General features: G+C 71.7%; 106 protein-coding genes, 5 tRNA genes, 1 other RNA gene and 3 pseudogenes (1 of these 115 running past the window's edge). 64 read left to right on the plus strand and 51 right to left on the minus strand.

Going from position 1 to position 112328, the window contains the following annotated elements; genetic code table 11:
• A partial coding sequence (locus BU52_RS19565) for a DNA polymerase III subunit gamma and tau (protein ID WP_037936082.1) occupies positions 1–1327 on the minus strand: 1327 nt, incomplete at its 3' end.
• A gap of 47 nt (positions 1328–1374) precedes the next feature.
• Positions 1375–1473, minus strand: an RNA gene (gene ffs / locus BU52_RS33035) — signal recognition particle sRNA small type.
• A 72-nt stretch (positions 1474–1545) separates the two neighbouring features.
• On the opposite strand from ffs, the gene BU52_RS19570 reads away from it, so the two are divergent.
• Positions 1546–1633, plus strand: a tRNA-Ser gene (locus BU52_RS19570).
• Positions 1634–1823: 190 nt separating this feature from the next.
• On the opposite strand, the gene BU52_RS19575 is transcribed toward BU52_RS19570, so the two are convergent.
• The 5 genes from BU52_RS19575 to BU52_RS19595 form a co-directional block, all read right to left on the minus strand.
• Positions 1824–3629, minus strand: coding sequence for a copper resistance CopC/CopD family protein (locus tag BU52_RS19575; protein WP_037936083.1), 1806 nt, complete (start codon positions 3627–3629; stop codon positions 1824–1826).
• 145 nt (positions 3630–3774) lie between these two features.
• A complete protein-coding gene (locus BU52_RS19580) occupies positions 3775–4548 on the minus strand; it encodes an SDR family NAD(P)-dependent oxidoreductase (protein WP_037936085.1) in 774 nt (257 codons plus the stop codon).
• The gene (locus tag BU52_RS19585; protein ID WP_037936087.1) at positions 4545–5024 is read right to left on the minus strand and encodes a cupin domain-containing protein; all 480 of its coding nucleotides are present in this window, start codon (positions 5022–5024) and stop codon (positions 4545–4547) included. The genes BU52_RS19580 and BU52_RS19585 overlap by 4 nt, the downstream gene beginning before the upstream one ends.
• Positions 5021–5629 (minus strand): GNAT family N-acetyltransferase, encoded by a 609-nt coding sequence (locus tag BU52_RS19590; RefSeq protein ID WP_037936088.1) that lies wholly within the window; start codon positions 5627–5629, stop codon positions 5021–5023. Before BU52_RS19590 ends, BU52_RS19585 begins: the two co-directional genes overlap by 4 nt.
• Entirely contained in the window at positions 5622–8021 is a 2400-nt protein-coding gene (locus tag BU52_RS19595) for a penicillin acylase family protein (RefSeq protein ID WP_107061214.1), read from the minus strand. Before BU52_RS19595 ends, BU52_RS19590 begins: the two co-directional genes overlap by 8 nt.
• Positions 8022–8097: 76 nt before the next feature.
• Here BU52_RS19595 and BU52_RS19605 point away from each other — a divergent pair, with 76 nt between their 5' ends.
• The 4 genes from BU52_RS19605 (at position 8098) to BU52_RS19620 (ending at position 10737) form a co-directional block, all read left to right on the plus strand.
• The gene (locus BU52_RS19605) at positions 8098–8820 is read left to right on the plus strand and encodes a siderophore-interacting protein (RefSeq protein ID WP_037936361.1); all 723 of its coding nucleotides are present in this window, start codon (positions 8098–8100) and stop codon (positions 8818–8820) included.
• 24 nt (positions 8821–8844) lie between these two features.
• A complete protein-coding gene (locus tag BU52_RS19610; protein ID WP_037936090.1) occupies positions 8845–9447 on the plus strand; it encodes an HhH-GPD-type base excision DNA repair protein in 603 nt (200 codons plus the stop codon).
• Positions 9448–9660: 213 nt separating this feature from the next.
• Complete coding sequence (locus BU52_RS19615) at positions 9661–9957, plus strand: type II toxin-antitoxin system VapB family antitoxin (protein WP_004943146.1); 297 nt, start codon at positions 9661–9663, stop codon at positions 9955–9957.
• Between the two features lie 168 nt (positions 9958–10125).
• The gene (locus BU52_RS19620) at positions 10126–10737 is read left to right on the plus strand and encodes a LytR C-terminal domain-containing protein (RefSeq protein ID WP_037936091.1); all 612 of its coding nucleotides are present in this window, start codon (positions 10126–10128) and stop codon (positions 10735–10737) included.
• A gap of 36 nt (positions 10738–10773) precedes the next feature.
• Here the strand turns inward: BU52_RS19620 and upp are convergent, their stop codons facing one another.
• A complete protein-coding gene (gene upp, locus BU52_RS19625) occupies positions 10774–11409 on the minus strand; it encodes a uracil phosphoribosyltransferase (RefSeq protein WP_037936094.1) in 636 nt (211 codons plus the stop codon).
• Between the two features lie 129 nt (positions 11410–11538).
• On the opposite strand from upp, the gene BU52_RS19630 reads away from it, so the two are divergent.
• The 8 genes from BU52_RS19630 (at position 11539) to BU52_RS19665 (ending at position 15984) form a co-directional block, all read left to right on the plus strand.
• A complete protein-coding gene (locus tag BU52_RS19630; protein ID WP_037936097.1) occupies positions 11539–11778 on the plus strand; it encodes a hypothetical protein in 240 nt (79 codons plus the stop codon).
• A 265-nt stretch (positions 11779–12043) separates the two neighbouring features.
• Positions 12044–12583: a tRNA adenosine deaminase-associated protein gene (locus BU52_RS19635; protein WP_037936099.1), complete on the plus strand. Its 540-nt coding sequence runs from the start codon at positions 12044–12046 to the stop codon at positions 12581–12583.
• A gap of 65 nt (positions 12584–12648) precedes the next feature.
• The gene (gene tadA / locus BU52_RS19640) at positions 12649–13080 is read left to right on the plus strand and encodes a tRNA adenosine(34) deaminase TadA (protein ID WP_037936364.1); all 432 of its coding nucleotides are present in this window, start codon (positions 12649–12651) and stop codon (positions 13078–13080) included.
• A gap of 45 nt (positions 13081–13125) precedes the next feature.
• Positions 13126–13210 (plus strand) — tRNA-Ser (locus BU52_RS19645).
• 100 nt (positions 13211–13310) lie between these two features.
• Positions 13311–13487, plus strand: a complete 177-nt coding sequence (locus BU52_RS35710) for a hypothetical protein (protein WP_037936102.1) — start codon at positions 13311–13313, stop codon at positions 13485–13487.
• Complete coding sequence (locus BU52_RS19655; protein WP_037936105.1) at positions 13487–13780, plus strand: Dabb family protein; 294 nt, start codon at positions 13487–13489, stop codon at positions 13778–13780. The genes BU52_RS35710 and BU52_RS19655 overlap by 1 nt, the downstream gene beginning before the upstream one ends.
• A 209-nt stretch (positions 13781–13989) precedes the next feature.
• Positions 13990–14826, plus strand: coding sequence for an RNA polymerase sigma factor SigF (locus tag BU52_RS19660; RefSeq protein ID WP_037936107.1), 837 nt, complete (start codon positions 13990–13992; stop codon positions 14824–14826).
• 246 nt (positions 14827–15072) lie between these two features.
• Positions 15073–15984, plus strand: a complete 912-nt coding sequence (locus BU52_RS19665) for an RNA polymerase sigma factor SigF (RefSeq protein WP_037936110.1) — start codon at positions 15073–15075, stop codon at positions 15982–15984.
• 114 nt (positions 15985–16098) lie between these two features.
• On the opposite strand, the gene BU52_RS19670 is transcribed toward BU52_RS19665, so the two are convergent.
• Positions 16099–16293: a hypothetical protein gene (locus BU52_RS19670; RefSeq protein WP_037936113.1), complete on the minus strand. Its 195-nt coding sequence runs from the start codon at positions 16291–16293 to the stop codon at positions 16099–16101.
• Between the two features lie 229 nt (positions 16294–16522).
• Here BU52_RS19670 and BU52_RS19675 point away from each other — a divergent pair, with 229 nt between their 5' ends.
• From BU52_RS19675 to BU52_RS36425, 3 genes and pseudogenes are all read left to right on the plus strand, one after another.
• Entirely contained in the window at positions 16523–17014 is a 492-nt protein-coding gene (locus BU52_RS19675; protein ID WP_037936116.1) for a MarR family winged helix-turn-helix transcriptional regulator, read from the plus strand.
• Between the two features lie 13 nt (positions 17015–17027).
• Positions 17028–19529 (plus strand): MFS transporter, encoded by a 2502-nt coding sequence (locus BU52_RS19680; protein ID WP_078903338.1) that lies wholly within the window; start codon positions 17028–17030, stop codon positions 19527–19529.
• Positions 19530–19682: 153 nt separating this feature from the next.
• Positions 19683–20222: pseudogene (locus BU52_RS36425) on the plus strand (YceI family protein); the annotation flags it as partial.
• 30 nt (positions 20223–20252) lie between these two features.
• Here BU52_RS36425 and BU52_RS19685 read toward each other — a convergent pair.
• Positions 20253–21017, minus strand: a complete 765-nt coding sequence (locus BU52_RS19685; protein WP_063830017.1) for an ANTAR domain-containing protein — start codon at positions 21015–21017, stop codon at positions 20253–20255.
• Between the two features lie 119 nt (positions 21018–21136).
• Between BU52_RS19685 and BU52_RS19690 the strand changes: the two genes are divergently transcribed.
• Both BU52_RS19690 and BU52_RS19695 read left to right on the plus strand, forming a co-directional pair.
• The gene (locus tag BU52_RS19690) at positions 21137–21484 is read left to right on the plus strand and encodes an STAS domain-containing protein (protein WP_051858401.1); all 348 of its coding nucleotides are present in this window, start codon (positions 21137–21139) and stop codon (positions 21482–21484) included.
• 9 nt (positions 21485–21493) lie between these two features.
• Positions 21494–21964, plus strand: a complete 471-nt coding sequence (locus BU52_RS19695; RefSeq protein ID WP_037936124.1) for a PPOX class F420-dependent oxidoreductase — start codon at positions 21494–21496, stop codon at positions 21962–21964.
• A gap of 17 nt (positions 21965–21981) precedes the next feature.
• On the opposite strand, the gene BU52_RS19700 is transcribed toward BU52_RS19695, so the two are convergent.
• The 4 genes from BU52_RS19700 to BU52_RS19715 form a co-directional block, all read right to left on the minus strand.
• Positions 21982–22755, minus strand: a complete 774-nt coding sequence (locus BU52_RS19700) for a TetR/AcrR family transcriptional regulator (protein ID WP_037936127.1) — start codon at positions 22753–22755, stop codon at positions 21982–21984.
• A 214-nt stretch (positions 22756–22969) separates the two neighbouring features.
• Positions 22970–23710 carry a response regulator transcription factor gene (locus BU52_RS19705; RefSeq protein ID WP_200881217.1) on the minus strand — a complete coding sequence of 247 codons (741 nt, stop codon included), beginning with the start codon at positions 23708–23710 and terminating at the stop codon, positions 22970–22972.
• Positions 23711–23825: 115 nt separating this feature from the next.
• On the minus strand, positions 23826–24731 hold the full coding sequence (locus tag BU52_RS19710) for an amidohydrolase family protein (RefSeq protein ID WP_037936131.1): 906 nt from the start codon (positions 24729–24731) through the stop codon (positions 23826–23828).
• A 44-nt stretch (positions 24732–24775) separates the two neighbouring features.
• On the minus strand, positions 24776–25648 hold the full coding sequence (locus BU52_RS19715; protein WP_037936134.1) for a DUF2797 domain-containing protein: 873 nt from the start codon (positions 25646–25648) through the stop codon (positions 24776–24778).
• A 146-nt stretch (positions 25649–25794) separates the two neighbouring features.
• Here BU52_RS19715 and BU52_RS19720 point away from each other — a divergent pair, with 146 nt between their 5' ends.
• The 3 genes from BU52_RS19720 (at position 25795) to BU52_RS19730 (ending at position 28303) form a co-directional block, all read left to right on the plus strand.
• Positions 25795–26229 (plus strand): DUF7144 family membrane protein, encoded by a 435-nt coding sequence (locus BU52_RS19720; protein WP_037936139.1) that lies wholly within the window; start codon positions 25795–25797, stop codon positions 26227–26229.
• A gap of 65 nt (positions 26230–26294) precedes the next feature.
• The gene (locus BU52_RS19725) at positions 26295–26756 is read left to right on the plus strand and encodes a potassium channel family protein (protein WP_078903352.1); all 462 of its coding nucleotides are present in this window, start codon (positions 26295–26297) and stop codon (positions 26754–26756) included.
• A gap of 158 nt (positions 26757–26914) precedes the next feature.
• The gene (locus BU52_RS19730) at positions 26915–28303 is read left to right on the plus strand and encodes an FAD-binding oxidoreductase (RefSeq protein WP_037936141.1); all 1389 of its coding nucleotides are present in this window, start codon (positions 26915–26917) and stop codon (positions 28301–28303) included.
• 75 nt (positions 28304–28378) lie between these two features.
• On the opposite strand, the gene BU52_RS19735 is transcribed toward BU52_RS19730, so the two are convergent.
• Positions 28379–28451, minus strand: a tRNA-Arg gene (locus BU52_RS19735).
• 188 nt (positions 28452–28639) lie between these two features.
• A tRNA-Ser gene (locus tag BU52_RS19740) sits at positions 28640–28730 on the minus strand.
• 182 nt (positions 28731–28912) lie between these two features.
• Here BU52_RS19740 and BU52_RS19745 point away from each other — a divergent pair.
• Both BU52_RS19745 and BU52_RS19750 read left to right on the plus strand, forming a co-directional pair.
• Positions 28913–29404: an SSI family serine proteinase inhibitor gene (locus BU52_RS19745; protein ID WP_037936143.1), complete on the plus strand. Its 492-nt coding sequence runs from the start codon at positions 28913–28915 to the stop codon at positions 29402–29404.
• Positions 29405–29621: 217 nt separating this feature from the next.
• Positions 29622–34100, plus strand: coding sequence for a hybrid sensor histidine kinase/response regulator (locus BU52_RS19750; RefSeq protein WP_078903339.1), 4479 nt, complete (start codon positions 29622–29624; stop codon positions 34098–34100).
• Between the two features lie 92 nt (positions 34101–34192).
• Here the strand turns inward: BU52_RS19750 and BU52_RS19755 are convergent, their stop codons facing one another.
• The 3 genes from BU52_RS19755 to BU52_RS19765 form a co-directional block, all read right to left on the minus strand.
• Positions 34193–35836: a long-chain fatty acid--CoA ligase gene (locus BU52_RS19755; RefSeq protein ID WP_037936370.1), complete on the minus strand. Its 1644-nt coding sequence runs from the start codon at positions 35834–35836 to the stop codon at positions 34193–34195.
• 136 nt (positions 35837–35972) lie between these two features.
• Positions 35973–36533, minus strand: a complete 561-nt coding sequence (locus tag BU52_RS19760; RefSeq protein ID WP_037936146.1) for a SigE family RNA polymerase sigma factor — start codon at positions 36531–36533, stop codon at positions 35973–35975.
• Positions 36534–36800: 267 nt separating this feature from the next.
• The gene (locus tag BU52_RS19765) at positions 36801–37124 is read right to left on the minus strand and encodes a hypothetical protein (RefSeq protein ID WP_037936148.1); all 324 of its coding nucleotides are present in this window, start codon (positions 37122–37124) and stop codon (positions 36801–36803) included.
• 357 nt (positions 37125–37481) lie between these two features.
• Here BU52_RS19765 and BU52_RS19770 point away from each other — a divergent pair, with 357 nt between their 5' ends.
• The 4 genes and pseudogenes from BU52_RS19770 (at position 37482) to BU52_RS19785 (ending at position 40557) form a co-directional block, all read left to right on the plus strand.
• A complete protein-coding gene (locus BU52_RS19770) occupies positions 37482–38354 on the plus strand; it encodes a bifunctional DNA primase/polymerase (protein WP_037936151.1) in 873 nt (290 codons plus the stop codon).
• A gap of 85 nt (positions 38355–38439) precedes the next feature.
• Positions 38440–38649: pseudogene (locus BU52_RS19775) on the plus strand (hypothetical protein); the annotation flags it as partial.
• 300 nt (positions 38650–38949) lie between these two features.
• A complete protein-coding gene (locus tag BU52_RS19780) occupies positions 38950–39360 on the plus strand; it encodes a YunG family protein (protein ID WP_037936152.1) in 411 nt (136 codons plus the stop codon).
• A gap of 732 nt (positions 39361–40092) precedes the next feature.
• The gene (locus tag BU52_RS19785; protein ID WP_167343529.1) at positions 40093–40557 is read left to right on the plus strand and encodes an NUDIX domain-containing protein; all 465 of its coding nucleotides are present in this window, start codon (positions 40093–40095) and stop codon (positions 40555–40557) included.
• A gap of 307 nt (positions 40558–40864) precedes the next feature.
• Here BU52_RS19785 and BU52_RS19790 read toward each other — a convergent pair.
• Positions 40865–40951 (minus strand) — tRNA-Ser (locus tag BU52_RS19790).
• A 64-nt stretch (positions 40952–41015) separates the two neighbouring features.
• On the minus strand, positions 41016–42542 hold the full coding sequence (locus tag BU52_RS19795; RefSeq protein ID WP_037936156.1) for a S1C family serine protease: 1527 nt from the start codon (positions 42540–42542) through the stop codon (positions 41016–41018).
• 289 nt (positions 42543–42831) lie between these two features.
• On the opposite strand from BU52_RS19795, the gene BU52_RS19800 reads away from it, so the two are divergent.
• From BU52_RS19800 to BU52_RS19810, 3 genes are all read left to right on the plus strand, one after another.
• Entirely contained in the window at positions 42832–43662 is an 831-nt protein-coding gene (locus BU52_RS19800) for a glycerophosphodiester phosphodiesterase (protein ID WP_037936158.1), read from the plus strand.
• 218 nt (positions 43663–43880) lie between these two features.
• Complete coding sequence (locus BU52_RS19805; RefSeq protein ID WP_037936160.1) at positions 43881–44525, plus strand: ATP-binding protein; 645 nt, start codon at positions 43881–43883, stop codon at positions 44523–44525.
• A 183-nt stretch (positions 44526–44708) separates the two neighbouring features.
• Entirely contained in the window at positions 44709–45674 is a 966-nt protein-coding gene (locus tag BU52_RS19810) for a DUF5926 family protein (protein ID WP_037936162.1), read from the plus strand.
• 867 nt (positions 45675–46541) lie between these two features.
• Here the strand turns inward: BU52_RS19810 and BU52_RS19815 are convergent.
• Positions 46542–47210 carry a bifunctional DNA primase/polymerase gene (locus tag BU52_RS19815; protein WP_037936164.1) on the minus strand — a complete coding sequence of 223 codons (669 nt, stop codon included), beginning with the start codon at positions 47208–47210 and terminating at the stop codon, positions 46542–46544.
• Between the two features lie 504 nt (positions 47211–47714).
• Between BU52_RS19815 and BU52_RS19820 the strand changes: the two genes are divergently transcribed.
• Both BU52_RS19820 and BU52_RS19825 read left to right on the plus strand, forming a co-directional pair.
• Entirely contained in the window at positions 47715–49226 is a 1512-nt protein-coding gene (locus BU52_RS19820; protein ID WP_078903340.1) for a PP2C family protein-serine/threonine phosphatase, read from the plus strand.
• 122 nt (positions 49227–49348) lie between these two features.
• Positions 49349–50806, plus strand: coding sequence for an aminopeptidase P family protein (locus BU52_RS19825; protein ID WP_107061217.1), 1458 nt, complete (start codon positions 49349–49351; stop codon positions 50804–50806).
• Positions 50807–50852: 46 nt separating this feature from the next.
• On the opposite strand, the gene BU52_RS19830 is transcribed toward BU52_RS19825, so the two are convergent.
• The gene (locus tag BU52_RS19830; RefSeq protein ID WP_037936173.1) at positions 50853–51317 is read right to left on the minus strand and encodes an ATP-binding protein; all 465 of its coding nucleotides are present in this window, start codon (positions 51315–51317) and stop codon (positions 50853–50855) included.
• Between the two features lie 220 nt (positions 51318–51537).
• Here BU52_RS19830 and BU52_RS19835 point away from each other — a divergent pair, with 220 nt between their 5' ends.
• From BU52_RS19835 to BU52_RS19875, 9 genes are all read left to right on the plus strand, one after another.
• Positions 51538–52347: a hypothetical protein gene (locus BU52_RS19835; RefSeq protein ID WP_037936176.1), complete on the plus strand. Its 810-nt coding sequence runs from the start codon at positions 51538–51540 to the stop codon at positions 52345–52347.
• Between the two features lie 187 nt (positions 52348–52534).
• Positions 52535–53284: a YcnI family copper-binding membrane protein gene (locus tag BU52_RS19840; RefSeq protein ID WP_037936179.1), complete on the plus strand. Its 750-nt coding sequence runs from the start codon at positions 52535–52537 to the stop codon at positions 53282–53284.
• 90 nt (positions 53285–53374) lie between these two features.
• The gene (locus tag BU52_RS19845; RefSeq protein WP_037936182.1) at positions 53375–54031 is read left to right on the plus strand and encodes an SCO family protein; all 657 of its coding nucleotides are present in this window, start codon (positions 53375–53377) and stop codon (positions 54029–54031) included.
• Complete coding sequence (locus tag BU52_RS19850) at positions 54028–54492, plus strand: copper chaperone PCu(A)C (RefSeq protein WP_037936184.1); 465 nt, start codon at positions 54028–54030, stop codon at positions 54490–54492. The genes BU52_RS19845 and BU52_RS19850 overlap by 4 nt, the downstream gene beginning before the upstream one ends.
• A 13-nt stretch (positions 54493–54505) precedes the next feature.
• Complete coding sequence (locus BU52_RS19855; protein WP_037936186.1) at positions 54506–56584, plus strand: copper resistance CopC/CopD family protein; 2079 nt, start codon at positions 54506–54508, stop codon at positions 56582–56584.
• Between the two features lie 5 nt (positions 56585–56589).
• Positions 56590–57876, plus strand: coding sequence for an iron uptake transporter deferrochelatase/peroxidase subunit (gene efeB / locus BU52_RS19860; RefSeq protein WP_037936188.1), 1287 nt, complete (start codon positions 56590–56592; stop codon positions 57874–57876).
• A 70-nt stretch (positions 57877–57946) separates the two neighbouring features.
• On the plus strand, positions 57947–58879 hold the full coding sequence (gene pheA, locus BU52_RS19865) for a prephenate dehydratase (RefSeq protein ID WP_037936189.1): 933 nt from the start codon (positions 57947–57949) through the stop codon (positions 58877–58879).
• A 549-nt stretch (positions 58880–59428) separates the two neighbouring features.
• The gene (gene serS / locus BU52_RS19870) at positions 59429–60706 is read left to right on the plus strand and encodes a serine--tRNA ligase (protein ID WP_037936190.1); all 1278 of its coding nucleotides are present in this window, start codon (positions 59429–59431) and stop codon (positions 60704–60706) included.
• Complete coding sequence (locus BU52_RS19875; protein ID WP_037936193.1) at positions 60703–61506, plus strand: HAD family hydrolase; 804 nt, start codon at positions 60703–60705, stop codon at positions 61504–61506. The genes serS and BU52_RS19875 overlap by 4 nt, the downstream gene beginning before the upstream one ends.
• A 331-nt stretch (positions 61507–61837) precedes the next feature.
• Here BU52_RS19875 and BU52_RS19880 read toward each other — a convergent pair whose 3' ends face one another.
• From BU52_RS19880 to BU52_RS19895, 4 genes are read right to left on the minus strand one after another with little or no spacing between them, the layout of a single operon-like run.
• Positions 61838–62557 carry an ABC transporter permease subunit gene (locus BU52_RS19880; protein WP_037936194.1) on the minus strand — a complete coding sequence of 240 codons (720 nt, stop codon included), beginning with the start codon at positions 62555–62557 and terminating at the stop codon, positions 61838–61840.
• Between the two features lie 9 nt (positions 62558–62566).
• The gene (locus BU52_RS19885) at positions 62567–63478 is read right to left on the minus strand and encodes an ABC transporter ATP-binding protein (RefSeq protein ID WP_037936196.1); all 912 of its coding nucleotides are present in this window, start codon (positions 63476–63478) and stop codon (positions 62567–62569) included.
• Positions 63475–64392 (minus strand): membrane protein, encoded by a 918-nt coding sequence (locus tag BU52_RS19890; protein ID WP_037936199.1) that lies wholly within the window; start codon positions 64390–64392, stop codon positions 63475–63477. The genes BU52_RS19885 and BU52_RS19890 overlap by 4 nt, the downstream gene beginning before the upstream one ends.
• Complete coding sequence (locus BU52_RS19895) at positions 64382–65344, minus strand: ABC transporter ATP-binding protein (protein ID WP_037936200.1); 963 nt, start codon at positions 65342–65344, stop codon at positions 64382–64384. Before BU52_RS19895 ends, BU52_RS19890 begins: the two co-directional genes overlap by 11 nt.
• 172 nt (positions 65345–65516) lie before the next feature.
• Here BU52_RS19895 and BU52_RS19900 point away from each other — a divergent pair, with 172 nt between their 5' ends.
• The 5 genes from BU52_RS19900 to BU52_RS19920 all read left to right on the plus strand — a co-directional run bounded on the left by BU52_RS19900 (position 65517) and on the right by BU52_RS19920 (position 70362).
• On the plus strand, positions 65517–67274 hold the full coding sequence (locus BU52_RS19900; protein WP_037936203.1) for an SDR family oxidoreductase: 1758 nt from the start codon (positions 65517–65519) through the stop codon (positions 67272–67274).
• A 143-nt stretch (positions 67275–67417) separates the two neighbouring features.
• Complete coding sequence (locus tag BU52_RS19905) at positions 67418–67975, plus strand: RNA 2'-phosphotransferase (protein ID WP_037936204.1); 558 nt, start codon at positions 67418–67420, stop codon at positions 67973–67975.
• A complete protein-coding gene (locus BU52_RS19910) occupies positions 67972–68430 on the plus strand; it encodes a hypothetical protein (RefSeq protein ID WP_078903341.1) in 459 nt (152 codons plus the stop codon). Before BU52_RS19905 ends, BU52_RS19910 begins: the two co-directional genes overlap by 4 nt.
• Positions 68431–68483: 53 nt before the next feature.
• The gene (locus BU52_RS19915) at positions 68484–69386 is read left to right on the plus strand and encodes an LLM class flavin-dependent oxidoreductase (protein WP_037936209.1); all 903 of its coding nucleotides are present in this window, start codon (positions 68484–68486) and stop codon (positions 69384–69386) included.
• A gap of 88 nt (positions 69387–69474) precedes the next feature.
• Positions 69475–70362 (plus strand): Cof-type HAD-IIB family hydrolase, encoded by an 888-nt coding sequence (locus BU52_RS19920; RefSeq protein ID WP_078903342.1) that lies wholly within the window; start codon positions 69475–69477, stop codon positions 70360–70362.
• A gap of 4 nt (positions 70363–70366) precedes the next feature.
• On the opposite strand, the gene BU52_RS19925 is transcribed toward BU52_RS19920, so the two are convergent.
• The 5 genes from BU52_RS19925 to hisC form a co-directional block, all read right to left on the minus strand.
• The gene (locus tag BU52_RS19925; protein ID WP_037936213.1) at positions 70367–71425 is read right to left on the minus strand and encodes a M23 family metallopeptidase; all 1059 of its coding nucleotides are present in this window, start codon (positions 71423–71425) and stop codon (positions 70367–70369) included.
• 158 nt (positions 71426–71583) lie between these two features.
• On the minus strand, positions 71584–75075 hold the full coding sequence (cydD, locus tag BU52_RS19930; protein WP_037936215.1) for a thiol reductant ABC exporter subunit CydD: 3492 nt from the start codon (positions 75073–75075) through the stop codon (positions 71584–71586).
• 12 nt (positions 75076–75087) lie between these two features.
• On the minus strand, positions 75088–76092 hold the full coding sequence (cydB, locus tag BU52_RS19935) for a cytochrome d ubiquinol oxidase subunit II (RefSeq protein WP_037936217.1): 1005 nt from the start codon (positions 76090–76092) through the stop codon (positions 75088–75090).
• A gap of 20 nt (positions 76093–76112) precedes the next feature.
• Entirely contained in the window at positions 76113–77618 is a 1506-nt protein-coding gene (locus BU52_RS19940; protein ID WP_037936218.1) for a cytochrome ubiquinol oxidase subunit I, read from the minus strand.
• Between the two features lie 236 nt (positions 77619–77854).
• Positions 77855–78934, minus strand: a complete 1080-nt coding sequence (gene hisC / locus BU52_RS19945; RefSeq protein ID WP_037936219.1) for a histidinol-phosphate transaminase — start codon at positions 78932–78934, stop codon at positions 77855–77857.
• Between the two features lie 438 nt (positions 78935–79372).
• Between hisC and BU52_RS19950 the strand changes: the two genes are divergently transcribed.
• The 3 genes from BU52_RS19950 to BU52_RS19960 all read left to right on the plus strand — a co-directional run bounded on the left by BU52_RS19950 (position 79373) and on the right by BU52_RS19960 (position 82907).
• A complete protein-coding gene (locus BU52_RS19950) occupies positions 79373–80485 on the plus strand; it encodes a LacI family DNA-binding transcriptional regulator (RefSeq protein WP_078903343.1) in 1113 nt (370 codons plus the stop codon).
• Positions 80486–80762: 277 nt separating this feature from the next.
• A complete protein-coding gene (locus tag BU52_RS19955) occupies positions 80763–81854 on the plus strand; it encodes a metallophosphoesterase (protein WP_107061216.1) in 1092 nt (363 codons plus the stop codon).
• Positions 81855–82037: 183 nt separating this feature from the next.
• Positions 82038–82907, plus strand: a complete 870-nt coding sequence (locus BU52_RS19960; protein ID WP_037936228.1) for a hypothetical protein — start codon at positions 82038–82040, stop codon at positions 82905–82907.
• A gap of 214 nt (positions 82908–83121) precedes the next feature.
• Here BU52_RS19960 and BU52_RS19965 read toward each other — a convergent pair whose 3' ends face one another.
• The 6 genes and pseudogenes from BU52_RS19965 to BU52_RS19985 all read right to left on the minus strand — a co-directional run bounded on the left by BU52_RS19965 (position 83122) and on the right by BU52_RS19985 (position 86030).
• Positions 83122–84507 (minus strand): VWA domain-containing protein, encoded by a 1386-nt coding sequence (locus BU52_RS19965; RefSeq protein WP_037936234.1) that lies wholly within the window; start codon positions 84505–84507, stop codon positions 83122–83124.
• 98 nt (positions 84508–84605) lie between these two features.
• A pseudogene (locus BU52_RS37005) lies at positions 84606–84722 on the minus strand (thiamine biosynthesis protein ThiC); the annotation flags it as partial.
• Positions 84706–85131 (minus strand): radical SAM protein, encoded by a 426-nt coding sequence (locus BU52_RS19975; protein ID WP_235216381.1) that lies wholly within the window; start codon positions 85129–85131, stop codon positions 84706–84708. The pseudogene BU52_RS37005 and the gene BU52_RS19975, both read right to left, overlap by 17 nt.
• The gene (locus tag BU52_RS33820; protein ID WP_078903344.1) at positions 85131–85334 is read right to left on the minus strand and encodes a hypothetical protein; all 204 of its coding nucleotides are present in this window, start codon (positions 85332–85334) and stop codon (positions 85131–85133) included. The genes BU52_RS19975 and BU52_RS33820 overlap by 1 nt, the downstream gene beginning before the upstream one ends.
• Before the next feature lie 28 nt (positions 85335–85362).
• Positions 85363–85620 carry a hypothetical protein gene (locus BU52_RS19980; protein ID WP_037936237.1) on the minus strand — a complete coding sequence of 86 codons (258 nt, stop codon included), beginning with the start codon at positions 85618–85620 and terminating at the stop codon, positions 85363–85365.
• Between the two features lie 167 nt (positions 85621–85787).
• Positions 85788–86030, minus strand: a complete 243-nt coding sequence (locus tag BU52_RS19985) for a hypothetical protein (protein WP_037936381.1) — start codon at positions 86028–86030, stop codon at positions 85788–85790.
• A 105-nt stretch (positions 86031–86135) separates the two neighbouring features.
• Here BU52_RS19985 and BU52_RS19990 point away from each other — a divergent pair, with 105 nt between their 5' ends.
• Together BU52_RS19990 and BU52_RS19995 are read left to right on the plus strand one after the other, a co-directional pair.
• Entirely contained in the window at positions 86136–86882 is a 747-nt protein-coding gene (locus BU52_RS19990) for a helix-turn-helix domain-containing protein (RefSeq protein ID WP_037936239.1), read from the plus strand.
• 2 nt (positions 86883–86884) lie between these two features.
• Positions 86885–87355, plus strand: coding sequence for an NUDIX domain-containing protein (locus tag BU52_RS19995; protein ID WP_037936240.1), 471 nt, complete (start codon positions 86885–86887; stop codon positions 87353–87355).
• Between the two features lie 310 nt (positions 87356–87665).
• Here BU52_RS19995 and thiC read toward each other — a convergent pair whose 3' ends face one another.
• Positions 87666–89474, minus strand: a complete 1809-nt coding sequence (thiC, locus tag BU52_RS20000) for a phosphomethylpyrimidine synthase ThiC (protein WP_037936241.1) — start codon at positions 89472–89474, stop codon at positions 87666–87668.
• A gap of 255 nt (positions 89475–89729) precedes the next feature.
• Between thiC and BU52_RS20005 the strand changes: the two genes are divergently transcribed.
• Positions 89730–91130: a YibE/F family protein gene (locus BU52_RS20005; RefSeq protein ID WP_037936245.1), complete on the plus strand. Its 1401-nt coding sequence runs from the start codon at positions 89730–89732 to the stop codon at positions 91128–91130.
• A 62-nt stretch (positions 91131–91192) separates the two neighbouring features.
• Here BU52_RS20005 and BU52_RS20010 read toward each other — a convergent pair whose 3' ends face one another.
• The 4 genes from BU52_RS20010 to BU52_RS20025 form a co-directional block, all read right to left on the minus strand.
• Positions 91193–91627 (minus strand): SsgA family sporulation/cell division regulator, encoded by a 435-nt coding sequence (locus BU52_RS20010; protein ID WP_037936247.1) that lies wholly within the window; start codon positions 91625–91627, stop codon positions 91193–91195.
• A gap of 98 nt (positions 91628–91725) precedes the next feature.
• Positions 91726–92556: an IclR family transcriptional regulator gene (locus tag BU52_RS20015; RefSeq protein WP_235216382.1), complete on the minus strand. Its 831-nt coding sequence runs from the start codon at positions 92554–92556 to the stop codon at positions 91726–91728.
• Between the two features lie 193 nt (positions 92557–92749).
• Positions 92750–92962: a DUF5326 family protein gene (locus BU52_RS20020; RefSeq protein WP_037936250.1), complete on the minus strand. Its 213-nt coding sequence runs from the start codon at positions 92960–92962 to the stop codon at positions 92750–92752.
• A 150-nt stretch (positions 92963–93112) separates the two neighbouring features.
• Positions 93113–93430: a cupin domain-containing protein gene (locus tag BU52_RS20025; protein WP_037936253.1), complete on the minus strand. Its 318-nt coding sequence runs from the start codon at positions 93428–93430 to the stop codon at positions 93113–93115.
• 60 nt (positions 93431–93490) lie between these two features.
• On the opposite strand from BU52_RS20025, the gene BU52_RS20030 reads away from it, so the two are divergent.
• The 8 genes from BU52_RS20030 to BU52_RS20065 all read left to right on the plus strand — a co-directional run bounded on the left by BU52_RS20030 (position 93491) and on the right by BU52_RS20065 (position 99304).
• Positions 93491–93877, plus strand: a complete 387-nt coding sequence (locus BU52_RS20030) for a phage holin family protein (RefSeq protein WP_037936257.1) — start codon at positions 93491–93493, stop codon at positions 93875–93877.
• Positions 93874–94365, plus strand: coding sequence for a low molecular weight protein-tyrosine-phosphatase (locus BU52_RS20035; RefSeq protein WP_037936260.1), 492 nt, complete (start codon positions 93874–93876; stop codon positions 94363–94365). The genes BU52_RS20030 and BU52_RS20035 overlap by 4 nt, the downstream gene beginning before the upstream one ends.
• Positions 94362–95531 (plus strand): cystathionine gamma-lyase, encoded by a 1170-nt coding sequence (locus BU52_RS20040; RefSeq protein ID WP_037936262.1) that lies wholly within the window; start codon positions 94362–94364, stop codon positions 95529–95531. The genes BU52_RS20035 and BU52_RS20040 overlap by 4 nt, the downstream gene beginning before the upstream one ends.
• Before the next feature lie 232 nt (positions 95532–95763).
• Positions 95764–96669: a LysR family transcriptional regulator gene (locus BU52_RS20045; protein WP_037936265.1), complete on the plus strand. Its 906-nt coding sequence runs from the start codon at positions 95764–95766 to the stop codon at positions 96667–96669.
• 85 nt (positions 96670–96754) lie between these two features.
• A complete protein-coding gene (locus BU52_RS20050; RefSeq protein WP_037936266.1) occupies positions 96755–97237 on the plus strand; it encodes an NUDIX domain-containing protein in 483 nt (160 codons plus the stop codon).
• Between the two features lie 90 nt (positions 97238–97327).
• Entirely contained in the window at positions 97328–98194 is an 867-nt protein-coding gene (locus BU52_RS20055; RefSeq protein ID WP_037936268.1) for a GNAT family N-acetyltransferase, read from the plus strand.
• A gap of 183 nt (positions 98195–98377) precedes the next feature.
• On the plus strand, positions 98378–98842 hold the full coding sequence (locus BU52_RS20060) for a MarR family winged helix-turn-helix transcriptional regulator (protein ID WP_037936270.1): 465 nt from the start codon (positions 98378–98380) through the stop codon (positions 98840–98842).
• A gap of 9 nt (positions 98843–98851) precedes the next feature.
• Positions 98852–99304: a GNAT family N-acetyltransferase gene (locus tag BU52_RS20065; RefSeq protein WP_037936273.1), complete on the plus strand. Its 453-nt coding sequence runs from the start codon at positions 98852–98854 to the stop codon at positions 99302–99304.
• 65 nt (positions 99305–99369) lie between these two features.
• On the opposite strand, the gene BU52_RS20070 is transcribed toward BU52_RS20065, so the two are convergent.
• Both BU52_RS20070 and dnaB read right to left on the minus strand, forming a co-directional pair.
• The gene (locus BU52_RS20070) at positions 99370–100755 is read right to left on the minus strand and encodes a serine hydrolase domain-containing protein (RefSeq protein ID WP_037936276.1); all 1386 of its coding nucleotides are present in this window, start codon (positions 100753–100755) and stop codon (positions 99370–99372) included.
• 48 nt (positions 100756–100803) lie between these two features.
• Positions 100804–102282, minus strand: coding sequence for a replicative DNA helicase (gene dnaB, locus BU52_RS20075; RefSeq protein ID WP_037936279.1), 1479 nt, complete (start codon positions 102280–102282; stop codon positions 100804–100806).
• A 459-nt stretch (positions 102283–102741) separates the two neighbouring features.
• Here dnaB and BU52_RS20080 point away from each other — a divergent pair, with 459 nt between their 5' ends.
• Complete coding sequence (locus BU52_RS20080) at positions 102742–104079, plus strand: MATE family efflux transporter (protein WP_037936281.1); 1338 nt, start codon at positions 102742–102744, stop codon at positions 104077–104079.
• Between the two features lie 81 nt (positions 104080–104160).
• Here BU52_RS20080 and rplI read toward each other — a convergent pair whose 3' ends face one another.
• From rplI to rpsF, 4 genes are all read right to left on the minus strand, one after another.
• On the minus strand, positions 104161–104607 hold the full coding sequence (rplI, locus tag BU52_RS20085; protein ID WP_037936284.1) for a 50S ribosomal protein L9: 447 nt from the start codon (positions 104605–104607) through the stop codon (positions 104161–104163).
• 18 nt (positions 104608–104625) lie between these two features.
• On the minus strand, positions 104626–104862 hold the full coding sequence (gene rpsR / locus BU52_RS20090; protein WP_003949403.1) for a 30S ribosomal protein S18: 237 nt from the start codon (positions 104860–104862) through the stop codon (positions 104626–104628).
• A gap of 42 nt (positions 104863–104904) precedes the next feature.
• Positions 104905–105492 (minus strand): single-stranded DNA-binding protein, encoded by a 588-nt coding sequence (locus tag BU52_RS20095; RefSeq protein WP_037936286.1) that lies wholly within the window; start codon positions 105490–105492, stop codon positions 104905–104907.
• A gap of 77 nt (positions 105493–105569) precedes the next feature.
• Positions 105570–105860 carry a 30S ribosomal protein S6 gene (rpsF, locus tag BU52_RS20100; RefSeq protein ID WP_004985983.1) on the minus strand — a complete coding sequence of 97 codons (291 nt, stop codon included), beginning with the start codon at positions 105858–105860 and terminating at the stop codon, positions 105570–105572.
• A gap of 317 nt (positions 105861–106177) precedes the next feature.
• Here rpsF and BU52_RS20105 point away from each other — a divergent pair, with 317 nt between their 5' ends.
• From BU52_RS20105 to BU52_RS20115, 3 genes are all read left to right on the plus strand, one after another.
• On the plus strand, positions 106178–106489 hold the full coding sequence (locus BU52_RS20105) for a hypothetical protein (protein WP_037936289.1): 312 nt from the start codon (positions 106178–106180) through the stop codon (positions 106487–106489).
• A 170-nt stretch (positions 106490–106659) separates the two neighbouring features.
• Entirely contained in the window at positions 106660–107781 is a 1122-nt protein-coding gene (gene femX, locus BU52_RS20110; RefSeq protein ID WP_037936292.1) for a peptidoglycan bridge formation glycyltransferase FemX, read from the plus strand.
• Between the two features lie 101 nt (positions 107782–107882).
• The gene (locus BU52_RS20115; RefSeq protein WP_037936294.1) at positions 107883–108914 is read left to right on the plus strand and encodes an alanine racemase; all 1032 of its coding nucleotides are present in this window, start codon (positions 107883–107885) and stop codon (positions 108912–108914) included.
• A gap of 75 nt (positions 108915–108989) precedes the next feature.
• On the opposite strand, the gene BU52_RS20120 is transcribed toward BU52_RS20115, so the two are convergent.
• Positions 108990–110498, minus strand: coding sequence for a glycosyltransferase family 87 protein (locus BU52_RS20120; protein WP_037936296.1), 1509 nt, complete (start codon positions 110496–110498; stop codon positions 108990–108992).
• A 99-nt stretch (positions 110499–110597) separates the two neighbouring features.
• On the minus strand, positions 110598–112328 hold the 3' portion of the coding sequence (locus BU52_RS20125) for a transglycosylase domain-containing protein (protein ID WP_200881219.1). It continues 885 nt past the right edge of the window; only the last 1731 of its 2616 coding nucleotides appear in the window; its start codon lies beyond the right edge, outside the window — the gene reads right to left on this strand; the stop codon is at positions 110598–110600.

The raw sequence follows: 112328 nt of genomic DNA on the forward strand, positions 1-112328 counted from the left end.
CGGGTGTGGGAGCGGGCGGCGCCGAAGACGGGCCCGGCGCCCGCACCGCGGCCCGGGCGGCGGCGACGCCACCGCCCGGCTCGATGCCGCCCTGCTCCTGCGCCGGCCCGTGCGCCTCCGGCCCGGGGACGTACCCCGCGGCGGGCGCACCGGCGCCCGCGGAGAAGTGCACACCGCGCTCGATCCGGTCCAGCCGGGCCATGACCGAGCGCTCGTCGCCGTACGCGGCGGGAAGCAGCACCCGCGCGCAGATCAGCTCGAGCTGGAGACGGGGCGAGGTGGCGCCGCGCATCTCGGTCAGCCCCTCGTTGACCAGGTCTGCGGCGCGGCTGAGCTCGGCGGGGCCGAAGGTGCCGGCCTGGGCCTGCATCCGCTCGATGACGTCGGCGGGGGCGTCGATGAGCCCCTTCTCGGCCGCGTCGGGAACGGCGGCGAGGATGACAAGGTCCCGCAGCCGCTCCAGCAGGTCCGCGACGAACCTGCGCGGATCGTTGCCGCCCTCGATCACCCGGTCGACGACCTCGAAGGCGGCGGCGCCGTCACCGGTCGCGAAGGCCTCGACCACGGAGTCCAGCAGCGAACCGTCGGTGTACCCGAGCAGGGAGGTGGCCATGGCGTACGTCACACCGTCCGCCGTCGCTCCGGCGAGCAGCTGGTCCATGACGGACATCGAGTCACGCACGGACCCGGCCCCGGCCCGCACGACGAGCGGCAGCACGCCCTCCTCGACGGGGATGCCCTCCTTCTCGCACACCTCGCCGAGGTAGTCCCGCAGGGTGCCGGGCGGAACCAGCCGGAACGGGTAGTGGTGCGTCCGCGACCGGATCGTCCCGATGACCTTCTCGGGCTCGGTGGTCGCGAAGATGAACTTCAGGTGCTCCGGCGGCTCCTCGACGACCTTGAGCAGCGCGTTGAACCCGGCCGACGTGACCATGTGGGCCTCGTCGATGATGTAGATCTTGTAGCGGCTGGAGGCGGGCCCGAAGAACGCCTTCTCGCGCAGGTCACGGGCGTCGTCCACACCACCGTGGGACGCGGCGTCGATCTCGATGACGTCGATCGAACCGGGTCCGTTGCGCGCGAGGTCGCGGCACGACTGGCACTCCCCGCACGGAGTCGGGGTGGGGCCCTTCTCGCAGTTCAGGCACCGCGCGAGGATCCGCGCACTGGTCGTCTTGCCGCAGCCACGCGGACCGCTGAACAGGTACGCGTGATTGACCCGGTTGTTCCGCAGCGCCTGCTGCAACGGGTCGGTGACATGCTCCTGCCCGATGACCTCGGCGAACGACTCCGGGCGATAGCGGCGGTACAGCGCGAGAGACGACACGCCTACGAGGTTATAGGCGCCCACCGACAACCGGACCGGCCGCCGGAGACGCAAGCGCCCCCCACGCACCCGCCAGAGCCGACCTACCCTTGCTGCCTTCCGGCCCTGGGGGAGTTCAGTCAGATAGCGCCGCGTGAGGGGCTACGCAGAGGCTACCCCATGTCGCGGGCGGGGAACGAGTTCGCGAGCACTCCTCTCGGTCATGTAATGTTCCCAGCGGAGGATTCGCCTAGAGGCCTAGGGCGCACGCTTGGAAAGCGTGTTGGGGGCAACCCCTCACGAGTTCGAATCTCGTATCCTCCGCCAGTGCCTCACCGGGCACGATGTCGAAGGGCCCCCTGGAAACAGGGGGCCCTTCGGCGTTGTCCAGGACGAGGTTCTCGGCCACGCGCCGCGGTCGGTCGACGAGGCCGTCGGACCCGAAGAACTCTGCTCCGCGCCCGGCGCAGGGCGTGAGCGGGGGCCGGGCTCCTGTCGTTGACGGCGCGTCACCTGGTCAGCGCGTGATCCGCACCTGCCGGGTCTCGGTCACCTGGTCCACCTCCGAGACCCGGACCGTCAGCCTCATGGTCCAGGTGCCTTCGAGGGGGAGAGCGAGGTCGCTGGTGGCCCAGTAGCCGCCGCGGTCGGTCACCCCGGCGTCGAGGGGGCCGATGTCCTCGGCGGCGAGGCTGAAGGAGATCCGGACCTCCGGTACGAAGGTCAGGGCGCCGGTGGGGCCGAAGACCACGGCCTGCAGGCCGTTCTCGCCGACCCGGCCGGGGTCCATCGTGATCTGCACCGTGCCCCGGCCTCCGGGCGTGCCGGCGTCGTAGGGGACCGTGAACGCCTCCGCCCCCGGGAGCCCGGCCACCTGCCGCCGGGACGCGCCGGCCGCCTCGGCCTCCGCGCGGGCGGGGAGGGTGCCGGTCAGCACCGTGGTGATCAGCAGCACGACGACGGCCACGGCCACCTCGGCCAGCACGGACCGGCGCAGGGCGCGACGGTCATGGCCGGGCGGCGGCGTACCGGGCGTGTCCGGCCCGTCCGGCGACGGCGTGTCCGGCCCGTCCGGCGACGTCTCCGCGGGCCCGGGTCGCGGGGGCGCGCCGAACGCTCCCACCGGTTCGGGCACCCGTGTTTCCACCGCCGCCTGCGCCCGTGCCCCGCTCACCAGGAGCGCCGTCCAGCGGCGGGACAGGCCCGCCGCCAGCAGCAGGAAAAGAGTCGCGGCCAGCTTCACCGTCAGGGTCCGGCCGTACGAGGAGTCCGTGAGGGCGGCCCAGGAGCCCAGTCCGCGCCATGACTGGTAGGTGCCGGTGACGACGAGCACGGTCACCGACGCGAAGGCCAGGCGGGAGAAGCGCGCGACGGTGGTGGGCGGGGGCGGGGTCCTCGCGCGGTACAGGGTGAGGAGCAGCGCCGTCAGGCCGCCGAGCCAGCAGGCCGTCGCCAGCAGGTGGAGGACGGACGACGTCATCGCCACCGGGACCTGGATCCCGGCGGAAGCGTGTTCGGCGGCCGCCCACGTCATGGCGAGGGCGACGGAGAACGCGGCGCCGGCCGCGAGGCGCGTCCGGGGGCCGCCGCGCCGGGCGAGCGGTACCAGGACGGCCGCCGCGAGCAGGAGCAGGGCCAGCCGGGTCAGCAGGGCCAGTCCCGGCCGGCCGGTGAGGGCGCCGGAGAAGGCGGCGGGGTCGAGGGCGGCGGAGGGCGGCGTGCCGTTCTCGTACGGGGCGCGCAGCACGAGCAGGGCGGCCGTGGCCGTCAGCAGGGTCCACCAGCCGGTGAGCAGCGCCGGCCGCAACGGGGCGGTGTCCGGCGGACGGCACAGGCCGGCGAACGCCGCCGCGCCGATCAGCAGGGCGGCGGCGATGTACGCGAGGTAGCGGCCGGTGTCGTAGAGGCTCCTGGTGACGGGGTTCTCGGGGTGGTCCGCGGGTGCCGCGGGCGGGTGGGGCGAGGGCTTGCCGACGGAGAAGGTGAAGGCGCCGGAGACCGGGTGGCTGTCGGCGGAGACCACCCGCCAGGCCACCGTGTAGGTGCCGTCGGCGAGGCCGCCGGGCAGTGCGGCGCGCGCGGTGTCGGAGGCGCCGTCCGCGTGCCGTGGCTCGCCCAGCCGGACCCGCCGGTTGTCGGGGCTGTAGACGCGGAAGGAGTCGTCGAGCAGGCCGACGGACTCCGTGAAGGTCAGGGTGATGTGCCGCGGGGCGGACCCCACGACGCTTCCGTCCCCGGGGTCGCTGTCCCGGAGGGCGGCGTGGGCGCTCGCCGGGGCCGCGCTGCCCAGGAGGAGCAGGAGCAGCACGGCGCCCAGCAGCACCAGCCCTCGAAGCCGCCTGGTTCCGGGGCCCGCGGCCCCGCCCCGTCCGCCGTCGCCCGCCGCCACGCCGCACCGTCGCTCCACGTCGTACCCGCCTCCCGGTCATCCGGCTCCGCATGAGGTACGGACGGCGGGCCCGGCGTGCTCACCAGGTCGGCCGGGCCGAGACTCCCCCGTCCACCACCAGGTCGTGGCCCGTCACCCAGGACGCGAGCCGGGAGGCCAGGAACACGCAGGCATCGCCGACGTCCTCCGGGCGGCCGAGCCGGCCCACGGCGGACGCCTCCCGCCACCGGCGCACGCCCTCCGGCCAGGCGTCGGCCAGGCCCTCGCGCTCGACGAGGCCCGGCGAGACGGAGTTGACGCGGACGCCCCACGGCCCGTACTCCAGGGCCGCCGCGCGGGCGTGCGCCACCACCGCCGCCTTGGACACGCCGTAGTGGGCGTGTCCGGGGGCCGGGTTCCGGGCCTCGACGGAGGCGATGTGGGTGACGGAGCCGCCGCCGTCCTGCTCGCGCATGAGGCGGGCCGCCGCCTGGGTGCAGGCGAAGACGCCGGTGAGGTTGGTGTCCACGACCGTGCGCCACTCGTCGGCCGTCATCCCGGCGAGCTCCCGGACGGGCTGGATCCCGGCGTTGTTGACCAGCGCGGTCAGCCGGCCGCCGCCCCACTCGGCCGCCTCGGCCACCACGCGGCGGCAGGCGTCCTCGTCGGTCAGATCCCCGCGCAGGACGACGGCCGCGCCGCCCGACTCCCGGATGCGGCCGGCGGTGTCCCGCGCCGACGCCATCGACGTACGGCAGTGCAGCGCGACGGCCGCGCCCTCCTCGGCGAACCGCCGCGCGACGCCCCCGCCGATGCCGCCGCCCGCGCCCGTGACCAGGGCGACCTGGCCCCGGAGCAGCCCGTGTCCGGTCATGGGCGGCACAGCTCCGCGATGAGTGCCGCCCGGCCGGGATGCCGTCGCGTCAGGTCCGCCGCGTCGCCGTGCTCGTAGCCCTCGTAGGTGAAGCCGGGCGCCATCGTGCAGCCGAACAACGTCCAGGCGCCGCCCGCCACCACCCGCGCGCCCATCCAGGTGCCGGCCGGGACGGTGAGCTGGACATGCTGGCCGCCGAGGACGTCCGGGCCGAGGACGGGGGTCCGGGAGGTGCCGTCCGGGGCGAGGAGGAGGAACTGGAGCGGGTCGCCGAGGTAGTGGTGCCAGATCTCGTCGGCGGGCAGGCGGTGCAGGGCGGAGAAGTCGCCGGGTGCGCTGGTGAGCAGGACGACGACGGCGGTGCCCTCGGGCCGGCCGTCGGGGCGCACGGGACCCGCCCAGGTCTGCCGGAACCGCCCGCCCTCGCGGGGGATCGGCTCCAGCCGGTAGTGGGCGACGAGGTCGTCGGGGGTCACCTGCCGAAGGCTACCTCGCGGGTGAGGAAGGCAAGTTGCGCCTTCTTCGCCGGGAGATGCACGTCGGGCAGGTCGATCTCCGGCAGCACGACCGTGGGGCCGGTGGTGAATCCGTGCCTCGCGAAGCGGGCGATCGCCTTCCCGTTGGCGACGTCCGGGTCGACCACCACCCGCTTCCGGTCGAGTACCAGCAGGACATAGGTGGCTACGGCGGTCAGCAGACCGCCGGTCCAGCCGGACCGCGGGCCGTCCGGTCCGGCGGGGGCGAGGAGCAGGTGGACGCCGATGTCTCCGGGCTCGACGGGATAGCACTCGCCGACGCGGTCGGCCCGTGGTTCGTACGTCTGGAGCAGCGCTGCCGGCGTGCCGTCCACGAGGACGAGGTGGGCGTGGTGGGTGTCGAGGGTGCCCATGTGGGCGTAGATCTCGGCGACCTGCCGCTCGGTCAGGCCGTTCATGCCCCAGAAGACGGCGCGTTCCTCACTCACCCAGCGGTGCAGGAGGGGCGCGTCGGCGGCCGGGTCGAGCGGCACGACGCGCACGGGGCCGACGCCGTCGGCCTCCTGCTCGTGGACGGACGGGCGGGAGGCGTACGGATCAGACATCGGTCTCCTTCGTCAGCTGCGCCCAGTCGGTGACGACCGGGGCCAGGTCTCCGGCGAGCCACAGGGGCTGCTGGTCGCGGTGGTGGGGCGAGCCGGGATCGCCGCAGGCGCCGAACGGCACCACCCAGCGGCTGTCCTCGCGCCGGGCCAGGTCCCAGACGTAGCGGGCGGCCGGGCCGCGTGCGGCGAGGTCGGTGAGGCCGGGCACCGGGGAGGTGCACAGCACGCAGTCGTGGTCGCCGGACAGCCCGGGCTCGTCGTGCGGGGTCCTGGGCGGCAGGGCCCGCCAGGGGGCGAGGCGGTGGGTGTCGCCCCAGGTGCCGGCGGGCGGCCGGGCCGCGACCTCCTCCAGCGCGGCGCGGACGGCCGCCGGGCGGTCGATGCCGTACAGGTCGTCGGCGCCGAGGAGGTGTTCGAGGGCGTAACCGATGCGCGGGACCAGCGCCAGCCAGGGCCGGAAGACCTCGGGGTACGGCGGTGGCGTGGCCGCCGCCGCGAACGCGGGGTGGGCCGCGATCCGGCGTACGAGTGCCGTGCGCAGCGCGGCGAAGGCGGCCGCGTCGGCGCTGTCCGCGTCCATGTGGCGGTTCCAGCGCAGGAGGCGGTCGCGCAGGGCGGCGGCGGGCCCGGTGAGGCCCGGGGCGTCGAGGGCGGCGAGGTGGTCCAGGAGGGGGGCGGCGGAGGCGAGGCGGGTGTCCATGTGGAGGGCGGGCATGTCCGCGGCGGACCAGCGCGTCCGCCCGGCCAGCAGGGCGGTGATCCGGTCGGCGCGGTGCGGCGGGGCGAACTCGACGCCGAGGGGCGCGGCCGGGCCGCGCTGGTTCGCCATCACGGCGACACCGTCGGTCAGTCCGGCGCGCGGCGGGGTGTGCCAGCCCTGCCAGGCGTACCCGGGCTCCCACGCGGGCACCACGCGGGTCCGGTTGGCCTCCGAGCGGACGGGGACCCGGCCGGCCACCCGGTGCAGGGTGCCGCCGTCGGTGTCGGCGGCGAGGACGACGTTGACCGGCTCGGCCCACAGGTCGACGGCCCGGTCCACGTCGGCGGCCCGGCGGGCCCGCAGCAGCGGCAGCAGGGCGCCGAAGCCGAGGTCGCCGGTCACGTGGGGCGGATGGCGGAGGGCGACGGCGAGCGGGGGTTCGCCGGGCGGGGGCACGCCGTCGTCCAGGCCCTCGGGGCCACCGATGACGACGGGACCGCGGTCGGTCTCGATGACCTCGACCTCGACCGCCTCCTCGCCCGCCACTTCCACCGTCTCGGTGTGCCGGACCGCCCGCCGCCACGTCCCGTCCGGGCCGAGCGCCTCCACGCCGGCCCCGGTGCGCCGCAGCCGCTCGCGGTAGAGGTCCTGGTAGTCGGCCATGGCGTTGGTGATGGCCCAGGCGACGGTGCCGGTGTGGCCGAAGTGGGCGACCCCGGGAACGCCGGGCACGGCGAGGCCGACGACGTCGAACTCCGGGCAGGACAGGCGGATCTGCTGGTACACGCCCGGGTCCTCGATGAACCGGTGGGGGTCCCCGGCGATGACCGCCTGCCCGGTGACCGTGCGCTCCCCGGTGACCAGCCAGCCGTTGCTGCCGGAGGTACCGGGCCCGTCGGTGGCGAACAGCCCCGCGGCGCCGGCACCGAGGTGGGTGGTGATGTGCTCGCGCCAGAGCTTCGCGGGGAAGCCGGCGAAGAGGATGTGGGTGGCGAGCCAGACCGCGAGCGGCGTCCAGGGCTCCCAGCGGCCGGGCACGAGACCGGCGCGGGTGAACTCGGAGGCGGCACCCGCACCACCGCCGGGGCCGCCGCCTCCCGGGCCCCCGGTCCCGCCGAAGCCCTCGCCCCGCGCACCCGGGCCGTCCGCGGATCCACCGCCCCGCGCACCCGGGCCGCCCGCGCAGCCACCGGCCCGCGCGCCCGCGCCGCCCGCGGATCCATCGGCCCGCGCGCCCGCGCGCCGGGCCGACGCCGGTTCCTCGCCGGCGCCGTCCCCTCCGGGGCCCCCGGGCCCGGCGGAGCCGTTCCCCCCTCCGGCCGGATCACCGGCGGACGCGTCGGTCCATGACCCGGCCCGCGCGCCCGAGGCCCGGAGGGACGTCAGTTCCTCGTTGACTCCCGCCACGTACGCCCGTACCCACGCGGCCGTTTCCGGGTCCCGGCGCTCCAGTTCGGCGAAGCAGCGGCGGGCCGTGTCGGCCAGGCGGGCGCGGCGGGCGAAGCGGTCCCAGGAGAGGGCCTCAGGTCCCAGGAAGGAGGCGGAGGTGCCCTGGGCGCGGTGGCGTTCCACCTCGAGCTGCCAGGCCCGGTCGAGGGCGGTGACCCGGCCCTGGGTGCGAGCGAGTTCGTTCGCGCTGTCCGCCCGCAGGTGGGGGATGCCCCAGGGGTCCCGGAAGATCTCGCCGGTCACTGTGCCCTCATTTCCCTTTAGGTTAGGCTCCCCTAAGTTAACCGTGACGAGATCGTACGCGAAGGGGGACGGGGCGATGGGGCAGGGGCGGGGCTGGGAGGGCGCGGTCCTCAAGCTGCTGCGCGCGAAGGACTTCGAGTTCACCGTGACGGGCGGCGAGGACGTCACCGCCGGCTACCGGCGGGTGCGCTTCACCGACGGGGGGATGCTGGCGGCGACCGGCGTCCACCCGACGATGTGGGTGCGGCTGTGGTTCGACAACGCGGGCAGGCCGCACCAGCGCGCGTACACCCTGGTCGACCCGGACCCGGCGGCCGGCACGTTCAGCCTGGAGTTCGCGCTGCACGAGGGGTGCGCCAGCGACTGGGCGAGGACGGCGCGGCCCGGTGACACCATCGGGGCGACCGTGCGGGGCACGGGCTTCGAGGAACCCGACCCGGCTCCCTCCCACGTCTTCGTGGTCGGTGACGCGGCCTCGCTGCCGGCCATCAACTCCCTGCTCGGCACGGTGGGCTCCGCCCCGGCGACCATCTGGTTCGAGGGCGCCCTCGACGGGCTGCCCTGCGGCGCGGATCCCGCCCGGCACGAGGTGCGGGAGGTGCCCCGGCGGGAGGCGGGAGCGGCACTCGTGGAGCGCGTGCGGGGCGAGCTGCCCGAGCCGCTGCGCGCCGTCTCCGACCCGTACGTGTGGATCGCCTGCGACACCGCGACCACGCGGGAGCTGGCGGCGTTCGTGCGCAAGGAGCTGGGCGTGCCCAGGCAGCGGCTGCACGCGCTGGGGTACTGGCGCGCGAGCTGACCCGCGACGCGCGACCATCGGGACATGGACGTCACTCTTCGCCTCGCCCAGGACCCCGACGCCGACCGGCTGCTGGGCCGCAGCCCGCTCGCCGCGCTGACCGGGATGCTGCTGGACCAGCAGATCCCGATGGAGTGGGCGTTCAAGGGCCCCGCGACGATCGCCCAGCGGCTCGGCGCGGACGATCTGGACGCGCACGAGATCGCCGCGTACGACCCCGACGCGTTCGCGGCACTGCTCTCCGACAAGCCGGCCGTGCACCGCTACCCGGGGTCGATGGCGGGCCGCATCCAGCAGCTGTGCCGGTACCTCGTCGAGCACTACGACGGTGACGCCGAGGCCGTCTGGCGGGACGTCGGCGACGGCGGGGAGCTGCTGAAGCGACTGGAGGACCTGCCGGGGTTCGGCAGGCAGAAGGCCCAGATCTTCCTCGCCCTGCTCGGCAAGCAGCTCGGGGTCCGGCCCACCGGCTGGCGGGAGGCCGCCGGCGCCTACGGCGAGGAGGGGTCCTTCCGCTCCGTCGCCGACATCACCGGGCCGGAGTCGCTGTCCGAGGTGCGGGCCCACAAGCAGGAGATGAAGGCGGCGGCCAAGGCGGCGAAGGCCGCGAAGAAGCAGGGCACGTAACGGGACGGGCGGCCCGGGGACGCGCCGGGCCCCTTTCGGGGGAATCGGCCGCAGGGGCCGCCCGATCGGGCCCGAACACCTCTGAGGTGTCGTCGAACAGAGGGGGAGCCGGACCGGGGAAGCCCGTTTGCGCCCGGTTTCGCATACCTTTTCCGGCGTCGCACTGCGTCGCCATGGCTGCGCCCGGAACGTCTTGACCGGTAGGCTTTCCGTGTGATCTTCAAGCGCATCGGAAACGGCCGGCCGTACCCCGACCACGGCCGGGAAAGCACCCGGCAGTGGGCGGACGTCGCGCCGCGCCCGGTCCGCCTCGATCAGCTCGTGACGACCAAGCAGCAGCTCGACCTCGAGACCCTGCTCGCCGAGGACTCGACCTTCTACGGCGACCTCTTCGCGCACGTCGTGAAGTGGCAGGGCGACCTCTACCTGGAGGACGGGCTGCACCGCGCCGTGCGGGCGGCGCTCCAGCAGCGTCAGGTGCTGCACGCACGCGTGCTCGAACTGGACTGACGCCCGCGCCGGGAGCCGCTCCGTCCGCTCCGGGCGCCCGTTCGGCGTCCCCTCCCCCGCCGGTTTGGCCCTTTCGGGTTGGACTGCACCCAGTCGAATGATCATCTAGTAGGCATTGCAGCCCGGGCGCACTACGCTGCGCTCATGAGCATGCTCACTCCACCCGGCATGGGCGGCCAGTACCGGATCACCGGCGACCGGTACCCGCGGATGCGCCGGCCCCGGCGGCGCGGCAGGCTCGTCGCGCTGTCCGTCGCCTCCGTCGCCGTGCTCGGGGTGGGCGGCTGGGGCACGCTGCAGCTCATCGACGTGTTCACCGGCGGCGACGACTCCGCCTCCACGCTCGGCACCAAGGCGGGCTGCGCCACCAGGGCGACCCCCGCGGCCGCCCCGAAGACGCTCCCCGTGCCCGGCACGATCACGGTCAACGTCCTCAACGCCACGACCCGCGGCGGCCTGGCGCAGAAGACGGCCGACGAGCTGAAGAAGCGCGGCTTCAAGATCGGCGAGGTCGCCAACGCGCCCAAGGAGTACGACAAGAAGGTGAAGGGGAACGGCGTGCTGCTCGGGCCCGCCGCCGCCCTCGACACCTCGCTGCCGGTGCTCGGCGCCCAGCTCGCCGGCGCCGAGCGCCGCACCGACCCCGCCCGCAAGGGCACCGAGGTCGACCTGATCATCGGCGACGCGTTCCGGGAGCTGACGAAGAAGGCGGACGCCGACCGGGCCCTGACCGCGCTGGCCGAGCCGGAACCGGCGCCCGCCTCGAAGAAGAAGTGCTGACGAGCCGCTGAGGACGCGGGGACCGCGGCCGTCCGCCTACTCGGCGGCCCCGTACATCCGGTCCCCGGCGTCGCCGAGTCCCGGCACGATGTAGCCCTGCTCGTTGAGCCGCTCGTCCACCGACGCCGTCACGACCGTCACCGGTGTGCCCGCCAGCTCGCGCTCCATGACCTCCACGCCCTCCGGGGCGGCCAGCAGCACCACGGCGGTCACGTCGTCCGCGCCGCGCTTGATCAGCTCCTGGATCGCCGCCACCAGCGTGCCGCCGGTGGCGAGCATCGGGTCCAGGACGTAGACCTGGCGCCCGGAGAGGTCCTCCGGCATCCGGGTGGCGTACGTCGAGGCCTGCAGCGTCTCCTCGTTGCGGATCATGCCGAGGAAGCCCACCTCGGCGGTCGGCAGCAGCCGGACCATGCCGTCCAGCATCCCGAGACCGGCCCGCAGGATCGGCACCACCAGCGGGCGCGGGTGGGAGAGCTTGACGCCCGTGGTCCGCTCCACCGGCGTCCGGATGTCGACCTGTTCGGTGCGCACGTCGCGCGTGGCCTCGTAGGCGAGCAGGGTGACCAGCTCGTCGGCGAGGCGGCGGAAGGTCGCGGAGTCGGTGCGCTGGTCGCGCAGCGTGGTGAGCTTGTGGGCGACCAGGGGGTGGTCGACGACGTGGAGACGCATGGGGTCAACAGTAACCGGGGGCCGGTCGTCCCCGCGCACGGCGAGCACCCCGGGCCCCACCACTGCTTCGCCGGCGTCAAACCGGCCGTCCGGGGGAAGGTGGGAGGGACGGATCGGAGGGATGCCCCCATGCCTGAGCAGGAAGACCGAGACAATCCGTCGCCGCGCGACACCCTCGGCCCGGTGGTGAGCCTGGGAGGGCCGAGGACCGGCGCCGAGGCCGAGTCGGAGGCCGAGCGCCGGCGGCGCCGCGCCCGGTTCCTGCGCGAACTCGCGGAGGCCCGCGCACTGCGCGACCGGGTCCAGCCGCGCCGCGCGAAGGCCGCCCGGCTGCGGCACGCGATGCGCATGCGCACCTTCCGCTGGTAGCAGGCACCTTCCGAGTGCCGCGCGGGCGCGACGGGCGGAGCCGCGTACGATCCGCACGTGGCGGCAACAAGGGCGTCGGTGGGTCCTGCGGGGCGCACTCGGCGAACTGCGAGCGAAACCGGCGAACACAGGGAGCCGAAGACATCCCCTGACGGCCTTCTTTCTGCCACGATGCCGAGTGGGTGGGGCTCGCGACCGGCCTCGCCCGCACACCTCCGCCGGGGGGATTCCCGACCGGCACCCTATGACCAGTGGGAGAGTCACGGTGTACTTCGCCGCACTGCTCGCGCGCACCGAAGACGGGTGGGAAGCGAGCGACACGGAGCTCGACGATGTGGAGACCCTGTCGGATCTGGCCGACCTGGCCCGGGAAGCCTCGCCCGACGAGGACACGGTGCTCGTGCTGATCGAGCAGGAGGAGGGCTGGTTCGGAGTCGTCCGCGTGGACGGCGAGGAGGATCCCCGGGTCTACGTCTCCGACGCCGCCGCGGCCGCCCGCAGCAGCTACGGCGAGATCCTGCTCACCGACGAACTGCTCGGCCGTGAGCCCGGGGACGACGGCCCGGACCTGGACGCCCTCGACCTCGACGGCACGGAGGACGGCGAACCGGACGACGAGGACGCCGAGGGCGGCGCCGCGCCCGCCGGCTCCGCCGACGCCGTGCCGCACGGACCGGTCGGCGACGCGCGGGTCCTGGAGGACCTGGGCGTGAGCGAGAAGGAGTTGCGCTCGATGACCGGGGACGCCGTCAACGAGATCGCCGAGGTGCTGGGCGCCTCGGAGGTCCTGGAGACCGTCCGCTGACCGTGCCGACCACCCCCACCGCGTCCGGACGGCCGGACCCGGTACGCGACCGCTGGCGGGCGGCGATGCGGCTCGCCCTGGACGAGGCGGCCCTGGCCGCCTCGGGCGGGGACGTCCCCGTCGGCGCCGTCGTGCTGGCCCCGGACGGCACCGCCGTGCTGGCCGCCGCCCACAACGAACGCGAGGCGGCGGGCGACCCCACCGCCCATGCGGAGGTCCTCGCCGTGCGGCGGGCCGCCGCGGAGCTCGGCCAGTGGCGGCTGGCCGGCTGCACCCTGGTGGTGACGCTGGAGCCGTGCACGATGTGCGCGGGCGCGATCCAGCAGTCCCGGGTGGACCGGCTCGTCTACGGTGCCCGGGACGAGAAGGCGGGCGCGGTCGGCTCCCTGTGGGACCTGGTCCGCGACCGGCGGCTCAACCACCGCCCCGAAGTGATCGGGGGAGTGCTCGCCGAGGAGTGCTCCCGGCTGCTCACGGAGTTCTTCCGCGAGCGCTGAATACCGATTTCGAACCACCCCGCACCGTGCTGTAAGGTCTCCCTCGGTAGCGTGTCCGAGCGGCCGAAGGAGCTCGCCTCGAAAGCGAGTGTGGCGCAAGTCACCGAGGGTTCAAATCCCTCCGCTACCGCTGATGAAGGGCCCCGTCGTCGGACGGGGCCCTTCGTGCGATCATGGGCCCGCTCGACGCATGTGACGACAGTGCACACCAGTGACAGGGGAGGGCCGCGATGGCGGTGAACGCGAAGAAGGTCGCCGTCTACGTCCTCGTGGTCTTCGTGCTGTATCTGATCATCACGGACCCGGAGAAGGCCGGCGACTACGTCACGGTCGGGTTCGAGGGCATCTCGGACGCCGCGAAGGCCGTCGGCGACTTCATGACCTGGCTCGCCGACGGAGGAAAGTGATGATCCGCCACCTGGTGCTCTTCAAGCTGAACGAGGGCGTCGAGCGCGACGACCCGCGGGTCGTCGAAGGCGTGGAGGCCTTCCGTTCGCTCGACGGCAAGATCCCCGAGATCCGCTTCTGGGAATGCGCCTGGAACATCAGCGACCGCCCCATCGCCTACGACTTCGCCATCAACTCGGCGTTCGACGACGCGGACGCGCTGCGCCGGTACGTGGAGCACCCCGAGCACCAGGCCGGTGTCGGGCTGTGGCGCGAGTTCGCCACCTGGGTGATCGCCGACTACGCGTTCTGACGCTCCGTCCCGACGTTCTCCGGACATCCCGGACGTCCCCCGAGGGCCCCCCGCCGCGACGGCCGGGGGCTCTCGGTCGTCTCGTCGCCGCCGCCCTCCGCCCTCAACACGGAATATGCGGTGCTTGCACACAGTGAGTCTGTCTTGTGATGCTATGACCGCTTTTGACGGATGAGTTGACGGACGATGAGCGCGATGAAGAGGTGGCGTTGACCGTGTCGGCCAGTACTGCGCCGCCCCACGACGAGGTGTCCCCCGACACGGTCCAGACCCCCGCCAAGCGACGCGGCGCCGACACGCGTGCGCTGACACAGGTGCTCTTCGGTCAGCTCAAGGACCTGGAGCCGGGCACACCGGAGCACACCCGCGTGCGCGCGGCGCTCATCGAGGCGAACCTCCCGCTCGTGCGCTACGCCGCCGCCCGCTTCCGCTCCCGCAACGAGCCGATGGAGGACGTCGTCCAGGTCGGCACCATCGGGCTCATCAACGCCATCGACCGCTTCGACCCCGAGCGGGGCGTGCAGTTCCCGACGTTCGCGATGCCGACGGTGGTCGGCGAGATCAAGCGGTACTTCCGCGACAACGTCCGCACCGTCCACGTACCGCGCCGGCTGCACGAGCTGTGGGTGCAGGTCAGTGGCGCCACGGAGGACCTCACGACCGCCTTCGGGCGCTCCCCGACGACGGCCGAGATCGCCGAGCGGCTGCGCATCACCGAGGAGGAGGTGCTGTCCTGCATCGAGGCGGGACGGTCGTACCACGCCACCTCGCTGGAGGCCGCGCAGGAGGGCGACGGGATGCCCGGACTGCTGGACCGGCTCGGCTACGAGGATCCCGCCCTGGACGGCGTCGAGCACCGCGATCTCGTCCGGCACCTGCTCGTCCAGCTCCCCGAGCGGGAGCAACGCATCCTGCTGCTGCGTTACTACAGCAATCTCACCCAGTCGCAGATCAGTGCGGAACTCGGCGTCTCGCAGATGCACGTCTCCCGTCTGCTGGCGCGCTCCTTCCAGCGGCTGCGGTCCGCAAACAGGATCGACGCTTAGCCGGAACGAGCGAATCGCTCACGAGTGCCGTTCTGTGCTTTTCTGGACCGAAAGACCGTCAGACCCCTTGTTTCCAGGGTCGATTCACATCTTGGATGTCGACATGTCACTACAGCGTGTTGCCGACATGTGACATTCTGCCGGAAGCGCGTTTGCCGGAGCCTCGGCGCCGGTATTCAGGTGAAGGCTGCGTTCCTCGGATCGGGAGCGTTCGCCGCGACCGTCCCGCGACCCAAAGGGGGTGGCATGTCCGCAGATCAGGGCAGCTCGAAGGTGCTCACGCTCGCGGAGAGCGAGAAAGCTCCCCATGCTCTCGACGCACTCGGCCCCATCGACGAAGGCCCGGCCACACCGGCTCCGGAACTCCCGGACACGACGGAACTGCCGGACACGGCGGCCCTCGACACCCGCACCCTGTCCCGCTCCCTGTTCCTGCGGCTCGCCGCACTCGACGAGGACAGCCCGGAGCGTGCCTACGTCCGGGACACGCTGATCGAGCTCAACCTCCCGCTGGTGCGCTACGCGGCGGCGCGGTTCCGCTCGCGCAACGAGCCGATGGAGGACATCGTCCAGGTCGGCACCATCGGCCTGATCAAGGCGATCGACCGCTTCGACTGCGAACGGGGCGTGGAGTTCCCGACGTTCGCGATGCCGACGGTGGTCGGTGAGATCAAGCGGTTCTTCCGCGACACGTCGTGGTCGGTGCGGGTGCCGCGCCGGCTGCAGGAGCTGCGCCTGGCGCTGACGAAGGCCGGCGACGAGCTGTCCCAGAAGCTGGACCGCTCCCCGACGGTGGCCGAACTCGCCGCCGTGCTGGGCGTGTCGGAGGAGGACGTCGTCGACGGGCTCGCCGTCGGCAACGCGTACACGGCGTCCTCGCTGGACTCCCCCACCCCCGAGGACGACGGCGGCGAGGGTTCCCTCGCGGACCGCCTCGGCTACGAGGACACGGCACTGGAGGGCGTGGAGTACCGGGAGTCGCTCAAGCCCCTGCTCGCCAAACTGCCGCCGCGCGAGCGGCGGATCATCATGCTGCGCTTCTTCGCCAACATGACCCAGTCGCAGATCGGCGAGGAGGTCGGCATCTCCCAGATGCACGTCTCACGGCTGCTCACGCGGACGCTCGCCCAGCTGCGGGAGGGCCTCATCTCGGACTGAGGCACCGCACGGAGCGGGGCGTCCGCCGGACGCTCCGCCCATAGGCTGGAAACGGTGTGGCCGCCGGGCGCCCCGCGCGGGCGCGACGGCGGCCCGCCGCGTTGTCCGCCCGCCCTACCTCAGCGCGAGCCACGCCACCGCGGCCACGACCGCCACGGCGACGACGATGCCGACGATCAGGCCGATCCGCGGCCCACCGCCGGTGGACGCGGCCTGCCGGCCCTGCGGTGCCTCGTCGACGAACGCGCGGAACATCTGAGTGCTGCCGGCGGGGTCGTGATGGCCCTGCGGGCCCTGGGTGTTAGCCATGTCCCGAGACCCTAGCGAATCCCCGACGGGCGGCCCAAGCGGGGCAGGGGCAGGGCGCTCGGACGGCGGCCACGGAGCACGACGGGACGGGTCCCGACCCCGCCACCTGCGCGTTTACTACCGGGATTACTTGCCTTTGCCAAGTTTTTGAGCCGTCCCGCCCGTTTTTATTTGCCTGCGGCAACCATCGATCCCTACGGTTGCTTCAAGCAACAAAACGGGAGGTGCCATGGCCGAGTCGGCGCACTACGAGGAGCTGGTCCGGCAGTTCAGCGCCTTCGGCGCGGTCAAGCGCGAGATGAACCGGCTCCTGCCGTCCGACTGCCACAGCGGTTCGGCGGCCGTGCTGGCGCTCCTCGGCCGCCACGGCGACATGCGCATGAGCAGGCTCGCGGAGCTGCTCTCCGTGGACATGTCGGTCACCAGCCGCCACGTCACCCACCTCGCCGAGCGCGGCTGGATCGAGCGCTCCCCCGACCCCACCGACAAGCGGTCCCGCATCCTGCGCCTCACCCCCGCCGGCCGGGAACGGCTCGACGATCTGTTCCGGCGGACCACCGAGCTCCTCGCCGAGCGCCTGGGCGACTGGTCCGACGAGGAGGTCGGCCGCCTCACCCAGTTGATGGCCCGGCTCAGGGACAGCTTCGGCGACTGCCGCACCGTGCCCCGGCCGGCGTCTCCCGCACGCGCAGAGACCACCGGTACACCCGCAAGCACCTAAGAGAAGGACGCCCATGGCAACGACCACACCAGCCGGTGTGCGGGCTCATGCCAAGCACGGGGGAGGCTCCTCCGGAGACGCTCCGATGACCCATCGGCAGATCATGGAGGCGCTGTCCGGGCTGCTGCTCGGCATGTTCGCCGCCATCCTGTCGTCGACCATCGTCACCAACGCCCTGCCCGAGATCGTGGGCGACCTCGGTGGCGGCCAGAGCGCCTACACCTGGGTCGTCACCGCCTCGCTGCTGACGATGACCGCCTCCACCCCCCTGTGGGGCAAGCTCGCCGACCTGTTCAGCAAGAAGGTCCTGGTCCAGATAGCCCTCTGCGTCTTCGTCCTCGGCTCCGTCGTGGCCGGCCTGGCGCAGAACCCGGGAATGCTCATCGGCGCGCGTGCCATCCAGGGCCTGGGCGCCGGCGGCCTGTCCGCCCTGGCCCAGATCATCATGGCCGCGATGATCTCCCCGCGTGAGCGCGGACGCTACTCCGGCTACCTCGGCGCGACCTTCGCCGTCGCGACCGTCGGTGGCCCGCTGCTCGGCGGCGTCATCACCGACACCAGCTGGCTCGGCTGGCGCTGGTGCCTCTACGTCGGGGTGCCCTTCGCGGTGGTCGCGCTGCTCGTGCTGCAGAAGACGCTGCACCTGCCCCTGCTCAAGCGCCGGGTCAAGGTCGACTGGGCGGGCGCCTTCTTCGTCACCGCGGCCGTCTGCCTGCTGCTCGTCTGGGTCACCTTCGCCGACGACAAGTACGCGTGGATGTCCTGGCAGACCGCTGCCATGGTCGGCGGTTCGGTCGTCCTGGCGCTGGTCTTCCTGTTCGTCGAGAGCCGGGCCGCCGAGCCGATCATCCCGCTGCGCCTGTTCCGCAACCGCACCATCACCCTGGCCTCGCTGGCGTCCCTGTTCGTCGGCATCGCGATGTTCGCCGGCACCGTCTACTTCAGCCAGTACTTCCAGCTCGCCCGGGACAAGTCCCCGACCATGTCGGGCGTCATGACGATCCCGATGATCGGCGGCCTGTTCGTGTCCTCCACGGTCTCCGGCATCGTCATCACCCGCACCGGCAGGTGGAAGAGCTGGCTCCTGGCCGGCGGCGTGCTGCTGACCGCGGGCCTCGGCCTGCTCGGCACCATGCGCTACGACACCCCCTACTGGCACATCGGCGTCTTCATGGCGCTCATGGGCCTCGGCGTCGGCATGATGATGCAGAACCTGGTGCTGTGCACGCAGAACCAGGTGGCCCCCGGCGACCTGGGCGCGGCCTCCTCCGTCGTGACCTTCTTCCGGTCCCTCGGCGGAGCGCTCGGCGTCTCCGTGCTCGGCTCGGTCATGTCGAGCCGGATCAGCCACTACGCCCAGGACACCATCGGGCAGCTCGGTCCGCGGGAGCGGGCGGCGGCCGCAGAGGCCTCCGGCAGCGGCGCGATCCCCGACATGGACCTGCTGCCCCCGTCCATCCGCACCTGGCTGGAGAGCGCCTACGGGCACGGCATCGCCGACATCTTCCTGTACGTCGCGCCGATCGCCCTGCTCGCCTTCCTGGTCACCCTGTTCATCAAGGAGGTCCCGCTGCGGACCACCGGCGCGCTCGCCCAGGCGGCGGAGGAGACGGCCGGGGCCCCCGCGCCGCAACCGTCCGCCGAGGACGCCGTGAACCGTACCGCGGACGGCGCCGGGGCCGACGCGACGGGCACGGCCGCCCGACCGCTGTCCGCGGTCGCCGGCACCGCCCACGCCGAGGAGTCCGCCGGGGGCGGCTTCCCGGTCCGCGGTGCCGTGCGCGGCGCCGACGGCGCGCCCGTCCCGCGGGCGGCCGTCACCCTGATCTCGCTCGGCGGACGCCAGCTCGGCCGCTCGGTGACGCGGGCCGACGGGTCGTACGCGGTGGACGCGCCCGGGGCCGGGTCGTACGTCCTGATCGCGGCCGCCGACGGTCACCAACCGCAGGCGTCCACGGTCGTGGTGGACGGCGAACCCGTCACCCACGACATGCTGCTCGGGGCCACCGGCGGCCTGGCCGGGACGGTCCGCACGGCGGGAACCGGACTGCCGGTGCCGGACGCGATGGTGATCGTCACCGATGTACGCGGCGAGCTGCTGGCCTCCGGGAGCACCGGAGAGCAGGGCGAGTTCGCGTTCACCGAGCTGGCGCCGGGCGCGGTGACCGTCGCGGTGAACGCCGCCGGGCACCGGCCGCGCGCCCTGCCCGTCGAGGTCGACGGCACCGGAGTGACCCGGGTCGAGGCCGACCTGGAGACCGGTGCCCGGGTGCGGGGCGTGGTCCGCACCCCGCACGGGCCACTGGCCTACGCCCGGGTCACCCTGGTCGACGCGGCGGGCAACGTGGTCGGCACGGCGACGACCGGGACGGACGGGGCGTACGCCTTCGCCGATCTGGACGGCGGCGAGTACACCGTGATCGCCACGGGATACCCGCCGGTGGCCACCGCGCTGACGGTCACGGGCGACGGAACCGACGACCACGACATCGAACTCGCCCACCCCGGCCAGTAGCGGGAAGCCCCACCCCCGTGGCGGGCCCGCGCGTCCCGCGGCGAAGGCGCGCCCCGCCACGGGCCGGTCCCTCCATGAGCTGTCCGTACGTCCACTCGGAGAGGCAACGGGATGCCACTGACCGCGCGGGTACACACGCGGGACGGATGAGCCGTGCCGCACGCGGTCATCACCCTGACCGACGCGACCGGTGGGCAGGTGCCGCGCGCCGGGGCGGACGACGAGGGCGCCGTACGGGACCCCACCGCGCCGGCGCCGGGTACACTGTCGTCGTCACGGCGGTGGGGTACGCGCCCACCGCCGCCAGTGCGCTCGTCACGGCGAGCCGCACGGCCGGCCTCGGGACGGTGACGCCGGCCCGGCGGGGCGGCGCCGAGCTGCCGCCGCCGGGGCACACGACACGCGTCCGCGGTCCGCGGGCTTCCCGGACGCCGGCCGGCACCCGGAGATCACCTACCGGTCCACGGGACTGACCGGGCGGGACCCGACCGCTGGACGGTCCACGGTGAACCGGCCGTGCGCGGTGTCGTCCGCCCCGTCGACCTCGGCCCGACCCTCCTCGGCATCGGGGAGGACCCCTGGGGCGGCACCAGGGCGGCCTTCCGCGCCAGGGCCGAACCGCGGCGCGGGGACTTCGCGATGAACCACAACCAGGTCGTCCGGACCGGCATCGCGGCGATCGGCACGACCCTCAGCGACGCGCTTCCGCCCTGTGAGGCGCCGTCAGGGCTTGTCGTGGGCGTCGACGATGCGACGGGCGAGATCCCGCAGCTTCACGTTCTCCCGCTGCGAGGCCCGCACCAGGCTGTCGAAGGCGCCGGCCGCGTCGATGTTCAGGCGCTCCATGAGGATGCCGGTGGCCTGGCCGATCAGGTCCCGGGTGCGCATGGCCTCGGTGAGCTGCTCGCGCACGGTGGCGGAGTCGAGGGCGATGCCGACGTGCGCGGTGAACAGCCGGCCGACCCGCAGGGCGGTCTCGTCGAAGGCGCGCGGCTTGCGGGCGTACGTGGTGAGCACGGTCAGCCGGCGGCGGTCGGCGCGCAGCCGCAGCGACAGCACGGAACGCAGGCCGAGCTCGGACAGCGCGCCCTGTCCCTGTTCGCCCTCGCTGTCCTCGACCCCGGCCACCGGGGCGGTCCACAGGCCGTGCCAGTAGGGCCGTTCCCCGGCCCCGGGGCCACCGTCCTCGGCGGCCCGCACGACATCGTCGGTCCAGGCGAGCGTGCGGCGACGGTTGTCGCGCTCTATCACGGAGATGCCGGCGTGATCGGCGCCGGGCACGAGGTCGACCGCCAGACGGACGGCGGCGTCCAGGGTGCTGTCCGGGGAGGACGTCTCGTGCAGTCGGCAGGCCGCGGCCGTCAGTGCTTCCGCCACATCGGAACCGTCAGAGAAAGGGGGCAAATCAGAAAACCGGGACGCAACCACCACGAACCTCTTCGGCGTGCACGGCCGAAAGGCCGTGCGCAGGAGAGCTCCGCAGCACATTCCCGACTGCGAGCACAGGACGTACAGAACTTTAGCCGCTTTCACACACGGGCTCCGACGTGGTCCAATGGAGTGACGGGTCAGGAAGTGGCCTCACAGACCGTCCTGACGTCTGCCAGGTGAATGCCGTGACCTTCTCCCCGCATCCCTCCGAGCGCGCACTGGTCCCCTTCCCGCCGGAGATCGACTTCTCCAACGCCGACGGACTGCTGCCCCTGATCATGGCCCAGGCCCGTCCCGACTCCGGCCGGCCGCCCCGGGTCGTGGTCCTCGACCTCACCGCGACGCAGTTCATGGACTCCCAGGGTGTGCGCCTCATCAACGACGTGCGCCGGCTGCTGCGCCCCGGAGCCCGTGTGTCCGTGGTCGCCTGCCCGGAGAGCGTGGCGAGCCGCGTACTGGAACTCACCGGCCTGCGCCGGGACATCCCCGTGTACGACAACCTGCCCGAGGCGATGGCCGCCTAGGCTGACGCCATGGCACCGAACATCGCGACGAACACCCGTGTCTCCCTCGACGAGCTGCTGGACTTCGTGCGGCCCCGCCACCGGGCGGTCCTGCTGACCCGGCGGGCCGACGGCGGCCCCCAGGGCTCGCCGCTGACGTGCGGGGTCGACGACTCGGGGCGGATCGTGGTCTCCACCTACCCGGAGCGCGCCAAGACGCGCAACGCCAAGAGGGACGGCCGGGTGAGCCTGATCGTCCTGAGTGACGACTGGAACGGGCCCTGGGTGCAGATCGACGGCACCGCCGAGGTCGTGGACTCGCCCGAGTCCGTGGAGCCGCTGGTGGAGTACTACCGGAACATCGCGGGCGAGCACCCCGACTGGGACGAGTACCGGGCGGCGATGGTCACGCAGGGCAAGTCGATCATCCGGATCACTCCGGAGCGCTGGGGGCCGGTGGCGACCGGCGGTTTCCCGGCGCGACTGGCCGAGGGCGCGTAGCACCCCCGCGGTCCTCGTCAGGCGCGGCTGCGGGCCACCATCGCCTCGATGCCCGCGATCAGCAGGTCCAGGGCGAAGGCGAAGTCCCGTTCCAGCATCTCCTCGACCGTGTCACCGCCGCGGGCCTCCATGATCCTGGCCGACTCCTCGACGACCTCTGCGGCCTCCGGCGACTGCGTCACCTCGCTCATGGCGTGCCGGTGGTACTCGTCGGGAGTCATGCCCGTGGCGGCGACGCGGGTGTGGAAGTGGCCCTCGACCGTGCCGTAGCCGTAGACGAACTGGAAGACGGCCGAGATGGCTCCCGTCGCCCCGTGCGCGGGCAGCCCCGTCTTGCGGACGACCTGCTGGATCACCCTCGAGAACGCCAGCGCGTTGGGCCCTATGTTGAGGAACCTGCCGGCCAGCGGCGACAGCCACGGATGGCGCACCAGCAGCGCGCGGTACTCGCGGGCGAGGGCGCGCAGTTGAGCCCGCCAGTCCTCGTCGACGGCCGGATCGGGCAGCGTGAGCTCCCCGAAGGTGCGGTCCAGGGCGAGTTCCAGCAGGTCGTCCTTGGTGTCGACGTACCAGTACACGGACATCGCCGTCACGTTGAGCTCGGCGGCGAGCCGGCGCATGGAGAACGTGGCCGGGCCCTCGGCGTCCAGCAGCCGGACGGTGACCTCGGTGATCCGCTCCCGGTCCAGTCCCGACGGCTGTCCGCCGCCGCGCCCGCCGCCGCGGGACCTGCCCTCCAGCCAGACACTGGAGCGCGAAGCGCTCCCGGACCGCCGGGCTGCCCTCACCATGGCGCACCTTCCTCGACGTGCCGGCACCGGCCCCTGCCAGGCACCCGGGCCCGGGTGCGCGGGGACCGGCCCTCAGGCCTTCTCCGGAAAGTCTGCCCGGTCCGCCCGGCCCGGCAACGCCGCCGCGATCAGCCCGCCGAGCAGCACGCCGAGCAGCACGTCGGCGGCCCCGCCGGCAGACCCGTCCCGGGCCGTCCCGGTCGCCGTCGGCCGTTCACGACGCCGCGGGCTTGATCAGGTATCCGGCGCCCCGCCGGGTGTGGATCATCGGCTCCCGGCCGGCGTCGATCTTCCGGCGCAGGTACGAGATGTACAGCTCGACGACGTTGGCCCGCCCGCCGAAGTCGTACGACCAGACCCGGTCGAGGATCTGTGCCTTGCTGAGCACGCGCCGCGGATTGCGCATGAGGAAGCGCAGCAGTTCGAACTCGGTGGCGGTGAGGTGGATGCCGTCGCCGCCCCGGGTGACCTCGTGGCTGTCCTCGTCGAGGGTGAGGTCGCCGACGACCAGCACCGACTCCGACCGGCGGTCGGCGGCGCCGGAGCGCCGGATCAGCCCACGCAGCCGGGCGACGACCTCCTCCAGGCTGAACGGCTTGGTGACGTAGTCGTCACCCCCCGCCGTCAGCCCGGCGATGCGGTCCTCGACGGCGTCCTTGGCGGTCACGAACAGGACGGGCACGTCGGGCAGCTCGCGGCGCAGCCGCCCGAGGACGGACAGCCCGTCCCTGTCCGGCAGCATCATGTCCAGGACGACGGCGTCCGGCCGGAACTCGCGCGCGGACCGCACGGCACCCTGACCGTCGCCGGCGCTGCGGATCTGCCAGCCCTCGTACCGCAGGGCCATGGAGAGCAGTTCGGTGATCGACTGCTCGTCGTCCACCACCAGCACCCGGACGGGGCTCCCGTCCGGCCCGAGCAGTTCGGTGCGCCCCCGGGGCGAGATCGTGGTCATGCCGCACACGATGTCCGCGCCCTCTGAGAACACTCTTTCGGCACTCTGTGTTTTCCCTGAGAAAGGCGTCGGCTCGGCCGCGCCCCGCACGCGGGCGCGTCCCGCCCGGGGAGGTTCACGGCACGGTGATGCCGAAGAGCCGGGCCGCGTTGTCGTGGCACACCCCCCGCAGCCACTCCTGACCGAGCCCCAGCCGCTCCAGCGCGTGCAACTGGTGGACGTACGGATAAGGGATGTTGGGGAAGTCCGAGCCGAGCAGGATCCGCTCGCCGAGGGCGGCCAGCCTGGGCAGCGCCCGCCGGGGGAACGGCGCCAGGCGTTCGCCGAAGTCGGTGAACGCCATCGTGGTGTCCAGCCGCACCTGCGCGTACCGCTCGGCGAGGTCCAGGAAGTCCTCGTACTCGGGCATCCCGAGGTGCGCCACCACCAGCCGCAGCCGGGGATGCCGCGCCAGCACCCGGGCGACCGGACCGGGGCCGGTGTGCTTTCCGGGCGCGGGCCCCGACCCGCAGTGGATCACCACCGGCAGACCGGCCTCGGCGAGCAGCCCCCAGGCGGCGTCGAGCGCCTCGTCGGCCGGGTCGTACGCCCCCACCTGCACATGCGCCTTGAAGACGCGCGCGCCCGCCTCGACGGCGTCCCGGACGTAGTCGGCGACGCCCGGCTCGGGGAACAGCGTCGCGGTGTGCAGGCAGTCGGGCGTGCGCGCGGCGAAACCGGCCGCCCAGTCGTTCAGCCAGCGGGCCATGCCGGGCTTGTGCGGGTAGAGCATGGCGGTGAACGCCCGTACGCCGAACGCCCGCAGCACCTCGGCCCGTTCGCGCTCCTCCGCGCGGTACGTGATCGGCCACTCGACCCCGCCGGTCAGCGGTCCGAGCGCGTCGAAGTACGCCCACACCTTGCGCAGCACCCGCTCCGGCATGAAGTGCGTGTGCACGTCGACGAGCCCGGGCAGCCCGAGCCCCTCCCAGAAACACCGCACGTCGCCGGCTTCGGTACGGGTGTCGGGCCGCTCGCTCATGCCGTCACGATCACCCGTGACCCGGCCCCCGGTCCAGAGGCCGGTCAGAACAGCCCGTCCTGTGCCACCGCCCGCCGGCTCAGCGCCCTGACCGGCACGGCGAACTCCCGCCCGCCGGAGGGGACCAGCCCCCACCCGGCCATCAGCCGGGTGTCCAGGACCACGACCCCCCGTGCCGTCGACAGATGCAGATCGGGGCCGGCGGCGGCCACCAGCTCACCGCTCACCGCGCCCCCGGCGACCAGTTCGGTGACCTCCCCCACGGCGGCGGGCACCCGCGGCAGCCCGAAGACCTCGGCGTGGTCGGCCGGTCGGAACGGCGCCGGGTCCAGCGACTCCGGCCATCCGCTCAGGGCGACCGCCCGCGCGTGCAGCGCGGCGATCTCCGCCGCCCTTTCCTCCCGCGTGGCCGGGAGGGCCGCCCTCACCGCCCGCTTGTCGGCGTAGGGAATCCGGTCGGGCACGCCGAGCGCCGCGCGCAGCAGCTCCTCGGTACGCCGCGCCGCCATCAGCGGCCCGGTGCCCAGCCAGGTGAAGGCGACCGCCCCCTGCTCGAGCAGCCGCGCCGCCCCCCGCTGCGCCGCGGTGATCCCGACCTTGAGCATCCCGGGCCCGAACCACGCCAGGTAGACGCGGTAGGGCCGAGGATCGTCCGCGAGGGAGTCCGCGGCCACCGAGTGCGCACGGTCCAGCCGGGCGCACTCCTCGCAGCGCGCCCCGGTACCGCGCCCCGGCACCGCCGCACCGAGCGGGCACGCGTGCCCGCGTGCCCCCACGCAGGTCCGTACTCCCCCGTCCTCGACCCCGAAGGCCACCCGCTTCCCCCGGGTCAGCACAGAGCGCCGGCCGCCGTCCCACAACAGCACGGGACTGTCCGCCGACCACCGCAGCCCCGAGCAGTTCCATGCCTGTGCCATCACCGCCGAGACTAGAGGCCACCACTGACAGCCGCCCTCGACCCGGCGGGCACGGGGCGGGGGCGGGCCGAGGTGCCGGGTGCGATCAGGAGTGCCAGTCTGGAGAAGGCATCGCACCGCTCGGGGACGTCCGGAAGGCCGAGAGCATGGCTAGCAATGTCAGCGGTACCCACCAGCGCGGGTGGGAGGCGGAGAGCCCTTGGGCGACGAGCTGGACGGCCGCCGCGGCGGTCCTGATGACCTTCGGCGGCATCATGGCGGTCTTCCAGGGCATCGCCGCCATCGCCAAGGACGACGTCTTCGTCACCACTCCGAACTTCACCTACGAGTTCAGCCTGACCGGCTGGGGCTGGGTGCACCTGATCCTCGGCGCACTGATCGCCGTCACCGGTGTCGCCCTGTTCACCGGCGCCACCTGGGCCCGCGTCGTGGGCATCGTGCTGGCCGGGCTCAGCATGGTCGCCAACTTCGTGTGGCTGCCCTACCAGCCCGTGTGGTCGATCGTCCTCATCGTCATCGCCGGCTTCATCATCTGGGCACTGTGCGCGCCGCGCCGCGAGAGCAGCGGGACCCGGGCGTAGAGCGCGCGCCCAGCGCCTGGAGCACCCTGTGGCCCCTGCTGGCGCAGGTGGCCGGGGTGGCGGTGATGGTCGCCGCCTACTTCCTGCTGCCCCTGGACGGACTGGGCCCGCGCCGCCCGCTGCTGAGCTGGCTCCTCTTCGGTATCGCGCTCGGGCTGATCGCCGCCCTGCTGCTGAGGCAGGTCGTCCGGGTGCTGCTGTCCGTCCCGGGAACCCGCCCGGGGCTGGTCATCCCGCCGCTGATCAGCCTGTCCATCCTGGTCTTCGCCTCCGCCTACCAGGCGCTGGCGCAGGATCCCGGCCAGGTCGACGGCATCACCACCCGCCTGGACGCCCTCTACTTCACCCTGGTCACCGTCGCCACCATCGGCTACGGCGACATCACGCCCCACGGACAGGCCGCGCGGCTGGTCACCATCCTGCAGATCCTCTACAGCTTCGTCTTCCTCACCGCGGCGGCCACCGCCCTCACCCAGTCCTTCCGTGCGACGGTCAGTCGCCGTGACACGCCCCGCCAACCGCGCTGACCTCACCCTGTCGCGCGCCAGTGTGACTCGCGTCACACTGGAACGGCGGGGATCCGATCCCCGGGCCCCGGATGAACCGGGCCGCCGATCCGCCGGTTCCGTCCACCCGCGGTCATCCGGTTCCGCACCTTCCCGAGGGGTGTCCGCTCATGAGCGGCATGGACGCAACTGCTCTCGACAGCCTGCGCGCGGCCTTGCGAGGACGTGTCGTCACACCGCGGGACGCGGACTACGACGAGGCCCGCAGCATCTACAACGCCATGATCGACCGGCGTCCGGCCGCCATCGCCCAGTGCGCCGGCACGGCGGACGTGCGGACCACCCTCGCCTTCGCCCAGGAGACGGGCACCGATCTCGCCGTCCGCGGGGGCGGGCACAGCGGGCCGGGCCTGTGCCTGGTCGACGGCGGACTCACGCTGGACCTTTCCCCGATGCGCTGGGCGCGGGTCGACCCGGAGGCCGGGACCGTGCAGGTGGGCGGGGGCAGCCGGCTGGGCGACATGGATCACGAGGCACACGCCTTCGGCGGCGCCGTGCCCTCCGGGATCAACTCGACGACGGGCGTCGGCGGCCTCACCCTGGGCGGCGGACACGGCCACCTGACCCGCGCGTACGGGCTGACGGTCGACAGCCTGGTCGCCGCGGACGTCGTCCTGGCCGACGGCAGCGCGGTCACCGTGTCCGAGAAGGAGCACCCGGACCTGCTGTGGGCGCTGCGGGGCGGAGGCGGCAACTTCGGCGTGGTCACGTCGTTCACCTTCCGGCTGCACCCGGCGGACACGGTCGGGGTCGCGGTGACCGTGTGGCCGGTCGAGCGCACACCGGAGGTGCTGCGCTGGTACCGGGAGTTCCTGCCCGCCGCGCCGGAGGACCTCAACGGGTTCTTCGCCCTCATGACCGTCCCGCCCGGGCCGCCCTTCCCGGAACCGCTCCACGGCCGGAAGGCGTGCGCGGTGATCTGGTGCTGCACCGGCGACCTGGCCGACGGCCGCCTGGAGGAGGTGCTGTCCGTGGTCAACGACCCGGCCCCGCCTGCCTTCCACTTCGCCACGCCCATGCCCTACCCGGCCCTGCAGGCCATGTTCGACGAGCTGGTCCCCAAAGGGCTGCAGTGGTACTGGCGCGGCGACTTCTTCGACGGCATCCCCGACGAGGCGGTCGCCGTCCACGAACGCTACGGCCAGGCGCTTCCCACCGAGTTGTCGACGATGCACCTGTACCCCGTGGACGGAGCGGCCCACCGGGTCGCCCCGGGCGAAACGGCCTGGGCCTACCGGGACGCGGTGTGGTCCGGCATCGTCGCCGGCGTCGACCCCGACCCGGCCAACGCCGATCTGGTCCGGCAGTGGTGCGTCGACTACTGGACCGACCTGCACCCGCACTCCATGGGCGGCTCGTACGTCAACTTCATCGGCGAGTCCGAGGGCCCCGAACGCGTCCGGTCCACCTACCGCGACCACTACGACCGCCTGACCGCGGTCAAGCGCGCGTACGACCCGCACAACTTCTTCCGCGCCAACCAGAACATCCCGCCGTCCGCGGCCTGATCCGGGGCCCGGCGGGGGGGCCGGCACCAACACCGGAGGCCCCGTGGATCACTCCACGGGGCCTCCGGTCTGCTGTGCACTCGGCAGGATTCGAACCTGCAACCTTCTGATCCGTAGTCAGATGCTCTATCCGTTAAGCTACGAGTGCTTGTCTCTTCAGTTTTCTCGCCGCTCCCGGCCCTTTCGGCCCGCTCGCGGCGACAGGAAGAACATTACATGACTGCCGCCGCCATGTGAAATCCGTTTGGCCCACCCCTTGTGACCTGCGCGAACGCCGAATCAGGGGGAGGCAACGACGAAGCCCCGGCCGCAGGGGCCGGGGCTTCGTGATGAGGGCGGAGGCGGAGGGATTTGAACCCTCGATGGGCTTTAAGACCCAAACCGCATTAGCAGTGCGGCGCCATAGACCGGACTAGGCGACGCCTCCATGCACAGGCCCTCCCCGCGCGTGAGCGCGAGCGGGTCGGTGCGTGCCGATGATGACACAACCGCGTGGGGTGTCACCAATCGGTCCCCACGGTACTAGGCGGGGAGCCCGCAGGGCAAAGCACTTCCCGCCGTCACGCCGGCGTGGCGCAACGTCCCGCGCGGTGGCGCGTTGATCAGGTCATGTCTCAGATCCTCGTGCAGGTCCTGAAGAGCGCCGCCCGCCCCGTGCCGCGGTGGTTCGTCGCCGGTGCCGCCGCCCTCGCCGCCCTCACCCCGCTGTCCGCGGCACCCCCCGCGGCGTACGCGCAGGAGCCGCCTCCGCGCGGCGACCGTCTCACCGTCACCGTGCGCGGCGCGGGCGACGGAGCGGACGGGACGTACGTGGTGCGCTGCCGGCCCGGTGGCGGCAGCCATCCCGACCCCGCCGGGGCCTGCGCGGCCGTCGAGCGGAACACGCGGTGGGGTGAGGACCCCTTCGCCCCCGTGCCGCGCGACGCCGTCTGCACCATGCAGTACGGCGGGCCCGCCACCGCCCGGGTCACCGGCACCTGGGCGGGCCGTCCCGTCGACACCACGTACGACCGTGGGAACGGGTGCGCGATCGCCCGCTGGGACCGGCTCGTGCCGCTGCTGCCCGAGGCGCCGCGGCGAGTCGGGGCACAGGGGGCGTAAAGGTCCCGCGAAGGTTGCGCCCGCGTCGGCGCAGGCAGTCACGGGTGCGCGGCGTACCTGGCGTCACACGGCCGTCACTTCCTGATGCGACGTCCGTCCCATCCGGCGTCGCGGGCGCAACCCCAGCCCTTAGACTCCCTCGCGTGACACGTTGCGGGCAGGTTGGCAAGATGGCCCGAGCGGTCGGCACGTCGCGGTAACAGGGAGGAAGCGTCTCGTGAGCAGCAGGCCATCCCGAGGCGCTGCTCGCCTCGCAGCCATACTGGACGCGCTTCCCGACGCCCTGGTGCTGGTCAACGCCAACGGGACCGTCGTCAACGCCAACACCATCGCCCTGGAGGCCTTCGAGACCCCGGGCACCGCCCTGGTGGGGCGAGGGCTGCTGGATCTGCTGCCGCAGTTCGACAGCAAGCTCATCCCGGGGTCCATGCGGCGGCCCGACCACATCGACCCGCGCGCGCGTACGAAGCCGACCCGGATGATCGCCCGCCGGACCGACGGGAGCGAGTTCCCGGTCGAGGTCACCAGTGCGAACCTGGAGACCGGCCAGCAGGCGTACGACACGTACGGCTACACCGGCGACGAACTCCTCATGCTCGTCGTCCGCGACCTTTCCGGCACCGTCGACACCGAGGCCGAGCTCGCCCGTTCGCAGCGGCAGACCGAGATGATCCTGCGGGCCGCCTCCGAAGGCGTCGTCGGCACGGACACCGACGGCAGGATCGTCCTCGTCAACCCGGCCGCCGCCCAGATACTGGGCTACCGGGCCGGGGAACTCGGCGGACGCGAACTGCACACCCTGGTTCTGCACTCGCGTGCGGACGGCTCCCCCTTCCCGTACGACGAGTCCCCGCTCGCCGACACCCTGCGTTCCGGGCGCAAGCACCGGGTGCGCGGGCAGGTGCTGTACTCCAAGAGCGGCGACAAGGTGCCGGTCGACCTGACGACGGCGCCCGTGCGCGACGGCGACCAGCTCGTCGGCGCCGTCATGACGTTCCTCGACCGCCGCCCCTACGACGCGCTGGCCGAGGAGAAGGATGCGGCCGAGCGGGAGCACGCCGAGGAGCTGGAGCGGCTCGCGGAGGAGCACGGCTCGGAACTGACCGCCCTGCGCCAGGGCCACGTCACCGAGCTGGAGGAGCTGCGCGAGCAGCACGCGGAGGAACTCGCCGCGCACGAGGAGCGGTACGCCGCCCTCGGCGAGCGCGAGAAGGACCGCTACGAGGCCCTCGCCGCCCGGCACGAGCAACTGCTCACCCTGCTCGGGCAGTCCCTGCGGGGCCCGCTGGACGAACTGCGCCGCGAGCTGTCCGCGCTGGCCGCCGACGACGCCGGGCAGCTGTGGCCCGAGGCCAACCAGGTGCTCCACCATCTGTCGGCCGGCTACGCCCGCATCACCACCCTCATCGACAACGTCCTCGGCTTCCAGCGGCTCGACGCCGGGGCCGAGCAGGTCGCCCGTACGAAGGTGATGCTCGACGCCGTCGTCGCCGCCGGGGTGGACGGCGCCGTGGAGCTGATCGGTCCGGGGCGGGTGCAGTTCGCCGTGCACGCGCCGCCCATCGAGGCCGAGGTCGACCCGCGGCTGCTCGCGACCGCCCTCGCCCACCTCGTCGCGGACGTCGCGGGCGTCGACGCGACCGGCAACACTCCGCTGGCGGCGGGCGGTTACCTGGACAACACCGTGGTGGTCGCGGCGGCGCAGCGCGGTGAGGTCGTACGCGTCGAGGTGCGCGGACCGTACAGCGGCGGCGACCCGGTGCACGAGCCGATCGTGCGCGGGATCGTCCGGGCGCACGGTGGCGTGCTGCAGACGCACGAGGTGCCGGGGATGAGCGGCAGCGCGTTCGTCCTGGAGGTACCGATCGGGGGCGGGGCGGGAGCAGTGGCAGCCACCGGTGCGCCGGCCCCGGCCGAGGAGCCCGCTCCCGCCGAGCCGACCGTCGGTGGCGGGCGGCGGCGCGCGCGGCGTTCCTCCGTGGACGCCTTCCTGGAGAGCGAGGCGCCGGACGCGCCCGGCGAGGCCGGCGCCGAAACCGCGCCCACCGGCCGGCGCAGGCGCCGGGCGGCCGCCGCCGAGCCGGTCCAGCTTCCCGCCCAGGCGTCCGGGGAGGACGCGAACGTCTCCGGCGGCACCGGGCGCCGGCGCGGCCGGCCGGCCGAGGACGCGCCGCTCGGCGCCGCGCTCGAACTCCCCGGTGCCGGGGTGTCCGAAGGGGCCGTCGTCACCGCCGCGGAGCATGCGGCGGGGTCCGCCGCGTCGAACACGGGGCTGGGCGGGACGGTACCGCCGCAGGGGGTGCCCGCGCCGTCCGGCCACCGGACCCACCGCGCGTCCGGCGAACAGCACGCGCTGCCCGCGGCGCTGCCCGCGCCGGCCACCGGCGGGAACGGCTCCGCCGAGGTGGCCGTGCACGTACCGGCCCAGGGCTCGGGGCAGCCCCAGGAGCAGGAGCAGCCGAGGGGACGCCGGCGCCGGGCGCTGGCCGCCGCCACCGAGCGGGCGGCGGCACAGGAGGCCGCTCCGCGCACGGTGTTCGCGCTGCCGCCGGCCGAGGCGGACCAGGCGGAGCAGGCGGAGCAGGGGGACCGGACCGGACAGGCCGAGGTCGTCGGTCGCGCCCCGCAGACGGGCGGGGCGGACGGGTCCGCCGTGCCCGGTGACGTCCCGGCCGACGCCGGCCGTCATGACGCCGTACCGCAGGACCAGGCCGACGACCACACCCCGCCGCAGCCGCATCCCACCAGCGCCCCGACGGGCCGCCGGCGGCGGGCGGCGGCCCCGGCCTCCCCGGCGGTGGCGGCCGGGCAGCCGGCGGTGGCCGGGCAGCCGCCGGGCGTGCCCGCACCGGGGGCTCCGGAGCAGTGGGGGGCGGTGCCTCCGCAGGGGGCGCCCGTGGCACCGCAGGGGGCGCCCGTTCCGCCGCACAGTGCTCCCGTCCCGCCCCACCGAGCGCCCGTGGCACCGCGGCAGGGTGCTCCGGTTCCGCCGCCAGGGACGCCCGCAGCACCGCATGGGGCCCCGCCCCACGGAGCGCCCGTGGCACCGCAGAGCGGCCCCGTCCCGCCGCAGACGCCTGTGGCACCGCAGCAGGGCGCTCCGGTTCCGCCGCCAGGGACGCCCGCAGCACCGCAGGGGGCCCCCGTCCCGCCCCACGGGGCGCCCGTGCCCGGTCAGGTCGGCCAGGGGCACGGTGCACCGGGGGACGTTGCCGTGCCGGTGGCGCAGCACCCGGCCCCCGGACCCGGGGCGCAGGGGCCGGAAGAGGAGCGGCGGCCTGCCGCGCAGCCGCTCCCCGCCGAGGCCGCGCCCGGGCCGGGCACCCCGGCCCGGGGCACCCCGGCCCCGCAGCCGTGGCCCGCCGCCGGTGACGGCACCGGTGCCGGTACGCCCGTACCTCAGGCACCGCCGGCACCGAACCCGCCGCAGCCGACGCCCGCCGCCGGCACCCCGCTGCCGCCCGAGGGTGCTCCGGCGCCGGCGCAGCGGGCCGCTCAGCCGCTGCCCGCGGAGTCCGCGGCGCCGGTGGACCCGAACTCGACGCAGGGGCGGGCGATCAGCGTGCGGACGCTGGGGCAGGGCGTGCCGTTCAACCGGCAGGCCGCTCAGGTGCAGCAGCCGCTGCCTTCGGCCACGCCCCCGCCGCATCAGCCGGGTGGCTCCGGCCGCCGCCGCAAGCTCGGCACGCGTCCCGACCCGGCCGCGGGCGACGAGCAGCACGGGCGCCCGCACCCGGCGGCCGAGTCCGCACCCGCCGCCGCGCAGGCACCGGCGCAGGCACCGGTGCAGGCTCAGCCCCAGCACTCGCTCGCCGGTCAGTCCCGGCTCGCGCCCGGTACCGAGGGCACCGGGCGTTCGTACGCCATAGGGGCGCCCGACGCGGACGCCGCCGAGGGACCCGAGCCGCTGGACGGTCCGGGCGGCGCCGTGGAGGTGGCGGACACCCCGCGTCCGCAGCCGATGGACGACGAGCTGCCGCCGGAGCCGCTGGACAACCCGCGCCGGCTGCTGGTGTGGCCCGCGCCGGACGTCTCGACGCAGCAGGCGCTGAGCGACCGCGGCTACCGGCCGGTGATCGTGCACTCGCGCGAGGAGGTCGACGCGCAGATCGCGGCCTTCCCCGCCGCGCTGTTCGTGGACCCGCTGACCGGCCCGATCACGCGTACGGCGCTCCAGTCGCTGCGGCAGGCGGCGATGGCGGCCGAGGTGCCGGTACTGGTCACGGCCGGGCTCGGACAGGCCTCGCGCGATGCCGCGTACGGCGCCGATCCCGCCGTACTGCTGAAGGCGCTCGCGCCGCGCGACACCGAACAGCACCCCCCGCGGGTGCTGCTGATCGAGGAACACGCGGAGATAGCGCTGGCGCTGACCGGGACGCTGGAGCGGCGTGGGATGCAGGTCGCGCGGGCCGCGAGCGACGCCGACGCGGTGGCGCTGGCGGGGCAGTTCCGTCCGAACCTCGTGGTGATGGACCTGATGCAGGTGCACCGCAGGCAGGCCGGGATCATCGACTGGCTGCGGGCGAACGGGCAGCTCGACCGCACCCCGCTGGTCGTCTACACGGCCGCCGTCGACCAGGCGGACCTGCCGCGGCTGGCCTCGGGCGAGACGGTGCTGTTCCTCGCCGAGCGGTCCACGAGCGCCGAGGTGCAGGACCGCATCGTCGACCTGCTCGCGCGGATCGGGACGAACTGACGGGCGGCCGCGCAGGCGGCGGACGTACGACACGCGCCGGGCGGTGAGCGGGGGTCCCCCGCTCACCGCCCGGCGCGTTCTCCCTCCGTGCGTCAGATCCGGGTCACGTCCAGCGAGCCCTCCGCGTACTGCCTGCGCAGCACCTTCTTGTCGAACTTGCCGACGCTGGTCTTCGGCACCGCCTCGATCACCGTCCAGCGCTCCGGGAGCTGCCACTTGGCGATCTTCCCCTCCTCCAGGAGGAAGGTGCGCAGGGTGGTGAAGTCGGCGGTGGAGCCCTCCTTGAGTACCACCGTGGCCAGCGGGCGCTCGCCCCACTTGTCGTCCGGGACGGCGACGACGGCGGCCTCCGCGACGTCCGGGTGCGACATCAGCGCGTTCTCCAGCTCCACCGAGGAGATCCACTCGCCGCCGGACTTGATGACGTCCTTGGCACGGTCGGTCAGGGTCAGGAAGCCGTCCGGGCTGATGGTGCCGACGTCACCGGTCTTCAGCCAGCCGTCCTCACTGAACTTGTCGGCGGGCCGGAGGGGCTCGGCGTCGGGGCCGTTGTAGTAGGCGCCCGCGATCCACGCGCCGCGGACCTCCAGCTCACCGGCCGACTCGCCGTCCCAGGGGAGGCGTTCGCCGCCGGGGCCGGTGAGGCGGGCCTCGACCCCGGCGGGGAAGCGGCCCTGGGTCAGCCGGTAGGCGAACTCCGACTCGGTGCCGACCGCGCTCGCCGGCGGGCGGGCGATGGTGCCGAGCGGGGAGGTCTCCGTCATGCCCCAGGCGTGACAGACCCGCATGCCCAGCTTGTCGAACGCCTCCATCAGGGAAGGCGGACAGGCGGAGCCGCCGATGGTGACCTGGGTGAGGGAGGACACGTCCCGGGGCCTGGCGGTCAGCTCGGCGAGCAGGCCCTGCCAGATGGTGGGGACCGCCGCGGCGTGCGTCGGCTTCTCGCCCTCGATCATCTCGGCGAGCGGGGCGGGCTGCAGGAAGCGGTCCGGCATCAGCATGTTGACGCCGGTCATGAAGGTGGCGTGCGGCAGGCCCCAGGCGTTGACGTGGAACTGCGGGACCACGACCAGCGAGGTGTCCTGGTCGGTCAGGCCCATCGACTGGGCCATGTTCACCTGCATGGAGTGCAGGTAGATCGAGCGGTGGCTGTAGACGACGCCCTTGGGGTCGCCGGTGGTGCCGGAGGTGTAGCACATGGCGGCGGCGGCACGCTCGTCCAGCTCCGGCCAGTCGTAGGCGACGGGCTGTCCGGCGAGCAGGTCCTCGTACTCGTGCACCCGGACGGTGGCGTCCGCCAGCGCCGCACGGTCACCGGGGCCGGAGACCACCACGTGCTCGACGGTCCTGAGGTGCGGCAGCAGGGGCGCGATCAGGGGGATCAGCGAACCGTTGACGATGATCACCCGGTCGGCGGCGTGGTTCACGACCCACGCGAGCTGCTCGGCGGGCAGGCGGAGGTTCAGGGTGTGGAGGACGGCTCCCATGGAGGGGATCGCGAAGTACGCCTCGACGTGCTCGGCGTTGTTCCACATGAGGGTGGCGACCCGGTCGTCGCCGGTGACACCGAGGTCCTCACGCAGGGCGTGGGCCAGCTGGGCCGCGCGGGCGCCGATCTCCGCGTAGGAACGACGCTGCGGCTCGCCCTCACCGGTCCAGGTGGTGACCTGCGATGTGCCGTGGATCGTCGACCCGTGGGTCAGGATCCTCGAGATCAGCAGCGGTACGTCCTGCATGGTGCTCAGCACGGCGTCCTCCTGGGCGACATCGCCTACGCGTCGGTACGGGTTGCGCTGATTCTGCGCACATACCGCGCGGTATGTCACTAGGGGAGCGGATGATCGATCACGCCCCACCGAAGGACTTATTCCGTCAGTTTCGAACAAGTCCCAGCTCAGCGTCGTCGCGAAGCTTGCGGAGAGCCCTCGACACGGCGGACTTGACCGTCCCGACGGATACGCCGAGCACCTCGGCCGTCTGGACCTCGCTGAGGTCCTCGTAGTACCGCAGTACGACCATCGCCCGCTGCCGCGCGGGCAGCCGCATGATCGCGCGCCACATCGCGTCGCGCAGCGCCTGCAGCTCGGCGGGGTCGTCGCCGCCGGGCACCGGTTCGGGCTCGGGCAGCTCGTCGCAGGCGAACTCGTCGACCTTGCGCTTGCGCCACTGCGACGTGCGCGTGTTGAGCAGCGCCCTGCGCACGTAACCGTCGAGCGCGCGGTGGTCCTCTATGCGCTCCCAGGCGACGTACGTCTTGGTGAGCGCGGTCTGCAGCAGGTCCTCCGCGTCGCTCGGGTTCCCGGTCAGCGACCGGGCGGTACGCAGGAGCACCGGCTGGCGGGCCCTCATGTACGACGAGAACGACGGATACGGAAGCATCTGCGTCGGTGGAGCAGCGGCGTTCGAAGCGCTGGTGCAGACGGGTGTGGTCATGTCTCCACGCTATGAGCGGGCCCCGTCCGGCGGATCGGCCGCAGGTCCCGAAGCCGGGTCCCCCTCAGGTTGTAGGGGTGGGGTCCGCCGCACCTCCTGAAGGTGGACGAGCGGGTGAGGGCTACTGCGGGTCGACCCCCGATGCCCGCGGCGCGCGGCCCGTCGGCGGCACGGCACCCGGGAACGCCCGCGCGGCGGCACCGGAGCACCGCCGCGCGGACGCCTCGCACCCCACGAAGCACACACGGTCCCGTCAGCGGGCCTGCCTCACCACAGCGGACTGAAGCTGATGGCCACGTTGTCGGTGCCCTGGTTGACGGCGGTGAAGGCGGAGTTGTTGACCTGGGCGGAGTTGCTCTGGTTGGCGGCTCCGGGGCCGGTGGCCTGCTGCTGTGCGGTGGCCGAGGTGCCGAAGTTGTCGCCGCCCACGCCGCTGCCGAGGGCGTCGGCCGCGGAGCTCGTGGCCGTCGCGTTCGATCCGTCGTCCGCGAGGGCGCCGCTGTCCGCCGTCGCGACGCCGGCGAAGAGGGCGGCCGCGAGCGGAAGCGCGGAGACGGCGGCGATGACACGGGCGGTACGGATGCTTGCCATGTTGTGTTCCCTCCAGAACCAAGGACGCACCGGCGCATGGCCGTCTGTGCGTGAAGTACGGCTTCCACCGGGGCCGTTGCCCCCCGCCCCGGTGCTGTGCACGACGTCGCGAGATCAGGGTCGCCCACCGGATCCCGCCGAACCACCTCTCAAGCCGCTCTTCGCACGCAAGCGTGACAACGAGCCGATAAACCCCGCAACGCCCCGACGGTCGGGCAGCGCGCCGTCAGGGACACCGGCACCCCGGGCACCGCACGGGCGGAAGCGTTCCGGCACTTTCTCCGCCCACCCCACCGGCCCGGCGTGTCGGCCACCCTCCCCCTTCCCATACTCGAACATCTGTACGAACATAGAGGCATGGCCACCACCGACCGGCAGGCCACGACCCTGGCCCTCGCGCACGCCCTGTCCGCCGCCGAGCGCGGACTGGCCGTCATCCCCCTGTCCAGGACGAAACTCCCGGCCCTGCGTTCCCCGCACCGCGACACCCCGGACCCGGTGGCACCGCCCTGCCACGGCGAGTGCGGCCGCTTCGGCCACGGCGTCCACGACGCCACCACCGATCCCGCCCGCATCCGCGCCCTGTTCGCCGCCGCTCCCCGCGCCACCGGCTACGGGATCGCCTGCGGCCTCCCCCCGCACCACCTCATCGGCGTCGACCTGGACACCAAGACCGGCACGGACTCCTTCACCGCCCTGCGCGAACTGGCGCAGCGTCACCTGTTCACGATCCCCGCCACGGTGGTCGTCCTCACCCCGAGCGGCGGCCGCCACCTGTGGCTGAGCGGACCGCCGCACGTGGTCGTCCCCAACTCCGCCGGCCGCCTGGCGCCCGGCATCGACATCCGGGGCGCGGGCGGCTACCTGGTCGGCCCCGGCTCCCGCACGGACCACGGCACGTACACGCCCGCGCCCGGCACCGCGCACCTCGCCCCGGCGGCCTGTCCGCCCGCCCTCCTGCGCCTGCTCCTCCCGCCGCCACGCCCCCACCACCCGACGCCCCCGTCCACCGGCGGACACGGCCAGGGCCTCGTCCAGTTCGTCCTCGCGGCGCACGAGGGCCAGCGCAACACCCGGCTGTTCTGGGCGGCCTGCCGTGCCTACGAGGAGGGCATCGGCCCCGCCCTGGCGGATTCCCTGGCCGACGCCGCGGTCAGCACGGGCCTGTCCGCACGCGAGGCCCGCGCGACGATCGCGTCGGCCGCGCGCATGACGGCCCACCGCCCCTGACGCCGCTCCTCCCGTCGTCCCCCGGAAGACCGCCCGCCCGAAAAACCGAAAGCCCCGCATGCACCACCGTTCCAAAGTGCCGACGATGGCACTCGCCCGCGTCCTCCTCACCTCCGGCCGTTCGGTCGACCTCGACGAGCTGCGGATGTCGTCCACGTACGGCGGGCTGCTCGAGGGCTACCCGTGCAGGATCCTGAACGACCGCCGGATCGACGGACTGCTGCGCACGTCCGAGCAGGCCTTCCCGGGCACTCCGGTCCACCTGATCCCGCCCCCGCGCGAGTACCCCGACCAGTAGATCGACCGGTGGTGGAGCGTGACGCCGGACCACACGCGCGGGGGCGCCGCCCTCGGGAGCGGACCGACGTCGCCCGGCCCGGCGAGGGCGCGCCCACCGTCGACCGGCTCCGCACCCTGCGCACGGAACGGCTCGCCCTCCTGGACGATCTCACCGACACCGACACCCACATCCACACCGACCTGAACGCCGAACCGATGAAGAACGCCACGGAGATCGCCCGGCTGCGCATGCTGCGGGCAGCGTCCCGACCCGGCTCCCGGGCCGGGTGTCAGTGCGGGCTGCGATGCTGCCGGCATGCCGCCTTGGAACCTGCTCGACCTGGACAGGGCCCTGCGGGCCTGCTGGGCCGCCGACACCTGCTCACCCGACGACCTGCCCGACTGGCAGCCGGACAATCCCGCCCTGGGCCACTGCGACATCACCGCCCTGGTCGTCAACGACCTCTTCGGCGGCGAGCTCATGGTCGGCGAGGTCCGCCTGGACGGGTCCCGGCACGGCTACCACTGGTGGAACCGCCTTCCCAGCGGCGTCGAACTCGACCTGACACGCGAACAGTTCCGCCGCGGCCAGAAGATCACGACCGCCCGCGCCGTCGCACGCCCCCCGGGCCCCCTGCCCCGCCGCTGGGACGAGTACCTCCTCCTGCGCGACCGCCTCGTCCCCCACCTCGGACCCCTCCCGCTCCACGGAGAGCCACGGAACTGATCGCTCACGCCCCGCGTCACAACGCCCGTGACCGAAGGTGGGAGCACCATGGGCGAGGAGCCGACGTGAGCGGAGCTGCCCGTCACCTTCTGCCTGATCCGCGCACGCAGACGAAACCGGCACACCCGGTAACCGGGTCAGCGCCCCCGCAGACAGGCCAGGACGATCCCGACCGCGGCCAGCACCCCGATGACGACGACGAACCACGTCGGCATCGAATCGAGCCCCTTGTAGGCAACGGACACACCCACGGCCATCCCCCCTCCCCGAACACACTCCGCCCTCGGCGCCACTGACCGACTACCCGGGTCGGTGGCCGTTCTCACTGCTCGTCAGGCGCACACGCGCGGAGGACGGGCCGTGACCACGCAGAACACGGCTACCGGCGACGACGGACGTACCAGGCCACGGCCGACACCACCAGAACGGACAGAGCGAACGCCCACACGGTGGTCGCCGCATCGTAGGAGTGGTACACCGAAGCGCTCACGCACGGACGGATACCCGGCGTACGGCACGGCATCCCCGGGCTGATGACCTACCCGGATCAGGAATTCATGATCTGCCGGCCAGTACCCGGCGACGTGGCCGACGCGCACGAGCGCCTGTGCCGAGCCGGGTACACGAGCCGGCTCCCGACCGCCGCGACATCTCGCGGGCCCGTAGTGGGCTGCGCGGGGTGCTCCCATCCCGTCCGCCGTCGACCCAGGCAGAGTCGAGCAGACGCGGCCCATGGCCTGTTGGCTGGCCGGGGCACAGCGCTGGCAGACTCCTCATGTGTCGACTTCTGCGCAAGGCGCTACTCGGGCTCGGATCGTCGCGGCGTTGCTGCGCGACGGCAACAGGGTGTTGTTGTGTCACCGATCTCCCGAGCGCCGCTGGTACCCCGACGTGTGGGACCTACCCGGTGGACACGTGGAACCTGGAGAGCTTCCCGGTGCGGCGCTGGCCAGGGAGCTGTACGAGGAGCTCGGGATCGAGGTCGTGGTGCCTGCGGGCCCGCCCCTGCAGCAGATCCATACCGACTCTTTCGACATGCAGATCTGGCTGATCGAAAGTTGGACGGGAGCCCCGGTCAATGCCGCGTTGGACGAACACGATGCCATCGCGTGGTTCCAGGAACACGAACTCGGAGAACTGCGCCTCGCTCACGACAGCTATCTTGCGATGTTCACCGAGGCACTCGCCGTGCGCTGAGCTTGACCGCCACCCCAGCGACGTCAAGCCCCGTCGGTGCGCCTGATGATCGTGCTCGTCACTTCACCGGTCGCCGAGATCGTCAGCGCGTACGCAGACGCAACGGCATCGGCGACCTTGCTTCTTGGAGGATGCGGTACAGCAGTGACGTACAGCAACCGCGACAGCTGATTCCGGCTCCCGTGTCCCCAGCCGTGCCCGATCGAGCGGGGAATCACGGGGAACACCGGGGAGGCACCGAGACCGGACATGCGAACGGCCCCTGACCGGATGTCCAGGTCAGGGGCCGTTCTCACTGTTCATCCAGCGGAGGCGGTGGGATTTGAACCCACGGTGACATCGCTGCCACGACGGTTTTCAAGACCGTTCCCTTCGGCCGCTCGGGCACGCCTCCCCGCGCCTGCCGGTGATCGGCGGCGCGGGGACAAGGGTAACGGGTTCGGGGGGCGTGGGTGCGGTCAGCTGTCGCCCACGCGGGAGCCCAGGGTGAGTTCCGTGGTGCGCTCCTTGCCGCCGCGCTCGTAGGTGATCGTGACCTTGTCGCCCGGCTTGTGGGTCCAGATCTCGCCGATCAGGGTGGGGCCGGAGTCGATGACCCGGTCGTCGAGCTTGGTGATGACGTCGCCGGGCTTCAGGCCTGCCTTGTCGGCGGGACCGCCCGGGTCGACGGGCTCGGAGCCGCCCGCGCCCTGCTCGGTGATCTTCGCGCCGCCCGTGGTGTCCTCCAGGGAGACCGACGCGCCGATCTTGGCGTACACCGGCTTGCCCGTCCTGATCAGCTCCTGGGCGACGTACTTGGCCTGGTTGACCGGGATGGCGAAGCCCAGGCCGATGGAGCCCGACTGACCCGTGCCGAAGCCACCGTTGCTGGTGGACTGGATCGCGGAGTTGATGCCGATGACGCTGCCCTGCGCGTCCAGCAGCGGACCGCCGGAGTTGCCGGGGTTGATGGACGCGTCGGTCTGCAGGGCGCTCATGTAGGAGGCCTGGCTGCCGCTGCCGTCGCTGGAGGCCACCGGGCGGTTCTTGGCGCTGATGATGCCCGTGGTCACCGTGTTGGACAGACCGAAGGGCGCGCCGATCGCGATCGTCGAGTCGCCGACGGCCACCTCGTCGGAGTTGCCCAGGGGGAGGGGCTTCAGGTCCGAGGGGGCGTCTTTCAGCTTGATGACCGCGACGTCGTAGCCCTGGGCGTGGCCGACCACCTCGGCCTCGTACTTCTTGCCGTCGGGGAACGTCGCCGTCACCTTGCCGCCGTCGACGGCTTCCGCCACGACGTGGTTGTTGGTGACGATGTGGCCCTCTTTGTCGAAGACGAAGCCCGTGCCGGTGCCGCCCTCGCCGCTGCTGCTCTCGGCCTCGATGGTGACCGTGCTGGGCAGTGCTCTCGCGGCCACGGCGGCGACGGTGCCCGGATCGCGCTTGACGTTGCCGCCGCTGGTGGACGACGAGACGGTCGTCGAGCCGTTGCTGTCGTTCTCCTTGGCCAGCGTGTAGCCGAGGCCGCCACCCGCACCGCCCGCGACCAGCGCGGCCACCAGGACGGCCGCGATCATACGGCCGCGCCCTCCGCCGTTCTTCGGCGCCGGCGGCTGGTACGAGGAGCCCCAGCCACCACCGTGCCCGGCGCCACCGTCACCGTAGGACGGGGTGGACGGCGGCGGGGGCGGGGGCCACGAGGCGTCGGGTGCGGAGGAGTGGGCCCCCGGCGGCGGGCCGCTCGGTGCGGAGCCGTGGGAGGCCGGGTCCTGGTTCCCGTGGGCCGCCCAGGGTCCGTGGGCACCCGTCTCGGGGCCCTGCGGAGCCGCGCCGTGGACCTGGCCGTCCGCCGGCCGCGCGCTCGGCGGCGGCGGTACGGACGGCCCCGGTGCCGTCTCCGGGCCCGGGTGGCCCTGGTGCGCCGAGGGAGCGGGAGCATCCACCGGCGCGGACGGCGGTGCGGACGGCGCCGGGGGTACCGCGGTGCCCTCGTTCTCGGTGCTCACAGCTTCTCTCCTCGATCCACGGCTGTTGTTCTCGGTCGCACTCGGTTTCGCTCGTTCACGCACGTCCACGAGTCCGGCGCGATGCAGCTGTGCATGTCTCTTTGTATGACGTCAGCTTTTCCCACGGGCCGTCAGGGCACCATAAGCCGTTCCTGTGGGTCCGGGGCCATTCTTTATATAGGGCATTACTCACGTAAGGCGCGCCACCTCGATGCCTCCGACCGGACCTCGACACCGTTCACACCACTCCGGGCACCCGGGTACCCGTGCGCGGTGGCACCATGACGCGGTGACCCACGCACGACAGCACCCGACCCAAGTCGTCGCCCACCGGGGAGCCTCCGAGGATGCCCCCGAGCACACCCTGGCCGCGTACCGCAAGGCGATCGAGGACGGCGCGGACGCACTCGAATGCGATGTGCGCCTGACCGCCGACGGACACCTGGTGTGCGTGCACGACCGTCGCGTCAACCGTACGTCCAACGGGCGCGGTGCGGTGTCGGCGCTCGAGCTGTCCGATCTCGCCGCCCTGGACTTCGGCTCCTGGAAGAGCCGCGCCCCCTCCGGAGGCCCGCGCGTCGAGGAGCCCGACTGGGAGCACCGTCCGGAGGACCCGGAGGCGACCTCCGTCCTCACCCTGGAGCGGCTGCTGGAGCTCGTCTCCGACGCCGGGCGCCGGGTCGAGCTGGCGATCGAGACCAAGCACCCCACGCGCTGGGCGGGTCAGGTGGAGGAGAGGCTGCTGCTCCTGCTCAAGCGGTTCGGCCTCGACGCCCCCGCCTCTCCCGGGGACTCACCGGTGCGCGTCATGAGCTTCTCCGCGCGGTCGCTGCAGCGCGTGCGCGCCGCGTCGCCGACGCTGCCCACGGTCCACCTCACCCAGTTCGTCACTCCACGGCTGCGCGACGGGCGGCTCCCCGTCGGCGTGAGCATCGCGGGGCCGTCGATCCGCATCGCGCGCAGCCACCCCGAGTACATCGAGCGCCTCAAGCGGGCGGGCCACCAGGTGCACGTGTGGACGGTGAACGAGCCGGAGGACGTGGACCGCTGCGTGCGCCTCGGCGTCGACGCCATCATCACCAACCGCCCCCGCGCGGTGCTCGACCGGCTCGGCCGCTGACCGCTGACCGTCGACCGCCGACCGCCGACCGCCGACCGCCGACCGTTCGGTGATCCCTTAGATCACATCCGCCCCCTCCGCCCCACAAACTCCCCGCAAGCCTCTTGACCTCGCACCGCGGGCGGGCGCATCCTCACCTCTCGGCCACACCGACGAATTCCAGCCACACGGCTACAGGGAGTGCTCCGGCGCATTCGGTGCGTATTCGATCGTTTCGAGTGCGTCACCGCTCATGCATTGGCCGGTTTCCGGTTCAGGCCAATGGGGCATCCACACCGTGGCGTGGGGCGAAGGAGGTCTCGGGGGTGGCGTTGGTGGTGGCACAGGAGGTGCCCACGTCGTCGAGCATGGCCGTGCCCCACGGTCCTGCCGGCGTGGGGAAGGCGAGGCGCCGCATGCGCACGCAACTGCGCGACGGGGGCGTGGCGGACTCGGTCATCGACGACGCCGTACTGATTCTCTCCGAACTGCTGAGCAACGCGTGCAAGCACGGACGGCCCCTGGGCGACGCCCTGGCCGGGGACGGCGACGTGCGGGCCGCCTGGCGGGTGGACCCGTGCGGCCGGCTCGTCGTCGAGGTCACGGACGGCGGCGGCCCGACCCGCCCGGCGCCGGCCACCCCGTCGGTCACCGCGCACGGCGGCCGGGGGCTGAACATCATCACCGCGCTGGCCGACGACTGGGGCGTGCGCGACGAGATCCCGGGCGAGGTCACGGTCTGGGTCGTCGTCCACGACGACGTGTACGACCCGGACGCCGGGGCCGGGCACCGGCGCGAGGACTTCGCGGCGCGCGTGACGGCCCCCTCGGTCTCCCGCATGCCGGGACTGGACTTCGCGGACGTCTTCGACGACCTGGCCTGAGGACGGACCGGCGCGCGCCGCCGGGCACGGCTCCGGCGCCGCCGGGGGCGGTGCGGGCCCCGCCGCTCGTCGCCCCCTCGGTGTCCACGGCCCGCCCCGTCGTCCACAGGTTCCCGTCGGCGGTGGCGCGAACGGCTAGGCTCGCGCCCGTACGAGACGAGCCGTAACCGGGAGACACCCACGATGGCCAAGAAGCGACCCCAGACGAAGGCCAAGCGCCCGCAGCCCACGGACGGGCGGATCCCGGTCGTCGGCGCCCGCGAACCCTGCCCCTGCGGCAGCGGCCGCCGCTACAAGGCCTGCCACGGCCGCGCCGCCGCGCACGCCGTGACCGAGCTGGTGCACCGCCCCTTCGAGGGTCTCGCCGGCGAGTGCGACTGGGTGGCGCTGCGCGAGCTGGTGCCGGCCGCCACCGTCGAGCTGACGCTCAAGGACGGCCTGCCCGAAGGCGTCCCGTCGGTCACGCTGGCCACGGTGCTGCCGATGGCCTGGCCCGCCCTGCGCCGCGACGACGGTTCGGTCCTGCTCGGCCTGCAGAACGACACGTCCTCCGGGGACATCAGCCGCGATCTGGCCGACACCCTGCAGCGCGCGCTCACCGCCGACCCGGGCACCCCGGTGCAGGCCCGGCGCGCGCCCGCCGACGGTCCCCGGCTGCAGGACCTGCTGGCGCCCGAGGGCGCGTTCGAGCCGGTGGTGCACAGCGGGTTCGAGTTCTGGGTCCCGGACCCGGAGAACGCCACGCCGGACGTCACCGCCTCCCTGGAGCGGGCCAACGCCGCGGCCATCCCGACGGTCAAGCTGTCGGGAGTGGATTCCGCGTACTGGTGCGAAACGCCCGAGAAGAACCATCTCCGGTGGGTCATGCCGTATCCCGAGGAGCAGCTTCTGGACGCTCTCGCGCGGCTGCACGCCCAGGGCCGGTCGTCCCTCGGCGAGGGCACCCGTCTCGTGGGTTCCTTCCGTGCTCACGGGCTCACCGTGCCGGTCTGGGACCTGCCCGGTGGGGTCGGCGCCGAGGACGTGGAGAAGCCCGCTGCCGAGTTCGCCGAGCGCCTCACCACCGCCCTGGCCTCGGACGCACCGCTCACCGCCGACGAGCGCCGCGCGCGTGGTGGCCTGACGAACCGGCAGGTCACCCTCAGCTGAGGCACCCGTGCGGCAGCGGGTTCGGGCGGCGGCCGGCCGGCGGGACCGCCCGGCCGGCCGCCGCCCGTCCCATGCGCAACTCCCGGTGCGGACAAGCCAGTCCGTGACCGGAAAGCCGAGATCGAATTTGCGAACCGCCGATCTCTTGTTACCGTTCCAGTAGCCCGGTTGCTGGTGCATCCCCCGTCGCCAGCAACCGGGTCTTTGTGTGCCGGTCGCCGTTCACACAGCGCGACCGGCCGTCAACAGCTCGTCCCCGCCGTCCGGCGCTTCCAGTCGACGGTCAACGTCCCTTCCCCACCGCTCAGTTGCCTCCGGAACGCAGCAGAAGGCGTCCCGCTCGGACGCGGTGCGCGAACTCCGCGACCGCCGTGTGGTGCGGGCTGGCTCCGCGTCCGGGCCTCGCGGCGTTCCGCACGGGACGGACCCGTCACCGGCTCCACGGCGCGGTGCGTCCGCACGGTCCGGCCGCCGGGCCCATGAGGTCTCGCACCGCGCCGCGAGACACGCCCGCGCCTCGATGCCGTCGGAGGTGGAGAGCACGGGACCGCAGCGCAGCGCGGTGGACAGGTGGAGGCCACGCGGGGACGCCCCGCCGACCGGCGGACGCCAGCGCCGCGCCGTCGCCGTGCGGGGGGCCGTAGGGACGGGCGTCGCTCCTCGGGTGCGGAGGCGGGGCGCCGGCCGGCCGGGACCGCGGAGTCCACCGCCCGCGGCAGCGCGAGCGCGCAGGCCGGCCGGCGCCCACGAGGGCGAACAGGGGGCCTCGGAAGGTCCGGGCGCGGCCCCCGGCGTGCCGGGGCAAGCATGCCCCGGGAAGACGCGGCCCGGGGCGGCCCGCCGGGCGGCGGCGCGCGCCGCCGCCCGCTACATCTCGGGCGCGATCACACCCGTACGGGTGAGGGCCTCGACCACGGCGTCGACCACGGCCTCGACGCCGGGCACCCAGGGGGAGGCCGAGCCGGGCAGCGGCGCGCGCTCCCAGCGGACGCCGCCCTGTGCCGTCTCGGACGGCGGCAGGGCGAGGTAGCCGCCCTCGCCGTGAAAGCGGAGGGAGCCGGGGACGAAGTCCTTGGCGTACAGCAGCTCGCCCAGTTGCTCCATGGAATACGGCCGCACGAGGATCGCCCAGCGGTCGGGAGCGGCGACGACCGGGCCGAGCCGCATGCCCCGGTGGTCGAGCGCGGCCAGCGCGCGGGCGGCCGGCAGGGCGGGCAGGGAGACCGCGCACGGGGCCCCGCCCACCCCGGTGGCGAGGATGACGGGCGCCGTCGGCCGGTTGCTCCACCACCAGCGCACCATGCGGGCGTCGGTGGTGGCCGCGAGGAGGCCGGGGTCGAACGGATGGGCCCCCGGCACCGTGCACTCGGGGTCCGGGCAGCCGCAGCGGGACCGGCCCTCGGGGTCGGCCGCCACTCCGGGAAGTACGGGCCACTGCCATCGCGTGGCACAGGTCAGGGCCGCACCCATCAGCTCAGGCCCTCCGTCGCCGCGTCGGGACAGGAGCCTGCGTCGCCTTCCGAGGATCTCGCGCATGAGCGCTCGTTCCTTTCCGTTGCACGCCTGGCAACACCGTGGTCCACATCACGTCATGTGTCGATCACTTCACTGTGCGTACCTGTTGGCGCATCACACCCCCGCGCCGGGCAGGGGGAACCCCTATGGGCCGAGCATGGGCTGCCTCCGCGGCCGGTCCGCCCGTACTGCGTCTCACAGAAGTGCGGGCGTGGCGTGGGGGTGGCGAAGTCTGGCGTTTGCCGTCGCGCGTGGTTCTCTCCGCCTCCGCCACGGGAGGATGGGGCACGGTCGTCGGTGGTTAGGACGCCCGGGTCCGTCGCCAGGTTCCCGAGCGGTTCGCAACCACCCCTGGCCTTCACCGAGTACGTACCCCACACGACCGCTGTGACGCTTCCGTCGAGCAAGCCCAGTCGACCGCAATACGCCTCCCTCTGAGGCAGTTTCAAGCCAACTTCGTTTTTCGGCAAGGGGTCTGCGGAAGTTACCTGCGACCTCACGGACACCACGAATCCCGGCAGGACAATGCTGGACATCCCCTCACGAGTACGTGTACATGTGGAGACACTGCCGGCGACGCAGAATGACATGGGGGTTTGCGATGCTTTCGAGCAGTACGTACCGGTCGGAAAGCCGGACACCATGAACGCCCCGCACCCTCCGAAAGTGGCCGGAATCGATTCCGCCGTTCCCGCTCCCGCCCACACTGTCACGCCCGTCCCGGGTACCTCTCCCGCCCCTGCGGCAAACCCCCAGAGCGCCCCGGGCGCACTGCTCCAGGACCGTCTCGCCGGCTGGGTCTCCGACCTGACGACCCTCCACGAGCTCACCGAACGCCTGGTCCGCACGGGCACGCTCGACGAAGCGCTCGAGGAACTGCTGCGCGCGGGAGCCGCACTGGTCGGCGCGCGACGCGGTCTAGTCGCCCTGGAACCCGCCGACGGACTCGGCCCGGTCACCACCGTCGGTCTCGGACTGGCCCGCTCGGACCTCGGCCACATGGAGACGGTGCCGCGCGGCTCGCTGCCGTACGGCAGGATCCTCGAAGGACTGCCGGGCGCCGACGACGGCGTCGCCGAACCCGATCTGCTCGCCGAGAAGGGACTCGACCCCCGGCACCGCGAGGTCGCCGCCCGCCTCGGCTACGCCGCCAGCTTCACCCTTCCGCTCACCACCGAGGCCACCGGACGCCTCGGCGCCGCGGTGTGGCTCTACGACGAACCGGCCGAGCCCTCGCGACGCCAGCGCCACCTGGCCGGCCTCCACGTCCGCCAGGCCGCCGAGCACCTGGCCCGCCTCCTCGAACTCGAGCGCACGCGCGCGTCCATGGCCACGATGGCCGAGGAACTGCTGCCCTCCCGTCTCCCCCGGGTCGCCGGCGTCCAGCTCGCCGCGCGGCACCGCACGTCCGCGCGCGGGGGCGGCGACTGGTACGACGCGCTGCCGCTGCCGGACGCCGCGCTCGGTCTGGCGGTCGGGTCGGTCACCGGGTCGGGGCCCAGCGCGGTCGCCGCCATGGGCCGGCTCCGGGCCTCGCTGCGCGCGTACGCCGTGATGGAGGGCGAGGATCCGGTCGCCGTCCTGTCCGACCTGGAGCTGCTGCTGCGGCTCACCGAGCCCGCCCGGTCGGCCACCGCCCTGTTCGGCTACTGCGAACCAGCGCTGCGCCGGATCACGCTCGCCGGGGCCGGGCACACTCCCCCACTGCTGATCGGGGACCGCCGCACCGAGTACGTCGAGACCTCGGTCTCCGCCCCGCTGGGCATGCTGGCCTGCTGGGAGGCCCCGAGCGTGGAGGTGCAGGCGGAACCGGGGGAGACGGTTCTGCTGTACACCGACGGGCTGCTGCACCGCACCGGCGACCCGACCGACCGCGCCTTCGCGCGGCTGCACGCCGCGGCGGCCGGGGTGCCCAGGGCACTGCGCCGCGACCCCGGCGCCGTCGCCGACCACGTCCTGCGCGCGGTCCTGCCGGAGGAGGCGGACACCGCGGACTCCAAGGAGGACGTGGTGCTGCTGGCGGCGCGGTTCGAGTAGCGGCGCGCGACGGGGGTCCCGTTCTCCCCGCGCCTCCCCGGTAATGGGTCCTTCCCGGGTTCGTCCGTTTCCACCCGACCGTACGATGGGGGTGGTCCAGTGCCGTATCGAGGAGGATGACCGTGGCGGAGGAGCTGCCGGAGACCCCGGAGACTGCCGAAGAGGAGCCCGTCAAGCAGCGGAAGAACGGCCTGTACCCGGGCGTGTCCGACGAGCTGGCCGAGAACATGAAGACCGGCTGGGCGGACACCGAGCTGCACGATCTGAAGCCCGTCCCGCAGGCCGCCGAGGCCGCCGCCCGCCGCGCGGCGCTGTCCGCCCGCTTCCCGGGCGAGCGCCTGGTCGTCCCCGCGGGCAACCTGAAGACCCGCTCCAACGACACCGAGTACTCCTTCCGCGCGTCGGTCGAGTACGCCTACCTCACCGGCAACCGGACGGAGGACGGCGTCCTCGTCCTGGAGCCCACGGCCGACGGCCACGAGGAGACGATCTACCTCCTGCCGCGCTCGGACCGCGAGAACGGCGAGTTCTGGCTGGACGGCCAGGGCGAGCTGTGGGTCGGCCGCCGCCACTCCCTCGCCGAGGCCGAGAAGCTGTACGGCATCCCCGCCTCCGACGTGCGCGAGCTGGCCGGAGCGCTGCGCGAGGCCACCGGCCCGGTGCGGGTGGTGCGCGGCCACGACGCCGGGATCGAGGCGGCGCTCACCGACAAGGTCACCGCCGAGCGCGACGAGGAGCTGCGCGTCTTCCTCTCCGAGATGCGGCTGGTCAAGGACGACTTCGAGATCGGTGAGCTGCAGAAGGCCGTCGACTCCACCGTGCGCGGCTTCGAGGACGTCGTGAAGGTCCTCGACAAGGCCGAGGCGACCAGCGAGCGCTACATCGAGGGAACGTTCTTCCTCCGCGCCCGGGTGGAGGGCAACGACGTCGGCTACGGCTCCATCTGCGCCGCCGGGCCGCACGCCTGCACCCTGCACTGGGTGCGCAACGACGGCCCGGTCCGCTCCGGCGACCTGCTGCTCCTCGACGCCGGCGTGGAGACGCACACGTACTACACGGCCGACGTCACGCGCACGCTGCCGGTCAACGGCCGTTACAGCGAGCTCCAGAAGAAGATCTACGACGCCGTGTACGACGCCCAGGAGGCCGGTATCGCGGCGGTGCGGCCGGGCGCCAAGTACCGGGACTTCCACGACGCGGCCCAGCGCGTGCTGGCCGAGCGGCTCGTCGAGTGGGGCCTGGTCGAGGGGCCCGTGGACCGGGTGCTGGAGCTGGGCCTGCAGCGCCGCTGGACGCTGCACGGCACCGGTCACATGCTCGGCATGGACGTCCACGACTGCGCCGCCGCGCGGACCGAGACCTACGTCGACGGCACCCTGGAGCCGGGCATGGTCCTCACCGTCGAACCGGGCCTGTACTTCCAGGCCGACGACCTGACGGTGCCCGAGGAGTACCGGGGCATCGGCGTCCGCATCGAGGACGACATCCTCGTCACCGAGGACGGCAACCGGAACCTGTCCGCGGGGCTGCCCCGGCGGTCGGACGAGGTCGAGGTCTGGATGGCGGGCCTGAAGGGCTGACGCACCGCACGACGACGGCCGGGTACGCGCGCGTGCCCGGCCGTCGCTACACCGCGACGAGCGGCGCGTCCTCGCGCCACTTGAGGATCTTGTCGAAACTCACCACCGCGCCACCGCGGCCCGGCTTGTTGCCGATGTGGACGTGGTCGGCCAGCGCCTGGATGAGACACAGTCCCCGGCCGTGCTCCGCGTCGGACGACACGGGGCGGACCTGCGGGCGGGCCGGCGCACCGGTCGCGGCGGGAAAGCCGGGGCCCGCGTCGGCGACCTCGATACGGCACTTCTCCCCGTCCAGGTAGGCGGTGACCCGGTACGCCTCCGAGGTGCCGCCGCGCGCGGCGTCCCCGCCGTGCTCGACCGCGTTGGCGCAGGCCTCGCTGAGGGCTACGGACAGGTCGTAGGAAATCTCGGGGTCGACGCCCGCGGTCTCCATGGTGCCGAGCAGCAGGCGCCGGGCGAGCGGCACACTGGCGGCATCGCGCCGCAGATGGAGTGACCACCAGATGCTCATGCTCCAGCCTCCTGGCTGCGGCTCGACATACCGTTACGTATTGCCCTGTGTCCAGGTTCGTAAGCGTGGAGTTGACGTGACACCGCCCATATGGCGGGTGCGTGACGGAGCCGAACGGTGTATGTGGGACGGTCCGTGCCAGATGTGAGCTTCGGGGCGTACCTCATCTTGTGGACCTGCCGTACGACGGCCGGGGAGCCGGTGCGATGATGAGGCCGCCATGTCTGCCCCCCACCCGCGCACGGTGCGCTCCGGACCAGGACTCCGGATCCTGAGGGCCGCGGTGTTCGCCGCGGTCTGCGTCGTGCTGGCCGGGGCAGGCCACTCACTGGCCTCCTACGACGCCGTCCCGCTGTGGACACTCGGCGCCGGGTTCCTCGGGACGGTCGCGGTCGCCGCGCCGCTCGCGGGACGCGCGCGTGCGCTGCCGGGGGTCGCGGCCCTGCTGGCGTTCGGCCAGACGGCACTGCACACGCTGTTCGGCCTGGGGCAGCACGGCACACCCGGCACGGGCGCGTCGTCGCCCCCTTCCGACGCCGCGCTGATCGAGCAGGCCGCGCGGCTGCTGTGCGGGACCACCGCCGCGGGGATCAGCCCCGCGCGGGCCGAGCGCATCCTCAGCGACGCCCGGATCCATCCCGGCGGGGCGGACACCCACGCGGCGGACGCCCTGTCCGCTGCCGGGGTGACCCCGGCGGCGCTGCTGCCCTCGCTGCCCATGCTGCTCGGCCACGTCCTCGCGGCGACGGCCGCGGGGTGGCTGCTGCGCCACGGCGACCTCGCCCTGCTGCGGCTGGCGGAACTGTCCGCGCACGGTGTCGCCGAGGGCGCTCTCGTGCGGTCGCTCCGCGCGGCGCTCGCCCTGGTGCGCGCCCTGCGCGCCGGACTCCCGGGGGCACCGGACGCGGCCCCGCGCGCGGCGCGTACCGCGCTGCTCGCCCCTCCCGTGCCCCAAAGCCCCGCACTCCGGCACACGGTGATCCGCCGCGGTCCGCCCGTCGCCGTCACCGCACTCGCTCTCGCCGCCTGACGCGACGCGACCACCACTCCGCCACTGCCGGGTCCTCCGGGGCGAGGGGGCGCGCCGGCGTGCGGCACGCGTGTGCGTTCCGCCGCCCGCGTGTGTCCGGTTCGTCCGCCGTGACCCCTCCGGCCGCCCGCGGGGCGCAAACCCCTCACCGTCAGTGAAACCTCAATCGAAGCGGAGTGCTTCTGCCATGAAGGCTTCCCGTATCGCCGCCGCCGGTGCCGTCGCCGGTGTCGCCGTCCTCGCCGTGTCCACCCCCTGCTTCGCGCACGTCAGCGTGCAGCCGGAGGGTGAGGCCGCCAAGGGCGGCTACGCGGTCGTCGACTTCAAGGTCCCCAACGAGCGGGACGACGCCTCGACCACCAGGATCGAGATCACGTTCCCCACGGACCATCCGCTGGCGTCCGTGATGCCGCAGCCGGTCGAGGGCTGGGACGTCAAGGTCACCAGGTCCACGCTGGACAAGCCGCTCGAGATGCACGGCAAGAAGATCAACGAGGCCGTCTCCAAGGTCACCTGGACCGCCAAGGACGACGGCATCGAGCCGGGTTTCTTCCAGAAGTTCCCGGTGTCCGTGGGCACGCTGCCCGAGGACACCGACGAGCTCGTCTTCAAGGCCCTGCAGACATACTCCAACAAGGAGATCGTCCGCTGGATCGAGGTGCCCCGGAAGGGCCAGGAGGAGCCCGAGCACCCGGCTCCCGTGCTCGCCCTCTCCGAGGCATCCGGGGACCACCACGGCGCCCCGGCCGACGACAAGGCCTCCGGCGACTCCGCGTCGGCCGGGAAGGCCTCCGCCGAGACCTCCGCCGCCTCAGGCGAGGGCGACTCCGGCGGTACCGACACCACCGCGCGCGTCCTCGGCGTCGTCGGCATCGTGGTCGGCGCCGCGGGCGTCGCCTACGGCGTGCTCGCCGGGCGTCGGCGCACCACGGCCTGACCCTCCCTCCGCTCGACGGTGCGCACCGGGACCGCCCACGGCTCCGTGGCCTCCCGGTGCGCACCGGAGCACTCACCACCAGGAACATCCATGCGCAAGAAGACCTTCGCGGCGGCGGCTCTGCTCGCCGTCGCCTCCCTCACCCTCTCCGCCTGCGGCAGCGGCGACGGCGACAGCGGCAAGCCCGTCTCCGTGGTCTCCGAGGAGGCCGGCTCGCAGAAGGCGGCCACCGTCCTCGACAAACCGTTCGAGAAGCCGGATCTCGTCCTCACCGACACCAACGGCAAGAAGTACGACTTCCGGGCGGAGACCGCGGGCCGGCCCACGCTGGTCTACTTCGGCTACACGCACTGCCCCGACGTCTGCCCGCTGACGATGAACAACATCGCCGTGGCCAAGAAGCAGCTTCCCCAGGACCAGCAGGACGAGCTGCGGATCGTGTTCGTCACCACCGACCCGGAGCGCGACACCTCCGCCGCGCTCGGCACGTGGCTCAAGGGCATCGACTCCCAGGTCGTCGGTTTGACCGGCGACTTCGACACCATCCAGGCCGGTGCCCGCACGCTCGGCATCTCGATCGACCCGCCGCGCAAGGACGAGAACGGCAAGACGGTCTCCGACCACGGCACCCAGGTCATCGCCTTCTCCCCGAAGACCGACGGCGGGTACGTCCTCTACGGCGAGGACGCCACCGTCGACGACTACACCCAGGACCTCCCCAAGATCATCAAGGGCGACAAGCCGTGAGGCGCCCCGCGCTCGCCGCCGTGGCCGTCGCGGGGGCGCTGGTCCTCGGTGGATGCGGTGGCTCGGACGGCTCGGGATCCGGCGGTGGTGACGCGGAACTGTCCGTCGGCTCCGCGTACATGCCCCAGCCGGTGTCGGACATGGCCGCCGGCTTCCTCACGATCACCAACGACGGTGCCGCCGCGGACCGCCTGACCTCGGTCAGCAGCGACGCCGCCGGCCAGGTCACCGTCCACGAGACGGTCGACGGGGCCATGCGGCAGGTCGAGGCCCTCGACATCCCGGCGCACGGCAGCCTGGTGCTGGAGAGCGGCGGCAACCACCTGATGTTCGAGCAGTTGAAGCGGAGGCCGAAACAGGGGCAGAAGGTCCCGGTCGAGCTGCGCTTCGACCGGTCCGACCCCGTCACGATCGAGATTCCGGTGAAGCCGGCCACGTACAGCCCGAAGACCGGACACTGAGGGAGACACCCCTGTGACCCAGACCATCGTCCCCCGCGTGCGGACCCTGGTGCTGCTGTTCCTGGCGGTCACCGGCGCGCTCCTCGCCGGGGCGGCCCCCGCGTCCGCGCACGCCGCGCTGACCGGCAGCGACCCCGGGCGGGGGGCGGTGGTCGACACGGCGCCCACCCGGGTCTCGCTCACCTTCTCCGAGCAGGTCGCGGTCGGCGAGGACGCCGTGCGGGTGCTCGACCCCAAGGGCAAGCGGGTGGACAAGGGCGACCCGGCCAACCCGAGCGGTACGACGTACACCGTGGGGCTGCTCAGCGGGCTGCCCGACGGCACGTACACCGTGGCCTACCAGGTGGTGTCGGCGGACAGCCATCCCGTCGCCGGTGCCTTCACCTTCTCCATCGGCGCCCCCTCGGAGACGTCCGTCTCGGTCTCGGCGCAGGGTTCCGACGACGGCGTGGTCGGCTGGCTCTACGGCCTCGGCCGGTACGTGTCCTACGCCGGGTTCACCGTCATGGCGGGCGGGGCCGCCTTCGTGCTCGCCTGCTGGGGGCCGGGCTCCGGGGTGCGGGCGGTGCAGCGGCTGGTGGTGTCCGGGTGGCTGGCGCTCACCGCCTCCACGCTCGGGCTGCTGCTCCTGCGCGGCTCCTACACCACCTCCGGCACGGCCGGCGACGTCTTCGACCTGGAGCTGCTCGGGGACGTGCTCCAGACCAAGACCGGCGCGGCGCTGGTGTCCCGGCTGCTGCTGCTCGCCGCGGCGGCGCTGTTCATCGCGGTGCTGTTCGGGGCTCACGCCGGCCCGTCGGCCGTCACCGCGCAGGACGACACCGCGTCCCGGCACAACGACGCCGGGCAGAACGACGCCGGGGAGACCCACGCCGGGGAGACCGACGAGAAGCGGGACCTGACCTTCGGGCTCGCGATCGGGGGCACGGTGGTGGCGGCGGGGCTCGCCGCGAGCTGGGCCATGTCCGAGCACGCCTCCCAAGGGCTCCAGCCGGGTGTCGCCATGCCCGTCGACGTGCTCCATCTGCTGGCCGTCGCCGCCTGGCTCGGCGGGCTCACCGCGCTCCTCGTCGCGCTCCTGCGCGCGCCCGCCGAGACGCCGGTCGGCCGGGACGCCGTGCGGCGGTTCTCGCGGCTCGCCTTCGGCTGCGTGGTCACCCTGGTCGTCACCGGGATCTACCAGAGCTGGCGGCAGCTCGGCTCCTGGTCGGCGTTCACCGACACCCGGTACGGGCAGCTGCTCCTCGTCAAGATCGGCCTCGTGGTGGTGCTGGTCGGGATCGCGTCCGTCTCACGGCGGTGGACCGCACGGCTGGCGGAGGCGCCCGCGGACACCGTGCCCGCGACGGAGACCAGTGCGGGGGAGACCGAGGCACGCGCGGGCGTGGCCACGGCCGGACAGGCGGGGACAGCGGAGGACGCGAGGAGCGGGGACGCGAAGGCCGGCGATGCGAGGGCGGCGGAAGGGAAGGCCGGCGACGAGAGGGCTTGCGGAGCGGGATCCGCCCGGGCCGCTCAGCTCGCCCGGCAGCGGGTCGCCATGGAGGCCGCCCGGCAGAGGCGGTTGCGGGACGCCGACCCCCACCGTTCGGGTCTGCGACGCTCCGTACTCGCCGAGGCCGGCATCGCCGTCGTCCTGCTGGCCGTCACCACCGTCCTGACGCAGACCGAGCCGGGGCGCACGGAACAGGAGGCCAGGGCGGCCGGGTCCTCCTCGTCCTCGGCATCCGCCGCCACCGGTCAGGGCACCGGTGCGGTGACCCTGAACATGCCCTTCGACACGGGCGGCACGAACGGCGAGGGTGTCGTCACGGTCGACCTCGAGCCCGCCCGGGTCGGCGACAACGACATGCACGTCTATGTGGAGGGACCGGACGGCCTGCCCGTCGACATTCCCGAGGTGAAGGTCGCCTTCACCCTCTCCGTGAAGGACATCGGGCCGCTGCCCGTCGTCCCCGACCGCATCACCACCGGACACTGGTCGGCGAGCGGTGTACAGCTCCCCATGACGGGCGACTGGAAGGTCGAGGTGACCGTGCGCACCTCCGACGTCGACCAGGTGACCGTCTCGAAGAACGCGCAGATCGGCTGAGACACATGGCTGACCAGTCCATTCCGCAGACCCGGGCCCTCACGGCTCCCCCGGCCGAACCCGTCGGCCGGACGGCCGGGGACGGCATCACCCGGCGCCGGCTGCTCGGCACGGCAGGGGCCACCGGGCTCGTCCTCGGGGCGACGGGCGGGGCCGTGGGATACGCCTCGGCGCCCGCCGGAGCCATTCCGCTGACATCGGTGGGCGACGGCCGGGTGCCGTTTCACGTGAAACATCAGCCCGGCATCACACAGCCGCTCCAGGCCCGGGGCCACCTCATCGCCTTCGACCTCTCACCCGGGGCCGGCCGCAAGGAGGCGGCCGCACTGCTGCGCCGCTGGTCGGACACGGCCCGCCGGCTGATGGCGGGTGAGCCGGCCGCACAGGGCGACACCGACGTGGCCCGCGACTCCGGCCCCTCCTCGCTGACCCTCACCTTCGGGTTCGGCCACAGCTTCTTCGGGCGCACCGGGCTGGAGAAGCAGCGCCCGGTCGCCCTGGACCCACTGCCCGACTTCTCCTCCGACCGGCTCGACAGGGCCCGCAGCAACGGCGACCTGTGGGTGCAGATCGGCGCCGACGACGCCCTGGTGGCCTTCCACGCCCTGCGTGCGGTGCAGAAGGACGCCGGCTCGGCGGCGAGGGTGCGCTGGCAGATGAACGGCTTCAACCGCTCACCGGGTGCCACCGCCCACCCCATGACCGCCCGCAACCTGATGGGCCAGGTCGACGGCACCCGCAACCCCAAGCCCGCCGACTCCGACTTCGACCGGCGGATCTTCGTTCCGGAGAAGGGCGAGCCCGGCTGGATGGCGCATGGCTCCTACGCCGTCGTTCGCCGCATCCGCATGCTGCTGGACGACTGGGAGAAGCTGTCGGTCACGGAGCAGGAGAGCGTCATCGGGCGCCGCAAGTCCGACGGGGCCCCGCTGTCCGGGGGCGGCGAGACGTCCGAGATGGACCTGGAGAAAACGGATGCCCGGGGCAACCTGGTCGTCCCGATCAACGCGCACGCGCGCATCACCCGGCCCGACCAGAACGGCGGCGCCGAGATGCTGCGCCGCCCGTTCTCGTACCACGACGGCATCGACGCGGACGGGGCGCCGGACGCCGGTCTGCTGTTCATCTGCTGGCAGGCCGATCCTTTGCGCGGCTTCGTGCCGGTGCAGCGGAAGCTGGACCGGGGCGACGCCCTGACGCCGTTCGTCCGTCACGAGACGAGCGGGCTGTTCGCGGTGCCGGGCGGCGCGGCGGAGGGCGAGTATGTGGGGCAGGCTCTGCTGGAGGGGTGAGAACGGCCCGGAGTCACCCCTGAGAGCTTTCCGGGGGCTGCCCCCGGCGTGGGCCCATTAGGGTGAGGTCATGCCAGCGAGCTATGCGTATCTCGGTCCAGAGGGCACCTTCACCGAAGTCGCCCTGCGCACGCTTCCCGAGGCGGCGACCCGTGAGCTGATCCCTTACGTGTCCGTGCAGTCCGCGCTCGACGCGGTGCGGGTGGGCGAGGCCGAGGCCGCTTTCGTCCCCATCGAGAACTCGGTCGAGGGCGGGATCACCACGACCCTCGACGAACTGGTCGCGGGCACCCCGCTGATGATCTACCGCGAGGTGCTGCTGTCGATCACCTTCGCGCTGCTCGTCCGTCCGGGCACCAAGCTGTCGGACATCAAGACGGTCACGGCCCACCCGGCCGCCCAGCCGCAGGTGCGCAACTGGCTGAAGACCCATCTGCCCGACGCCGTCTGGGAGTCGGCCGCCTCCAACGCGGACGGCGCGCGCCTGGTCCAGGAGGGCCGGTACGACGCCGCGTTCGCGGGTGAGTTCGCGGCGGCCCGGTACGGCCTGGAGGCACTGGAGACGGAGATCCACGACGCGGAGAACGCCCAGACCCGGTTCGTCCTCGTGGGCCGCCCCGCCAGGCCGGCGGCACCGACCGGCGCGGACAAGACTTCGGTCGTGCTGTGGCAGCGCGACGACCACCCCGGTGGCCTGCGGGACCTGCTGGGCGAGTTCGCCACACGGGGCATCAACCTGATGTTGCTCCAGTCCCGGCCCACCGGGGCCGGTATCGGCAACTACTGCTTCTGCGTCGATGCCGAGGGGCACATCTCCGACCGTCGGATGGCCGAGGCGCTGACGGGTCTCAAGCGCATCTGTCTGCAGGTGCGCTACCTCGGTTCCTATCCGCGTGCCGATGTGCGGCCGGGTGAGGTGCGGCCTCCGTTCCCCGGAACCTCGGACGAGGAATTCGTGGGGGCGGCGGACTGGGTGGCACGATGCCAGGACGGCCGGTTCTGAGGACGGCGGAAGCACCGGGGTGCCCGGTCCTACCTGCCGATTGTCGTTGTCCACAGGAGTTATCCACAGGTCCGCTTCTCGACCTGGGGACAAGTCGACACCGAAGCCCGATTCGGTCGACATATCGCCCTTGGGGTCATGATCGCGTTCATCGCCCCACACCCCCCTTCGTCCATTCTTTTCCTTTGGTCAACCCTTTGGAGCGAACTCTTTCCACTGAAAGGCGGGGGTGGGGTGGGTTTGTCCAGGGAATCCCCGAGAAGGCCGACGCCTTTCGGAGTGATCAATTCCGAAGTCCACAGATCTTCCCCACACCCTGTGGATAACTTTCGCGAAGGCGGGCTGCCTGTGGACAACCAGGCTCCAAGTTCCGCCGCACACAAGGGACTCCAGTCAATCGGCACCCGGTGAAGTGACCCTTTCCAGGGGCTGCGCCTCCTTGATTGACCTCGCGGGACACCACGTGCAATCACCCCAGAACGGAGCGCGAGCCGTCCCTTCGCAATAGTCAGTCGTGGGCCGTCGTCCCGCACCGGTAGCCTTGACCGCGTGATTGACCTTCGCCTGCTTCGTGAGGACCCCGACCGTGTGCGCGCTTCGCAGCGCGCCCGTGGAGAGGACGTCGCGCTCGTCGACGCCCTCCTGTCTGCCGACGAACGGCGCAGGTCGTCCGGCGTGCGCTTCGACGAGCTGCGCGCCGAGCAGAAGTCGCTCGGCAAGCTCATCCCCAAGGCGGCCGGCGACGAGAAGGCCGAGCTGCTGAAGCGGGCCGGCCAACTCGCCGCCGACGTGAAGGCGGCCGACGCCGACCGCGACGCCGCCGCCACCGAGACCCAGGACCTCCTGGTCAAGCTGAGCAACCTCGTCCACCCCGACGTCCCCGTCGGCGGCGAGGAGGACTTCGTCACGCTGGAGACGCACGGCGACATCCGTGACTTCGAGGCCGAGGGCTTCACGCCCAAGGACCACCTGGAGCTGGGCCAGCTCCTCGGCGCCGTCGACGTCGAACGCGGAGCCAAGGTCTCCGGCTCGCGCTTCTACTTCCTGACCGGCGTCGGCGCGCTGCTCGAGCTCGCGCTGGTGAACGCCGCGATGGCCCAGGCCACGGCCGCCGGCTTCACGCCGATGCTGACGCCGGCGCTGGTGCGCCCCCAGTCGATGGCGGGCACCGGCTTCCTCGGCCAGGCCGCCCAGGACGTCTACCACCTCGAGAAGGACGACCTGTACCTGGTCGGCACGTCCGAGGTGGCGCTGGCCGCCTACCACATGGACGAGATCATCGACGCCGACCGGCTGCCGCTGCGGTACGCGGGCTTCTCGCCCTGCTTCCGCCGCGAGGCCGGCTCGCACGGCAAGGACACCCGGGGCATCTTCCGCGTCCACCAGTTCGACAAGGTCGAGATGTTCTCGTACGTCGCCCCGGAGGACTCGCAGGCGGAGCACCAGCGGCTGCTGGAGTGGGAGAAGCAGTGGCTGACGTCGCTGGAGCTGCCCTTCCGCGTGATCGACGTCGCCTCGGGCGACCTGGGCTCCTCGGCCGCGCGTAAGTACGACTGCGAGGCGTGGATCCCCACCCAGGGCAAGTACCGCGAGCTGACCTCGACCTCGGACTGCACCGAGTTCCAGTCGCGCCGGCTGTCGATCCGGGTCCGCGAGGACAAGAAGGTCCGGCCGCTGGCCACGCTCAACGGCACACTCTGCGCCGTACCGCGCACCATCGTGGCGATCCTGGAGAACCACCAGCAGGCCGACGGCTCCGTGCGCGTGCCGGAGGTGCTGCGTCCGTACCTGGGCGGCCGGGAGCTGCTGGAACCGGTCTCCAGGTGAGCGCCGCCTTCCCCTACCGTCTCGTCGCCACCGACCTCGACGGCACGCTGCTGCGGGACGACCACACCGTCTCCCGCCGCACCCGTGACGCGCTCGCCGCGGCCACCGCGGCGGGCGCCGCGCACATCGTCGTCACCGGCCGCGCGGTGCCCTGGACGCGCCCCATACTCGACGCACTCGGCTACACCGGTCTCGCCGTGTGCGGTCAGGGCGCCCAGGTGTACGACGCCGGCGCACATCGCCTGCTGACGTCCGTGACGCTGGACCGGCAGCTGGCCGGAGTGGCACTGGCCAAGATCGAGGCGGAGGTCGGCCCGCTGCACCTGGCGGCCAGCCGCGACGGGCTGGACGGCGAGGTGCTGGTCGGCCCCGGTTACGAGGTCGTGGGCGGACTGCCCGCGACCCCGTTCGCGGACGCGTCGGACCTGTGGACGGCGCCCCTGAACAAGCTGTACATCCAGCACCCGGCCCTGACCTCCGACGAGCTCGCCGAGGCCGCCACCCGCACCGCGGGCGGATTCGTCACCGTCACCATGGCGGGCGAGGGCATCGTCGAGCTGCTCCCGCTCGGCCTGTCGAAGGCGACGGGGCTGTCGCTGGCGGCACGTCGGCTGGGCGTGAAGGCCGCGGAGACGATCGCCTTCGGCGACATGCCCAACGACCTGCCGATGTTCGCCTGGTCCGCGCACGGCGTGGCCATGGCCAACGCCCACCAGGAACTGCGCGCGGTGGCCGACGAGGTGACCGCCTCCAACGAGGAGGACGGCATCGCGGTGGTGGTGGAGCGACTGCTCGCGTAACCGCGCGCACCCGCCCCACCACGACAGGCGTGCCCCTCACAGGGGCGGAAGTCGGGAGGGGCGGCCCACGCGACACACGTGCGCGTGCTCGAAGCGGCCGCCCCCGGGCAGCTCCCCGTGCGGGCGGACTCGACGGAGCAGTAGGGATGACTCCGGAGTCCGCCGCGGGCTGCCCCGACGGGAGTGGGACGTACTGCCGTGCATGGGCGTCGTCCCGCTCCTCTCCCGGCAGATGACGCCGGACTTTCCCGGCGATGCGGACATCACCACTCTGCCCGCCGGGCGAGTCCGGCGCCACCGAATAAAACGGGCCGTCACCGGCCCCTACGGGTCACTCCTCGCCTGCGAGCGTCAGCGAGCGCAGCTTCTGGCCGGCGTACCAGGTGGCCAGCACGGTGACGGTGGCGAGCAGGACCGTCGCGGTCGTCAGGCCCACGTCGGAGGTGACCAGGTCCCCGCCGGAGACCTTCTGCGCCACGGCCAGCGCCCACTGCTGGACGCTCAGCGTGCGGGCGCCGGGCACCAGGGATCCGAACAGCGCCTCCCAGACCAGCGCGTAGACCAGCCCGAACACCACCGCGTGCCGTGAGACCGTGCCGAGCAGCAGGAAGAGCGCCGCGTACGCGATGGAGGCGACCAGTGCGGCCACCGTGTAGGCGACGGCGACCTGCTGGCCGTTGCCGTTCAGGACGAATCCCGCGATCAGCGTGGGCACCGCCGAGAACGCCATGGTGACGGCGACGGCGACGATCAGCTTGGTGTAGATGATCGTGGGCCGCTTGATCGGCTTGGACAGCAGGTACACCACCGAGCCGTCGTCGATCTCGGGGCCGATCGCGCCGGTGCCCGCGATGACACCGATGATCGGCACCATGGTGGCGAGCGCGAATCCGCCGAGGACGTCGGCCGCGGTCTGGTCGTCGGCGCCGCTCAGGGCGCGCACCGCCAGGGAGATCGCGATCAGCAGCAGGGGCAGCGCGCCCAGGATCAGGGCCCGGCGGCGGCCGAGCAGGGCCCGGTAGGTGAGCCGGGCGACTGTGGGGTCGTACATCAGGGCCTCCTACGCCGCGACCAGGTACGAGAACACGGACTCGAGGGACTCGTCGGACGGCGAGACCGTGAGCAGCCGGATGCCGTGGTCGCGCGCGACCTGCGGCAGCAGGGACGTGAAGCGGCCGAAGTCGACGGCCTGGATGCGCAGGGCGCCTTCCGCCACGTCCACCTCGATGCCGGACGTCGACGGGTCGGCGATCAGCGCGGCCGCGAGCGCGCGGTCGTCACTGGAGCGCACCAGGTAGCGGTGCGGGCGGTCGGTCATCAGGCGGCGGATCCTGCGGAAGTCACCGCCGGCCGCGTGCCGGCCGGCGACGACGACCTCGATGTGCCAGGCGAGTTGCTCGACCTCTTCGAGGATGTGGGACGAGAAGAGCACGGTGCGGCCCTCGTCGCCCATGCGCCGCAGCAGGTCCATCAGCTGCATGCGCTGCCGCGGGTCCATGCCGTTGAACGGTTCGTCCAGCAGCAGCAGCGACGGCTCGTGCACCAGGGCCGAGGCCATCTTCACGCGCTGCCGCATGCCCTTGGAGTACGTGGCGATCTTGCGGTCCTGCGCGTACTCCATCTCGACCGTGGCCAGCGCCTTCTGGGCGGCCTTTGCGCCCAGTCCGTGGAGTTCGGCGTTGGCCAGGACGAATTCACGGCCGGTGAGGAAGTCGTACATCGCCTCCCGCTCGGGGACGATGCCGATGTGCCGGTAGATGGCCTCGTTGCGCCACACCTGCTGCCCGTCGAGGGTGACGGTGCCGGTGGAGGGGGCGAGGAAGCCGCCCATCATGTTGATGAGGGTGGACTTCCCGGCGCCGTTGGGTCCGAGCAGGCCGGTGACGCCGGGGCCGATGGTCATGGTGATGTCGTTGACGGCGACCACGTTGCCGAACCAGCGGGACACATGGTCGATGGTGAGTGTGGTCACAGTCCCACCTTCTTGTAGCGGCGCACCAGGAGGCCGTAGCCGGCGACGATCAGGCCGAGGCTGACGAGGACGTAGACGACGCCCTCGGCGTTGCTCGGGCCCACCCCGCCGGGGAAGGCGGAGCTCGCTCCCAGGAAGGCGGACTGCACCCCGTCGATGAGGGTGATAGGGGAGAACAGGCCGATCCAGGCGATGGCGTCGCCACCGCTGTTCTGGGCGTCGGCGATCGCCTGGAGCGTGGAGACGGCGCCGTAGGAGATGGTGAGCACGGCGATCACGGCGGCGATGCCGAAGCCGCGGCGCGGGGTGACCGACGCGATGACCAGGCCGATGCCGGCGAAGAGCAGTGAGAGCAGTGCCACGGAGACGAGTCCCTGTGCGAATCCCTTGGTCTGGTCGGAGAAGTCGAGCTTGGCCAGCAGCGCGCCGATGTACAGGACCAGCAGGGGGGCCGCGGTGAGGATGAACAGGGCCGAGGCCAGCGCGGCGAATTTGGCGCGCACGTAGTCGGTGGTCTCGATGGGCCGTGAGAAGTACAGCGGCACGGTCTTGAAGCGGAGGTCGCGCGAGACGGACTGGGGTGCCTGCGAGGCGACGTACAGGCTGATGACGGCCTGCATGACGATCGCGTAGCGCGTGTAGTCGAGGGGCAGGTCGTTCGCCTTCGTGGCGACCGCGACGGCCACCATGATGGCGGCGGGGACGCACATCACCACGAACAGCAGCATCGGCAGCACCTTGGACTTCACCGAACGGCCGAGGCCGTAGGAGCCGCGCAGGGACTGCGAGTAGAGCGACAGCCGCGCGTAGCCGCGGCCCAGGCGGGGGCCGTCGTAGGAGCGGTAGCCGATGTTGTGGATACGGGTGTCACCCGGTGCGGTGGCCGGTGTCCGCAGGGACTGCTCAGCTGTCATGGCCGGCCGTCTCCTTCCGCTCCTCGTCGCTGTTCCTGAAGACCTCGGAGATGTGGTGCCGGCGCTGTTCCATGCGCACCAGACCGAGGCCGAGGTCCGCGATGACGTCGCGGACCAGGTCGTACGTCTCCTCGCCCTGCGCGGTGAGCAGCAGGACGTGTCCGGCGCCCGGCAGTCCGCTGCCGTCCTCGACGCCCACCCCGCGCGCGTGAAGCGCCTCGCGCACGGCGCGGGTGCCGTCCGGGTGCTCGTCGGTGTCGGTGACCTCGATGGCGAGGGTCGTGGTGGTCTGGGTGAAGTCCGTGGTGGAGCTGGAGCGGAGCAGTGTGCCGCCGTCGACGACGACGACGTGGTCGCAGGTCCGTTCCAGTTCGCCCAGCAGGTGGGAGGTGACCAGGACGGAGATGCCGAAGTCGGTGTGGATCCGGCGGATCAGGCCGAGCATCTCGTCGCGGCCGACCGGGTCCAGGCCGTTGGTCGGCTCGTCGAGGAAGACCAGCTGGGGGTCGTGCACAAGGGCCTGCGCGAGTTTCACGCGCTGCTTCATGCCGGTCGAGTAGCCGCCGATGGGGCGGTAGCGCTCCTCGTACAGGCCGACGTGGCGCAGGGTGTCGGCCGTGCGCTCCCGGGCGGCGGTGGGCGGCAGGCCGGACATGCGCGCCATGTGGACGACGAACTCGGTGGCCGAGACGTCCGGCGGCAGGCAGTCGTGTTCCGGCATGTAGCCGACCCGCTCGCGGATGGCGGCGCCCTCGGTGGCGACGTCGAGGCCGAGCACTTCGGCGCGGCCCTCGGTGGCGGGGGACAGACCCAGCAGGATCTTGATCAGTGTGGACTTGCCGGCTCCATTGGCTCCGACGAGTCCGGTCACACCGGGCCCGACGTCCACGGAGAGCCGGTCAAGCGCGGTCACCCTGGGGAACCGCTTGCTCAGGCTTTCGGTCGCGATCACAGTCACGGCACAGACGCTAGTGACCCGCACCACTGGGGTCGTCAGCCCGGAGAGCCGTCTTGGGGTCCCCCTGGAGTCGTACGGCCCCGTAAGGGAACCCCTGCCCGAGAGGGGTGAACAGGGTCCGGGGGCCCTGTTGACGAACTCTCTAACGACTGCCAGATTCGCCTGTGTGACGGGATGGAGCGGGGCCCGGGAGCGCCGGGTGCGTACGGGCGGGGTCGAGCTGTGCGTGGCCGAGCTGGGCGACCCCGGGCGGCCGACGGTCGTCCTGGTGCACGGATACCCGGACAGCAAGGAGGTGTGGTCCGAGGTCGCGCGGCGGCTGTCCGGCCGTTTCCATGTCGTGGCGTACGACGTCCGGGGCCACGGCCGGTCCACGGCACCGCGTCCGTTGCGCGGGGGATTCACCCTGGAGAAGCTGACGGACGACTTCCTGGCCGTCGTCGACGCGGTGAGCCCGGACCGGCCCGTGCACCTGGTGGGGCACGACTGGGGCTCGGTGCAGGCCTGGGAGTTCGTGACGGTCGAACGCGCCGCGGGGCGGATCGCGTCCTTCACCTCGATCTCCGGCCCCTCGCTCGACCACTTCGGGCACTGGATCGGCCGCCGGGTGAAGCGGCCGACCCCGCGCCGGGTCGGCCAGCTGCTGGGCCAGGGCGCCAGGTCCTGGTACGTGTACCTGCTGCACACGCCCGTGCTGCCGGAGCTTGCCTGGCGCGGCCCGCTCGGCACGGCCTGGCCACGGATCCTGGAGCGCCTGGAGAAGGCGCCCGCCGACGGTTACCCGACCTCGTCCCTGCCCTCGGACGCGGCACACGGCGCCTGGCTCTACCGGGACAACGTGCGGCGGCGGCTGCGCAGCCCGCGCACGGACGCCTACGCGCACGCGCCCGTGCAGCTCATCACGCCCCTGGACGACAGGTTCCTCTCTCAGCGGCTCTCCGAGGACCTGGAACAGTGGGCCCCGCGGCTGACCCGGCGGACGCTGCCGGCCGGTCACTGGGTGCCGCGCAACCGCCCCGACCAGCTGGCCACGTGGATCTCCGACTTCGTCTCGTCGGTGGAGGGCGGCCGGGCGGACGTGCCGGCTGCGGGCCGGCACGCCGACCGGTTCGGTGGGCAGCTGGTCCTGGTGACGGGAGCGGGCAGCGGCATCGGGCGGGCCACGGCGCTCGCGTTCGCGGAGGCGGGCGCGCGCGTACTGGCGGTCGACCGGAACGCGGAGGCCGCGGCCTCCGCCGCGGCGGAGGCACGTCGTCGCGGCGCGGCGGCGGCCTGGGCGGAGACGGCGGACGTGTCCGACGAGCAAGCCATGGAGAAGCTGGCCGAGCGGGTCACCACCGAGCACGGCGTGGTGGACGTCCTGGTGAACAACGCGGGCATCGGACTGGGCGGCTCCTTCTTCGACACCACCACGGACGACTGGAGGACGGTCCTCGACGTCAACCTGTGGGGTGTGATCCACGGCTGCCGGCTCTTCGGGGGGCGGATGGCCGAGCGCGGTCAGGGCGGCCACATCGTGAACGTCGCCTCGGCGGCGGCGTTCCAGCCGTCACGGGCGCTGCCCGCCTACGGCACGTCGAAGGCGGCGGTGCTGATGCTCAGCGAGTGCCTGCGCGCGGAGCTGGCGGGGCGAGGGATCGGCGTCTCGGCGGTGTGCCCCGGATTCGTCGACACCGCCATCACCTCCACCGCGCGGTTCGCGGGCGTGGACGCCGGGGAGGAGCGGCGCCTGCGGAAGCGCGCGGCGCGCCTCTACGGACTGCGCGGATACCCGCCGGAGAAGGTCGCCGCCGCGATCCTGCGGGCGGTGGTGCGCGACGAGGCGGTGGTACCGGTCACCCCGGAGGCGCGGACGGCGTACGCCCTGTCGCGGTGGATGCCGGGGGCGCTGCGGAGGATCGCGCGGGTGAAGCCGCCGGTCTGAGCCCGCCGGTGTGCGAGCGGCCGAGCCGGTCGGTTGTCCACAGAGGCGTCAATTCCCCTGTGGAAAAAGGCACTTGGCTGTGGATCAAACCTGCGGAGGAAAATCGATCGCGTGATACGCGTCTCTCCCGGCAGTCTGAACAGATGGACGACAGACGCACCGTCAAGGTGTCCAAGTACCTCGCGAGGCACCTGCGCCATGAGCCCGGCCGGATCGGGCTCACCCTCGACGAGGGCGGCTGGGTGGAGATCGAGGCGCTGATCGCCGCGGCGTCCGCACACGGTTTCCGGTTCACCCGGGAGGAACTGGACCACGTCGTCGCCACCAACGACAAGCGACGGTTCGCCGTCGAGGGCACCCGGATCCGCGCCAGCCAGGGGCACAGCGTCGAGGTCGATCTCGGACTGCAGGCGGCCGCTCCGCCGGCGTACCTGTACCACGGCACCGTCGCCGGGAACCTGGACGCGATCCGCGCCGAAGGGCTGCGGCCCATGAACCGGCACGCCGTGCACCTCTCCGCCGACCGCGGGACGGCGACCCGTGTCGGCGCCCGCCGGGGGCGCCCGGTCGTGCTGTCCGTGGACGCGGGTGCCATGCACCGCGACGGCTGTGTCTTCCACCTCAGCGCGAACGGCGTGTGGCTGACGCAGGCCGTACCGAGCCGGTACCTGCGTTTCCCCGGCGGTCACCGAGGAGCATGATCGAAGGTATGGACCACCTGCCCAGCACCGAGGCCGCCGTCACCGCCCTCCGGGCGCTCGCCCACACGTACGGGCGCGAGATCGACGTCACCCATGACATCGGTGCGGACCAGACCTCCCGCCGTACCGCGGCGGGAGTCGGCGTCGCCACCGACCCCGACGGCTCCCTCCCCCACGAGGCCCACGTCGAGTTCGGAGGTCTGCCCCGGGTGAGCGTGCGGCTCCACCCGGAGGACGACGCACTGATCGACGTCGAGGGCGTGGAGTGCCACGACATCCCCCGCGACGACGTGCCTGCCTTCCTGCGCTCCCTGTTCGACGGACTGGCCCACGTCAGGGCTCGCCGTTTTCCTCCCGGTCACTTCCTGATCGTGCCGCTGCCGGGAGACCGGACGTACAAGGAGTTCATCCCCATGATCGTCCTCACCCCCTGGCTGAGCGCGCGGGTGCGGTGACAGGGGCGCGGACGTTTCACGTGAAACCCACCGCTCCGCATAGGCTCGGGGGCATGAGCCTGCGCCTGAGCACCGTGATCCTCCCCTATCGCCGCTGGCACGAGGGCAGCCGTTCGACATGGACGCGCGCCGAGGAACTCGGCTTCCACGCCGGGTACACCTACGACCACCTCTCCTGGCGCAGCTTCCGCGACGGCCCCTGGTTCGGCGCCGTCCCGACCCTGACCGCCGCCGCGGCCGTCACCGACCGGATGCGCCTGGGCACGCTCGTGACCTCGCCGAACTTCCGGCACCCGGTCACCCTCGCGAAGGAACTCATCTCCCTCGACGACATCTCCGGCGGCCGTGTGACGCTCGGGATCGGTGCGGGCGGCACCGGTTTCGACGCCACCGCGCTCGGCCAGGAGCCGTGGACCCCGCGCGAGCGCGCCGACCGCTTCGCCGAGTTCGTGCCGCTGCTCGACCGGCTGCTCACCGAGGACAGCGTGTCGTACGAGGGCGACTTCTACGCGGCGCACGAGGCGCGCAACATCCCGGGCTGTGTGCAGCGGCCCCGGCTGCCCTTCGCGGTGGCGGCCACCGGGCCGCGCGGACTGCGGCTCGCGGCACGCCACGGGCAGGCGTGGGTGACCACGGGTGACCCCACACTGTACGAGAACGGCACGCCCGAACAATCGGTTCAGGCCATTCGCGGCCAGGCCGAGAAGCTGGCCGACGCCTGCGCCGAACTCGGCCGGGACGTGACCGGACTGGACAAGATCCTTCTCACCGGGTTCACCCCCGACCGGGGCCGCCCGCTGGAGTCCCTGGACGCCTTCGTGGACTTCGCGGGCCGCCACATCGAGCTGGGCTTCACCGAGATCGTGGTCCACTGGCCGATCCCGGACTCGGACTTCGCCGCGGACCAGAAGGTCTTCGAACGGATCGCCATGGAGGCGCCGGCACAGCTGCGGTGACCGCGGTCCATTCCGCGGTGGGAGAAACACCGCTGGTGACGGCGGTAACCACTCAGATGTGCGCAGTCCCGCACGGTCGTGCAGGCATATGCGGGACAATGGCCGGGTGACCTCAGCGACCCGACAGCCCGAGACCCCGGCAGCCACCACTCCACCGCGGCTCATCGCCACCGACCTCGACGGCACCCTGCTGCGCGACGACAAGTCGGTGTCACCGCGCACGATCGCCGCGCTGGCCGCCGCCGAGGAGGCGGGCGTCGAGGTCTTCTTCGTCACCGGCCGCCCGGCCCGCTGGATGGACGTCGTCAGCGAGCACGTCCACGGCCACGGACTCGCCATCTGCGGCAACGGCGCGGCCGTCGTCGACCTGCACGGCGGCCCGGGCGCACACCGTTTCGTGAAGGTGCGTGAGCTGCCCCGCACGAACGCCCTGCACGCGGTGCAACTGCTGCGCGAGGCCGCCCCCGGCACGGTGTACGCCGTCGAGCAGACCTTCGGCTTCCACCAGGAGCCCACGTACCCGAAGCTGCACATGGAGATCCCGGACGCCCTCGCTCCCGCCGAGGACCTGCTGGCTCCGGACTCCCACACCGCCGGCGAACCGGTGCTGAAGATCCTCGCGTACCACCCGGAGCTCGAGCCCGACGCCTTCCTCACCCTGGCCCGGATCGCCATCGGCGAGCGCGCCAACGTCACACGTTCCAGCCCCAGCGCCCTGCTGGAGATCAGCGGCCCGGAGGTCTCCAAGGCCAGCACGCTCGCCCTGTGCTGCGCCGAGCGCGGTATCTCCCACGAAGAGGTCGTCGCCTTCGGTGACATGCCGAACGACGTCGAGATGCTGACCTGGGCGGGCCGCTCCTACGCGATGGGCAACGCCCACCCGGACGTGCTCGCCGCCGCCTCGGGCCACACGGTCGCCAACAACGACGACGGCGTGGCCGTGGTGATCGAACGGCTGCTGGAGGGGCGGCTCTAGCCGCTCAGAGCGACACCCCGTGCCGGGCCAGCCACGACACGGGGTCGACGGCGGACCCCGTCTCGGGAGTGACCCGTACCTCGAAGTGCAGGTGGGGTCCCGTGGAGTTGCCGCTGGTGCCGGACTGGCCGATCCACTGCCCGGGCGTGACCCGGTCGCCCTGGTCGACGGCGACGGCGGCCAGATGGGCGTACTGGGTGTGGTAACCGCCCGCGTGCCGGATCACGATCTCGATGCCGAAGGCGCCTGAGCAGGACACCTTGACCACCTCCCCGGTACCCACGGCCCGCACGGGTGTGCCGATCGGCACCGCGAAGTCCTGCCCGGTGTGCCGGTTCGCCCACCGCGCGCCACCACTGCCGTAGGACGCGGACAGCTCGTAGGTCTCCACCGGCGCCACCCAGCGGCTGGTGAACCGCGTCTCCGGCTGGTCCAGCCGGACCGCGCCGCGGCAGGCGCCGGCCGCGACCGAGGCGTCCGCATGGCCCTGGAGTTTCCAGCGCGCCGCTTCGAGCTTGGCCTCGATGCCCTGTCTCAGGTCGGCGAGTTCCGCGTTCCGCTTCTCCAGCCTGCGCCACGCCGCCGCGGCCCTCGCCTCGTCCCGGGCGAGCCTGGCCTCGGCCCGCTCGCTCCTGTCGATCGCCTTGTCCAGCGACACCTCTGCCTGCTGCACGACCCGCTGACCGCGCATCAGCTCGTCGGGGTCGTCCGCGAGCAGCATGTGCGCGGTGAGCGGCAGCCCGCCGCCGTCCCGGTACTGGGAACTGGCGATCCGGCCCAGGTCCTCGCGCAGACCGGCCGTCTCCCGGCGCTCCCGGTCCAGCCGTTGCTCCAGCCGGTGTGCCCTCGCCCGCTGTCTCTCCGCCTCGCGGCGGCCCTCCTCGTACCGTTCGGTCGCCGTGGCCGCCTCCTCGTACAGCCGCGCCACTTCCGCGCTGATGCCGGAGGCGGAGCCGTGGCCCGGGGCGTGAGGGCCGTCACCGTCGGCGGGGCGGGCGGCGAGCACGGCGAGCGCGCACAGCAGTACGGCGGTGAGCAGCGGGTGACGGCGGGCGAAGCGCATGACTGCGATCCTGGCCCCGGCCCCGGCGCCCGGTCCTGTTCATGTCGTACAGATGGGGGACCAGACGCCCCGGACGGCCCATCGACACCCCGAACAGCGCCCTTCCGGAACACCCTTGACGTCCTGTCACGTGTGTGGGCTCCGCGTGACCACCCGGCCTAACGGGACGCCACCAGGAGCTCCGCCTCCTCCTCCCGCCGCGCCATCGCGCGCAACGGGCCCTCGGTGTCGACGAGTTCCGCGTACGGACCACGCTGTGCCACCCGTCCTCCGTCGAGCACGACAACCTCGTCCACCGCCTCGAGACCGGCCAGCCGGTGGGTGATGAGCAGGGTCGTGCGGCCCTCGGTGGCGGCCAGCAGATCGGCGGTGAGCGCGTCGGCGGTTGCCAGGTCGAGGTGTTCCGCGGGTTCGTCCAGCACCAGCACGGGGAAGTCCGCGAGCAGCGCCCGGGCGAGCGCCAGCCGCTGCCGCTGCCCGCCGGACAGCCGTGCTCCGTGCTCACCGACGAGCGTGTCGAGCCCGTCGGGCAGACCGTCGGCCCACTCCAGCAGACGGGCCCGGCCGAGCGCGTCCCGTACCTCGCCCTCGGTCGCGTCCTTCCTGGCGAGCAGCAGGTTCTCCCGAATCGAGCTGTTGAAGAGGTGCGCGTCCTGCGCGCACAGCCCGACCATCCGTCGTACGGCGTCGCCGTCGAGGGCGCAGGCGTCCACACCCGCCAGCGTGTACGCGCCCTCACCCGGGTCCAGGAATCGGAGCAGCACCTGGGCGAGGGTCGTCTTGCCCGAACCCGACGGGCCGACCACCGCGATGCGGCGGCCCCGCTCCAGGGTCAGGTCCAGCCCCGCGAGCGCGTCCCGCTCCTGCCCGGCGTGCCGGGCGGCCAGCCCCCGGACCACGAGCGGGAACGGCGACAGGGGCGCCTGCCGGGACGACTCCGGCTCCCGTACGGGCACCGGGGCGTCCAGGACCTCGAACACGCGCTCGGCGCTCCGGCGCACCCTCTGCCGGTACTGCACGGCGAGCGGCATCCCGAGGACGGCCTCGAACGCGGCCAGCGGGGTGAGGATCACGACGGCCAGGGCCACACCGTCCAGCCGGCCGGCGGCCACGGCCTGGGCGCCGACGAGCGCGGCGGCCGCGACGGTCAGGCCGGAGATCAGCGCGGCGAGCCCGTCGCCGAGCGCGGTGGCGGTGGCGGCCCGCGAGGCGATCCGGGTGAGCGTGCCGTCGGCCCGGCGTGCCTCGGCGCTCCGCGCGGGCAGGGCGCCGGCGACGGTCAGCTCGGCCGTCCCGGTGAGCAGATCGGTCACCCGGGTCGCGAGGACGCCCCGGGCCGGTGCCAGTCTGCGCTCCGCGCGACGGGCCACGGCACCGGTCAGCAGAGGCACTCCGGCGCCCGCCGCCAGCAGCCCCGCAGCGAGCACGGCGCCCGCCTCGGGCAGCAGCCAGGCGGTGAAACCGACGGACAGGACGGAGACGGCGAGGGCGGCCCCGGCCGGCAGCAGCCAGCGCAGCCAGTAGTCCTGGAGCGCGTCCACGTCGGAGACCAGCCGGGAGAGCAGGTCCCCCCGGCGGGCGCCGCGCAGGCCGGCGGGCGCCAGCCGCTCCAGCCGCCGGTACACCGCGACCCGGGTGTCGGCCAGCATGCGCAGGACGGCGTCGTGCGACACGAGCCGCTCGGCGTAGCGGAACACGGCCCGGCCGATGCCGAAGGCCCGGGTCGCCGTCACGGCCACCATGAGGTGGAGCACGGGCGGCTGCTCCGAGGCCCGGGAGATGAGCCACCCGGACGTCGCCATGAGCCCGACGGCGCTGCCCAGGGCGAGGGTGCCGAGCACCAGGGCGAAGCTGATCCGCCCCGTCCGGGCCCTCGACAGGGCACGGACGCGGGCGAGCGCACCGCCCGGCACCGGGTCCGTGTCGGTCCCGGCCGCTCCGCTGTCCGGCACGGGCCCGGACGCGACGGCCTCCACGGGACCGGCCGCCCGGTGCGCGGGCTCTTGCCCCCCGGTGGACGCCGGTTCCGCGAGCCGCACCACTCGGTCCGCGACGGCGAGCAGGGCCGGCCGGTGCACGACGAGCAGCACCGTACGGCCGGCCGTCAGCCGCCGTACCGCCGCCACGATCCCGGCCTCGGTCGCACCGTCCAGCGCGGCCGTCGGCTCGTCGAGCAGCAGGACGGGACGGTCGGCGAGGAACGCGCGGGCCAGCGCGAGCCGCTGCCGCTGCCCGGCCGACAGCCCCTCCCCGTCCTCGCCGAGCACCGTGCCGGCGCCCTCGGGCAGCGCGTCCACGAACTCCAGCGCCCCGGCGTCCCGCAGGGCACGCCGCACGGCGTCGTCGTCCGCCTCGGGACGGGCCAGCCGTACGTTCTCCGCGATCGTCCCGGCGTACAGGTGCGGCCGCTGCGGCACCCAGGCGACGCGGCGGTGCCACGCGGCGAGGTCGAGTCCGGACAGATCGGCTCCGCCGATCCGTACCCGCCCCTCGGTGGGCCGGACGAATCCCAGCAGCACGTTCACCAGGGTCGACTTGCCCGCTCCGCTCGGCCCGACGAGCGCGACCGTCTCCCCGGGGGCGACCGTGAAGGACACGTCGGTCACGGCGTCCGAGGTCCGGCCCGGATAGCGGACCGTCACGTCCTCGAAGGAGACCGCGCCCGCCGGCACCACGCCCGCTCCCTGGGCCGGGACGGGCGTCTCCAGCACGGCGAAGATCTCCTCGGCCGCGCCGAGGCCCTCCGCCGCCGCGTGGTACTGGGCACCTACCTGCCGCAGCGGCAGGTAGGCCTCCGGCGCCAGGATCAGGATCACGAGGCCGGTGTAGAGGTCCATCTCGCCGTACACGAGCCGCATGCCGATCGTCACGGCGACCAGCGCCACGGAGAGCGTGGCGAGGAGTTCGAGCGCGAAGGAGGAGATGAAGGCGATCCGCAGCGTGCGCATGGTGGCCCGGCGGTACTCGGCGGTGATCCGCCGGATCGACTCGGCCTGTGCCTTGGCCCGTCCGAACACCTTCAGCGTGGGCAGCCCGGCGACGACGTCCAGGAAGTGCCCGGACAGCCGGGAGAGCAGCAGCCACTGCCGGTCCATCCGGGACTGGGTGGCCCAGCCGATGAGCACCATGAAGACCGGGATGAGCGGCAGGGTGCCGACGATGATCGCCGCCGACACCCACTCCTCGGTGACGATCCGCGCCAGCACCGCCACCGGCACGACCACCGCCAGGCCGAGCTGGGGGAGGTAGCGCGAGAAGTAGCCGTCGAGTGCGTCGACTCCCCGGGTCGCCAGGGCGACCAGCGATCCCGTGCGCTGTCCGCCCAGCCACTCCGGTCCCAGCGCGGTCGCCCGCTCCAGCAGGCGGCCCCGCAGCTCCGACTTCACCGCGGCGCTCGCCCGGTGCGCGGCCAGCTCGGTCAGCCAGCCGACCAGGCCGCGGCCGACCGCGACGACGGCGAGCAGCAGCAGGGGAGTGCCGAGCTCACCGGCGGACAGTCCGTCCTCGAACGCGCCCACCACGATCTCGGCGATGAGCATGGCCTGGGCGATGACCAGCACCGCGCCGAGGGCCCCGAGGCCGACGACCGCCGCCAGGAAGCCCCGGGTGGCACGGGCGTACCGGAGCAGTCGCGGGTCGATTGGTTTCACGTGAAACACACCTCAGTGCACGGGGTCGGCGATGTGCTGGGTGCCGATCCGCTTGCGGAACACCCAGTACGTCCAGCCCTGGTAGAGCAGCACCACCGGCGTGGCGATCACCGCGAGCCAGGTCATGATCTTCAGGGTGTAGGGGCTGGAGGAGGCGTTGGTGACCGTGAGGCTCCAGTCCGCGTCGAGCGTGGACGGCATGACGTTCGGGAACAGCGTCAGGAAGAGCATCGCCACGGCGGCCACGATGGTGACGCCGGAGAGGGCGAACGACCACCCTTCGCGTCCCGCCTGGTTCGCCAGCAGGGCGGCGACCAGCGCGACGACCGCCACGGCCAGCGCGACCAGGCTGGTGCCGTCACCGCTGTCCACCTGCGTCCACAGCAGGAAGACCAGCGCCAGGGCGGCGGTGACGAGACCCACGCGCAGGGCCAGCGCCCGCGCCCTCTGCCGGATTTCGCCGACCGTCTTGAGGGCCGTGAACACCGTGCCGTGGAACGTGAACAGCGTCAGCGTGACCAGGCCGCCCAGCAGGGCGTACGGGTTGAGCAGGTCCCAGACGCCCCCCACGTACTCGAACTCGGCGTCGATCTTCACCCCGTGGACGATGTTGCCGAAGGCCACGCCCCACAGGAACGCGGGGATGAGCGAGGTCCAGAAGATCGCCGTCTCCCAGTTGCGCTGCCAGTTCTCCTCCGGCCGCTTCGCCCGGTACTCGAAGGCGACACCGCGAATGATCAGACAGATCAGGATGACCAGCAGCGGGAGGTAGAAACCGGAGAAGAGCGTGGCGTACCACTCGGGGAAGGCGGCGAAGGTGGCGCCGCCGGCCGTGAGCAGCCACACCTCGTTGCCGTCCCAGACGGGGCCGATGGTGTTGATCAGCACCCGCTTCTCGGCGCGGTCGCGGGCGAGCAGCCGGGTGAGGATGCCCACCCCGAAGTCGAAGCCCTCCAGGAAGAAGTAGCCGGTCCACAGGACGGCGATCAGAACGAACCAGACGTCGTGCAGTTCCATGACAGTGCAGCTCCCTCGGCCTAGTACGAGAAGGCCATCGGCTTGTCGGCGTCACGGACGTCGCCGCCGAGTTTCGTGGGCGGATGGAGGTCGGAGTCACTGAGCTCGGGCGGGCCCGCCTTCACGTACTTGGCGAGCAGCTTGACCTCGATGACGGCCAGGACGGCGTAGAGCAGGGTGAAGACGGACATCGAGGTGATGACCTCGGCCGTGGACACACCGGGGGAGACGGCGTCCTCGGTCCGCATCACTCCGTAGACCACCCAGGGCTGCCGGCCCATCTCGGTGAAGATCCAGCCCCAGGCGTTGGCAGCCAGCGGGAACGCCATGGTCCACAGGGCCAGGAGCCAGTACAGCCGGGTGAGCCGGGAGCCGAGCGGCTTCTTCAGCAGCACCAGGTGCGGCACCTCGTCGTCCCCGGTCCGCTGGGCGGCGGGCAGCAGGAACTTCTTCCGGGTCAGCCACAGGCCGAGCAGACCGAGCGAGAAGGAGGCCATCCCGAAGCCGATCATCCAGCGGAAACCCCAGTAGGCGACGGGGACGATGGGCTTGTAGTCACCGGGGCCGAACTTCTCCTGCAGGACCTCGTTGGTGTCGTTGATGCCGGGCACGTACGACTCGAAGTCGCTGTGGGCGAGGAAGGACAGCAGGCCGGGAATCTCCACAGCGACCTCGTTGTGCCCCTTGTCGACGTCCCCGTAGGCGAAGAGGGAGAAGGGCGCGGGTTCCTCGCCGTCCCACAGGGCCTCGGCGGCGGCCATCTTCATGGGCTGCTGCTCGTACATGACCTTGCCAAGGGTGTCGCCGCTGACCGCGGTGAACAGCCCGCCGACCGCCAGGGTGACCAGGCCGAGCCGGAGCGAGGTGCGCATCACGGGGATGTGCTTCTTGCGCATCAGGTGGAAGGCGGCGATGCCCACCATGAAGGCACCGCCGGTCAGGAAGGCCGCCGAGAAGCTGTGGAAGACCTGGTTGAGCGTGGTGTTCTGGGTGAGGACCAGCCAGAAGTCGGTGAGCTCGGCGCGGCCCTTCTCCTCGTTGATCCGGTAACCGACCGGGTGCTGCATCCAGGAGTTGGCGGCGAGGATGAAGTACGCCGACAGCAGGGTGCCGATCGAGACCATCCAGATGCAGGCCAGGTGGACCTTCTTGGGCAGCTTGTCCCAGCCGAAGATCCACAGGCCGATGAAGGTGGACTCGAAGAAGAAGGCGATCAGGGCCTCGAAGGCGAGCGGGGCACCGAAGACGTCACCGACGAAGCGCGAGTAGTCGGACCAGTTCATGCCGAACTGGAACTCCTGCACGATGCCGGTGACCACACCCATCGCGATGTTGATCAGGAAGAGCTTGCCCCAGAACTTCGTGGCTTTGAGGTACTTCTCCTTCCCGGTGCGCACCCAGGCGGTCTGCAGCCCGGCGGTGAGGGCGGCCAGCGAGATCGTCAGGGGAACGAAGAGGAAGTGGTAGACGGTGGTGATGCCGAACTGCCATCGCGCCAGGGTCTCCGGCGCCAGAGCCAGATCCACGTCGTCGCTCCTTACTCAGCGGTGGTCACAGCGACCGCTTGATCCCGTTCGTCCCTCACATCTCGGGAAAACAGGGTGCGCTTGTGAACGCGTTCACATTCACAAGCAATTATGACCTACCGTTTTTCAGACCTGGAAGGGGGGTCCCCTGTGACGTCAACCCCTTTGCACGAACCTGCCGGGCAAACGGAAGCGGCCGGCGGATCGACCGCCGGCCGCGTCTGGACGTGCGCCGCTCAGAGCCCCTTGCGGAAGCCCTCCGTCACCTTCAGGAAGATGTCGTTCGCCTCGGTCTCGCCGATCGTGACCCGCACGCCCTCCCCGGGGAACGGCCGGACGACCACACCCGCCTGCTCGCACGCCTGCGCGAACGGCACGGTCCGCTCCCCCAGCCGCAACCAGACGAAGTTGGCCTGTGTCTCGGGCACCGTCCAGCCCTGGGCCCGAAGCGCCTCCATCACCCGGTTGCGCTCGCACACCAGCGAGCCGACCCGGCCGATCAGCTCGTCCTCGGCCCGCAGCGAGGCGATCGCCGCGTCCTGTGCGATCTGGCTCACCCCGAAGGGCACCGCCGTCTTGCGCAGCGCCGCGGCCACCGGCTCATGGGCGATGGCGAAACCGACGCGCAGCCCGGCCAGGCCGTACGCCTTGGAGAAGGTCCGCAGGACGCAGACGTTGGGCCGGTCCCGGTAGATCTCGACACCGTCCGGCACCTCGGTGTCCCGGATGAACTCGCGGTAGGCCTCGTCGAGGACCACCAGGACGTCACCGGGCACCCGGTCGAGGAAACGCTCCAGCTCGGCCCGCCGCACGACCGTGCCGGTCGGGTTGTTCGGGTTGCAGACGAAGATGAGCCGGGTCCGGTCGGTGATCGCGTCGGCCATCGCGTCCAGGTCGTGCACATCGCCCGGGGTCAGCGGCACCTGGACCGCCGTGGCACCGCTGATCCGGGTGATGATCGGGTACGCCTCGAAGGACCGCCAGGCGTAGATCACCTCGTCGCCGGGGCCCGAGGTGGCCTGCAGCAGCTGCTGGGCGACACCGACCGAGCCGGTGCCGGTGGCCAGATGGGCCGCCGGGACCGCGAAGCGCTCCGACAGCTCGGCCACCAGGGCCGTGCAGGCCATGTCCGGGTAGCGGTTGAAGGAGGCGGCCGACGCGGCCACGGTCTCCATCACACCCGGCAGTGGCGGATAGGGGTTCTCGTTGGAGGACAGCTTGTACGCCACCGGGCCGCCGGCCGCCGCCGGCCTGCCCGGCTTGTACGTGGGGATCCCCTCCAGCTCGGCGCGCAGCTTGGGGCTCGTCTCGCTCACCGCAGTCCTCCTCGCGAAAGACCGGCGGCCCTGACCGCCGCCGACATCCAATACTGCTCACCTTATGAGGATTCGGCTCCGCTGCGTATAGGGGCGGCGTCCGCTCCCGTCTGCCTCCTCCGTCACAGTGGCAACAAGGGCAACGTCACCCGAAGGGGTACGAACGGCGTGCGGACCGGGGGCGCGCCGCACATATATCTATGCGCCGGTGGTTCGCGCCGTGGCGCGCATCCCCCGTGCAGGTGAGTTGAGACCTCTTCGCAACATCGCAGCCTCGCCAGGCCCGCACGCGCCCGCACGTCAAGTCTTGCCATTGGAACGTTCAACTACCTTGATTTCGCAGGCTTTTGACCTTTATGATCTTGCAGAAACGTGCCTGTCAATGCGTGCATATGCGTCCGCCCTACCCCACCGCATGAGCCCTACTATCGGCTCGCCATGACAGCAGCAGGGAAGCACCAGGTGAGCCGCGCGGAAACCTCACGCCGAGGCAGCCGGCCGAGTCGAGCGGGCATCAGGGACGTGGCCGCCGCCGCCGGAGTCTCCATCACGACCGTGTCCGACGCCCTCAACGGCAAGGGCAGGCTCCCGGACGCCACCCGGCGCCACGTCCGCGAGGTGGCCGACAGACTGGGGTACCGTCCCTCGGCCGCCGCCCGCACGCTCCGCACCGGGAAGTCCGGACTCATCGGCCTGACCGTGACGACGTACGGGGATGAACCTTTCACCTTCACCGAGTTCGCGTACTTCGCGGAGATGGCGCGCGCCGCCACCTCCGCCGCGCTCGCCCGCGGCTACGCCCTCGTCATCCTGCCCGCGACCTCCCGCCACGACGTGTGGTCCAACGTCGCCCTGGACGGCACGGTCGTCATCGACCCCTCCGACCAGGACCCGGTGGTCAGCGAGCTGGTCCGCCAGGGGTTACCGGTCGTCTCCGACGGCCGCCCGGCCGGATCTCTGCCGGTCACGGCCTGGGTCGACAACGACCACGAGGCCGCCGTCCTGGGCATCCTCGACCACCTCGCCGACGCCGGCGCCCGCCGCATCGGACTGCTCACCGGCACGACCACCGACACCTACACCCACCTGTCGACCACCGCCTATCTGCGCTGGTGCGAACGCGTGGGCCAGGATCCGGTGTACGAGGCCTACCCGGCGCACGATCCGTGCGCCGGCACCGTCGCGGCCGACCGGCTGCTCGCCCGGCCCGACCGTCCCGACGCCGTCTACGGCCTCTTCGACCCCAACGGCACCGATCTGCTCGCCGCCGCCCGCCGCTACGGCCTGCGCGTCCCGGACGACCTGCTGCTCGTCTGCTGCAGCGAGTCCACCGTCTACGCCAACACCGAGCCCCCCGTGACCACGCTCTCCCTGAAGCCCCGCCGCATCGGCACGGCGGTGGTCCAGCTGCTGATCGACGCCATCGAGGGGGTCGATGGCGACCACCCGGTGGAGCAGGTCATACCGACCGAGCTGATCGTGCGCACCTCCTCCCAGCGCCGTCCGCCCCGAACGACGGTCAGCGCGCCGAGGTCGCCGAAGAGGGCGTGAACCGGGCGCCCGGGAGGCGTACGGCGGCCGCGCTCCGGGAGAAGCGGGCCGGCACCCGCGGGGCGGCGGGCCGCCACCGGCGGCGGGCGCGCGGCGAGGAGGCGCACCCGGCGGACGCAGAACGACCCAAACGGGGCGAAAGCCGCGGCGGACCGGAGTCTCGTTCCGATTCACCACCCCTGGGTCATCACACAGCGCGATCCGCATTCCTATGATGGGCCCACGACACCGCGGGCCGCTGCGACCAGGCAGTCCGATGCGGTGCAGACGCGGCGCGATGGTGGAGGGGTCGATGACTCAGGGGGCCGGTCAGGGACCCGAGGTGGAGCGGACGGCGACGCTGCGCGACTTCCGGGTACCCGCGTACGTCCACGAGTCCGGTCCGTACGCCCGGAGCACGCACCCCGGCGACGTCGTCCCGCTCTCCGAGGAGACCTGTCCGGAGGGGTACACACCCACCCAGCGGGACCTCCCCGTCATCAATCGGGGTGACACTGTCCAGGTGACCGTCGACCCCGCGTCCGTCCCCGCCCCGCAGTCCGCCACGGGCCCGGGACCGCTGTACGTGGTCGGCGACGTCCACGGCTACCTCGACGAACTGGTGACCGCCCTCCAGGAGCAGGGCCTGCTCGACGCGGCGGGCCAGTGGTGCGCCGGCACCGCGCGGCTGTGGTTCCTGGGCGACTTCACCGACCGCGGCCCCGACGGCATCGGCGTCATCGACCTCGTGATGCGGCTGTCCGCCGAGGCCGCCGCGGCAGGCGGCTACTGCAAGGCCCTCATGGGCAACCACGAACTGCTGCTGCTCGGCGCCAAGCGGTTCGGCGACACCCCCGTCAACTCCGGGGCCGGCACCGCCACCTTCCAGGCGGCCTGGCTGCTCAACGGCGGACAGAAGACCGACATGGACCGCCTCCAGGACCACCACCTGCAGTGGATGGCCCGCCTCGACGCCGTCGAGGAGGTCGACGGCCATCTGCTGCTCCACTCCGACACCACCGCCTACCTCGACTACGGCCGCTCCATCGAAGAGGTCAACGACACCGTCCGGGAGACGCTCACGCGCAACGACGCGGACGAGGTCTGGGACCTGTTCCGCAAGTTCACCAAGCGGTTCTCCTTCCGCGACGAGGGCGGCGCCGACGCGGTGCGCTCCCTGCTGGATACGTACGGCGGCACCCGGGTCGTTCACGGCCACAGCCCGATTCCGTATCTGCTGGGCGAAGTCGGCTCCGAGGACGGCGAGGACGACAGCGGCCCCGTGATCGTCGGACCGCACGTCTACGCCGACGGCCTCGCCATCGCGATGGACGGCGGGGTCACCATGGCCGGAAAACTGCTGGTCCAGCAACTGCCTCTGAACGGCTGAGCGTTCCGCGGGCCGCGTACGGGCGGCCCTCGGCCGCACCGCGAGAGCGTCGAATTCGGTAAACCCCCTGTCACCGCGCGCCGTCACCGCTCTACCATCGGCTTATCCGTAGCAGGCTCCCCTCCGTTTCTGCCCGACGGCTCGTCAGCATGCCGAGCCCCAAGCCCTACGGAGCATCGGGGGATGCACATGAACAGCGTTCCGCAGCACCTGCTGAGCGAGGACCGCCAGGAATACGAGCGGATTCTCGATGAGGCGCTGCGCTCCGCACCACACAACCCGCAGCTGGCCGCTGTCGGACAGCGGCTCAACCCGGAACAACTGCGCACGATGGCGCTCAACGCCACCGCGATCGTCACGGCGGCCGCGGCGACCGAGTACCAGCACTACGTGAAGGTCCGCGACGAGCTGCGCCGGCCTCCGGTGCCGTCCGTCCCGGCCGGCCGCGAGTCCGGCTCCACCGAGCCGGGCACGGGCGCGGCGGGGCTCGCCGCCGCCGTGGGGGAGGTCGCCGAGACCGCGGGTGCGGGCGCGATGGCCGTGGTCGCCGTCCTGGCGCCCGTACTGGCCGGAACCGCGGCGGCGATCTTCCTGCTCGTCGGATACGTCCTGCGGATGCTCGACCCCGGGGCCGCGTTCGCCCGGACCATGCTCACCACCGGATGGGTGTTCGGCGCGGTGACGGCGGTCGCCATCCTCGTCGCCGCCGTGGGTCTGCTGCTCACCGCGCTGCGCAACGAGCCCTCGGCGCTCGGCGGCCCGTACCGCGAACTCGACGGGGAGGTGAAGCGGGCCAGGGACGCCTGGCGCGAAGCCCTGCTGGAGCGGGGCATCATCCCGTTCCTGCGGGACGCGCTCACCGACCCGGCGACGGCCTCCGCGCTGCAGCACACGGCGCCGCCCGCGCCGGCCAGTCGCATGCCGCACCTCGGGTACGACCGGCCCGGCTTCTCCAGCCCCGACGAGGGGTCGGGCCGTGGCACGCGGCCGAGCTACTCCAGTCCGGACTACTCCAGCCCGGACTTCGGAGGGCCGGAACACCAGCCGGAGTAGCCGGCCCGCCCGGACGGCCGGTGGCCCGTCCTTCGGCTTGCGCTCCCCGGGCCGGGGGCGCGAGCCGGGTGGATGGGCCGGATCCGAAGGGCGGCCCGCACGGGCTGGTCGAAGGGCGGGCCGCACGGGCTGGTCGAAGGGCTGGCCCAGGAGCCGGTCCAGGGGCTGGTCGACAGGCGGGTCCACGGGCGCCTTCGCGATGCGCCGGCGGCGCTCAGAGGATGCCCGCTCGCCCCGCGGCCGTGATCCACAGGGGGAACTCGGACAGCAGCCGGTCGTACAGCTCCGGGTCCGGGACGGTGCTGATGTCGTCGACGGCGAAGAAGCCGACGTTGTCGACGCGGCGACCGGGCAGCGTGTCGAATCGCTCCAGCACGCCGTAGTGGGACTTGCCCAGTCCCACGAACTGCCAGAAGACGGGTTCCTCCACGGCCTCGCGGAGCTCGCGCTCGATCTCCTTGTTGCGGTAGACACCGCCGTCGGAGAAGAACAGGACCAGCGTCGGGGCGGACGCCGGGTTGTCCCGGACGAACGCGCGCACCTCGGCGATGACCTTCTGCTCCTCGTTCTGGATGCCGACGTCCCGCATGTCGACCTGGCTCGGCTCCAGTCCCTTCTTCCGCCCGCGCCGGAAGAGGCCCACCTCACCCACACGCACGTGCAGCCGCAGCCACTCGGGAAGCTCACCGAGCCGCAGGTCCGGCAACCGCGCCGGGTTCGAGGCGAAGGTCCATGCCTGCATCTCCCCGTCGTCGTCCAGTTGTGCCGCGACCGCGGCCATCCGCTCGACGACATCGGCCACGACGCCTTTGGAATACAGGAACGACATGGATCCGGAGGCGTCCAGGACGAGGACCACGCGCGCGGTGATGCCGGTGGCCCCGTGCTTGCGGAGGCTGACCGCCACCTGTTCCTTGCGCAGGGACAGCCGCTTGCGCATGTCGACGGGCAGCCGCTCCTCACCCTTGGTGAGACGGGGGGCGTGGGGCTGGGGAGCGGGAGCCCGGGCGGGTGCGGGCGGGGGCGGGGGAGCCGGTGAGGCCGCGGGAGCGGCGGCCGCCGGGGCGGGCTCGTCCACGGTGATGCCGAAGTCCGTGGCCAGCCCGGCGAGCCCGGAGGCGTATCCCTGCCCCACCGCACGGAACTTCCACTTGCCCTGCCGCCGGTACAGCTCGCCGCCGATGAAAGCGGTCTCGGTCCCCGCGGCCATGTCGAACCGGGCCAGCTCGGTCCCCGTCCCCGCGTCGAGCAGCCTGAGCACCAGTCCCGGCACCTGGCCGAACGTCCCGCCGTCGGCCGACGCGCACAACACGATCCGTTCGACGGCCGGTTCGACCGCGCCCAGCGTGACCTCCACGGTGTCGGTCGCGGCAACGGCGGCGTTCCGCTTTCCGAGATGCGTCACGGCGTCGGACGCGTGACGAGGCTGGTTGTAGAAGACGAAGTCCGCGTCGTCCCGCACCCGTCCGGCCTGCGTGAGCAGCAACGCGGAGGCGTCGATGTCGGGCACCCCGGGCCCGGCCGCCCAAGCGAGCTCGACACGCACCACGGAGGCCTCGACGGAAAGATTGGATCCCTTGCTCATCGAACTCGCTGTCATGGGCCCAGTCTGCCCACCCGCGCCGGCGAAGACGAGAGGAACCTGCCCACGGGAGCGGTGCCCGTCACGGGCACCGCACCCGCTGCCCCACCGGACGCTCAGTCCGTGATCGGCAGGTACACGCGATTGCCCGCCGCCGCGAACTCCTCCGACTTGCGGGCCATCCCCTCCTCGATCTCCGCCCGGCTGCCGCCGTGCTCACGACGCATGTCCTGAGGCGGGCTCACCGCCCGTGATCTGGAGCCAGAGGACACCGGCCTCGCGCATGATGTCCAGCAGCCGCACCTTCTCCTCCCAGGCGAGGCCGGAGAACGGCCGCTCGCCGAGGTAGCAGTGCTTGCAGCCGAAGTTGCAGCCGAGGTTGATCTCCCACGAGGCCCGGCAGTAGCCGTACGGGGACGGCTCGCGCACCAGCACCGTGCCCTGCGCGGGCCGGCCGCTCAGGTCGATGCCCCACACGTCGGACGCGGTCTGCACCGCCCAGGTGGGCAGAGCCTCACCGTCGGCAGCGGCCTGCCGCAGGCCCTCGTAGTGCTCGGCGGGGATGCGAGCCCCAGCCCTGGCACCGGGCTTGAGGAGCAGGTGCCCGTCGAGGAACGGGGAGGCGATCAGAGCGTGGGCCATCAGTGGTATTCCTTCCGGATCGAGAAGCGCGACGGCACGCGTACGCCCTGGCGTTCGGCGACGCGGCAGTAGATCTCGCCGAGCCCGTTGCAGGTGCCGCAGCTCTTGCCGGACGAGTCGGCACCGCTGCCGCCGCAGTCCCCGCAGCTCTCGTTGCGAGGAGGGAGAGAGCACCGGGTCAGGGTGGATGGTGCAGTTGCCACGCGGGGAACCTCCGTGCAGAGGAAGTGGTCAGGACAGGGCCACGCGGGCGAGTCCGTCTCGTCCGGCCACTAGCCGCACCCTCGTCCGTGACGTCCGCATGACCTGGATGAGCAGCGCGGGGCCAAGCACGTAGACGTTGCCGTCGGCGAACTCAAGGACCTTTCGCCCGCCCGCGACCCGCCGCACGTTCGTCACGGTGTGCGGGTTTCCGCCGGTCGTGATCACGTCTCCAAGACGGGCGCCGTCACCGATCGTCGTGAGGATCTGACTCGTCGAACCGTTCATTGCACCTCCCGGCGTACGTCTTGGGGACGGGCTAGCCGCGGATTCGACAGCCATCCGTGGCGGATCGGTCTAGGTACCGGTACTGAGAGCGACCCCGATCACGAATCCGCAGGAAGCGCTGATGCCGATCACGAGGAGGACGCCTGCGTACCGACCGATGACGCGCATTACAGGCCGCCCCGGCTGTTGTTGTTCTTCACGGCCAGGCGCGAGCTCAGTTCCTCCCGCGCCTTGGGTGCCACGACGTCATCGGGCATGGCGTCCCACTCGATGCCACCGTTCATCGGTCGCATCTGAACGCGTCCACCGATCTCGCCCATGACGAGGCCGATGCGTCCGGTCTGCTGGTCCTTGGCCAGTTCGCCGATTCCGGGTCTGGCCTGCTGATTGCTCGCCATAGTCACGAGCATGCTGCCGTTCACAAGGACGTCGGAACCTCCACCAAACCCCACTTCGGGACGTCCCGCGTCATGTAGAACGTCCCTAGTGCCGTCCCGAGGATCAGGGGGAGACTCATGCCGAACGAGAGGCTTCGTGCCGTCATGGCGGACGGAGGCTGGACGTACGCCACCCTCGCGCAAAAGGTCGACGTAGACCCCAAGTCCGTTGAGCGATGGGTCAATCTCGGCCGTACGCCACGCCGCGTCACAGCCATGCGGGCGGCAGAGACCCTAGGAGAAGACGTGCACGCACTCTGGCCGGCACTCCGGCAGGCGCGCGCGGCGCGAGCAATCAGCCCGGAGCTCGTGGCGCTCTACGACCAGCGGGCGGACATCCCCGTATCCGCCTTCGTGGACATGCTGACACAGGCCCGCAAGCACATCGACGTGTTGGTGTACGCCGCCGTCTTCCTGCATGAGGCGTATCCCCGACTCAACGAGCTCTTGCGGGAGCGGGCCTCAGAAGGCTGCGCGATCCGGATCGCGGTAGGCGACGCCGAGAGCGAGAACGTTCGAGCGCGCGGCGAGGAGGAGAAGTTCGGCCACGGCATCGAGTCACGCTGCCAACTGGCACTCATGCACTACCGGCCCCTGATCGGCGTGCCCGGCATCGACATTCGGATCCACGGGACGACGCTCTACAACTCGCTCTACCGCGCCGATGATCAGTTGCTGGTCAATGCCCACGTCTGGGGCGTCAACGCTTACGGGGCCCCGGTGTGGCATCTTCGGCGAAGCGGGGAAGGCGGAATGTTCGACACCTACGCCGAGAGCTTCGACGCGGTGTGGTCCACGGCGACGCCCGTACAGCACAAGGGGTGACCATGGCACGAACCGAGTACTACGACGACCCGAACGCGCCCAAGCCCAACAGCATGGTTGTTGCGGCTTCGGCCGTCGTCGCCGACGAGCAGGGGCGCATCCTGCTCCAGCGCCGACGTGACAACGATCTGTGGGCGCTCCCCGGCGGGGGCATGGACCTCACCGACTCGCTCCCCGGCACGGCCGTCCGCGAGGTCAAGGAAGAGACCGGCTTGGATGTGGAGGTCACGGGACTGGTCGGCACGTACACCGACCCGAGGCACATCATCGCCTACACGGATGGCGAGGTGCGCCGGCAGTTCAACGTCTGCTTCACCGCGCGGATTGTCGGCGGAGAACTGGCGATCTCCGATGAGTCGACGGAGCTGCGGTTCGTCTCTCCAGACGAGCTGGACCAACTTCCGATGCACCACACGCAGCGGCTCAGGCTCAGCCACTTCATGGAGCACCGCGAGCAGCCCTATCTCGGCTGACCTGATCTGCTCCAACCGGCTGCGGCTGTCCGAGCGTCCCCAACATGTGCTGGCGGACGCTCCGACGTCAGAAGAAGAGGCAGCAACAGCTTGGAGGGTTCTGCGGAAGCTGCTGAGGAAGCGCTCGCGCCGTCTTTGATCACGTGCGACGAAGCAAGGCCATCGGGGCCGGCATCGCTCTGCGTCGTCCCCTCATGATGAGAGTGCACTCACGGCATCCACCGCCAGGCATACAAAACGGGACGGGCCCGCAAATCCCTCATGGGGTGCGGGCCCGTCCTGCTGCGCTGCGTGGCACTGAGGGTCGGGCTCAGTCTGCCAACGGCAGGTAGACCCGGTTGCCGGAAGCCGCGAACTCCTTCGACTTCTCCAGCATCCCGGCCTCGATCTCCTCCGGCGTGGCGTCCGAGTCGCCGCCGAACTGCTCTGTGATGCTTCTGCTGATCTTCATCGAGCAGAACTTCGGGCCGCACATCGAGCAGAAGTGGGCCGTTTTCGCGGGCTCCGCCGGGAGGGTCTCGTCGTGGAACTCGCGTGCCGTGTCCGGGTCGAGCGCGAGGTTGAACTGGTCCTCCCACCGGAACTCGAAGCGGGCGTCGGACAGCGCGTCGTCCCACTCCTGCGCACCGGGGTGCCCCTTGGCGAGGTCGGCGGCATGCGCGGCGATCTTGTAGGTGATGACGCCGGTCTTGACGTCGTCGCGGTTGGGCAGGCCCAGGTGCTCCTTGGGCGTGACGTAGCAGAGCATGGCCGTGCCCCACCACGCGATCATCGCCGCGCCTATGCCCGAGGTGATGTGGTCGTAGGCGGGAGCGACGTCGGTGGTCAGCGGGCCGAGCGTATAGAACGGGGCCTCATCGCAGATCTCCTGCTGCAGGTCGATGTTCTCCTTGATCTTGTGCATCGGGACGTGTCCCGGGCCTTCGACCATGGTCTGCACGTGGAAACGCTTCGCGATGGTGTTGAGTTCCCCGAGCGTGCGCAACTCGGCGAACTGCGCCTCGTCGTTGGCGTCCGCGATGGAGCCGGGCCGCAGGCCGTCGCCGAGCGAGTACGTGACGTCGTACGCGGCGAGGATCTCGCAGAGCTCCTCGAAGTTCTCGTACAGGAACGACTCCTTGTGGTGCGCCAGGCACCACGCGGCCATGATCGAGCCGCCGCGCGAGACGATGCCCGTCTTGCGGTGGGCGGTGAGCGGTACGTACGCGAGGCGCACGCCCGCGTGGACCGTCATGTAGTCCACGCCCTGCTCCGCCTGCTCGATGACCGTGTCCTTGTAGATCTCCCAGGTCAGCTCCTCGGCCCGGCCGTCGACCTTCTCCAGGGCCTGGTAGAGCGGCACGGTACCGATGGGGACGGGGGAGTTGCGCAGCACCCACTCGCGGGTGGTGTGGATGTTGCGGCCGGTGGAGAGGTCCATGACCGTGTCGGCGCCCCATCGGGTCGCCCAGGTCATCTTCTCCACCTCCTCCTCGATGGAGGACGTCACCGCCGAGTTGCCGATGTTGGCGTTGACCTTCACCAGGAACCGCTTACCGATGATCATCGGCTCGGTCTCCGGGTGGTTGACGTTGGCGGGCAGCACGGCCCGGCCCGCCGCGATCTCCTCGCGGACCACCTCGGGGGAGACGTTCTCCCGGAGGGCCACGAACTCCATCTCGGGGGTGATCTCCCCGCGGCGCGCGTACGCCAGCTGCGTGACCGCCTGCCCGGCACGGCCCCGTCGCGGCAGGCGCGGGCGGCCGGGGAAGACGGCGTCCAGGTTGCGCAGGCCCCCGCGCGGAGCGGTGTGCTTGATTCCGTCGTCCTCGGGACGGACGGGACGGCCCGCGTACTCCTCCGTGTCTCCGCGAGCGGTGATCCAGTTCTCCCGCAGGGGCGCCAGTCCCCTGCGGACGTCGGTGTCGACGAGTGGATCGGTGTACGGGCCCGATGTGTCGTACAGGGTGACCGACTGCCCGTTCGTGAGGTGCACCTGACGGACCGGCACCCGCAGGTCGGGGCGGGTGCCCTCGACGTACGCCTTGTGCCAGCCGACGGACTTCCCGGCCTCTTGGTTCGCCGACGTCTCCGTCGGGTTCTGCGTCGAGGCAGGCGTGCGTGCGTCCTTGTTGGTCATGAGACCTACTCCCTACGCCGGCATTACCCGGTAACAGGTTCGGCGGTCGACGCAGCGGTTTCCGTCTGCCGGCGTTCCGTGGGAAACATCACTCGCGCTTCGGTGATGTTTCCTGTGAAACGTCGCTGGGACGGAGGTCAGCGCCCTCTCAGCCCGGTGCTCCGAGCTCCCGCGTGTACAAAAGGTGCCTCCACGCTAGCGTCATCTGTGGCGCGGTGAACAGAGGGCCCCCTTCGTTCTTGCGATGATCGGGCGGTGACCCCGACTCAGCCTCCTTCGTTTCCGCCGCCCGAACCTCCGCACGGCACAGGCGCCGCGAGCGGTCATGGGCACGGACACAGTCACAGCCACGGCCCGGCGGCTCCCGTCTCCCAGCATCTGCGCAGAGTCATCGCGGCGATCCTCATCCCGTTCGCCGCGGCGGTACTGATCGGCCTCGCCGTGCTGTGGCCGGGCGGCGCTCCGGCGCACGAACGCACCGGGGTGGGCTTCGACCGGCAGACACAGCAGGCCACGGTGACCAAGGTGGTCGAGGTGAGCTGCCAGTCCGTGAACGCCTCCGGAGGCGTCCCGACCGGTGACACCTCCACCGCCGAGGGCTCCTCCGCCCAGCAGCAGGCGGACGGCACCTGCAAGAAGGCGACGATCAGGGTCGACACCGGCGACGACAAGGGCCGTACGTTCGAGGAGATCGTGCAGCCGGACCAGTCACGGCAGCTGAGCGAGGGTCAGGAGGTCGTGGTCGCCTACGAGCCGTCCGCACCCGAGGACCTGCAGTACTCGGTCACCGACGTGAACCGGCGCTTCCCCCTCGCACTGCTCGCCGGCATCTTCGCACTCGCGGTCGTGGCGGTGGGGCGGCTGCGCGGCGTCATGGCGCTGGTGGCCCTGACGATCAGCTTCCTGGTGCTGAACTTCTTCATCCTCCCGGCCATCCTGCAAGGGTCGAACCCGCTGGTGGTGGCGGTGGTCGGGGCGAGCGCGATCATGCTGGTCGCCCTGTATCTGTGTCACGGGCTGTCGGCCCGCACCTCAGTCGCGGTGCTCGGCACCCTCGTCTCGTTGCTGCTGATCGGCATCCTGGGATCGGTGTTCATCGGCTGGGCCGCACTCACCGGCAACACCGATGACAACACCGGTCTCATCCACGGGCTGTATCCCGAGATCGACATGAGCGGCCTGCTGCTGGCCGGCGTCATCATCGGTTCGCTCGGTGTGCTCGACGACGTGACGGTGACGCAGACGTCCGCGGTCTGGGAACTGCACGAGGCCAATCCGTCGATGGGGCGGGGCGGACTGTACCGCGCGGGCCTGCGGATCGGCCGTGACCACATCGCGTCCGTGGTCAACACGCTGGTCCTCGCCTATGCGGGCGCCGCGCTGCCGCTGATGCTGCTGTTCTCCATCGCGCAGAGCGGCGTGGGGACGGTCGCCAACAGCGAGCTGGTCGCACAGGAGATCGTGCGCACCCTGATCGGCTCGATCGGTCTGGTGGCCTCGGTGCCGGTCACCACGGCCCTGGCCGCACTGGTCGTCTCGGCGGACCGTCCGGCCGCACGGACGCCGGGACAGTCGCGGGAACAAGCGCGCCCGCAGGTGCCGGACGCCCGGTCGGCCCCGGGACGCGGCGGGAGAGGCAGGCGCCGCAAGCGCTGACGGACCCTGGCGGGGCGGACCGCGCCGGGGCGGACCGCCACCGGCCCGCCCGGCCTCCGCCTTCAGCCGGCGCCCTGCTCCGCGAGGATCCGGTCCAGTGCGTCGTCGAGGTGGGCGTCGAAGTCGGCGAGCGCACCCTCCTGGCCCAGCGGCACCAGCTTGTCGGTGCGGTCGAGGAAGGCCACGAGCGGGGCGGTCGACGAACGGAAGAGCGCCTGGTCGTTCCCGACCTGGAGCCGGATCAGCACCTCGCCCAGCAGGTCCGCGTCGACCGGCGAGACGCGCACGTCCCCCTCGCCGCACGGCCGGCCGACACCGTCGACCAGCAGCTCCCGGCCGAACGCCCAGGTCACAGGAGCGTCCCCGGGCAAGTGGAAGGTCAGGCGCACGGCGTAGGGATCACAGGTGTCGTAGCGCAGCTCCACCGGGATACGGAAGGACAGCTCCTCCGACACGAGAAAGCTCATCATGACCTCTGCCTGTACGGATTCGCGCATCGCCTACCCCGTCATTGGCCGCGGACTGGCCGGGCACGGACTCTGACACCACATGGAATCTTGCTGAACGTGCACAGCAGATCACAAGGAGTGAGTTTTCAGATACTGATAGACAGCGCGAGCGACCCCAGCAGGCGTCCCAGCTCGGCCTGCAGATGCCGGGCGGCGGGGATCAGCCGGTCGGCCTGATGTGCGGGCAGGGAGACGGCCATCGAGGCCGCCGTGGTGCCGACGGTGATCGGGATCGCCGCGCACACCGCCCCCAGGGCGTATTCCTGGCGCTCCGTCACCAGCTCCATGCGCCGGGTCCGGTCCAGGCGTCGGAGCAGGCTGTGATCGTCGCGCACGGTGTACGGCGTGACGGGGCGCACGGGGTAGCGGTCCAGGTGGTCGCGGCGTGCCTCCTCGTCGAGCTGGGAGAGCAGACACTGCCCGAGGGCGTGGGCGTGGCCGGTCTCCCGGAAGTCGGCCCATTCCTCGACCGCGGGGTTGCCCGGCGTGTCGGAGACGCAGACGATGTCGATCTCACCGTCGCGGTAGACCGCGTAGTACACGGGGGCACCGATCGCGTCCCGCCAGCGGGCGAGAGTGTCGACGACCTTGCTGCGACGTTTCTGCTGTGCTCCGCTGCTGCTCAGCCGTTCAGCGGCCTCCCCCAGGAAGAACAGCCCCTTGTCCCGGCGCAGATAACCCTCGTGCACCAGGGTGCGCAGCAGGTGGTAGGTGGTGGGGAGGGCCAGCCCGGTCTCGCGGGCCAGTTGCTTGGCGGGTGCCCCGTACGCGTGGCCGGCGACGGTCTCCAGCAGGCGCATGGCCCGCTGGACGGATCCGATGAGGGTCGCACCGGGCGCCGGTGCGGGGCACGCCGGGGAGCGGGGCTGTGAGGGGACCGCGGGCAGATGCGCGGAGGCGGTGCCAGTCGTGGCCAAGGGTCACTCCCGAAACGCGAGGGGGCAGCCCGTGCGGGGAACACGGGTGGGGGTCGCCGCTCGCGGGGATCGTCCCCGCGTCGAGTTTCGGACTCTAACGGGCCCTCACCGCACGCAGACGGCCCGCCGGAGAAACTTCCCCCGCCCGAGGGAACCGGCGATTCCTGTTACCGCCTCACCGGTCCCCCTCGTCTCACCAGTCGCCGCGCGACGAGGAACTCGAGGTGAACTTGCGTACGACGTAGATCAGGCCGCCGACCAGCGCCACGAACACCAGCAGCTTGAAGAGCAGTCCGATCACGAAGCCGACCACGCTCGCAATCAGCCCGCCGAACACCACCAGAGCGATGACCGGCACCGCGATCCACTTCACCCACCACGGCAGTCCCGTGAAGATCTCTCGCATCGCCCTTGTCCTTACCTCTCCGCCCGTCGCGTGCCGGGTCGCGTCAGATGATGTCCTGCACCCGATGCTAGGGCGGCGGATGGCCCGGCGGGGGCGACGGACCCCTTGTCCTCCCCTGACCGATCCCCTAGGGAACCCCGAGTTCCCGGCTCAGCTCTCGGGCGGAGAGAACACCACCAGAACCCGCAGGTCCTCGCTGATGTGGTGGAACTTGTGGGCCACTCCGGCCGGTACGTACACGACGCTGCCGCGCGCCACCTGTGTGGTCTCCATGCCCACCGTGATCGACGCACGGCCGCTGACGACGAAGTACACCTCGTCCTGCTGGTGCGGCTGCTGCGGGTCCTGAGCGCCCGCGTCCAGGGCGTAGAGGCCGACCGACATGTTCCGCTCCCGCAGGAACTGCAGGTAGGCCCCGTCGTTGGCGGCCCGCTCCGCCTCCAGTTCGTCCAGCCGGAATGCCTTCATCTCCTGGTCCCGCCCCTGCCTCACTGCTCAAGCCCGATCGTGTCTGCCACGATCAGACACATGATGAATTTCCTAGTCAAGACGATCGCCAACGCGGGCGCCCTCGCGGTCGCGGTGTGGCTGCTCGACAAGATCACCCTGACCGGTGACAGCACGGGCAAGGAGATCGGCACCCTGCTCCTGGTCGCCCTGCTCTTCGGCCTGGTGAACGTCCTGGTCAAGCCGGTCGTGCAGCTCCTCAGCCTTCCCCTGCTCATTCTGACGCTCGGACTGTTCACCCTGGTGGTGAACGCGCTGATGCTGCTGCTCACCTCCTGGCTCGCCGACCAGCTCGACCTGAGCTTCCATGTGGAGGGCTTCTGGACGGCCATACTCGGCGGTCTGATCATCTCTGTCGTCTCCTGGGCGCTCAACGTCGTCCTGCCCGACGGGGACCGGGCGCGATGACCTACCGCGTCTGCTTCGTCTGCACCGGCAACATCTGCCGCTCCCCGATGGCCGAGTCGGTCTTCCGCGCGCGGGTGGCCGGGGCGGGGCTCGACGACCGGGTCGAGGTGGACAGCGCCGGTACGGGCGGCTGGCACGAGGGCGAGGGCGCCGACCCGCGCACGGTGACCGTGCTGCGGGAGCACGGCTACGACGCCGGGCACACCGCCCGGCAGTTCGACCCGTCCTGGTTCGGGCACCTCGACCTCGTCCTCGCACTCGATGCCGGTCACCTCCGGGCACTGCGGCGACTCGCCCCGACGGAGGAGGACGCCGGCAAGATCCGTCTGCTGCGTTCGTACGACCCCGCCGCCGACGACGACCTCGACGTGCCGGACCCCTACTACGGGGGCGCGGAAGACTTCGACGCGTGTCTTGAGATGGTGGAGGCGGCGAGCGAAGGGCTGCTCGCCGCCGTTCGCGCGCACGTGGAAGGACAGGCTGCATGAACTATTCGACGACGGGTGCGGACCACGGCCCGGAGCTCCCCGCCCGGGCGGGTGACGGCACCCGCGCGGTACGGGCCGGTCTGCCCGAGCCGGTCAAGCACGAGCCGACCCTGCCCGGCCCCGTGTTCGCCGCCCACTTCCACCTGCCCGGCGCTCCCACCGGCCCGTACACCTACGGCCGGGACGAGAACCCGACCTGGACGCTGCTGGAACGGGCCATCGGCGAGCTGGAGGCGCCCGGGCGCGACGATGCCGAGACCCTGGTCTTCGCCTCGGGCATGGCCGCCATCTCCTCGGTGCTCTTCTCCCAGCTCCGCGCCGGGGACGCGGTCGTCCTGCCGAACGACGGTTACCAGGCGCTGCCCCTGGTGCGCTCCCAGCTCGAGACGTACGGCATCGAGGTGCGCACCGCCCCGACCGGTGGCGACGCCCAGCTCGACGTCCTCGACGGGGCGAGGCTGCTGTGGATCGAGACCCCCTCGAACCCGGGACTGGACGTGTGCGACGTGCGCCGGCTCGCCGAGGCGGCACACGCCCAGGGCGCCCTGGTCGCCGTCGACAACACCCTCGCGACGCCGCTCGGCCAGCGCCCGCTGGAACTCGGCGCCGACTTCGCGGTGGCCAGCGGCACCAAGCAGCTCACCGGGCACGGCGACGTGCTCCTCGGCTACGTCACCGGCCGCGACGCGGCGGCCATGGCCGCCGTCCGACGCTGGCGCAAGATCGTCGGTGCGATTCCCGGTCCCATGGAGGCCTGGCTCGCGCATCGCTCGATCGCCACGCTCCAGCTGCGCGTCGAGCGCCAGAACGCCACCGCGCTGGCGCTCGCCCTGGCGCTGCGGGAACGGCCGGAGGTGACGGGGCTGCGTTATCCGGGGCTGCCCGACGATCCCTCCCACACGATCGCCTCGCAGCAGATGCGGCGCTACGGGTGCGTGGTCTCCTTCACGCTGCCCACGCGCGCGCGTGCGGACCGTTTCCTCGACGCGCTGCGGCTCGTGGACGACGCGACGAGCTTCGGCGGCGTTCGGTCCACGGCGGAGCGGCGCGGGCGCTGGGGCGGGGACGCGGTGCCCGAGGGCTTCATCCGCTTCTCGGTGGGCGCCGAGGACCCGGAGGACCTGATGGCGGACGTGCTGCGCGCCCTGGCCGAGTCCGCCGCCTGACCAGCCGCCGCGGACGGGAACGGACGCCGTGCGTCCGGCGCACCGCGGCGGACGGTCCGAGCCTCCCCCCTCGTGGCTCGGACCGTCCTCGGTTCCGTGCACGAAGAACCGCACGACCAAGGCTAGTTGACTCGGTGTCAGTGTCCAATCACCCTAGCGACAGCGACCTATCGACTTATTTATAGCTGGCCGCAACCGGCCTGCAGCGGGGGCCGACAAGGGAGGGCGTGCCGTGGATCTGGCCTTGCTGCGGACCTTCGTGACCGTGCACCGGGCCGGTTCCTTCACCCGTGCCGCCGCCCTGCTCGGACTTTCCCAGCCGGCCGTCACCTCTCAGATACGAGCGCTCGAACGGCAGGTGGGGCGGCCCCTGTTCCTGCGTCAGGCGCGCGGTGTGACACCGACGACCATCGGGGACGAGCTCGCCCACAAGGCAGCACCGCATCTCGACGCCCTGGTGGAGATAGCCGAGTCCGGGCTGGAGGAGGATTCCTCCTTACGGACGCTGCATCTGGCGGGACCCCCGGAATTCACCGCCGAGCGGGCGCTGCCCGCGCTCACCGAGCTGACCGGTGAGGACGGCCATGGCTTCGCCCTGCGAGCCTCCTTCGCCAGCGACGAGGAAACCTTGGAAGGGCTCGCCGCCGGACACCACGATCTGGCCATCAGCACGGCCCGGCCACGCGGGGCCCTGCTCTCGGCGACCGCGCTCTGCGACGAGGAGCATGTGCTGATCGCCGCCCCGCACTGGGCCGGGCGGATCGGCTCCGGCACGGTCCGCCGGGACGGTCCGTCCGCCCTGGAGCAGATCCCCGTGGTCGAGGTGCACGAGTCGCTGCCGTTCGTCGCCCGTTACTGGGCGTCCGTCTTCGATTCCCGGCCGGTCGCCCCGGCCACCGTCGTCGTCCCGGATCTACGCGCGGTGCTGGCCTGCGCCGGCGCGGGGGCGGGGCTCGCGGTGCTGCCACGCTACCTGTGCGCGGGTGCACTGGAGCGGGGTGAGGTGACGGCCCTCCACGAACCGGCGGTGCCCCCGCTGCGTACGTACTTCCTGGTGGTGCGGACCGGCACGCTGGCGATGCCGCACATCGCGCGGGCCCACGACTGGCTGGAGCAGGCCGCCACCGACTGGTGCTGACCGGCCGGGGCGGGTGTCATCGCGGGAGACCGGCCGGTGGACCGCACGATGTTTCACGTGGAACCAGCCGGGCCACATTTCCTCCATGACCGTCCGACCCGTGGTCAAGCGCACCGCCCGAGCCGTTCTGCTCGAGGGCGAGAACCTGATTCTGATCAAGCGCACCAAGCCGGGCATGGATCCCTACTGGGTCACCCCGGGCGGCGGGGTCGAGCCGGAGGACTCGACCGTCGTGGACGCCCTGCACCGGGAGGTGCACGAGGAGCTCGGCGCGAAGATCACCGATGTGGTGCCCTGCTTCGTCGACACCGTGGAGCACATCGGCGAGGACGGCGGCGCCACCGGCGTGAAGGTGCAGCACTTCTTCGTGTGCCGCCTGGAATCGATGGATCCCTCCCTGCGGCACGGCCCGGAGGTCGACGAACCCGTCGGCGAGTACGAGATCGTCCGTGTGCCGTTCACCCGGGTCGGTATCGCCTCCGTCCATCTCGTGCCGCTGTCGCTGCGGCACTATCTGGACGGCAACATCGAAGGGGTACGCGCCATGCACGCCCCCGACCTGGGCTGACCCGCAGGCCGCGCGCAGATGGCCGAAAGCTCGGCCGATTCTGTGGAAACGGGTGGACGCCGAAGGCCCTCGTCGGACAGCCTGACCTGCGTGCCGACACCTTCCCTCGCCTCTCTGCCCATCCGCCGTCTGACGCTCCGCGACCTCACCGCCTGCGCCGACTTGTCCGAGGACCGGGGGTGGCCACGGGAGGAGCACAAGTGGGGTCTCCTTCTCGCGGCCGGAAAGGGGTACGGCATCGACGACCCCGGCGGCGGCCTGGTCACCGCGTGCGTCGTCACCGAGTACGGGCGGCGGGAGCAGCCCGACCTCGCGGCCATCGGCATGGTCCTGGTCGCCGAACGGCATGCGCGCCGGGGCGTGGGACGCCGGTTGATGCGTCACGTCGTCTCGACGATGGGCGTCACGCCCCTCACGCTGCACGCGACCCCCTTCGGCCGACCGCTGTACGAGGAGCTCGGGTTCAAGGTCACCGGCCGGGCCGAGATGGTGCGGGGCCACTTCGTCCCCTCGGGTGCCGGACCGGAGGTCGCCACGCGTGCCGCCACCGCGGAGGACCTCCCGGCGATCCTCCGGCTGGACGAGGAGGTGTTCGGGACGGACCGCACGCACATCGTCACCCGGCTGCCCGCCTTCGCCGATCAGTTGCGCGTCGCCGAGGAGGACGGGCGGATCATCGGGTACGCGGCGGCCTGGCCCAACATGGACACCCAGGTCGTGGGCCCATTGATCGCCCGTGACACCGCGACGGCCAAGGCCCTCGTCGCTTCCCTCGCGGCCCACACCGGCCGGCCCCTGCGCACCGACATCGATGTGCGGCACGCCGAGCTGCTCGACTGGGTGAAGGAGCACGGGCTGGCCTCCGTCGCGTGCAATGCCGTCATGACGTACGGGATCACGGAGCTGCCCGGGGACTGGAGCCGGCGGTTCGCCCCGGTGACGGTCGCGGCGGCCTGACAGCCGCACCCGCGCGCAGCGCGACGCCGGTCCCGAGAGTTCCCGACCGGTGCCGAGGCCGAACAGGATGAGCACATTTCATACGCGAGCACAATAATTGCAAACGCGGGCTATATGCAATCGCTCACTATTGCGAATGTGCTCTACCCTGATGGCAGCAGCTCCTGGACGGAAGAAACGCCCATGACGGCCACGGACGCCGCGCTCACCGCCCTCGCTCAGGGCTGGTGCGCACTCTCCCTGCTGCACGGGAGGATCGAGGCCCACATCGAGCGCGCCCTTCAGACCCGGCACGACCTGAGCGTGCGGGAGTACTCCCTGCTCGACGTACTGAGCCGCCAGCATGACGGCGACGGTGGCCATCTCCAGATGAAGCAGGTCGCCGACGCGGTCGTGCTCAGCCAGAGCGCCACGACCCGCCTGGTCACCCGGCTCGAGGACCGGGGCCTGCTGGAGCGCTATCTGTGCCCGACCGACCGGCGCGGCATCTACACCAACGTCACCGAGTCGGGCCTCGAGCTCCTGAGGGAGGCACGGCCGACCAATGACACCGCCTTGCGCGAGGCCCTCGACGAGGCCGCGAAGAACCCGGAGCTGGCCCCGCTCGTCCGGACCGTGGAGACGCTGAGGGCGCCGGTGCCCGCATAGGGTGCCGGCATGGAAGATCTTGAGATACGCGGCGCGGCCGCCGGCGACCTTCCCGCGATCGTCGGCATGCTCGCGGACGACCCCCTGGGCGCCCAGCGTGAGTCCCCGGACGACCTCCGTCCGTACCGGGCCGCGATGGAACGGCTCGCCACCGATCCGAACCAGCACCTGGTCGTCGCGGTCCGCGAGGGGCGCGTCGTCGGCACACTGCAGCTCACGATCGTTCCGGGGCTGTCCCGGCGTGGCTCCACCAGGTCGATCATCGAAGGGGTCCGCATCCACGCGGACGAGCGCGGCAGCGGCCTGGGCAGCCGGCTCATCGAGTGGGCGATCGACACCTCCCGCCGCGAGGGTTGCCGACTGGTCCAGCTGACCTCCGACAACACCCGCACCGACGCCCACCGGTTCTATGAACGCCTCGGCTTCACGGCCTCCCACGTGGGCTTCAAGCTGTCCCTCTGACGAAGCGCTCGGGGTCGTGTTTCACGTGGAACATGACCCCGCACCCGCTCACCCGAGGCCGATGGTCAGCCGATGCCGCGCCACCCCTCGGAGTCCACTCCGCCCGGCACGGGAGCTCCCTCGTCATACGGCCGGCGCGTGAACACGAAGGACCCCAGGTCGAGATGGCTCACCTCCCCGTCCGGTCGCCGCACGGGCCGCAGGATTTCTCCGGCGTAGTAGCCCTCCAGCCCCACCCAGGTGCCGTCCCCGTTCGAGCGGAAGCGTGAGCGCCGGCCGTTGCCGGACAGTGGCTCCAGCGAGACGATCCCGTCGGCCGACAGCCGCAGCGCGAAGGCGTACGTCCCCCAGTACCACTCACCCGCCAGTTCCAGTACCGCGGGATCGGCCTGCCGCAGCGGCTGCCACGGCTCGGGGACACGTGGTTCCGCCTCGGCGACGATCCGCACCAGATCGGCGGCGACCGAGAACGGCGCGGGACCAGAGGTGCAGTTGGCCAGGACCACCGCGCCCACGTCGTCCGCCACGCCCATCGCGACGCAGGCGAGGAAGCCCGGAAGCGAACCGGTGTGACCCCAGAGAGCACGCCCGTGCTGGTGGCGGAGCTCCATGCCCAGGCCGTACGTATAGCCGTCGGCGACGTCCGCCGCCTCCACCGGTGTCGCCGGCGTCCTCATCTCCCGCACCGACTCGGCGCTCAGTACTCGCTCGTCCCCCTCGGCCAGGAAGGCCACGAAGCGCGCCAGGTCCCGTGTCGTCGACCACAGTTGGCCGGCGGGCGCCATCAGCCCGAGATCCTCCAGGGGCTCGGGCAGCATCACATCCGCCCACGGATGCACCGCCCAGCCGCCGGCGTGCGGCGCCTCCGGTCGCGCACTCGTACGGCGCAGACCCAAGGGCTCGAGCACCTCCCGCCGCAGCACCTCCTCCCACGGGGCACCCCGCAGTTCCTCGACGAGGGCGCCCAGCACCGCGTATCCGGGGTTCGAGTAGTGGAACCGCCTGCCCCTGGGGTGCAGCAACGGCCGTTCGCCCAGCAGGTCGGCCAAGCCGGGCCGCAGGGTGCCGGGAGTCCGCTCCCACCAGGGGCCGGGCGTCTCGGCGGCCAGCCCACCGCTGTGCGAGAGCAGCTCGGCAATGGTCGCCTCGCCCACTCCGGTGCCCGGCAGGTGTTTGTCCAGCGGGTCGGAGAGGTCCAGCGCCCCCTCGTCGCGCAGCCGGAGCACCAGAACGGCGGTGAACGTCTTGGTGATCGAACCGACCCGGTACTGCACGTTCTCGTCCGGGCCATGGCACGCAGCCGAGGTCCGTGCTCCCGTCCACACGGTCCTGCCGCCCCGCACCACGGCCGCGACGAGCGACGGCGCACGCCCTTCGGCCTGGGCGACGGCGATGCGGTGCAGCAGGGCGCGCCGCGTCCCGGGCAGCAGTTCTTCCTCAGATGTCGTCATGCCCTCAGTCCAGCACGCCTGCAGGACGAGGGACGGTGGTACGGCTGATCAGGTCTGCGCCATGTCCACGAAGCGCGAGTAGTGGCCCTGGAAGGCGACCGTGATCGTCGCCGTCGGACCGTTTCGGTGCTTCGCCACGATGAGGTCGGCCTCGCCCGCCCGAGGGGACTCCTTCTCGTAGGCGTCCTCGCGGTGCAGCAGGATGACCATGTCGGCGTCCTGCTCGATGGATCCGGACTCACGCAGGTCGGAGACCATCGGCTTCTTGTCGGTGCGCTGCTCCGGGCCACGGTTCAGCTGGGAGAGCGCGATGACCGGGATCTCCAGCTCCTTGGCGAGCAACTTGAGGTTTCGGGACATGTCCGAGACCTCCTGCTGCCGGCTCTCGGCACGCTTGGAACCGCCGGACTGCATCAGCTGGAGGTAGTCGATGACGACCAGCTTCAGATCGTTGCGCTGCTTCAGACGACGGCACTTGGCGCGGATCTCCATCATCGACAGGTTCGGGGAATCGTCGATGTAGAGCGGTGCCGCCGAGACGTCCGGCATCCGGCGTGCCAGGCGCGTCCAGTCCTCGTCGGTCATCGTTCCGGAACGCATGTGGTGCAGCGCGACGCGCGCCTCCGCAGAGAGCAGACGCATCGCGATCTCGTTGCGTCCCATCTCGAGCGAGAAGATGACGCTGGGCAGGTTGTTCTTGATGGACGCCGCCCGCGCGAAGTCCAGGGCGAGCGTCGACTTGCCCATCGCGGGACGAGCGGCGATGACGATCATCTGTCCCGGGTGGAGACCGTTGGTGAGTGAGTCGAAGTCGGTGAACCCGGTGGGTACTCCGGTCATCTCGCCGCTACGGGACCCGATCGCCTCGATCTCGTCGAGGGCGCCCTCCATGATGTCGCCGAGCGGCAGATAGTCCTCGCTCGTGCGCTGTTCGGTGACGGCATAGATCTCCGCCTGCGCACGGTTGACGATCTCGTCCACGTCGTCGTCGGCCGCGTATCCCATCTGGGTGATGCGCGTACCGGCCTCCACCAGACGGCGCAGCACGGCGCGCTCATGCACGATCTCGGCGTAGTACGCCGCGTTCGCCGCGGTGGGGACCGTCTGGACGAGGGTGTGAAGGTAGGAGGCCCCGCCGACCTTGTTGATCTCGCCACGCTTGGTCAGCTCCGCGGCGATCGTGATGGGGTCGGCCGGCTCACCCTTGGCGTAGACGTCGAGGATCGCGGTGTAGACGGTTTCGTGGGCCGGCTTGTAGAAGTCGTGGCCCTTGAGGATCTCGACGACGTCGGCGATGGCGTCCTTGGACAGCAGCATGCCGCCCAGGACCGACTGCTCGGCGTCGAGATCCTGGGGCGGCACCCTCTCGAACGCGGAGCCCCCACCGTCCCATCCGCCGCCCTCCGGGCCGCGGTCGTGCTGCTCGTCGCGGCCCCGGCCGCGGTCCTCACGCCGGCGGGAGGCGGGCAGACGATCACTGGGACCGCTGTCGGCCCACGGGTCGTCCAAGGGCTCGGAAATGCTCACCGAGCCACCTCCTCCCGTCCGCCGAGCGGACCTCGCCGTGCCTCTCTGTTCTACGGCACGGCACTGACAAATAAGAGGCCCAACTCCGTTTGTCGCGCGCCGGATTTGTGGCTTTTCTGAAACCGGCGGACGGAGCGGGCGCCGGACCACCGTAGGCCCGTCGGCAGCGTCAGCCAATCTGGTTATCCACAGGCCATGTGGACGACGGGCCCAATGCTGTGGAGAACTCCGGGAAACCTGTGCACGAGACGGTGGACAGCCCTGTGAACAAGCCCGGAACTCACCTAGGGCGGCGCTCCTGACCTGCATGTTTACCATCCACCGGCTGTGCAGAAGAAAAACTTTCCCGGTCGGATCAAGATCGCTTCATGCGGTGTACGCAAGCCCACACCCTGCGCCACTAAGTAAGGGCCAGTCATGCTTTGCACTTCTTACCTGTGGACGATTAGATTGGTGCACATGACACAGGCCCCCGCGCGCCGCGGAGCAACTCGACGGCAGCACGACCGAGAGATCGTCATGCTGGCGGTTCCGGCCTTCGGCGCCCTCGTCGCCGAGCCGCTGTTCGTCATGGCGGACAGCGCCATCGTCGGCCATCTCGGAACCGCACAACTCGCCGGGCTCGGCGTCGCGTCGGCTCTCCTGATGACCGCCGTCAGCGTCTTCGTCTTCCTGGCCTACGCAACCACGGCCGCCGTCGCCCGACGTGTGGGAGCAGGGGACCTCCCGTCGGCCATCCGCCAAGGCATGGACGGTATCTGGCTGGCGCTGCTCCTCGGTGCTGTCGTCCTGGCCGTCGTCCTGCCCACAGCACCCGCCCTCGTGAACATCTTCGGTGCCTCCGACACTGCGGCCCCCTACGCGACGACGTATCTCCGGATCTCCACGCTCGGCATACCGGCCATGCTCGTGGTGCTCGCCGCGACCGGTGTCCTGCGCGGACTCCAGAACACCAAGACACCTCTCTACGTGGCGATCGCCGGCTTCGTCGCCAACGCCGTACTCAATGTCGCCCTGGTCTATGGCGCCGACCTGGGTATCGCGGGCTCCGCCTGGGGCACCGTCATCGCGCAATGGGGCATGGCCGCGGTCTACCTCACCGTGGTGCTCCGCGGAGCACGCAGGCACGGGGCATCCCTGCGCCCGGACGCCGCCGGCATCAGGGCCTCGGCTCAGGCAGGTGTCCCGCTGCTGGTGCGCACCCTCTCTCTTCGCGCCATCCTGATGATCGCGACGGCCGTCGCCGCCCGCCTGGGCGACTCCGACATCGCGGCGCACCAGATCATCCTTTCCCTGTGGAGCCTGCTGGCGTTCGCATTGGACGCCATCGCCATCGCCGGGCAGGCCATCATCGGGCGCTATCTCGGGGCCGGCGACGCCCTGGGGGCCCGCCAGGCATGCCGTCGTATGGTCGAGTGGGGTATCGCGGTCGGTGTTGTCCTCGGCGTCCTGGTGATACTCGCCCGGCCGGTCTTCCTGCCCCTGTTCACCAGCGACGCCACGGTCACGGACGCGGCGCTGCCCGCACTGGTACTCGTGGCACTGTCACAACCGATCTGCGGCATCGTCTTCGTCCTGGACGGCGTGCTGATGGGCGCGGGAGACGGACCGTATCTGGCCTGGGCGATGCTGCTGACCCTTGCGGTGTTCACTCCGGCCGCCCTCCTGGTCCCCGCATTCGACGGCGGGCTCACCGCCCTGTGGGCCACGATGACCCTGATGATGACCGTACGCATGCTGACCCTGTGGGTGCGTACCCGTTCGGGCCGCTGGATCGTCACGGGCGCGGCACGCTGACTGTTTCACGTGAAACACGGCCATGGGGGCCGCATCCCGAAGGATGCGGCCCCCATGCTCACTGCTTCAGCGAGTCGGCATTCAGCCGGCGACGACCTCGATGTTGACCTTGGCGGCAACCTCGGGGTGCAGACGCACGGACGTCTCGTGGGCGCCCAGCGTCTTGATCGGCGTACCCAGCTCGATACGGCGCTTGTCGACCTCGGGACCACCGGCGGCCTTGATCGCGGAAGCGATGTCGGCCGGGGTGACGGAACCGAAGAGACGACCGGCGTCGCCGGAGCGGACGGCCAGGCGGACCTTGACGCCCTCGAGCTGAGCCTTCACCTGGTTGGCCTGCTCGATGGTCTGGATCTCGTGGATCTTGCGAGCACGACGGATCTGCTCGACGTCCTTCTCGCCACCCTTGGTCCAGCGGATCGCGAGCTTCCGCGGAACCAGGTAGTTGCGAGCGTAACCGTCCTTGACGTCGACGACGTCGCCCGCGGCACCGAGACCGGAGACCTCGTGGGTGAGGATGATCTTCATGAGTCGGTCACCCTTCCCTTATCGCGCGGTGGAGGTGTAGGGCAGCAGCGCCATCTCACGGCTGTTCTTGACGGCCGTGGCGACGTCACGCTGGTGCTGCGTGCAGTTGCCGGTCACGCGGCGGGCACGGATCTTGCCGCGGTCGGAAATGAACTTCCGCAGCATGTTCGTGTCCTTGTAGTCCACGTACGTGACCTTGTCCTTGCAGAATGCGCAGACCTTCTTCTTAGGCTTGCGCACAGGCGGCTTCGCCATGGTGTTTCTCCTGTGTGATCAAGAAGTGTGGGTACGGCCCGCCTAGAAGGGGGGCTCGTCCGAGTAGCCGCCGCCGCTGCTGCCGCCGGAGCCACCGCCCCAGCCACCGCCGCCGCCCTGCTGGCCACCAGCGGGAGCGCCGGTCGCCCACGGGTCGTCGGCGGGAGCGCCGCCGCCCTGCTGGCCGCCGCCGGGACCGCCGCCCCAGCCGCCGCCGCCCTGGCCGCCGCCGCCACCGCCGCCGTAGCCACCCTGACCACCGCGGCCGGTGGTCTTGGTGACCTTGGCCGTGGCGTTGCGCAGGCTGGCGCCGACTTCCTCGACGTCCAGTTCGTAGACCGTGCGCTTGACGCCCTCACGGTCCTCGTAGGACCGCTGCTTCAGCCGGCCCTGCACGATGACGCGCATGCCTCGCTGGAGCGACTCGGCGACGTTCTCCGCCGCCTGGCGCCAGACCGAGCAGGTCAGGAACAGGCTCTCGCCGTCCTTCCACTCGTTCGTCTGGCGGTCGAAGGTGCGGGGGGTCGACGCGACACGGAACTTCGCGACGGCCGCACCGGACGGGGTGAAGCGCAGCTCGGGGTCATCGACAAGATTGCCGACGACCGTGATGACGGTCTCGCCTGCCATGGGGGAACCTCTCGGCGGGTTTGCTGCTGGCTGCTGGTGCTGCTACTCGAATCCCGAGATCAGCTGAGCGGAAGAGCTCAGTGGGTCTCGGGGCGGAGGACCTTGGTCCGGAGGACCGACTCGTTCAGGTTCATCTGGCGGTCGAGCTCCTTGACGACCGCAGGCTCGGCCTGCAGGTCGATGACCGAGTAGATGCCCTCGGGCTTCTTCTTGATCTCGTACGAGAGACGACGACGGCCCCAGGTGTCGACCTTCTCGACCTTTCCGCCGCCGTCACGGACGACAGAGAGGAAGTTCTCGATCAGCGGGGAGACAGCGCGCTCCTCGAGATCGGGGTCGAGGATGACCATCACCTCGTAGTGACGCATGTGGAACCCACCTCCTTTGGACTCAGCGGCCACGGTCGTTCCGTGGCAGGAGGGTCGTGATGCGTTGCGCAACGATGCCTGTCAGTAAAACAGCCGCCACTGACAATCGAGGTCGGGCGGCGGTTTCCCAGACCGGCCGGGACGGGCCGCGGCCCTGCCCTGCTCCTGCCTGGCTCTGTCCGGACAGACACCGGTGCAGACGCTACAGAGTACCCGCACAGCGGCTCCCGGTTGAAATCAGGCCGTGAGACCCCCCAATCTGTACACATCGGGTGTGTACGGCGCTACGATCCGCCGCTTTTCGCAGGAGGTGCCCCATGGCACAGGCATTGCGACCCAACACCGCCGGAGGCCTTTTCGCCACGGACGGCAAGCCCCACCCCCTCCAGGACACCCTGCTCGCGGTGACCCTGGTGCTGGGCGTCACGTCCTTCATCACGGCGATGTTCCACCATCTGCACCTGCTCAGCTCCTGGACCGGCCTGGTGGGAATCCTCACCGGCGCGTACGGCCAGTGGATCTCGGTGACGACCCGCGAGCGCTTCGGTCTCATCCTGGGCCTCGGTGCCTCGGCGGTCGGCTTCTTCCTGGGCATGGCGCACGGTGGCCTCTTCGGCGGGATCGGCTGACCGACCTCAGGCACCACCCGTTCCGAACATCGTCCAGCGCCCCGGCCGACGGCAGGCCGGGGCGAAGGCCCCCTGTGCCCAACCGGGGCGCACTCAAGGCGCAGTAGGCTTCGCGCGAGAGCCGGAGCCCCTGACCCCATGGGGACACACCAGCCCGAGGAGCGCCCCGAATGAGCCTGACCCTGAGGACCATCAGTCGAGAGCAGCATCTGGCCTACATCCAGAGCCTGCCGTCGGCGAGCCACATGCAGGTCCCGGCCTGGGCTGATGTCAAGGCGGAATGGCGCTCGGAGAACCTCGGCTGGTTCGACGACCGGACCGGTGAGCTGGTCGGTGCGGGTCTGGTCCTCTACCGGCAGCTGCCCAAGATCAAGCGGTACCTCGCCTATCTGCCCGAGGGCCCGGTCATCAACTGGTTCGCCCCGAACCTTCAGGAATGGATCGAGCCCATGCTCGCGCACCTGAAGCAGCAGGGGGCCTTCTCCGTGAAGATGGGTCCGCCGGTGATCATCCGGCGCTGGGAGGCCTCGACCATCAAGAAGGGCATCCAGGACCAGGACGTGAAGCGTCTGCGCGACTTGGAGGCCGACTTCATCGAGCCCCGCGCCTTCGAGGTCGCCGACAAGCTGCGCCGCATGGGCTGGCAGCAGGGCGAGGACGGTGGCGCCGGCTTCGGTGACGTCCAGCCCCGCTATGTCTACCAGGTGCCGCTGGCGAACCGCTCGCTGGAAGAGGTCCACAAGAACTTCAACCAGCTGTGGCGCCGCAACATCAAGAAGGCGGAGAAGGCCGGGGTCGAGGTCGTCCAGGGTGGTTACGACGACCTGACCGAGTGGCAGCGGCTCTACGAGATCACGGCTGTGCGCGACCACTTCCGGCCGCGCCCGCTGTCGTACTTCCAGCGCATGTGGACGGCCCTCAACACCGAGGACCCCAACCGCATGCGGCTGTACTTCGCCCGGCACAACGGCGTGAACCTGTCCGCGGCGACGATGCTGATCGTCGGCGGGCACGTCTGGTACTCCTACGGCGCCTCCGACAACATCGGCCGCGAGGTCCGGCCCTCGAACGCGATGCAGTGGCGGATGCTGCGCGACGCCTACGCGCTCGGTGCCACCGTCTACGACCTGCGCGGCATCTCCGACTCGCTGGACGAGACCGACCACCTCTTCGGTCTGATCCAGTTCAAGGTGGGCACCGGCGGCCAGGCCGCCGAGTACCTCGGCGAGTGGGACTTCCCGCTGAACAAGCTGCTCCACAAGGCGCTCGACATCTACATGTCGCGCCGCTGACCCGCACTTCGTCACGGTCTTCGTCTTCGTAGCCCCGAGGGCTTCGTTGGCTCCCATACCTTTGATACACCGCAGCCACGAGAAAGGTTCCAGGTCCGGCCATGGCGCTCACGCTCTACGTCGACACCGCGCGCTGGCGGGCGCATCACAAGCACGTGCAGGAGCAGTTCCCGGGTCTGGTCCCGGTCTGCAAGGGCAACGGCTACGGCTTCGGCCACGAGCGTCTCGCCGAGGAGGCCACCCGGCTGGGCTCCGACGTCCTGGCCGTCGGCACGACGTACGAGGCCGCCCGGATCAAGGACTGGTTCGGCGGTGACCTGCTCGTGCTGACACCGTACCGGCGGGGCGAGGAGCCGGTACCGCTGCCCGACCGGGTCATCCGCTCGGTGTCGTCGGTCGACGGCGTGTACGGCCTGGTCGGTGCCCGCGTGGTCATCGAGGTGATGTCCTCGATGAAGCGACACGGGATCAGCGAGCAGGATCTGCCCCAGTTGCACTCCGCGACAGAGAACGTCCGGCTGGAGGGCTTCGCCATCCATCTGCCGCTCGACCGCACCGACGGCTCGGACGCCGTCGAGGAGGTCATCGGCTGGATGGACCGCCTGCGGGCGGCCCGCCTCCCGCTGCACACGATGTTCGTGAGCCACCTCAAGGCCGACGAACTCGCCCGGCTGCAGCAGCAGTTCCCGCAGACCCGCTTCCGGGCCCGGATCGGCACCCGGCTGTGGCTGGGCGATCACGAGGCGACCGAGTACCGCGGCGCGGTCCTCGACGTCACGCGCGTCGCCAAGGGGGACCGGTTCGGCTACCGGCAGCAGAAGGCCGCATCCGACGGCTACCTGGTGGTTGTGGCGGGCGGCACCTCGCACGGAGTGGGCCTGGAGGCCCCCAAGGCCCTGCACGGGGTCATGCCGCGCGCCAAGGGCGTCGCACGCGCCGGTCTGGCCACGGTAAACCGGAACCTCTCGCCGTTCGTCTGGGGCGGCAAGCAGCGCTGGTTCGCCGAGCCGCCGCACATGCAGGTGTCGATCCTTTTCGTGCCGGCCGACGCACCGGAGCCGAAGGTCGGCGAGGAGCTGGTCGCCCATCTCCGGCACACCACCACGCAGTTCGACCGGCTCGTCGACCGCTGACATCGAGAGGGCCGGGCACGGGTGTCCGTGCCCGGCCTTTCCCGTGCCCGAGAGGGCCGCCCTTACGCCGTTCGCTCAGAGCGAACCGCCGGTGGCACCCGCCCGGCCCCATTCGACCTGGGGCCCTTCGAAGTGGGCCGCGTGCCGCGCGGGACGGGCCGCGGGACCGAGCACGAAGACGTCGTCCGCCCCGTCGAGGACGCCACCCGAGGGATCGTCGTCACCGGACCGGCGTACCGGGTCCCGGTCCGGCATCAGGATGTCGCGCACGACCATGGCACACAGGTAGAGCGTCCCCAGCAGATGCATGCCGATGACCCAGTGGTAGCCGTCCGTCGGCAGGCCCTTGTGGGCGTCCCCGCTGGTCGTGTACGCGAGGTACATCCAGATGCCCAGGAAGTACGCCACCTCGCACGTCTGCCAGACGAGGAAGTCCCGCCATTTGGGCCGCGCGAGAGCCGCCAGCGGCACCAGCCACAGGACGTACTGCGGCGAATAGACCTTGTTGGTGAGGATGAACGCCGCAACGACCAGGAAGGCCAGCTGGGCGAACCGGGGCCGACGGGGAGCCGCGAGCGCGAGTGCCGCGACACCCGCGCAGCACAGCAGCATCAGCAGCGTGGCGAGCGTGTTGACCGTGTCGGTGCTCAGCGGGTCGTCCGAGTTCTGGGCCATGATCAGCCAGAAGGACCCGAAGTCGACCCCTCGTTCCTGGCTGAAGGTGTAGAACTTCGACCAGCCGTCGAAGGCGAACAGCATCACCGGACCGTTCACGACGAGCCAGGCGACGGCCGCGCCCGCGAGGGCCGCGCCGTACTGCCTCCAGCGGCCCGCGCGCCAGCACAGCACCAGCAGCGGCCCGAGCAGCAGCACGGGATAGAGCTTGGCGGCCGTGGCCAGGCCCAGAAGGACACCGAAGGCCAGGGAACGCCCCCGCGACCACATCAGCATCGCGGCTGCCGTCAGAGCGACCGCCAGCAGATCCCAGTTGATCGTCGCGGTCAGCGCGAAGGCCGGCGCCAGCGCGACCAGCAGACCGTCCCAGGGCCGCCGTGCGTGCGTGCGGGTCACGCAGACCGCGATGACGGCCGCGCACGCCATCAGCATTCCGGCGTTGACCATCCAGTACCACTGCTCCTGCACCTGGATGCTGCCGCTGCCAGGGGTGAGCCAGGCGGCGACCTCCATGAACACACCGGTCAGCACGGGGTACTCCAGGTACTGCATGTCCCCGGGGAGCTTGTCGAAGTACGGCACCAGCCCGTCGGCGAAGCCGCGCCCCTGGTACAGGTGCGGGATGTCCGAGTAGCAGGCGTGCGTGTACTGGGAGCCGGCGCCGAAGAACCATGCGCCGTTGTAGCAGGGCGCCTTCTGCACCAGCCCGAGGGCGAACATGCCGATGGCCACGAGCGCGATCACCCGCACCGGGGTCCACCAGTACCGGCCGGGCAGGGCACGCCGTCCGAGCGGACCGCCGATCAGCTCGCTGCCGGCCGCGGCGACCCGGTCCTCCCCGGTCGGCCGCACCGTCTCCGGCGCGTGGACGCTCGCTTGCGTCGATTCTCCACTGGGCATGCCGCACATCCTGCCGTACGAGGCCAGGGATACGCCGAGGGCCGCCGTACCCGGTGGGTACGGCGGCCCGTGTTTCACGTGAAACACCCAAGCCGGACGATACGACGACTAACCGGCCGGGCCTCCGAAGAGACCGCCCCCGTTGCCGTTGCCCTTGCTGGTCCCGGTGTCACCGCTTTCGGTGGGCGTCGGTGACGTGCTCACGCCTCCGTCCGTACCACCGGTGTCCGTGCCGCCGGGACCGGTACCCCCCGTCTCCTCTCCGTCCTTGCACCGGAAGTCGAACGGTGCGCACGTTTCGGTCTCCGTGGGCGGCGGCGGCGTGGTCTCGGTCTCCGTGGGCGTCGGCGGCGCAGAAGGCGTGGGCTCCTCGGTCTCCGTCACCGTCGGAGTCGGGGACGGTGCCCCGAACCCGTCGGCGATCTCACCGATCTCCTCCGCCTCGGGGAATCCGGGATCGGACTCACCCTTGAGCGCGGCCTTCATGAACTCGGTCCACACCTCCGTGGGGATGTCACCACCGTGGATCGAGTCCTTGCCCGCCGTGCCGTTCATGGAGAGCAGTTTGTGGCTCTTCGGATCCTCACGGAACATCGTGACCGAGGTCGACAGCTGTTTGGTGTAGCCGACGAACCAGGCCGACTTGTTCTCGTCGGTGGTACCCGTCTTGCCGGCCGCCGTACGCCCCAGCTCCAGCGCGTGCCGGGCGGTGCCGTTCTCGATCACGTTCTCCAGCATGTCCGTGACGTTGTTCGCCACGTTCTCGGGCATGGCCTGCTTGATGCGCGGCTTCTCGAAGCCGGGCAACTCCGCACCCTTGTGCTTGACGGAGGTCACCGAGTACGGGTCGGCCTGCTTGCCGGACGCCGCGAACGTCGCGTAGGCGTCGGCCATGCGGATGGCGCTGGGGGTCGAGGTACCGAGCGCGAACGAGGCGTTGAGCCCCGCGAAGCTCTCCTTGAGAATGCCGGACCTCTCGGCGAGATCCGCCACGTTCTTCATCCCCACATCCATGCCGAGCTGCACGAACGGGGTGTTGACGGACTGCTCCATCGCCTTGCGCAGGGTGATGTAACCCCACGGACGGTCGCTCTCGTTCTTCTGGAGGAAGGGCGTGTTGTCCTTCTTGAGGACGAAGGATCCGTCGTTGTTCCTGATCTTCAGCTTGTCGTTGCCGTTGTACTTGCTGAGCGGTGAGATGCCGACGCCGTCGGTCTTGTACGTGCCGTGCTGCATCGCGGCGGCCATCACGAACGGCTTCCACGTCGAACCGACCGGGACACCGGACGTGTCCGCGTTGTTGTTGAAGTGGCCGTTCTCGAAACCGGCGCCACCGTAGAGCGCCACGATCGCACCGTCATTGGGCTTCACGGTCGCCGCACCGAACTGGACGTGCTTGTCCAGCTCGCGCTTCGGGTCGATGTTCTTCTTCTCGACCTTCTTGACGGCCTTGGCCAGCGCGTCGACCTTGTCCTTCTCGAAGGTCGTGTAGATCTGGTAGCCGCCCTGGTCGAACTGCGCCTCCGTGACGTCGGCGTTCTTCAGCACGTACCGCTTCGCGGTGTCGACGAGGTAGCTGATCTGCCCGGTCATGCCCTTGGTCGCCTTGCGGCCCTGCGGCATGGGGTACTTCTTGGTCGCCTGCTGGTACTCGGCGTCCGTGAGGTGCCCGTCGGCGTGCATCTGTTCGAGGATCCAGCCCCAGCGGTTCTCGGAACGCTCGCGGTTGACCTCGGGAGTGGCCGAGGCGTCGAGGTTCGGGTTGCCCGCGGGGTCGTAGTACGTCGGGCCCTTGAGCAGGGCGGCGAGGAAGGCGCACTCACTGGGCTTGAGGTCGAC

It is taken from the genome of Streptomyces toyocaensis, assembly GCF_000725125.1.
GTDB classification, from domain to species: domain Bacteria; phylum Actinomycetota; class Actinomycetes; order Streptomycetales; family Streptomycetaceae; genus Streptomyces; species Streptomyces toyocaensis.

Excerpts from the sequence above, each read along its gene's own strand:
- BU52_RS19580 (WP_037936085.1), bottom strand. The coding sequence starts at position 4,548 with ATGACCGGACACGGGCTGCTCCGGGGCCAGGTCGCCCTGGTCACGGGC.
- BU52_RS19590 (WP_037936088.1), bottom strand. The coding sequence starts at position 5,629 with ATGTCTGATCCGTACGCCTCCCGCCCGTCCGTCCACGAGCAGGAGGCC.
- BU52_RS19605 (WP_037936361.1), top strand. The coding sequence starts at position 8,098 with ATGGGGCAGGGGCGGGGCTGGGAGGGCGCGGTCCTCAAGCTGCTGCGC.
- BU52_RS19610 (WP_037936090.1), top strand. The coding sequence starts at position 8,845 with ATGGACGTCACTCTTCGCCTCGCCCAGGACCCCGACGCCGACCGGCTG.
- BU52_RS19620 (WP_037936091.1), top strand. The coding sequence starts at position 10,126 with ATGGGCGGCCAGTACCGGATCACCGGCGACCGGTACCCGCGGATGCGC.
- upp (WP_037936094.1), bottom strand. The coding sequence starts at position 11,409 with ATGCGTCTCCACGTCGTCGACCACCCCCTGGTCGCCCACAAGCTCACC.
- BU52_RS19630 (WP_037936097.1), top strand. The coding sequence starts at position 11,539 with ATGCCTGAGCAGGAAGACCGAGACAATCCGTCGCCGCGCGACACCCTC.
- tadA (WP_037936364.1), top strand. The coding sequence starts at position 12,649 with ATGCGGCTCGCCCTGGACGAGGCGGCCCTGGCCGCCTCGGGCGGGGAC.
- BU52_RS35710 (WP_037936102.1), top strand. The coding sequence starts at position 13,311 with ATGGCGGTGAACGCGAAGAAGGTCGCCGTCTACGTCCTCGTGGTCTTC.
- BU52_RS19655 (WP_037936105.1), top strand. The coding sequence starts at position 13,487 with ATGATCCGCCACCTGGTGCTCTTCAAGCTGAACGAGGGCGTCGAGCGC.
- BU52_RS19665 (WP_037936110.1), top strand. The coding sequence starts at position 15,073 with ATGTCCGCAGATCAGGGCAGCTCGAAGGTGCTCACGCTCGCGGAGAGC.
- BU52_RS19670 (WP_037936113.1), bottom strand. The coding sequence starts at position 16,293 with ATGGCTAACACCCAGGGCCCGCAGGGCCATCACGACCCCGCCGGCAGC.
- BU52_RS19675 (WP_037936116.1), top strand. The coding sequence starts at position 16,523 with ATGGCCGAGTCGGCGCACTACGAGGAGCTGGTCCGGCAGTTCAGCGCC.
- BU52_RS19680 (WP_078903338.1), top strand. The coding sequence starts at position 17,028 with ATGGCAACGACCACACCAGCCGGTGTGCGGGCTCATGCCAAGCACGGG.
- BU52_RS19685 (WP_063830017.1), bottom strand. The coding sequence starts at position 21,017 with ATGTGCTGCGGAGCTCTCCTGCGCACGGCCTTTCGGCCGTGCACGCCG.
- BU52_RS19695 (WP_037936124.1), top strand. The coding sequence starts at position 21,494 with ATGGCACCGAACATCGCGACGAACACCCGTGTCTCCCTCGACGAGCTG.
- BU52_RS19700 (WP_037936127.1), bottom strand. The coding sequence starts at position 22,755 with ATGGTGAGGGCAGCCCGGCGGTCCGGGAGCGCTTCGCGCTCCAGTGTC.
- BU52_RS19705 (WP_200881217.1), bottom strand. The coding sequence starts at position 23,710 with ATGACCACGATCTCGCCCCGGGGGCGCACCGAACTGCTCGGGCCGGAC.
- BU52_RS19710 (WP_037936131.1), bottom strand. The coding sequence starts at position 24,731 with ATGAGCGAGCGGCCCGACACCCGTACCGAAGCCGGCGACGTGCGGTGT.
- BU52_RS19715 (WP_037936134.1), bottom strand. The coding sequence starts at position 25,648 with ATGGCACAGGCATGGAACTGCTCGGGGCTGCGGTGGTCGGCGGACAGT.
- BU52_RS19720 (WP_037936139.1), top strand. The coding sequence starts at position 25,795 with ATGGCTAGCAATGTCAGCGGTACCCACCAGCGCGGGTGGGAGGCGGAG.
- BU52_RS19725 (WP_078903352.1), top strand. The coding sequence starts at position 26,295 with ATGGTCGCCGCCTACTTCCTGCTGCCCCTGGACGGACTGGGCCCGCGC.
- BU52_RS19730 (WP_037936141.1), top strand. The coding sequence starts at position 26,915 with ATGGACGCAACTGCTCTCGACAGCCTGCGCGCGGCCTTGCGAGGACGT.
- BU52_RS19745 (WP_037936143.1), top strand. The coding sequence starts at position 28,913 with ATGTCTCAGATCCTCGTGCAGGTCCTGAAGAGCGCCGCCCGCCCCGTG.
- BU52_RS19755 (WP_037936370.1), bottom strand. The coding sequence starts at position 35,836 with ATGCAGGACGTACCGCTGCTGATCTCGAGGATCCTGACCCACGGGTCG.
- BU52_RS19760 (WP_037936146.1), bottom strand. The coding sequence starts at position 36,533 with ATGACCACACCCGTCTGCACCAGCGCTTCGAACGCCGCTGCTCCACCG.
- BU52_RS19765 (WP_037936148.1), bottom strand. The coding sequence starts at position 37,124 with ATGGCAAGCATCCGTACCGCCCGTGTCATCGCCGCCGTCTCCGCGCTT.
- BU52_RS19770 (WP_037936151.1), top strand. The coding sequence starts at position 37,482 with ATGGCCACCACCGACCGGCAGGCCACGACCCTGGCCCTCGCGCACGCC.
- BU52_RS19780 (WP_037936152.1), top strand. The coding sequence starts at position 38,950 with ATGCCGCCTTGGAACCTGCTCGACCTGGACAGGGCCCTGCGGGCCTGC.
- BU52_RS19785 (WP_167343529.1), top strand. The coding sequence starts at position 40,093 with ATGGCCTGTTGGCTGGCCGGGGCACAGCGCTGGCAGACTCCTCATGTG.
- BU52_RS19810 (WP_037936162.1), top strand. The coding sequence starts at position 44,709 with ATGGCCAAGAAGCGACCCCAGACGAAGGCCAAGCGCCCGCAGCCCACG.
- BU52_RS19815 (WP_037936164.1), bottom strand. The coding sequence starts at position 47,210 with ATGCGCGAGATCCTCGGAAGGCGACGCAGGCTCCTGTCCCGACGCGGC.
- BU52_RS19820 (WP_078903340.1), top strand. The coding sequence starts at position 47,715 with ATGCTGGACATCCCCTCACGAGTACGTGTACATGTGGAGACACTGCCG.
- BU52_RS19830 (WP_037936173.1), bottom strand. The coding sequence starts at position 51,317 with ATGAGCATCTGGTGGTCACTCCATCTGCGGCGCGATGCCGCCAGTGTG.
- BU52_RS19835 (WP_037936176.1), top strand. The coding sequence starts at position 51,538 with ATGTCTGCCCCCCACCCGCGCACGGTGCGCTCCGGACCAGGACTCCGG.
- BU52_RS19840 (WP_037936179.1), top strand. The coding sequence starts at position 52,535 with ATGAAGGCTTCCCGTATCGCCGCCGCCGGTGCCGTCGCCGGTGTCGCC.
- BU52_RS19845 (WP_037936182.1), top strand. The coding sequence starts at position 53,375 with ATGCGCAAGAAGACCTTCGCGGCGGCGGCTCTGCTCGCCGTCGCCTCC.
- efeB (WP_037936188.1), top strand. The coding sequence starts at position 56,590 with ATGGCTGACCAGTCCATTCCGCAGACCCGGGCCCTCACGGCTCCCCCG.
- pheA (WP_037936189.1), top strand. The coding sequence starts at position 57,947 with ATGCCAGCGAGCTATGCGTATCTCGGTCCAGAGGGCACCTTCACCGAA.
- BU52_RS19880 (WP_037936194.1), bottom strand. The coding sequence starts at position 62,557 with ATGTACGACCCCACAGTCGCCCGGCTCACCTACCGGGCCCTGCTCGGC.
- BU52_RS19890 (WP_037936199.1), bottom strand. The coding sequence starts at position 64,392 with ATGACAGCTGAGCAGTCCCTGCGGACACCGGCCACCGCACCGGGTGAC.
- BU52_RS19905 (WP_037936204.1), top strand. The coding sequence starts at position 67,418 with ATGGACGACAGACGCACCGTCAAGGTGTCCAAGTACCTCGCGAGGCAC.
- BU52_RS19910 (WP_078903341.1), top strand. The coding sequence starts at position 67,972 with ATGATCGAAGGTATGGACCACCTGCCCAGCACCGAGGCCGCCGTCACC.
- BU52_RS19915 (WP_037936209.1), top strand. The coding sequence starts at position 68,484 with ATGAGCCTGCGCCTGAGCACCGTGATCCTCCCCTATCGCCGCTGGCAC.
- BU52_RS19920 (WP_078903342.1), top strand. The coding sequence starts at position 69,475 with ATGCGGGACAATGGCCGGGTGACCTCAGCGACCCGACAGCCCGAGACC.
- BU52_RS19925 (WP_037936213.1), bottom strand. The coding sequence starts at position 71,425 with ATGCGCTTCGCCCGCCGTCACCCGCTGCTCACCGCCGTACTGCTGTGC.
- cydB (WP_037936217.1), bottom strand. The coding sequence starts at position 76,092 with ATGGAACTGCACGACGTCTGGTTCGTTCTGATCGCCGTCCTGTGGACC.
- BU52_RS19950 (WP_078903343.1), top strand. The coding sequence starts at position 79,373 with ATGACAGCAGCAGGGAAGCACCAGGTGAGCCGCGCGGAAACCTCACGC.
- BU52_RS19955 (WP_107061216.1), top strand. The coding sequence starts at position 80,763 with ATGGTGGAGGGGTCGATGACTCAGGGGGCCGGTCAGGGACCCGAGGTG.
- BU52_RS19960 (WP_037936228.1), top strand. The coding sequence starts at position 82,038 with ATGCACATGAACAGCGTTCCGCAGCACCTGCTGAGCGAGGACCGCCAG.
- BU52_RS19965 (WP_037936234.1), bottom strand. The coding sequence starts at position 84,507 with ATGACAGCGAGTTCGATGAGCAAGGGATCCAATCTTTCCGTCGAGGCC.
- BU52_RS19975 (WP_235216381.1), bottom strand. The coding sequence starts at position 85,131 with ATGGCCCACGCTCTGATCGCCTCCCCGTTCCTCGACGGGCACCTGCTC.
- BU52_RS19980 (WP_037936237.1), bottom strand. The coding sequence starts at position 85,620 with ATGAACGGTTCGACGAGTCAGATCCTCACGACGATCGGTGACGGCGCC.
- BU52_RS19985 (WP_037936381.1), bottom strand. The coding sequence starts at position 86,030 with ATGCTCGTGACTATGGCGAGCAATCAGCAGGCCAGACCCGGAATCGGC.
- BU52_RS19990 (WP_037936239.1), top strand. The coding sequence starts at position 86,136 with ATGCCGAACGAGAGGCTTCGTGCCGTCATGGCGGACGGAGGCTGGACG.
- BU52_RS19995 (WP_037936240.1), top strand. The coding sequence starts at position 86,885 with ATGGCACGAACCGAGTACTACGACGACCCGAACGCGCCCAAGCCCAAC.
- thiC (WP_037936241.1), bottom strand. The coding sequence starts at position 89,474 with ATGACCAACAAGGACGCACGCACGCCTGCCTCGACGCAGAACCCGACG.
- BU52_RS20010 (WP_037936247.1), bottom strand. The coding sequence starts at position 91,627 with ATGCGCGAATCCGTACAGGCAGAGGTCATGATGAGCTTTCTCGTGTCG.
- BU52_RS20020 (WP_037936250.1), bottom strand. The coding sequence starts at position 92,962 with ATGCGAGAGATCTTCACGGGACTGCCGTGGTGGGTGAAGTGGATCGCG.
- BU52_RS20025 (WP_037936253.1), bottom strand. The coding sequence starts at position 93,430 with ATGAAGGCATTCCGGCTGGACGAACTGGAGGCGGAGCGGGCCGCCAAC.
- BU52_RS20030 (WP_037936257.1), top strand. The coding sequence starts at position 93,491 with ATGATGAATTTCCTAGTCAAGACGATCGCCAACGCGGGCGCCCTCGCG.
- BU52_RS20035 (WP_037936260.1), top strand. The coding sequence starts at position 93,874 with ATGACCTACCGCGTCTGCTTCGTCTGCACCGGCAACATCTGCCGCTCC.
- BU52_RS20040 (WP_037936262.1), top strand. The coding sequence starts at position 94,362 with ATGAACTATTCGACGACGGGTGCGGACCACGGCCCGGAGCTCCCCGCC.
- BU52_RS20050 (WP_037936266.1), top strand. The coding sequence starts at position 96,755 with ATGACCGTCCGACCCGTGGTCAAGCGCACCGCCCGAGCCGTTCTGCTC.
- BU52_RS20060 (WP_037936270.1), top strand. The coding sequence starts at position 98,378 with ATGACGGCCACGGACGCCGCGCTCACCGCCCTCGCTCAGGGCTGGTGC.
- BU52_RS20065 (WP_037936273.1), top strand. The coding sequence starts at position 98,852 with ATGGAAGATCTTGAGATACGCGGCGCGGCCGCCGGCGACCTTCCCGCG.
- BU52_RS20070 (WP_037936276.1), bottom strand. The coding sequence starts at position 100,755 with ATGACGACATCTGAGGAAGAACTGCTGCCCGGGACGCGGCGCGCCCTG.
- BU52_RS20080 (WP_037936281.1), top strand. The coding sequence starts at position 102,742 with ATGACACAGGCCCCCGCGCGCCGCGGAGCAACTCGACGGCAGCACGAC.
- rplI (WP_037936284.1), bottom strand. The coding sequence starts at position 104,607 with ATGAAGATCATCCTCACCCACGAGGTCTCCGGTCTCGGTGCCGCGGGC.
- rpsR (WP_003949403.1), bottom strand. The coding sequence starts at position 104,862 with ATGGCGAAGCCGCCTGTGCGCAAGCCTAAGAAGAAGGTCTGCGCATTC.
- BU52_RS20095 (WP_037936286.1), bottom strand. The coding sequence starts at position 105,492 with ATGGCAGGCGAGACCGTCATCACGGTCGTCGGCAATCTTGTCGATGAC.
- rpsF (WP_004985983.1), bottom strand. The coding sequence starts at position 105,860 with ATGCGTCACTACGAGGTGATGGTCATCCTCGACCCCGATCTCGAGGAG.
- BU52_RS20105 (WP_037936289.1), top strand. The coding sequence starts at position 106,178 with ATGGCACAGGCATTGCGACCCAACACCGCCGGAGGCCTTTTCGCCACG.
- femX (WP_037936292.1), top strand. The coding sequence starts at position 106,660 with ATGAGCCTGACCCTGAGGACCATCAGTCGAGAGCAGCATCTGGCCTAC.
- BU52_RS20115 (WP_037936294.1), top strand. The coding sequence starts at position 107,883 with ATGGCGCTCACGCTCTACGTCGACACCGCGCGCTGGCGGGCGCATCAC.
- BU52_RS20120 (WP_037936296.1), bottom strand. The coding sequence starts at position 110,498 with ATGTGCGGCATGCCCAGTGGAGAATCGACGCAAGCGAGCGTCCACGCG.